Source organism: Mesorhizobium sp. P2_D1 (assembly GCF_056404455.1).
This window is the reverse complement of record NZ_JBFUDZ010000002.1, coordinates 1-111,258: the sequence shown is the minus strand read 5'-3', so window position 1 is coordinate 111,258 and position 111,258 is coordinate 1. Positions and strand designations below refer to the sequence as shown.

Genomic DNA, 111,258 nt, shown 5'->3' with positions numbered 1-111,258 from the left:
TACATCATTCTGATAGGAAATGATAGAAACTATCTTTGTGATGTTGAGTCTATCATGCGTCGGCGCTATTTTCAGCCTCGAAGCGTAGGAATATCGGGCATTCGCCTGGCGAATGCCCTGCCGAGGGAGGCAACCATGTCCACAGCGCCGTCCCGGCGTGACTACAGCCTGATCGGCCGCGACGCCAAGCTCGCCGTCGAGACCGGCCTGTCGGCGGCCGAGTGGTATCACACCGAGATCCCGCGCAAGCAGATGAAGGAGCTGATGCAGCGGTCCGACGGACCGGCGATCCGCGACACCATCATCTGGCTCGCCGCCCTGATCCTCAGTGGCGCCGGCGCCGCCTGGTTCTGGGGCACATGGTGGTGCGTGCCGTTCTTCTTCGTCTACGGCGTGCTCTACGGCTCATCCACCGATTCACGCTGGCATGAATGCGGACACGGCACCGCCTTCCGGACGCAGTGGATGAATGATGTGGTCTACCAGATCGCCTGCTTCATGATCATGCGCAATCCGGTGACCTGGCGCTGGAGCCACACGCGCCACCACACCGACACCATCATCGTCGGCCGCGACCCGGAAATCTCGGTCATGCGGCCACCGGACCTTGCTCGCGTCGTCCTGGCCTTTGTCGGTGTGCTCGATGCCTGGCATGCGATGAGCGACATGCTGCGCAACGCGGCCGGCAACATCAGCGCGGCCGAAAAGACCTTCATTCCCGAGCAGGAGCAGCCAAGGGCGATCCGCTTCGCCCGCATCTGGACGGCGATCTATGCAGCCACCATCGCACTGGCGCTCTATACCGGTTCGTTCCTGCCCCTGACGCTGGTCGGCCTGCCCAGGCTCTACGGCGCCTGGCATCACGTTATGGTCGGGCTGCTGCAACATGGCGGCCTGGCCGACAACGTCACCGACCATCGCCTCAACAGCCGCACCGTCTACATGAACCCGATTAGCCGCTTCATCTATTGGAACATGAACTACCATGTCGAGCATCACATGTTTCCGATGGTGCCGTACCACGCGCTGCCGAAGCTGCATGAGCTGATCAAGCACGATTTGCCGGCGCCGACGACGTCGATCCTGGCCGGCTATCGCGAGATGATCCCAACCTTCCTGCGCCAATTGCGCAACGAAGACTATTTCCTCAAGCGCGAGCTGCCGCCCACCGCCAGGCCATATCGCGAGGAATTCCACAAAGATGCCGTCGCGGCGGCCGAGTGATCGTGCGGCTATCCGATTTCCACGGGAGGACTGAATGAGCGACTGGGTAGAGGCCTGTGCCGCAGGTGATATCGATGAAGAGGATGTGATGCGCTTCGATCATGGCGGCCGCACCTTCGCCATCTATCGCAGCTCGGACGATGACTATTTCGCCACCGACGGTCTATGCACCCACGAAAAGGTGCATCTCGCCGACGGCCTGGTGATGGACGACATCATCGAATGCCCCAAGCACAATGGCCGCTTCAACTACAAGACGGGGGACGCCCGCGGCGCGCCGGTCTGCGTCAACCTCAGGACCTATCCGGTCAAGGTCGACGCCGGCAAAGTCCTCATCCAGATCGGATAACTGGTATGACACGAGGGATGGTCATCATCGGGGCCGGCGAATGCGGCGGGCGGGCAGCCTTGGCGTTGCCCGATCTCGGCTATGACGGTCCGGTGACACTGGTCGGCGACGAACCGCATCTGCCCTACGAGCGCCCGCCTCTGTCCAAGGAGGCGATGGCCAGCGAGGCGCCCGAAATCAAGGCGATTGCCAGTGATGAGTTGCTGGCTGAAAAATCGATCCGCCATATCCATTCCGTCCAGGCCGTGGCGATCGATCGTGCGGCGCATATGGTGCGTCTGTCGGACGGTTCGGCCCTGCCTTACGACAAGTTGCTGCTGGCCACCGGTTCGACCCCGCGCAAGCTGCCGATGCCGGGATTGGGTTCGCGCTGCGTCTATCTCCGCACCTTCGCCGATGCGCTGGCCATTCGCGCCCATCTCAGCCCCGGCAAGCGTATAGCCATTGTCGGCGGCGGCTTCATCGGCCTCGAACTCGCTGCCGCGGCCCGCAAGCTCGGCGCTACGGTCACCGTCATCGAGGCGCAACCGCGCATCCTGATGCGTGGGGTGCCGGCCGAGATCGCCGAAATCATCCATGCTGCACATGTTGCCGAGGGTGTGAGCATCTTGTGTGGAGACGGCATAGCGTCCGTCGACGACGACGGCAAAGAGGTCCGCATCGCACTCGCCGGCGGACAGCAGATATCAGCCGATCTCGCGGTCATCGGCATCGGCGCCGTGCCAGTGACCCGGCTGGCTGCCGAAGCAGGGCTGACCATCGACAACGGCATCGCCGTCGATGCCGAGCTGCGCAGCAGCGATCCCGACATCTTCGCCGCCGGCGATTGCTGCTCGTTTCCGCTTGCAACCTACGGCGGCCGCCGCGTGCGGCTGGAAGCCTGGCGCAATGCCCAGGAACAGGGCGCTCTGGCGGCAAGGAACATGTTGGGTGCGAGCGAGGCGCATGCGGCTGTGCCGTGGTTCTGGTCGGATCAATATGGTCTGTCCCTGCAGATCGCCGGGCTTTCCGACGAAGGCCGCAGCGTCGTGCGTCGCGATCTCGGCGACGGCGCCTTTATCCTCTTCCATCTGGACGCAGACGGCAGGCTGGTGGCGGCCAGCGGCATCGGTCCCGGAAATGCGGTCGCCCGCGACGTCAGGCTCGCCGAAATGCTGATCGGCAAACGGGCGAAGCCGGCGCCGGAAGCACTTGGCTCGCAGGCCATCAAGTTGAAGTCGTTGCTGGCGGCGTAGCGAAAGCTACGGTGCAGGACGTCGGTTCCGGCTCAAAAGCCTGAAACCGCACCTTAGAAAAGCGCCCTCAGCTCCGGGAGCTTGTCGTTGACCAGCCAGCCGTAATAATTCTCCTCGGGCAGCTTTTCAGGCTCGCCGGCGGCGCGGCGCCTGTCGTTCTCCGACTTCAGCGCTTCGGCGCGCTGCTCCGGATTGCCGACATTGTAGAGCGTGGCGGTGAGCCCCGGATTTCCCGAAATGTCGAAGCCGGCAATGTTCTTGTAGGCGTCGATCGATTTCCGGATCGTCGCCGCGACGTAAGGCAGCGTCAGGTCGGGATCCATGATGGTCTTGTAGACCGAGTTGGGATCGGCGACGTCGAGCTTCGGCAAGCCCGAAACCTTGTGCACGAGATCGCTCATCTGCAAGGCCGTCAGCGGGTTGAGCTGGCCGAGGCCGAAGGTCTGGCCGGCATAGTAGGGCTGGAAGAAGGTGGCGCCGAAACGGTCGTCCGGGAAACTCTCGCCACCGACGCTTTGGCCGCGAAACGAATGGTTCCACACCTGCTCGCGGCATTCCCACAGATCATAGCTGTCCGAAACCCCAGCGCATCTCTTGAATTCCGGCCGCTGCACGAAATCGGTGATGTCCTCGCCGTCATAGGCGAAGGTCAGCTTGCTGGAGAGATAGGAAATCGCCTTGACGTAGTAGGTCTGCAGCCGGTCGTAGGCGTCGACATTGTAGGTGTGCTCACCGACGATGGCGCCGACGATGTGCAGGGGATCAATGCCGTAGGCCGCGGCGGCCTTCTTGATCTTGCCGCGCAGATCGGCGTCGTTCTTCAGCAAGGCGTAGACCTTGCGATACTTCGCCTGGAAGGTTGTGTTGGTGGCCTGCGTGCGCCGGCTCGAAGCGCCGGGAATATCCGGCTGCTCGGCGTTGCGGTTTCCCGGCGGCACCAATGTCGCCGCATCGGCGGCGAACAGCGTCGCAGCCAGCGTCAAGCCGAGAATGCCCAGGATCAGTTTTTTCATGCGCCGCCGCCTGCAGATGTTGCCGCGCAAACTAGGTAGTGCTCTTTCTCGAGTCGAGAGCGCCCCATCCGCCGGCAAGACGAAAGGTGGCCAGATGGTGCCATCTGGCCACACATGATTCTGTTTGCCGGACTGTGTTGCAATGCATCGGCCCAAAAATCGGTATCGATTCTTGGAAAGCATGTTGCTTCACTTTGAAGAAGCCGGCGCCGGAGTGACCCGGCGCCGTCCTTTAAAGGATGAATCGCGACAAATCTGTGTTTCTGGAGAGGTCGCCGACATGCTTTTCCACATAGGCGGCGTCGATGGTGACCGCAGTGCCGTTGCGGTCGGGCGCGTCATAGGAGATCTCGTCCAGCACCCGCTCCATCACTGTCTGCAGCCGCCTTGCACCGATGTTCTCGACGCTGGCATTGAGGTCGACGGCGATGCCGGCCAGCGAATCGATGGCGTCGTCGGTGAAGGTCAGGTCGACGCCTTCGGTCTTCATAAGCGCGATATACTGCTTGATCAGGCTGGCTTCGGTCTCGGTCAGGATGCGGACGAAATCGTCCTTCTCCAGCGCCCGCAATTCGACGCGGATCGGCAAGCGGCCCTGCAATTCCGGCAACAGGTCCGACGGCTTCGAGACATGGAACGCCCCGGAGGCGATGAACAGGATGTGGTCGGTCTTCAACGGCCCATATTTGGTTGCCACCGTGGTGCCTTCGATCAGCGGCAGCAGGTCGCGCTGCACGCCTTCGCGGGAAACGCCGGCGCCCATGCCGCCTTCACGCGACGCGATCTTGTCGATCTCGTCGAGGAAGACGATGCCGTCATTCTCCGTCGCGTCCAGCGCCCGGCGCACCACCTCCTCCTGGTCGAGCAGCTTGTCGGACTCGTCGCCGACCAGCAGCGCGTAGGATTCCTTGACCGTCGTCTTGCGCGTCTTGGTCTTCTTGCCGCCCATCGCCTTCGACAGCATGTCGTTGATGTTCAGCACGCCGATATTGGCGCCCGGCATGCCGGGAATCTCGAAGCCGGGCATGCCGCCATTGCCGGTGTCGGCCACTTCGATCTCGATCTCCTTGTCGTCGAGTTCGCCGTCGCGCAGCTTCTTGCGGAAGCTGTCGCGCGTGGCCGGGCTCGCCGTCTTGCCGACCAGCGCCTCCAGCACGCGTTCCTCGGCGTTGATGTGGGCGCGTGCCTTGACGTCCTCGCGCATCTTCTCGCGCACCAGGCCGATGGCGATCTCGACCAGGTCGCGGATGATCTGTTCGACATCGCGGCCGACATAGCCGACTTCGGTGAACTTGGTTGCCTCGACCTTGACGAAAGGCGCCCCGGCAAGGCGCGCAAGGCGGCGTGAAATCTCGGTCTTGCCGACGCCCGTCGGCCCGATCATCAGGATGTTCTTCGGCATCACCTCTTCGCGCATCTGGCCTTCCAGCTGCTGGCGGCGCCAGCGGTTGCGCAGGGCGATGGCCACGGCGCGCTTGGCGTCCTTCTGGCCGATGATGAAGCGGTCGAGTTCCGAAACGATTTCGCGGGGGGAGAATGTGCTCATATCACTAAATTCCACTTTGCCACTGCTTGATGGCCTCGAACGGATGCAGCAGCATGATCACGTTGAGTGTCAGATTGTCCCGGATGAGATAGCCGGTACCGAGTTCGAAGATGATGGCGAGGCTGACGATCACCCATATAGGTAGCCTTCGCGCCATCACAAATCCCAGCACCATGGCCAGTGTGTCGGACACCGAATTGATGATGCTGTCGCCGTAATAGTTGAGCGAGATCGTGCCGGCGCGGTAGCGCTCGATGATGAACGGGCTGTTTTCCAGCAACTCCCAGCCGCCTTCGATGAGGACCGCGAATGCCAGCCTCAAGCCGATCGGCGAACGCGGAAACAGGAACCGCGCCAACGCATAGAACAGGAAGCCGTGGATGATGTGCGAGAACGTGTACCAGTCCGAAATGTGCTGGGAGTTCTCGGAACTGTTCACCACGCCGTGCCAGAGCTTGACGTAACCGCAGGTGCAGATCGGCGGATGACCCATGCCGTAAAGGGCTCCGGCCTGGAAGATGAGCAGGGCCAGTACAAGCAGCAGCCCCATTCGCCAGCTGTCTTCATAGGCCGAGTAGCTGTTGTCGTCGCCCGATGGATTCATGCCTATTGCCTCTCTTCCGCGTCGCCGTCTCGACCATCACAAAGCCCGTCACGCCTTCAGCGGCGGTAGCCGGCGGATCACGGCCGCAGGCAAGGTGGGTTTGACGACAATCCGCCGGATACGCTGCCAGCCAGCCCCGAACAGAATAATCAGCGCGCCGACAACGACCAGGATCAAGGCAAAAGGCGGGACGCCCGTCGAATCGGAGGCGGAATTCACCAGATAATAGATGCCCAGCGAGCCGAAGTAAGCCAACGTAGGAACCAGAAGCGAACGGCGGTCTATGGCGAGCGCGACATAGAGGAAGCCAAGGATCAGGATCGTCAGCATAATGGTTGCATTGGCGTCCGGTGCGATATGTCCGAATACCACGTTCTGGCCGGTTGCCATGATAAAGAGCGGATGCACCAGCATGGGCGCCGAGACGACATGCAGCCAGAAAGCGCAATCGGACCAGATCTTGCGTCGATCCCTATCGTAAATGTCAAAAGCTACACCCGTTGCGAACACGATCAGGCCGCAGATCAGCGGCATGTAAAGTGCCGCTCGGAGCAATTCGGGAACATCCTCAAGGCGCGGCGGCGCAATCGCGCCCGTTGTCACACTGTCATACAGGATTATCGCCGTTTGCAGGAAGGCAAGCAGTGTGAAGGCGATGGCGATAGCCCCGGCAATGATGGGGACGCGAAAGCGCCAGAAATAGACCGCCGCCGCGATTATTCCTCCGCCCAGGAACAGATATCCGGCCCGGGACGCCGTCTGGCGCAACGCCAATAGCTGCCAGATAGTCTCCGGCTTGCGTATGCCGAAGCTGGCCTCCACTTGTAGCGCCAGAGCGACCAGAATGGCGGCCATGAAAATCAGGGCCAGCACGGACGACGATAATTTCATCCGGTGCTGACGCGTGACAATTTCCGCGAGCCCCCAGGCGAAAACCGCCAGGATGCCAGCGATCCAGAATGTCTGGCCTGGAAGCAAGGTGGTGAGGACAAAGAAGAAGCCGGCGCTGAGCAGGACGGTTCCCACAGTGACGAACAGATCGTTGCCGCCGCCGACCAGCCGCAGGTTTTCCTCGTCACCCTCGTCATCGGCGCGCCCGGCCTCGGGGGTGAGAGCGACCGCGCGTTCCATGACCTCCAGCTGATCCCGCGTGATTTGCGAGATCAGACCTGCTGCGACTGCCTTGTCGAGTGTTTCAGCGCTGATCAACCGGCCCCCTGTGGTGCGTCGCGCGCCATCATCAGGGCTGGCCCGTATTCCGTTGTCCGGGTGTCAAAAGCGACAAAGCCGGCTTTCTCATAAGCGCGGATCGCTGGTGCATTGCTCGGATGCGGGTCGATGATGACGCGCGGCACGCCTTCCTCGAACAGCTGCTCGACGAATTGCCGCACGATCGCCGAGCCGTGGCCGAGGCCGATCAGCTCCGGCCGGCCGATCGACAGGTCGATGCCGAGCGTTCCGAACGGCTGGTCGGCATAGGGGTGGTCGTCTTCCAGATGCGGGTCGTAGCTCTGCAGGTAGGCGATCGGCTTGCCGTCGAGTTCGACGATCAGCGGCTCGACGGAAATGCTGTCGATATGGTCGCGAATCTCGGCGATTTCCGTCTCGGGGTCGTCCCACCACTCCGCAACATGCGGCTCGGCGAGCCAGCCGGCGATCATCGGCAGGTCTTTCTCGGTCACCGGCCGAAAATCATAAAGGATGGCCGGATCAACCGGCATCGAGCGTTTCGACGACGAAGTTGTTGTTGGTGTAGACGCAGATGTCGGACGCGATCTGCATCGCCTTGCGGGCGATCTCCTCGGCGTCCTTGTCGGTGTCCATCAGCGCGCGTGCGGCGGCCAGCGCGTAGTTGCCGCCAGAGCCGATGGCCATGACGCCATATTCGGGTTCGAGCACGTCGCCGGTGCCGGTCAGCGCCAGTGAGGTCGACTTGTCGGCAACCAGCATCATCGCTTCCAGCCGACGCAGATAGCGGTCGGTACGCCAGTCCTTGGCGAGCTCGACACAGGCGCGCGTCAGCTGGTCGGGATATTGTTCGAGCTTGGCTTCCAGCCGCTCCAGCAGCGTGAAGGCATCGGCGGTGGCGCCGGCGAAACCGGCAATCACATTGCCGCCCTTGCCGATGCGGCGCACTTTCTTGGCGTTGCCCTTCATGATGGTCTGGCCAAGGCTGACCTGGCCGTCGCCGGCGATCACCACCTTGTTGCCCTTGCGCACCGTCACGATGGTCGTGGCGTGCATGGTCAGATTTTCAGACATTTCCTGGCTCCGATTCGCGCCATCCCAAAAGGCGATTGGCGCGGTACGAGTGACTTGATCGGCCATATGTATGCATGGGCCCGGTGATTGCAAACGGCTCGATAGCGACCCGGATGGCAACTGGCAATCGCCGGATCATGCTGCTAGAAGGCTTTCGTTTTCAAGCCGGCGAAGGCTTGGAACGCATCAAACCCTGGGACAAGGACAAGATCATGTCGCCCCGTTCCGCCGAAGCAAGCCGCAAGACCAAGGAAACCGATATCGCTGTATCGGTCCATGTCGACGGCTCGGGCAAGTCAGACATTTCGACGGGCGTCGGTTTCTTCGACCATATGCTGGATCAGCTGTCACGCCATTCCTTGATCGACATGACGGTTCGGGCCAAGGGCGATCTGCATATCGACGACCACCACACCGTCGAGGACACCGGCATCGCGCTCGGCCAGGCGCTGGCCAAGGCACTTGGCGAACGGCGCGGCATCATGCGCTATGCCTCGATCGACCTTGCCATGGACGAGACGCTGACGCGCGCGGCGATCGACGTGTCCGGCCGGCCGTTCCTGGTCTGGAACGTTTCCTTCTCGTCGCCGAAGATCGGCACGTTCGACACCGAACTTGTGCGTGAATTCTTTCAGGCGCTGGCGCAGAATGCCGGCATCACGCTGCACGTCACCAACCACTATGGCGCCAACAACCACCACATCGCCGAGACCTGCTTCAAGGCGGTGGCGCGTGCGCTGCGCACAGCGCTCGAACGCGACCCGCGCCAGCCGGACGCGGTTCCTTCCACCAAGGGATCGTTGAAGGGATAAGGTCATGGCCATCTATGTCGTGATGGAACCGCCCGGCCGCAGCGAGAAGCTCGACGCAACGGCCTTTGTCCGCGACGGCTTCACCTGGCTCGGCTTCCTGGTGCCGCCGCTCTGGTTTGCCTGGCATCGGCTGTGGATCGAAGCCGCGTTCGCCTTCGTCGTCGCGGCCCTGCTTTCATTGCTTGGCCAAAAGCTCGGCCTCGGCCTGACCGGTTCGTTGCTGTCGCTGCTGGTTTCACTCTATGTCGGGTTGGAGGGGCAGGGGCTGCGCATCGCGGCACTTCGCCGCCGCGGCTGGCATGAATGGGGCGTGGTCGAGGCCGGTCGGCTCGACGATGCCGACGGGCGCTACGCGTTGGAGGCGGAAGCATTTTCCGGTCAAACCGTGCCGGCGCCGCGCCTGGTCCCGGATGCCGCCTTGGCGCGCCCGGCGCAGCCGGGCATGGCGCTGGGGCTGACTCACATTCCGGGAAGACCCTGACATGCGGGTTGCGATCATCGACTACGGCTCGGGCAATCTGCGCTCGGCCACCAAGGCCTTCGAGCGCGCCGCGCGTGAAGCAGGCATATCGGCTGAAATCGATCTGACCGCCGACGCCGAACGGGTCCGCACCGCCGACCGCATCGTCCTGCCCGGCGTCGGTGCCTATGCCGACTGCGCGGCCGGCTTGCGCGCCGTCGCCGGCATGTGGGAAGCGGTCGAGGAAGTCGCGATCGTCAAGGGCCGGCCTTTCCTTGGCATCTGCGTCGGCATGCAGCTGATGTCCGAGCGCGGCCTGGAAAAGACCGTGACCCACGGCTTTGGCTGGATCGCCGGCGACGTCAAGGAGATCATGCCGGCCGATCCGGCGCTGAAGATCCCGCAGATCGGCTGGAACACGATCGAACTCAAGCGTCAACACCCGCTGTTTGCGGGCATTCCGACCGGAAACAGCGGACTGCATGCGTATTTCGTGCATTCCTACCATCTCGATGCGCGGAGGTCCGACGAGGTTCTGGCGGTCGCCGACTATGGCGGCCCGGTGACGGCCACCGTCGCTCGCGACAATCTCGTCGGCACGCAGTTCCATCCCGAAAAGAGCCAGGCGCTGGGGCTGGCGCTGATCACCAATTTCCTGCGCTGGAGGCCCTGAAGAATCATGAGCAAGAAGGGCTATTGGATGGCTATGATCGATGTCCGCGATCCCGTTGTGTACAAGCAGTACATTGAGGCGAATGCGGTGGCCTTTGCGAAATACGGCGCGAAATTCCCGGTGCGGGCCGGTCGCTACGAGAATCCCGAAGGACCGACCGGCAACCGGCATGTGCTGGTCGAGTTCGAATCCTACGACAAGGCGGTCGAATGCTATCATTCGCCGGAATATCAGCAGGCCTCGAAGTTCCGGCTCGCCGCCTCGACCGGCCATTTCGTCATCGTTGAAGGCGCCTGAAAATTGATCCTGTTTCCAGCCATCGATCTCAAGGACGGCCAGTGCGTGCGCCTGAAGCACGGCGACATGGCGACCGCGACCATCTACAACGACGACCCGGCCGCCCAGGCAAAAGCGTTCGAGCAACAGGGCTTCGAATGGCTGCATGTCGTCGACCTCAATGGCGCCTTCAAGGGCCAGAGCGTCAACAGCGCGGCGGTCGGAGCCATCCTCAAGGGGACCAAGAACCCGGTCCAGCTCGGCGGCGGCATCCGCACGCTGGAGCAGATCGAAGACTGGCTCGACCGCGGGCTCGCCCGTGTCATCCTCGGCACGGTGGCGGTGCGCGATCCCGATCTGGTCAAGCAGGCCTGCAAGGCGTTTCCTGGCAAGGTGGCCGTCGGCATTGACGCCAAGGGCGGCAAGGTCGCCGTCGAGGGCTGGGCCGAGGCATCGAGCCTCGGTGTCATCGAACTGGCGAAGAAATTCGAAGGTGCCGGCGTCGCCGCCATCATCTACACCGACATCGACCGCGACGGCGTGCTGACCGGCATCAACTGGGATGCCACCATCGACCTCGCCGACGCCGTGTCCATTCCCGTCATTGCGTCCGGCGGCCTCGCCTCGATAGCGGACATCGTGCGCATGACCATGCCCGATGCGCAAAAGCTCGAAGGCGCGATCTCCGGCCGGGCGCTCTATGACGGCCGCATCGATCCGGCCGAGGCGCTGGCGATCCTGCAAGGCAGGCCGGCGGTGGAGACGCGGCCGTGAAGATCTCCATCATCCTGGCCTCCTATGACAGCGGCCACTATCATGGCGGCATGGGCCAGGGTCCCGACGCGTTGATATCCGGCGGGCTGGTCGAAGCCCTGACCATAGCCGGTCATGACGTTGTCGTCGAAGACATAGGCAGGGTAGGCGACGTCCAGGAGCGCGAGATCGCCACCGGCTTTGCCGTCTGCAACGCGGTCGCGGCCGAGGTTCGCCTTGCTCGCGACAGCGGCCGCTTTCCCATCGTTCTCTCAGGAAATTGCCTGACCAGCGCCGGCGCGGTCGCTGGCGAAGGTGCCGATGCGATCGTCTGGGCCGACCAGCATGGCGATCTCAACACGCCCGAGACATCCGTCTATGGCTTTCTCGACGGCATGGCGCTGGCGACCGTGCTCGGCCTGTGCTGGCGTCCGATGGCGGCGGCCATTCCCGGGTTCCAGCCGATCGATCCGTCACGTTGCGTGCTCGTCAACGCACGCGATCTCGATCCGGCTGAAAAACAGCTTCTCGAGACATTGCCGATCCTTCGAACGGAATGTCCTGGAGTGGCCCAGGCGACCGAAAAGCTGAAGGCCGCCGGCGCCAAACGCATTCACATGCATCTCGATCTGGACGTGCACGATCCGGAGGAGCTGCAGGCCAACCGTTACGTCAGTTCGGGCGGGCCGAACCCGGAACAATTGCGCGGCGCGGCTTGCACCATGGCGCTAGCGGTGCCGGTCGTCGGCATCACCGTTTCCGCCTACGATCCGGCCTTCGACGCCAAGGGCGATGTTCCACCGCTGGTCGGCCAGCTGCTCAACGATCTCATCGCCACGATAGAGGGAAGGTGATGCTGAAAGCCCGTGTCATCCCTTGCCTCGACGTCAAGAACGGCCGAGTCGTCAAGGGCGTCAACTTCGTCGATCTCATCGACGCCGGCGATCCGGTCGAGGCGGCCAAGGCCTATGACGCGGCCGGCGCCGACGAGCTCTGCTTCCTCGACATAACGGCTTCATCGGACAATCGCGAGACCATCTTCGACGTCGTCGCCCGCACCGCCGAACAGTGCTTCATGCCGCTGACGGTCGGCGGTGGCGTGCGCCAGGTCGCCGACATCAGGAAGCTGCTTTTGGCCGGCGCCGACAAGGTGTCGATCAACACGGCGGCGGTGAAGAACCCGGATTTCGTCGCCGAGGCCGCCGACAAGTTCGGCAACCAGTGCATCGTCGTCGCCATCGACGCCAAGAAAGTATCCGGCGCCGGCGAAGCCGACCGCTGGGAGATCTTCACCCATGGCGGGCGCGAGAAGACCGGCATCGATGCGGTCGAATTCGCTCGGCTGATGGTCGATCGCGGCGCCGGCGAGATCCTGCTGACCTCGATGGACCGGGATGGCACCAAGGCTGGCTACGACATCGCACTGACCCGCGCGATTGCGGATGCGGTGCGCGCGCCGGTCATCGCTTCCGGCGGCGTCGGCACGCTCGATCACATGGTCGAAGGCATTCGAGACGGCCATGCCGGCGCGGTGCTGGCCGCTTCGATCTTCCATTTCGGCACCTACACGATAGGGCAGGCCAAGGCGCATATGGCCCAGGCCGGGCTGCCGATGCGGCTGGACTCGCCCGCGGATCGGCCCTAGAGCCTTTCCGGCTAAGAAAAGGCTCTAGGCGCCATGACCGAGTTTTCGCTCTCCGATCTGGAAAAAATCGTCAGGGAACGCGCCCATTCCGGTGACCCGGAGTCTTGGACGGCAAAGCTGTTCGCACGCGGCATCGACAAGGCGGCGCAGAAGCTCGGCGAAGAGGCGGTCGAGACGGTGATTGCCGCCGTCAAGGGCGACAAACAGGCTCTCGTTTCGGAAAGTGCCGATCTTATATATCATTGGCTCGTCGTTCTCGGCATCTCAGGGGTTCCGTTGAGCGACGTGCTCAGGGAACTCGAAGACCGCACCGGTCGTTCGGGCATTGCCGAGAAGGCGTCACGGCCCAAGGGCTGACCGTGAGGGAGGGCAGGTATCTCGATGGATCAGCTCGCGCCGACCGAGAAATATTCTCCCTTTCGTTTCTTCTCCGCCGAGCAATGGTCGCAATTCCGCGCCGACACGCCGCTGACGCTGAGCGAGGATGAATTCCGCCGCCTGCGCTCGCTCAACGACCCGGTCGACCTCGAAGAGGTCAAGCGCATCTACCTCTCGCTGTCGCGGCTCTTATCGGCGCATGTCGAAGCGAGCCAGCTGCTGTTCAGGCAACGCCAGGCCTTCTTCAACGCGGTCGACGTGGAAAAGACGCCGTTCATCATCGGCATTGCCGGCTCCGTCGCGGTCGGCAAATCGACCACCGCGCGCGTGTTGAAGGAGCTGCTGGCGCGCTGGCCGTCGAGCCCCAAGGTCGATCTCATCACCACCGACGGCTTCCTGCTGCCCAACGAGGTGCTGCGCCGCGAAAATTTGATGGAGCGCAAGGGTTTTCCCGATAGCTACGATGTCGGCGCGCTGCTGCGCTTCCTGTCCGGCATCAAGTCGGCGCAGCGCAATGTCCGCGCGCCGGTCTATTCGCACCTGACCTATGACGTCATTCCCGGCGAGTTCGTCACCATCGACCGCCCAGACATCCTGATCTTCGAAGGCATCAATGTCCTGCAGCCCGGCAAGCTGCCGCAGGACGGCAAGATCGTGCCCTTCCTGTCGGACTTCTTCGACTTCGCCATCTATATCGATGCCGACGAGAAGCTGATCCATCAATGGTACACCGCCCGTTTCATGCGGTTGCGCGAGACCGCCTTCCGCAATCCGGATTCCTTTTTTCACCGCTATTCGCAGCTCTCGGAGGATTCGGCCCGCGCCATCGCCGAAGGCCTTTGGACCAACATCAATCTGAAAAATTTGCGTGAGAACATCCTGCCGACGCGGGCTCGCGCCGACCTCATCCTGCGCAAGGGCGCCGATCACCTGATCGAGGAAGTGGCGCTCAGGAAGCTGTGACGACGTCCGCCCAGCGCGTCAGTCTCCCGAAACTTCGTTGGTCCCAGCGGAGGTTGGTTTCGTCACCCGCCGCAGTGTCAGATTGATGCGGCCGCCATTCTTCAGCAGTGCCGAGGTCGAGGGGTAGATGCGGTCGACGCCGTGAAAGCTGAGGCGTCCTTCGCCGCCGAGCACCACGACGTCGCCGCTTTTCAGCCTGAACGACTTTGTGCCGCCCTCACGCGTCGTCTGGCCGACCCTGAACAGGCAATCGTCGCCCAGCGAAACGGAAACCACCGGTGCCGAAAAATCGGCCTCGTCGCGGTCCTGATGCAGGCCCATTCTGGCCTCCGGGGTATAGAAATTGACCAGGCACGCTTCCGGCGGATGTGGGTAGCCCGACACCTGCCGCCACAGCTCGAGCAGCCCGTCCGGAATTGACGGCCACGGCAATCCGGTCACCGGATGCGTCGGCTGGTAGCGATAGCCATGCTCCTTGTCGGTGACCCAGCCGAGCGGACCGCAATTGGTCATCCGCACGCTCATCTCCTTGCCGGTGCGTGGCATCGCCGGCACGAACAGCGGCGCCTGCTGCACGATGCCTCTCACCGCCTCGACCAGCGCTTCCTGCACGGTGCGAGGCAGATAGGCCGGCATGTGGCGGACGCCTTTGGGCAGGACGAGCATGAGGCTGTTCAATCACATTGGTCGTGCGAAAACATGATGCCATGACGGGTCACCGGCAGCGACCCGAAAACCGTATCTCCAGACGCTTCCGACGGCTTAGTCGTCGCCGACCCGGCCGCGCAGTTTCTTGATCGTGCCGCGTCCGGCCTTGCTCTTCAGCCGCCGCTCCACCGCGCCCTTCGACGGCCGCGTCTTCTTGCGTGGCGGCGGTGGCGGCTCGGCGGCCTTGGCGACCAGCGCCGTTAGCCTTGCCCGTGCGTCCGCCCGGTTCTGTTCCTGCGTGCGGAAGCGGCTTGCCTCGATGACGATGACGCCGTCCTTGGTGGCGCGCTGGCCGGCAAGCTTGATCGTCCGCTCGCGTACGCGCTCCGAAAGGCCCATTGCGTTGGCCGCGTCGAAGCGCAGCTGTACCGCCGTCGCCACTTTGTTGACGTTCTGGCCGCCCGGACCGGACGAGCGGATGAAGTCCTCGTGCAGGTCGCCCGGATGGATCACCGCATCGTCGGCAATGATGATGTCGTCGTCGCTCGCCATGCCGCAGTCATGGCGCGGCGGATCGAAAAAGAAAAGGCCCGATCGAAACCGGGCCTTTCAACGACAGGCTGAGTTCAGCCCAATGACCTGATTACTCCGCCGCTTCCTGCATGCGCGGCGCGGCACCCAGCACTACGGCGTCGACATGGCTTTCGAATTTCTCGAAGTTGACGGCGAACATGCCGACCAGCCTTGTCGCCTGCCGGTCGTAACCCGCCTTGTCGGCCCAGGTCGACCGCGGGTCGAGAATGGCGCTGTCGACGCCGCGAACCGCCACCGGCACCTCGAAACCGAAATGAGGGTCGGTGCGGAACTCGGCCGCCTTCAGCGAGCCGTCGAGTGCCGCCGCAAGCAATGCCCGCGTTGCCTTGATTGGCATCCGCTTGCCGGTACCGTAGGCGCCGCCGGTCCAGCCGGTGTTGACCAGCCAGCAGTCGGCGTCGTGGCGGGCAATCAGTTCGCGCAGCAAATTGCCGTATTCCGAGGGATGGCGCGGCATGAACGGCGCGCCAAAGCAGGTCGAAAACGTCGCTTCGGGTTCGGTCACGCCCTTTTCGGTTCCGGCCACCTTGGCGGTGTAGCCGGACAGAAAATGATACATCGCCTGCGCCGGGGTCAGCCGGGCGATCGGCGGCATCACGCCGAAGGCATCGGCGGTCAGCATGATGATGTTCTTCGGATGATTGGCGCGTCCCGTCTTGCTGGCATTGGGGATGAAATCCAGCGGATAGGCGCAGCGCGTGTTTTCGGTGAGCCTTCCATCGTTGAAATCCGGCACGCCGTCGGCGTCGAGCACGACATTTTCCAGCACTGTGCCGAAGCGCTGCGTGGTGGCGAAGATTTCAGGCTCGGCTTCCGCCGACAGCTTGATCGTCTTGGCGTAGCAGCCGCCTTCGAAATTGAAGATGCCGTGCGGTCCCCAGCCATGCTCGTCGTCGCCGATCAGCGTGCGCGACGGATCGGCCGACAGCGTGGTCTTGCCGGTCCCCGACAGGCCGAAGAAGACGGCGGCGTCGCCGCTCGCACCCTCGTTGGCCGAGCAATGCATCGGCATCACGCCTTTCGCCGGCAACAGATAGTTGAGCATGGTGAACACCGACTTCTTCATCTCGCCGGCATAGGAGGTGCCGCCGATCAGCACGATCTTGCGCGTCAGGTCGACAGCGATCACCGTTTCGGTACGGCTGCCGTGGCGGGCGGGATCGGCACGGAACGACGGCAGGTCGATGATGGTCATCTCGGGCACGAAATGCTCGAGCTCGGCGGCATCCGGGCGGATGAGCAGATTGCGGATGAACAGCGAGTGCCAGGCGAGTTCGGTAACCACCCTGGTCGGCAGCTTCAGCCCTTCGTCAGCGCCGCCGACCAGATCCTGCACATAGAGATCCTTGTCCGCGGCATGGGCGCGGAAATCGGCAAGCAGAAGGTCGAACTGGGCCGGCGAGATCGCCTTGTTGTTGTTCCACCAGATATGCGGCTCGGTTGCGCCGTCGCGCACGACGAATTTGTCCTTGGGCGAGCGGCCGGTGTGCTGGCCGGTCTCGGCGACCAGTGCGCCATGTGCGGTGAGCCGGGCTTCGCCGCGCCGGATCGATTCCTCGTAAAGGGCTGCCGCGCCGAAATTATAGCGCACCACGCCGGTGGTCTTCAGGCCGATATGATCGATCGCACAGGCAGAATTGCGTTTTCCGACTTCCGACATCAAGTGTCCCTCTTCGTTTTCCGCGTCTTTGCCGGCGTATATTCCGGCATGCCCACTAGCAGGCTGAGATCGTCAGAACCAGAAAAGCCAAATGATATCAAATCATTAATCGATTTAAAAATTTTGAAAGTTGTTTAAATCGTTTATATGTGCAAAAACTTTGGTGGTTGCCCAAAGGATTGGCAGTGTTCGTTCGTCCAATCCATATCGGGGTAGGATTGTGGCCTCCGGCATGCCGCGCGTGACAGCGGACAAGGCCTATGCCACATTTTGTACCTAATTTGTCCTGCAAAAGCCCCTTCTCTACGAAAGAAGGGACAGCTCATGAGGGAGCCGCTTGAAATGGCAACAATCGCGCTTGTCGATGACGACCGCAACATTCTGACATCGGTGTCGATCGCCCTCGAATCCGAGGGGTATCGCGTCGAGACCTACACGGATGGTGCGTCTGCGCTGGAAGGGCTGGCGGCACGCCCGCCGAACCTTGCCATCCTCGACATCAAGATGCCGCGCATGGATGGCATGGAACTGCTGCGCCGGATGCGCCAGAAGTCCGACCTTCCGGTGATCTTCCTGACCTCCAAGGACGACGAGATCGACGAATTGTTCGGCCTCAAGATGGGCGCCGACGATTTCATCCGCAAACCGTTCTCGCAGCGCCTTCTGGTCGAGCGGGTGCGTGCCGTGCTGCGCCGTGCCAGTGCCCGCGAGGCTGCGGCAAAGACGCCCAGCCAGCAGGCCCGGTCGCTCGAGCGCGGCCAGCTGGTCATGGACCAGGAGCGCCACACCTGCACCTGGAAGGGCGAGCCGGTGACGCTGACCGTCACCGAGTTCCTGATCCTGCACTCGCTGGCCCAGCGCCCCGGTGTCGTAAAAAGCCGTGATGCGCTGATGGATTCGGCCTATGATGAACAGGTCTATGTCGACGACCGGACCATCGACAGCCACATCAAGCGGCTGCGCAAGAAGTTCAAGGCCGTCGACGACGACTTCGAGATGATCGAAACCCTTTACGGAGTCGGATACCGGTTCCGCGAAGCGTAAGTCGATCCATGTCACCCAAAGTGATCCCGGTTTTGGGATAACGACATGCGTCAAAGCAAGGTAATGCATGTCGCCCAAAAGTGGGCCCGGTTTTGGGACAACGACATGCATCAAGGCAAAGACTAGGCGGGAGCTGCTATTCGATGGCAGTGGAAGCACAGCGAGCAAGACCGGCGGGCGCTGCGAGGCGGCCGTCGCGTATCATGCCGTCATTCCTCTCGAAAATCACGGTGCCGATGCGCCGCTTCCTCGGCCATCATATCTTTTCCAGCCTGACGCGGCGTATCCTCTTCCTCAACCTCGCCGGCCTGGCCGTCCTTGTCACCGGCATCCTCTATCTCAACACCTTCCGTGACGGGCTGATCGACGCCCGGGTCGAGAGCCTGATGACCCAGGGCGAGATCATCGCCGGCGCCATCGCCGCGTCGGCGACGGTCGAGACGGATTCGATCAGCATCGACCCGGAAAAGCTGCTCGAGCTGCAGGCCGGGGAAAGCCTCGGGCCGGGCTCCGACCAGCTCGACAATCTCGACTTCCCGATCAACCCGGAACGTGTCGCGCCGGTGCTGCGAAGGCTGATCTCGCCGACCCGGACGCGCGCCCGCATCTATGACCGCGACGCCAATCTGCTGCTCGATTCGCGCCATCTCTATTCGCGCGGCCAGATCCTGCGCTACGACCTGCCGCCGGTCGAAGAGGAAGAGCCCGATCTGGTCGAGCGCATCCAGAAATTCGTCTTCGATTTCTTCCGCAACACCGAACTGCCGGTCTATCGCGAGCAGCCGGGCGGCAATGGCGCCGCCTTCCCGGAAGTGGTCAAGGCGCTCACCGGCAGCCCGTCGACCATCGTGCGCATCTCGGAACAGGGCGAGCAGATCGTTTCGGTGGCGGTGCCGATCCAGCGCTTCCGCGCCGTTCTCGGCGTGCTGATGCTGTCGACCGAAGGCGGCGACATCGACAAGATCGTCGCCGCCGAGCGCAAGGCGATCCTGCGCGTCTTCGGCATCGCGGCGCTTGTCACCGCCATCCTGTCGATGCTGCTCGCCTCCACTATCGCCAATCCGCTGCGCCGGCTGTCGGCGGCGGCCGTGCGGGTGCGGCGCGGCGTCAAGAGCCGCGAGGAAATCCCCGACTTTTCCGACCGCCAGGATGAGATCGGCAATCTGTCGATCGCCATACGCGACATGACCAACGCGCTCTACGCCCGCATCGAGGCGATCGAAAGCTTTGCCGCTGACGTGTCGCACGAATTGAAAAACCCGCTGACCTCGCTGCGCAGCGCCGTGGAAACCTTGCCGCTGGCCAAGAACGACAATTCGCGCAGCCGGCTGATGGACATCATCCAGCACGATGTCAGGCGACTGGACCGGCTCATCACCGACATTTCCGACGCCTCCCGTCTTGATGCCGAGCTGGCGCGTGAAGATGCCGGCACGGTCGACCTGAAGAAATTCATCACCGATCTCGTCGCCGTTTCGCGTGAAGCCACGCGTAACAAGAAGGCGGTCGAGATCGAGTTCAAGGTCGCCAAACTGCCGCAGGGCGTCAAAGGCTATGTGGTCGTCGGTCATGATCTGCGCATCGGCCAGGTCATCACCAACCTGATCGAGAACGCCCGCTCCTTCGTTCCCGAGGACCATGGCCACATCAGCGTATCGCTGGCCCGTGCGGGCAAGTTCAACATCGTCACCGTCGACGACAATGGTCCCGGCATTCGCGCCGACAACATCGACCGCATCTTCGAACGTTTCTACACCGACCGGCCCGCAGGCGAGGCGTTCGGCCAGAATTCGGGTCTTGGCCTGTCGATATCCAGGCAGATCGTCGAGGCCCATGGCGGCACCTTGACCGCCGAGAACATCCCCGGCACCAAGCCCGGCGAAATCAAGGGTGCGCGTTTTGTCGTGACGCTACCGGCCGAAGCATGATCCCGGAAAGTGGGAAGCGGTTTTCGGGCAAGTTCATGCTTCATTCAAAATGCATGATTGGCCAAGATCGTGCCTGATCCGGCTGCGCAGCCTGAAAACATTCACGGAACCGCGATCCTGATCGGCGAGCGCGGCGTCCTTATCACCGGGCCGTCCGGCGCCGGCAAGACGACGCTGGCGCTGACACTCCTGGACCATTGCCGCGCGCGCGGGCTGTTCTCGCGGCTGATCGGCGATGACAGGCTGCTTGCCGCGGCCCGCGCCGGGCGGCTGGTGTGTCGCGTGCCGGCGACCATCGCCGGTCTCGCCGAAGTACCTGGGTTCATGCCGCGCCCGCTGCCGTTCGAGCCGGGCGGAGTGATCGACCTGCATGTGAGGCTGGTGCCAAAGGCAGACATGGCCCGTTTCCAGGAGGAAATCAGCGAGCCGGTCGCAGGCTGCCCGGTGCCGCGTATCGACCTTGCCGAGCGCAACGCCGCCACTGCCCTGCCCGCCGTGATGGCGCGGCTGTCGATCGCGCCTTTTCTATGATCCGCTTGGGATTTCTTGCTGCAATGCGTCAAAATGGCATGGGCCGGCGCAATTTGGGGCTTGTCAACCGGCCGCGCGTCGACAAGATAGCGCTCCCGCCGCCTGGAATGGCTGGCGAGCATAATATGCGCCTGTGAAGCGGCGATGACGGGAGCCACCAAAGAATGATCGGACTCGTGCTTGTAACGCACGGTCAACTGGCCGCCGAGTTCCGACATGCCGTGGAACATGTCGTCGGGCCACAAGACAATTTCGAAACCGTGGCGATCGGCGCCGATGACGATATGGAGCAGCGTCGTCGCGACATCGTCGACGCCGTCGCCCGTGTCGACACCGGAACGGGCGTCATCGTGCTGACCGACATGTTCGGCGGCACCCCCTCCAACCTTGCCATTTCGGTGATGGAGTCCGGCCGCACCGAGGTGATAGCCGGCATGAATCTGCCGATGCTGATCAAGCTCTCCTCGATCCGCAAGGGCGACAACATGGCGGCCGCACTTGATGAGGCGCAGGCGGCCGGCCGCAAATACATCAACGTCGCCAGCCAGCTTTTGAGCAGCAAATGAACGCGCTGTCCCCGGAAGAAGATCAGATCGTCCGGGACTTTCCCATCATCAACCAGCGCGGCCTGCACGCGCGCGCCTCGGCGAAATTCGTCCAACTGGCGAGCGGCTTCGACGCTTCGGTGCATGTCGAGAAGGACGGCGTCAAGGTCGGCGGCACCTCGATCATGGGCCTGATGATGCTGGCGGCAAGCCCGGGCTACTCGATCCGTGTCACCGCCAGCGGACCGCAGGCGCTGCAGGTCATCGACGCGCTGGAGCAATTGGTGGCGTCCCGCTTCGGCGAGGAAAGCTGATCTTCTACATCGCCAAAGCATGTCCGATGGACATGCAGGGATAAAGATTTCTTTATATCCCATTGTCGTCCGAGCCCCGATCTGCTAGTCAGACCGGCAATTCGCGCCCTTCGACGCGCCGACCGGCGTGGGCGCATCCGCAACCAATTCGCAAGCTAACAATTCGCATCGGAGCACTGCCATGACGGGTAGCAAGGACTATATGGTCGCCGACATCTCGCTTGCCGGCTGGGGCCGCAAGGAAATCGAGATCGCCGAAACCGAAATGCCGGGCCTGATGGCCAGCCGCGAGGAATTCGGCGACAAGAAGCCGCTGAAGGGCGCGCGCATCACCGGGTCGCTGCACATGACCATCCAGACGGCGGTGCTGATCGAGACGCTGAAGGCGCTCGGCGCCGATATCCGCTGGGCTTCCTGCAACATCTTCTCGACCCAGGACCATGCGGCCGCGGCCATCGCCGAGGCCGGTATCCCGGTGTTCGCCGTCAAGGGCGAGTCGCTCGAGGAGTATTGGGACTACACCGACAAGATCTTCCAGTGGGCCGACGGCGGCACCTCCAACATGATCCTCGATGATGGCGGCGACGCCACCATGTACATCCTGATCGGCGCCCGCGCCGAGGCCGGCGAGGACGTGCTGTCCAACCCGCAGAGCGAGGAAGAGGAATACTTCTACGCCCAGGTCAAGAAGCGCCTGAAGGCTTCGCCCGGCTTCTTCACCAAGCAGAAGGCAGCGATCCGCGGCGTCACCGAAGAGACGACCACCGGCGTCAACCGGCTTTACCAGTTGCAGAAGAAGGGCCTACTGCCCTTCCCCGCCATCAACGTCAACGACTCGGTCACCAAGTCGAAGTTCGACAACAAATATGGCTGCAAGGAATCGCTGGTCGACGGCATCCGTCGTGGCACCGACACCATGATGGCCGGCAAGGTCGCGGTCGTCTGCGGCTACGGCGACGTCGGCAAGGGCTCGTCGGCCTCGCTCAAGGGCGCCGGCGCCCGCGTCAAGGTCACCGAGGTCGACCCGATCTGCGCGCTGCAGGCGGCGATGGACGGTTTTGAAGTCGTCACGCTGGAAGATGCGGCACCCACCGCCGACATCGTCATCACCACCACCGGCAACAAGGACGTCGTCACCCTCGACCACATGCGCTCGATGAAGGACATGGTCATTGTCGGCAACATCGGTCACTTCGACAATGAGATCCAGGTGGCCGCGCTGCGCAACCTCAAATGGACCAACGTCAAGCCGCAGGTCGACATGATCACCTTCCCTGACGGCAAGCGGATGATCCTGCTGTCGGAAGGCCGGCTGCTCAATCTCGGCAACGCCACCGGTCATCCGAGCTTCGTCATGTCGGCCTCGTTCACCAACCAGGTGCTGGCCCAGATCGAGCTCTACACCAAGCCCGGCCAGTACGCGAACCAGGTCTATGTCCTGCCCAAGCATCTCGATGAAAAGGTCGCGCGCCTGCATCTCGACAAGCTTGGCGCCCGCCTGACCGAGTTGTCCGGCGAGCAGGCCGCCTATATCGGCGTGACCCAGCAGGGACCGTTCAAGCCGGAACACTACCGCTATTAACCAAAGCTAAAATTGCTACCAGATATTGATGCCGGGCGATTGACTTTTCGCCCGGCTTTATTTTTGCGCGCCGCCAGCCTTCACGGCGATTCGGCGAGGGTTTATTGTCAGGTGATTCGCGACGCTTCCGGCCCGAGAGGGGATCAAGAGAGGCGCGCATCAGGGCGGTCTTGCATTCAGGCGGCGGAGAGGACCAAGACATGCCGGGGCAACACCCGCACAGAGCGGGACGGGCCGTTTCCGGCGGCCAAGACGATTCGGGGGTTACTGGCTCTGCCTTGCAAGGCGGAAGCTTGTCATGGCGTGCTCGCGCGGCACTGTTCCTTGCCACGTCCGCGTTTGCCTGCCCCTTGGCCTATGCGGTTGCACATGCCGAAGCCGCCGGCGTGACCACGGCCGGGATGTCGATCAGCGCGATCGAGGTGATGCAGCTTGCGGTGTTTGTCGGCGTGACCGGCGCGGCACTTCTGTCGGCCATCGTTCTCATCCGCGAAAGAGCCCGCACCTCGGCGGACAATGTCGAACTCAGGAGCCGCCTCGCCGACATCAACGCGGCCTTGCGCCGCTCGGAGGCGCTGCTCAATCTGCGCGACCAGCGCCTGGTCGTCTGGGCCGCGGAAAACAAGAAGCCCGAACTCATCGGCACATTGCCCGTGGAAAGCGGTGCCCCCGAGGACCGTGCCGCTTTCCTCGCTTTCGGCCGCTGGCTGATGCCGCGTTCGGCGGCGGCGCTCGAACATGCCGTCGCGGGATTGCGCGAGAAGGCGAAACACTTCGACCTCGTCATCGAATCGCAGGCCGGCGCACCGCTCGAAGTGCATGGCCGCAAAAGCGCAGCCCACGTGCTGGTTCGTTTCGTCTCGCTCTCGGAGACGCAGCGCAGCCAGGCCAGGCTGAAGATCGAGAACCAGCGGCTGGCGGCCGACCATGACACGATGATCGGCCTGCTCGACGCGTTGAACATGCCGGCATGGCTTCGCAGCGAGGATGGGCGGCTGAAGTGGGTCAACCGGGCCTATGCCGATGCGGTCGAAGCCGAAAGTGCCGAAGCCGCGGTTCGCGAGGCAAAGGAGTTCCTCGGCGGCCAGGCACGCGATGCGATTGCCGCCCAGCACAAGACGCATCCGGTCTTCGAGCAGTCGCTTTCCACCGTGATCGAAGGCGATCGCCGTGTGTTTGCGGTCACCGATTTTGCCGGCGCGGATGGCTCGGCCGGCCTTGCCTGCGACACCAGCGCCATCGAGACCGTTCGCAGCGAGTACGAACGGACCGTCAGGAGCCACGCCGACACGCTCGACCAGCTAAACACGGCTGTCGCCATTTTCGACACCGACGAGAAATTGCGGTTCTTCAACCAGGCTTTCCAGAAGCTGTGGGGCCTCGACAGCGGCTTCCTGCACAGCGCTCCCGACAATGCTCTGCTGCTCGACCGGCTGCGCAGCTCGGGCAAGATCGCCGAACAGCCGGAATGGCGCCGGTGGAAGGAAGGCCTGCTCGGCGCTTATCGCGCCGTCGAATCGCAGGAACATTGGTGGCATCTGCCGGACGGCAAGACCATCCGCGTCGTCGCCAACCCGCAGCCCAAGGGCGGCGTGACCTGGGTGTTCGAGAACCTGACCGAGAAGATGGACCTCGAAAGCCGCTACCAGACAGCGGTGCGGGTGCAGGGCGAGACGCTCGACAATCTTGCCGAAGGCGTGGCGGTGTTCGGCCCCGATGGCAGGCTTCGTCTGTCGAACCCTGCCTTTGCCAAGCTCTGGGGCCTGAGCGGCGATGCGGCCAAGCCCAATGTGCACGTGTCCGCGATCCGCGACCTTTGCGACCGGCAGGCGGCGGCGGACAGTCCCTGGCCGGGTTTCGTTGCCGCCATCACCGGGTTCGACGACGAGCGCCGTGACCGTCACGGCCAGACCGAACTCAACAATGGCAATGTGCTGAGCTACGCCATGATCCCGCTGCCCAACGGGCAAGTGATGATGACCTTCGTCGACGTGACCGACAGCGTCAATGTCGAGCGGGCGCTGAAGGACAAGAACGAGGCGCTGCAGAAATCCGATCAGCTCAAAAACGAATTCGTCCAGCACGTCTCCTACGAATTGCGCTCGCCGCTGACCAACATCATCGGCTTCACCGAACTTCTGTCGCTGCCGGCGACCGGTCCGCTGACGCAGAAGCAGCGCGAATATGTCGAGCATGTCGGATCGTCCTCCTCGGTCCTGCTCACCATCGTCAACGACATCCTCGACCTGGCGACGGTCGACGCCGGCATCATGCAGCTCGACATTTCAGAGGTGCATGTCGATCGTACCATCGCGGCCGCGGCCGAACTGGTGGCCGACCGGCTGGAAGAGCATTCGATCAGGCTCGAGGTTGACGCCACTGCTGCGCCGAAGACGTTCCACGGCGACGAGATCCGCGTCCGCCAGATCCTCTACAATCTGCTCAGCAACGCCGCCAATTATGCGCCGGAAGCCAGCACCATCCGGCTAACCTGCCGCCATCTGGCGGACGGGGTGGAATTCTCGGTTCATGACGACGGCCCCGGCATGCCGCCGGATCTGCTCGATTCGGTGTTCCGCCGTTTTGAGCCGCGTGCCAATGGCGGCCGCCGGCGCGGTGCCGGTCTCGGCCTGTCGATCGTCAAGAGCTTTGTCGAGCTGCATGGCGGCAGCGTTCGCATCGAAACCGGCAAGGACAAGGGCACGACCGTCATCTGCACTTTTCCCGACATGCCGGGCATCCGCGCCGCGGCCGAGTAGCGCGCTCGATGACGGGATTGGTGCTGGAGCGTTTACTCGCCGACGAGACACAGACAGCATTGCTGGGCGAGGATCTGGCGTTGTCTTTGCGACCAGGAGACGTCCTGGCGCTCAAGGGCGACCTCGGCGCCGGCAAGTCCACCCTGGCGCGGGCGTTGATCAGGGCTTTGGCGGACGATGCCGGTCTCGATGTTCCAAGCCCAACCTTCACGCTGGTGCAGAGCTACGACACCCGCATCCCTGTCCATCATTTCGATCTCTACCGCCTGTCCTCGGCGGCTGAGATTGACGAACTTGGTTTCGACGAAGCCCTGGCGCAAGGCGCTGCCCTGGTCGAATGGCCCGAACGAGCCGAAGACTACCTGCCGAAAACCTCGGTTCTGATCGAACTCGTCCAGCATGGCGAGGGACGGCTGGCCCGGCTGTCGGGCGAGGGCGCCGCCTTCGACCGCGTGGCGCGATCGCTGGCCATGCGCGACTTTCTCCAAACTGCCGGCTGGGGCGACGCAAGGCGCCGCCATTTCATCGGCGATGCCTCGGCCCGCTCCTATGAGATTGTCTCGCTTGCCGGCCGAAAGCCGCAGGTCTTGATGAACTCGCCGCGGCTGGTGCTGGGGCCGCCGGTCCGCGACGGCAAGCCCTATGCCGAGATCGCTCATACAGCGCAGTCGGTCTCCGCCTTCGTCGCCATCGACCGGGCTTTGAAGGCGGGTGGGGTCAGCGTTCCGGAAATCCATGCCGAGGACCAGAATCAGGGGTTCCTGCTGCTTGAGCATCTTGGTTCGGAAGGATTTCTCAACGGCGATGGCCAGCCGGTGGCCGAGCGTTATGCGGCGGCGGCCGAACTGCTGGCCATGATGCATGGCAGGAGTTGGCCGCAGCGCCTGGCAACGGGGCAGGGCGGCTTCCACGACGTGCCGCCTTTCGACCGCGATGCGATGATGATCGAGGCCGATCTGCTAGTAGACTGGTACGTGCCGGCCATATCAGGCAGCCCGGCCAGCGATGCCTTGCGTGCCGGTTACCACCAGCAATGGAACGCGCTCCTCGACCGGCTGCGAGGCCGCGAAACCACGCTGATGCTGCGTGATTTCCATTCGCCCAACATCATCTGGCGCGGCGACCGCGCCGGGCATGATCGGCTCGGGATCGTCGATTTCCAGGACGCACTGATCGGTCCGTGCGCCTATGACGTCGCCTCGCTCGCCATGGACGCGCGTGTTACGATGTCGCCCGAGATCGAGAGAGAGACGCTCGACGCCTATGTCGCGGCGCGCCACGCAGCCGGCGCCTTCGACGAAGAAGGCTTCCTGGAATCCTACGCGATCATGGCGGCGCAGCGAAACTCCAAGATCCTCGGCATCTTCGTCCGCCTCGAAAAGCGCGACGGCAAGCCATATTATCTGAAGCACCTGCCGCGCATTCGCGATTATCTGCGTCGGGCGCTGTCTCATCCGGGGCTGGCCAGCCTGCGGGAGTTCTACAACGCCAACGGCTTGCTGGAGGAGCGGGCACTGTGACAGCAAAACCGGACACCGCCATCGTGCTCGCCGCGGGGCTTGGCAAGCGCATGCGGCCGATCACCGACACCATTCCCAAGCCGCTGGTCAAGATCGCCGGCAAGACCCTGCTCGACTGGGGGCTCGACAGCCTGGCCGCCGCCGGTGTCGGCAAGGCCGTCGTCAATGTCCATTATCTCCCCGAACAGATCGTTGCCCATGTCGCGGCGCGCCGCACGCCAAAAATCATCATCTCCGATGAGAGCGAAAAGCTGCTCGATTCCGCCGGCGGCATCGTCAAGGCGTTGCCGGAGCTGGGCGGAAAACCCTTCTACATCCTCAACGCCGATACCTTCTGGATCGACCAGGGTCCTCTCAATCTCGGCCGTCTTGCCCTTGCATGGGACGCTGCGAAAATGGATATTCTGCTGATGCTGGCGGATCTCCATCAGGCGACCGGACACTGCGGCAGCACCGATTTCCTGGTGGCGCCGGATGGTAGCTTGCGGCGATCAAAAGGTGATCCGGCCGGACTGATCTATGCCGGAGCGGCGATCGTCCATCCGCGCCTGTTCGAGGATGCCCAGTCCGGGCCGCACTCGCTCAACGCCTATTTCGACACCGCCATTGCTGCCGGCCGGCTGTTCGGCATGCCGATGCAGGGTCATTGGATCACCGTCGGCACGCCCGATGCCATTCCGCTCGCCGAGGCGGCCGTGGCTGGCGCGCTAGCCGAGTTGAAATGAGCGGCTCAAGCCGCGTTTTCTCAATTCCCTCCGGAGCGCCGTTCCTGCCGACGCTTGCCGAGGCGCTGCTAGCCGGGCGCCTTGTTCCGGGGTTCCGGTTTGACGGCGACCCGCTCGCTTTGGCCGACGTCACCATCTATGTGCCGACGCGGCGCGCGGCGCGCGCCTTGCGGGGTGTTTTCGTCGACAGCCTGGCGGCACGCGGCGGCGGCGGGTCGGCGATCCTGCCGGTCATCCGTCCGCTCGGCGAGTTCGATGAGGATGAGGCTGCATTCGAAACCGAGGCGTCCGCCGCCATCGACCTCGCGCCGCCGATTTCGGCAAGCGAACGCCTGTTGCTGCTGGCGCCGCTGGTCCGCGCCTGGAAACGCCGGCTGCCGGCGCATGTCGCGGCGCTCTTCGCCGAGGAGATCGTCATCCCTGCCTCTACCGCCGACGCGATCTGGTTGGCGCGCGATCTCGCCCGGCTGATGGACGAGATCGAGACGGAAGGCACGGATTGGGCCAAGCTCACCGACCTGGTGACCGGCAACCTTGCCGGATGGTGGCAGGTGACGCTTGAATTTCTCGGCATCGTCACCGATGCGTGGCCGAAATTCCTTGAAGAACGCGATCGCTCCAACCCTGCCGCACATCGCAGCGCGCTGATCCGCGCTGAAGCCGCACGGCTGCAGCGCAATCCGCCAGCCGGGCCGGTCATCGCTGCGGGCTCGACCGGCTCGATACCGGCCACGGCCGAGTTGCTTGCCGCGATTGCCCGCTTGCCCGGTGGCGCCATCGTGTTGCCCGGTCTCGACCGGACGCTGGACGAAGCGTCGTTCCAGGCAATCGCGGCGCCCGGCGCGCGTCCGGCCGTGCTCGGGCACCCGCAATACGGTCTCGCCAGGCTGATCGGTAAGATCGGTGTGCTGCGCGGCGATGTCGAGGAGATTGGCGCAGCCGAGCCACGGCTTGCGCTCCGCGCCGCCCTGGTCGGCGAAGCGCTGCGGCCGGCCGAAACCACCGAATTGTGGGCCGAGACGCGCAACGGCTTTTCAGCCTCCGACATTGCCGGGGCCTTTGCCGGCGTGACGCTGCTCGAAGCGGCCAGCGAACGCGATGAAGCCGTCGCGATCGCCGTCGCGCTCAAGCGCGCGGTCGAAGAGCCGGGCCAACGGGCGGCTCTCGTGACCGGTGACCGCGCGCTGGCGCGGCGCGTCTCGGTGGAACTCCTGCGGTTCGGCGTCGTCGCCGACGATTCCGGTGGCACGCCGCTCGCCAACACCCCGGCGGCCAGCCTGCTCGGCCTGGCGCTCGAGGCGGTGTACCGGCCAGGCGATCCGGTCGGCCTGCTGTCGCTGCTCAAACATCCGCTGCTTGGGCTTGGCCTCGAACGGGCCGATGTGCGCCACGCGGCGGAGCTGGTCGAACTGGTGGCGCTGCGCGGCGGCACCGGCCGCCCCGACATCGTTTCGCTTCCGGAACTGTTCGAAACCCGTCTCACCGGCCTTGCCAGCGGCAGCCGGCAGCCCTTCTGGTTTTCCCGTCTCACCCTGCGCTCCCTCGAAGCCGCGAAGAATTTGCTCGAACGTCTCACACAGGCGCTGGCGCCGCTCGCGGCGTTTCGCGGCCAGGCGGACGCCGACCTTGGCGCGCTGGTCGGAGCAAGCATCGTGGCGTTCGAAAATCTCGGCCGCACCGCCGATGGCGGCCTTGGCTTGCTCTATGCGGGTGACGCCGGCGAGAAGCTTGCCGAATTGCTGCGTGGGCTGGTCGCGGCTTCCGCGCCGCTCTCATTCGCCGCGGACGAGTGGCCCGACGTGATGGCGGGGCTGATCGCGCCTGAAACGGTCAAGCCGGCACAGGGAACCGACAGGAACATCGCCATCTGGGGCGCGCTGGAAGCGCGCTTGCAGGATGTAGACACGCTGGTCATCGGCGGGCTCAACGAGGGCGTGTGGCCGCGCAAGCCCGAGAGCGACCGCTTCATGTCGCGGCTAATGAAGACCGGCATCGATCTCGAACCACCCGAACGGCGCATCGGCCTTGCCGCGCATGATTTCCAGATGGCCTTGGGCGCGAAGAAGGTGGTGCTGGCCCGCTCGGCGCGTGCCGGCGACGCGCCTGCCGTGCCGTCGCGGTGGCTGCAGCGCCTGCTCACATTCATAGGCAACGACCAGACGGTTGAACTGCGCCGGCGCGGCGAAGAATTGCTCGCCTGGGCACGCGCGCTCGACACCGGCCCAAGGCAGGATTTCGCGCCACGGCCGCAGCCGACGCCGCCTTTGTCTGTTCGCCCGGGCCATTTCTCGGTCACCGAGATCGAGACCCTGCGCCGTGATCCCTACGCCGTCTATGCACGAAAAATTCTCGGCCTGATGCCGCTCGATCCGGTCATTCGCGATCCCGGTGCGGCCGAGCGCGGCACGCTGTTTCACGCCATCCTGCATCTGTTCTCGGCGCGCGTTGCCGATCCGCGCGCAGCCGACGCGCTCGCCGGCCTCATCGCTGCCGGCCGCGCCTGCTTTGCCGAAGCCGCACTTCCGGCCGATGTCGAGGCGGTGTGGTGGCCGCGTTTCGAAAAACTCGCCGCCAACATCATCGAGTGGGAGCGCACGCGCGCCGACGCGGTGATACGGCGGCATGCCGAGGAACGCGCCGGCAAGACCGTCGTCGGCCAGTCCGGCGTGACGCTGTCCGGCTATGCCGACCGCGTCGACCTGCTGGCCGGCGGCATGGCCGACATACTGGATTACAAGACAGGCTCCTCGCCGTCCAAGGCGCAGGCGCACACCCTGCTTGCGCCGCAACTGGCGCTGGAGGGCGCGCTGCTCAGGCGCGGCGCCTTCAAGGATTTGGGCGCGCGCGATCCTTCGCAACTGGCGTTCGTGCGGCTGAAGCCGAATGGCGAGGTGTTCGAGGAATCGATCCTCGAACACAATCGCCAGCCGCGCACCGCCACCGATCTCGCCGAAGAAGCCTGGGCGCGGCTGGAAAAGCTCCTGATCCACTATGCCGACCCGGCGACCGGCTATCTGTCGCGCGCGCTGCCGTTTCGCGAAGGCGAGACCGATGGCGATTACGACCATCTTGCCCGCGTGCTCGAATGGTCCGCCGGCGGCGATGCCGGCGACGAGGGAGGGGAGGCATGAAGAAGGCCTATCCCATCCCCAGCGACACCGCGACCAGCCAGGCCCGCGCCGCCGACCCCCAGAATTCCGCCTGGGTGTCGGCCAATGCAGGCTCCGGCAAGACCCATGTGCTGGCCCAGCGCGTCATCCGGCTGCTGCTGCGCGGCACCGATCCGTCGAAGATCCTGTGCCTGACCTATACACGCGCCGCCGCCGCCAACATGTCGAACCGGGTGTTTTCGACGCTGTCGGAGTGGACGGCACTCGGCGACGCGGAATTGGCGGCAAGGATCGAAACGTTGGAAGGTCGCCGGCCCGATCTTGAGACCATGCGCCGGGCACGGCGCCTGTTTGCCGAGGCGCTGGAGACGCCCGGCGGGTTGAAGATCCAGACCATCCATGCCTTCTGCGAATCGGTGCTTCATCAGTTCCCGCTGGAGGCCAACATCCCGGCGCATTTCGAGATGCTCGATCCGCCGATGGAGGCATCGCTGTTCGCCACCGCGCGCCGCGACATGATTTCTGGAACGGCCGCCGGCGACATGGACTTGGCCGAGGCGTTTGCCACCATTCTCGATCGTGGCGGCGAAGCCGGACTCGATGCCTTGCTGGGCGAGATCGTGCGCAAGCGCGACGGCTTGCGCAATTTCATCGACATGATTGGGCGCGATGGCACGCGTTTCCAGGCGCTATTCGATGAATTCCATTTCCGCCCCGGCCAGACCGCCGAAGGCATAGCGGCATCGGTCTGGCCGTTGCCGAGTTTCTTGCCCGACTATTTTGCCGGCTTCGCCCAGGCCGCGGATGCCACCGATGCCAGGACGGTGCTGAACAACATCCTGCCCTATGCGCGTCAGGCTTTCACCGAGGCCGACCCTGTTCGCCGTGTGCAACAGCTTGCGAGAGCCTTCCTCAAGACCGATGGCGATGCCTACGATCCGGCAAAGGCCTTCAAGAAAGCCCTGGTCGACCGACTGCCGGATCTGGCGGAACGCTATCTCTCGACGGCCAATGCCATCGTCGAAACGGTCGACAGGCTGGCGCTGTTCCGGATGCTGGAAGGCACGCGCGCCGCGTTGACCATCGCCGACTGGCTGATTGCCCGCTACGAGGTGTTGAAGCGCAGCCGCGGCTTTCTCGACTTCAACGACCTGATCACCCGCACGGTCAACCTTCTGGCGCGGCCCGATGCCGGCCCCTGGGTGCAGTACAAGCTCGACCAGGGCATCGACCACATCCTGCTCGACGAAGCGCAGGACACCAGCCCGGATCAATGGGAAGTGGTGAAGCGGCTGGCGGAAGAGTTTTTTGCCGGCTTAGGCGCCCGCGACAGGGTCCATCGCACGGTCTTTGCCGTCGGTGACGAAAAGCAGTCGATCTATTCCTTTCAGGGCGCCGCGCCGGACTCCTTCGCCGACAGCCGGCTGTTGTTCGCGGGACGGGTGCGTGATGCCGAGGCATCCTTCGCCGACCTCAAGCTGACCTGGTCGTTCCGCTCGACCGATGACGTTCTGACCGCGGTCGATCGCGTCTTTGCCGATCCTGTCGTGCGGCGCGGCATCAGCCATGATCCTGATCCGCTGCGCCACCAGGCCATCCGCACCGATGCGCCGGGCTATGTCGAGGTCTGGCCGTCGGTCGATGCCGACGTCGTCGACGAGCCCGACGACTGGACGCAAGCCATCGACCATGCGCATGCGCCGGCGGTGCGCGTTGCCGAGCATGTCGCGGCCACCATTGCCGGCTGGATCGGCGCCGGCGAGATCGTCGAAGGCCGTGGCAAGCGGCTGCGGCCGGGCGACGTGCTGGTGCTGGTGCGCAAGCGCGATCGCTTCGTCCACGCGTTGACCCGGGCGCTCAAACGCCGCGACATTCCGGTCGCCGGCGCCGACCGGCTGAGCCTGCCCGGACACATTGCGGTCAAGGACCTGATTGCGCTCGGCCATCTCCTCATCCAGCCGCAGGACGATCTGTCGCTCGCCGCCGTCCTGCGCAGCCCGATCTTCGATCTGCCGGAGGAGGGGCTTTTTGCGCTTGCGGCGGAGAGGCCGACCGGCCTGTCGCTGTTTGCATCTCTTCGCGCCCATGCCGGCGAGAGCGAGGTTTTGGCGGCGGTCGTCACCCAGCTCGACATCTGGACGAACGAGGCCGCCTTCAAGCCGGTGTTCGAGTTTTACGCCGGCCTGCTGGCGCGCGATGGCGTGGGCAGAAGCGATGGCGTGCGCAAGAGGATGATCGCGCGGCTCGGGCCTGAGGCCGGCGACATTCTCGACGAGTTCCTGAGCTTCTGCCTTGCCGAGGAACGAACCGGCCTGCCGGGGCTGGAAGCCTTCCTGTCGACGCTGGAGAATGCCGGTCCCGAGATCAAGCGCGAGATGGACCAGACCCGCGACGAGGTCCGCGTCATGACCGTGCACGCGGCCAAGGGCCTGGAAGCGCCGGTCGTGTTCCTGGTCGACGGCGGCTCTGCGCCGTTCAGCGACCAGCATCTGCCGCGGCTGATGCCTTTCGAAGGCTCGGGCTGGGACGGCAAGGGCTATCTCTGGCGCTCGGCCAGCGACGTCGCCAATGGGTTTTCCAAGGCTGCGGCGGTGCGGGCACGGGAACTCGCCGACGACGAATACCGCCGGCTGCTTTATGTCGGCATGACCCGCGCCGAGGACCGGCTGATCGTCTGCGGCTATCACGGCAAGCGGGCGCCGAACACCGGCACCTGGCATTCGATCGTCAGCCGAGCGTTGATCGGCGCGCCTGAGAGCGTGGAGCGCCCGCACCCCGCCGGCGGCGATCCGGTGCATCGTTTTCACGTCACCAAGCTGCCGCCTGTCGCACCGGTTTCCAGCGAGCAGGCGCGGCAGGCGCACAGTTTCGGGCCACTGCCGATGACCCTGTTCCGGCCCTTGCCGCCTTTCGAGGATTTGCCGCGTCCGCTGTCGCCATCCGGCGCCTCGGCGCTCATCGACGAAGGCAAGGAAGCGGTGGTCGACAAGGCTTCGCCGGTGCTCGATGCAGATGCCGAGCCAGGCTTTGCCGTGGTGCGCGGGCTCGCTTTGCACAAATTGCTGCAGATGTTGCCGGGCATTGCCGAGGGTGAACGCGAGGGCGCGGCGCAACGCTATCTCGCGCGAACGGGTGCGGACTGGTCTCAATCAGAGCGTGAAAAAGCTCTGGCATCGGTCACGGCGATCCTTGCCGATCCCGGCCTCGGTCCGCTGTTTGCGCCATCGTCGCGCGCCGAGGTCGCGATCATGGGCAGCCTGGAGGTCAAGGGCAAAAAGCGCTCGATTTCGGGCAAGATCGACCGGCTGGCGGTGACGTCGGACGCGGTCTCTATCGTCGACTACAAGACCAACCGGCCGGCACCCGCCTCCCTGGCCGAGGTCCCGCCGGCCTATGTCCTGCAGCTCGCGCTCTATCGCGCCCTGCTGCAGCCGCTTTATCCCGGACGCGCGGTCAAGGCGGCCTTGCTGTTCACCGAAGCGCCGCGGCTGATCGAACTGCCGGCCGGTACCATGGATGACGCCCTTGCTCGACTCACAGGAGCGTGACACAACACCTGCTTGAAGAAGGGCGCGATCACCACCACATTTGGTGCGACAAAAACTTTCGAAAGGATTTTCCGCATGACCACCGTCAAGGTCGACAAGAGCAATTTCCAGGCCGATGTACTTAACGCCAACGTGCCGGTCGTCGTCGATTTCTGGGCGGAATGGTGCGGTCCGTGCAAGATGATCGCTCCGGCGCTCGAAGACATCGCCACCGAACTCGGCGCCAAGGTGAAGATCGCCAAGCTGAACATCGACGAGAATCCCGAGCTCGCCGCGCAGTTCGGCGTGCGCTCGATCCCGACGCTGATGATCTTCAAGGGCGGCGAAGTGGCCGACATGAAGGTTGGCGCCGCACCCAAGACCGCGCTGTCGCATTGGATCAATGGCAGCCTCGCGTGATCCGTCCCAAATTCCTGACATCAAGCCCGGCCTCGCGCCGGGCTTTTTGTTGGCGTCATCGGTGGGTGGTTCTGGCCCTCACGCCTGCGCACTCCATGTCTTCTGTTGTCACGAGAAGCAAGGAGAACGCCCATGACCGGATCCGCCAAGGCCACCGTCTTCATCGACAATGAGCGTGTCATCGTCACCGAGTATCGCTTTGCGCCCGGCGACAACACCGGCTGGCACCGCCACGGCCACGACTATGTCGTCGTGCCGCTGATGGACGGCAAGGTGAAGCTGTTGACCAAGGACGGCGAATCCTTCGCCGAGATGAAGAAGGGCGCGCCCTATTTCCGCAAGGAGGGCGTCGAACACGACGTCATCAACGCCAATGAGGGCGAATACGCCTTCATCGAGATCGAGTTGAAGTAACCGCGAAGGCCATCGGGCGGCAGGCGCCATTACCAGTCGGCGATACGATCGCCTCCGGCGAATTGAGCACTTTTTTCGGTATACTCGAACAGTTCTATCTTCACGCCGTTGGGGTCGCGTATCCAGGCCTGGTAGGTGTCGTCGCAGGCGAGTTTCTTTGCCGTGACGTCGACGCCCTTCGACCTGATATGGGCGATCGCTGCATCTATGCTTTCCACTTCGAGGCAGAGGTGGTTGATCTGGTTCAGGTCGCCATAGCTGGCCCCGTCCTTCTGGAACACCTCGACGTGGCTGCGACCGCCGCAATCGAGGTAGAACCCAAAAATCTTGCCGTCGCGCAGGAAATTGAACTGGGTGTCCATGCCGAGGACATCGCGGTAGAAGCTTCGCGTCGCATCCAGATCATTGGCGAAGATGCAGACGTGAGCGAGCTGCTTGACCTTGATCATGACTGCTCCTTGCGGTGATCGCCGAAACCGATCTCAGGTCGGGGGCGTGCCGTTTTCGGCGAGCACCGCACCGGCCAGATAGAGCGAACCGCCGATCAGGATGCGCGGCGCCGGGCCGTCCCAGGTGTCGCGCAGCAACATCAGCGCGCTGGCGACGGAACTCACCGGTTCGGCCGTCAGCCCGGCCTCCGTCGCGCGGATCGCCAGTTCGTCGTTCGGCACGCCGGCGTCGCTCAGGCTCACCGGCACCGTGTAGACATGCCGGGCGAGGCCCTTGAAGGCGCGGAAATAGCCGCTCTGGTCCTTGGTGTTGATCATGCCCGAGATGAGGAAGAGTGGTCGCGGGTTCTTTTCTTCCTGCTCCGCCAGCGCTTCGGCAACCACCACGCCGGCGCCCGGATTGTGGCCGCCGTCGAGCCAGATGTCGGCGCCCTTCGGCGCCAGTTCGGCCAGCCGGCCCTGCGCCAGCTTCTGCATGCGGCCGGGCCAGGCGACGCTGGTCATCGCCTTCTCGGCGGCGCGATGGCTGATCTCGAAGCCGGCCGCTTTGACCGCCGCGATCGCCGCCGCCGCATTGGCGAACTGGTGACGCCCGGGCAGCCGTGGCGGCGGCAGGTCCATCAGGCCGTCCTCGTCCTGGTAGACCATGCGGCCGTTCTCCTCGAAGGCGAGGAAATCCTGGCCGTATACGAAGGTCGGACATTCAAGCCGCTCGGCGGTCTCGATCAGCACCTGCAGTGCCGTCTCGCTTTCCTGCGCGCCGATGACCACTGGGCAGCCGCGCTTGATGATGCCGGCCTTTTCGGCTGCGATCAGTTCGACACGGTCGCCGAGATAGGCCTCGTGGTCGAGCGACACCGGCATGATCACCGACACGGCCGGCTCTTTGATGACATTGGTGGCATCGAAACGGCCGCCGAGCCCGACCTCGATGATGGCGGCATCGGCCTGGTGTTCGGAAAACAGCAGGAAGGTGACGGCGGTGAGGATCTCGAAGACGGTGATATGCTCGCCTTCATTGGCCCTGGCGACACGGGCGATGGCATCGGCGAACACCCGGTCGTCGACCAGCCTGCCGCCGCCATCGGCGGCCAGCCGGTAACGCTCGTGCCAGTTGACCAGATGCGGCGAGGTGTGGACATGGACGCGGTAGTCCGCCGCCTCAAGCAGTGCGCGTGAAAATGCGGCGCACGAGCCTTTGCCGTTGGTGCCGGCGATATGGATGACCGGTGGCAGCCGGTCCTGCGGGTCGTCGAGTCGCTCCAGCAACCGTGAAATGCGGTCGAGCGAAAGGTCGAAGCCTTTCGGGTGAAGCGCCATCAGGGCTTCGATTTCGCGGTCGGCGGCAAGCGTTTTCATGGCACAATCCTGGCCCATGGCCCGGGAACCAGAATCGGTTTCACAATGGCCATGGCAATCAAAAAGCTACAGCGCGCCACGGACACGGCGCAATCGCGGTTCGCGGCGAAGAGTGTCGCGTCAGGCTTGTGGCCGCGCCTCGGCCGGAATTGTCGCCGGCGGCAGGATCTCCGGCTCAAGCGGCTTTTGCTCCTCCGGCAGCTTGAGCAGCATCTTCAGCAGCCGTGCGATGGTCTGGCGCATCTCCAGGCGCGACACCACCATGTCGACCATGCCGTGTTCCATCAGGTATTCGGAGCGCTGGAAGCCGTCCGGCAGCTTTTCCCGAATGGTCTGTTCGATGACGCGCGGCCCGGCAAAGCCGATCAGCGCGCCGGGCTCGGCGATGTGCACGTCGCCCAGCATGGCGTAGGAGGCAGTTACCCCGCCCGTGGTCGGATTGGTCAAGACGACGATGTAGGGCAGGCCGGCTTCCTTCAGCCGGTCGACACCAACCGTGGTGCGCGGCAACTGCATCAGCGACAGAATGCCTTCCTGCATGCGGGCGCCGCCGGACGCGGCGAACAGGATCAGCGGCCGCTTGCGCTGCAAGGCGACTTCGAAACCGTGCACGATGGCGTCACCCGCGGCCATGCCGAGCGAGCCGCCCATGAAGGCGAAGTCCTGCACGGTCACCACCACCGGCAGGCCTTCGACGGTCCCCAGTGCGTTGATGATGGCGTCTTCCAAGCCGGTCTTGGCCTTTGCGTCCTTCAGCCGGTCGACATAGCGCTTCTCGTCGCGGAACTTCAGCGGATCCTGCATGACCTTGGGGTTGTCCAGGGTCTCGTACTTGCCGTTGTCGAAGAAGAACTTCAGCCGCTCCTTGGCCGAGATCTTCATATGGTGGCCGGAGGACGGAATGACGAACTGGTTGGATTCCAGATCCTTGTGGAACACCATCTCGCCGGTCTCCGGATCCTTGATCCAGAGATTCTCGGGCATGTCGGTGCGCCGGCCGAGCATCGAATTGATCTTCGGGCGAACGTAATTGGTGATCCAGTTCATCGCTTCGGCTCCTGTCCTGACGAAGATTTGGGAAAGAGAGGTAGGAGAACTATTCGGCGGCAGCAAGGCGGGCCGAGCGCACACCTTGCGCAAGGCCGCTGACCAGCGTGGCGACGGCTTCGGCCGGGTCGGCGGTCTTTTCGCCTTTCGGCCCCAGCACATTGGCCACCGCGTTGACGATCGCGGTGCCGACGACGACGCCATCGGCATTGGCACCGATCACGCGGGCCTGCTCGGCGGTCTTGACGCCGAAGCCGACGCAGACCGGCAGATCGGTGTGACCCTTGATGCGTTGCACCGCCGCCGCCACCTTGCCGGTGTCGGCCAGCGCCGAACCGGTGATGCCGGTCATCGACACATAGTAGACAAAACCCGACGTGTTCTGCAGCACCTTGGGCAGGCGCTTATCATCGGTGGTCGGCGTTGCCAGCCGGATGAAGTTGATGCCGGCCTTGAGCGCCGGAATGCACAATTCCTCGTCCATTTCCGGCGGCAGGTCGACGACGATCAGCCCATCGATGCCGCTGGCGATCGCGTCCTTGAGGAAGCGGTCGACGCCATAGATGTAGATCGGATTGTAATAGCCCATCAGCACGATCGGCGTCTCATTGTCGCCGGTGCGGAATTCCGAAGCCATCTTTAGCGTCTTGACCAGCGTCTGGCCGCCTTTCAGCGCCCTCAGGCCCGCCGCCTGGATCGCCGGGCCGTCGGCCATCGGATCGGAGAACGGCATGCCGAGCTCGATGACGTCGGCGCCTGCTCCAGGCAGTGCCTTCATGATCGACAGCGACGTCTCATAGTCGGGGTCGCCGCCCATGAAATAGGTGACGAGGGCCGGGCGGCCTTCGGTCTTCAGCTTGGCCATGCGGCGGTCAATGCGGGTGGTCATGATCAGATCTCCATGCCCAGCATGCTGGCAACCGTATGCACGTCCTTGTCGCCACGGCCGGACAGGTTGACGATGACGATCTGGTCCTTGTCCATGGCCGGCACGATCTTCACCGCGTGCGCAATGGCGTGCGCCGATTCCAGCGCCGGGATGATGCCTTCGACGCGCGTCGTCAGCTTGAAGGCCTCCAGCGCCTCGTCGTCGAGGATCGGCACATATTCGACGCGGCCGGAATCGCGCAGCCAGGAATGCTCTGGGCCGACGCCGGGATAATCGAGACCGGCAGAGATCGAATGGCCGTCCATGATCTGGCCGTCGGAATTCTGCAGGAGATAGGTGCGGTTGCCGTGCAGCACGCCAGGCGCGCCGGCGCTCATCGAGGCGCAGTGTTCGATGCCGTCAAGACCACGGCCGCCGGCCTCGATGCCGATGATGCGAACATCCTTGTCGTCGAGGAAGGGATGGAACAGGCCGATGGCGTTCGAGCCGCCGCCGACACAGGCAATGATGGTGTCCGGCAGCCGGCCTTCCTGCTCGAGGATCTGTGCGCGCGCTTCGGTGCCGATCACCGACTGGAAGTCGCGCACCAGCTCCGGATAGGGATGCGGCCCGGCGGCGGTGCCGATCAGGTAATAAGTGTCCTCGACATTGGTCACCCAGTCGCGCAACGCCTCGTTCATGGCGTCCTTCAGCGTGCCGTGGCCGGCGGTCACCGGCCGCACTTCGGCGCCGAGCAGCTTCATGCGGAAGACGTTCGGGCTTTGGCGGGCGACGTCGGTCGCGCCCATATAGACGACGCAGGGAAAGCCGAAGCGGGCCGCGACGGTGGCCGACGCCACGCCATGCTGGCCTGCGCCCGTCTCGGCGATAATGCGCTTCTTGCCCATGCGTTTGGCCAGCAGGATCTGGCCGAGGCAGTTGTTGATCTTGTGCGAGCCGGTGTGGTTCAGATCCTCGCGCTTGAAGTAGACTTTTGCACCACCGAGATGCCTGGTCAGCCCTTCCGCGAAATAGAGCTTCGACGGCCGCCCGGCATAGTGGGTCGAAAGGTCGGTGAGTTCAGCCTTGAAATCCGGATCGTTCTTGACCTCGTTCCAGTGCCGCTCAAGGTCGAGGATCAGCGGCATCAGCGTTTCGGCGACGAAACGACCGCCAAAAATGCCGAACATGCCCTGTTCGTCGGGTCCGGTACGGAAGGAATTGGGTGTCGCCGGCTTGTCCATCGCCGATCTCCTGGTCTCGATGTGGGGGCATGTCCTTGCCGGAAAACCGGATCCCACTTTTCCGGGACATGCTCTGGTTTGAGCCGGTCAGGCGGCGCGGTTGTCGCGCGCTGCCCTGACGGCTCGGAAAAACTGTTCGATCAGCGCCGGATCCTTGACGCCCGGCGCGCTTTCCACGCCTGAGGAAATGTCTATTCCGGGCGGGTTGGCAAGCCGAAGGGCATCGCCGATATTGGCGGCGTTGAGCCCACCGGAAAGCATGTAATCGACGCCGGCGTCAAGGCCGGTGAGGATGCGCCAGTCGTAGGCCACGCCATTGCCGCCGGGCAGCTCGGAGCCCTTGGGGGGCTTGGCGTCGAACAGGAAGTGGTCCGCAATGCCGATAAACGGCTTTATCCGCTCGAGGTCGGCAACCTCGCTGACCGACAGCGCCTTCATCACCGGCAAGCCGTAGCGGGCTTTCACCTCGGCCACGCGCTCCGGCGTTTCCGAGCCGTGCAGCTGCAGCATGTCGGGCTGCATCGCTGCCACGATCTCATCCAGGAAGGCGTCGCTGGCATCCACGGTGACGGCCACCGCTTTTGCCTTGCCGCGCGCCGCCTCGCGCAAGCGGCCAGCCTCGGCCGGCTCGACATAGCGCGGGCTTTTGGCGAAGAAGATAAACCCGACATGGCTGGCGCCGCCGGCCAGCGCCGTGGCCATTGCCACGTCGGTATTCAAGCCGCAAATCTTGATGTCGAGCGCCATGGCGCGGGGATTGGCATGAAAAGCGCGAAGAGTCGAGAAAAAGCATGCTGTTGCCGGCAAGGCCAAAGGCGCTACCTATTGAAGGACAGGGACACAAGGCGGGAGCAAGACCATGGCTGACAGAACCGTTGCCGAACTCAGGCAGAAGATCGCGCAGGCGCGCGAGGTCATCGCCCATCTGATGGACAAGGCCGCCTTCAACGGCGCCGAAGCCCATCGCGCGCTGGATTATTTCGGCGGTGATCAATTCGACGGCAACTTCCTGCCGTGGCCGCATCATGGCGATGAGGGACTGCGACCGGAGGAGCTCAACGCGGCGAATGACGATTGAGCACAATGCCGAGGTCAGATGTCAGTGAAGGGTCTCTCCTTGCAGTGCGCGGCGCAACCCATACACAGCTTCTGATGGAAAGTCGTGGCGCCATTTTTCCTTGTACCCTTCCAGCCCATGGGTATTGAGAACCTGACTCGCTGCTGCCAAAACCGCCTCAGCGAACTCCTGCAATGGACATACCGCCTCAAGTCTTACAGTGCCTGCTTCATCCGGCTCTTCTGACCAGGTTTCCCCAAACTCCAGTATGCGAACCCTGATCGTGTCGCCTTGTGGCTCAAGGACAAAGCGGCATTCTCCCGGCTCGTCGTAGAAGTGAGCAACTGAATAGTTCGCACCGTCGACGATAGCGCGTGTAGCCTCGATCAACTCGAGCAAAGCATCGCCCAAATAGGATGCTTCAACGCTGGCCGCGCTGCCGTCGATAGCTACATCGCAGTCGGCCCAGCCTGCGTCAGCCACCCGATAGTCGATCTTAACGGCCATGCCCTACTCGAACGCAATCGCTTGCAGCGCGCCGCCATTGCGCTTCAGCCATGCCTTGCAGCGCTCGGTGTCCGGGCAAAGCTGTTCGCACAGTTTCCAGAATTTCGGACCGTGGTTCATCTCCTTGAGATGCGCCACTTCATGTGCGACGAGGTAGTTTATGATTGGCGACGGCGCCATCATGATGCGCCAGGAAAACGACAGATTGCCGTCGGAGGTGCAGGAGCCCCAGCGGCTAGACGTGTCCTTGAAGCGGATCGCCTTGGCGCGCTTGCCCAGCGCCAGCGTGTGTTTGCCCACCAGCTTCTCGATCTCGCACTTGGCCTCGCGCTTGAGGAAATCGGCAATGCGGCGTGGCAGGTGCACGCGGTCGCCATGCACGATCAGCAGCGGACCGCGCTCGTCGCTTGAAATGGTCACCGTGCCGCGCTTCGAAGGCTCATGGACGATGCGGTGCGGCACGCCGCGTACGGGGATCTTGATGCCCGGCCGCACCTGCGGCCGCGCCGGCACCTTGGCCAGCCGCTGCTCCAGCCAGTCCTGGTGACGGTCGAGGAACTTTTCCACCTCGCCGCGGCGCAGGCCTGGCGGCACCGTGATGCGCAGGCCCTTACCGCCCGAATCGATGCGCAGCGTCAGCCGCCTTGCGCGGTCGTTCTCGACGATCTTGAGCGGCAAGGTACGGCCGGCGACGCAATATTCACGCTCCACGACGGGCGTGGCCTTGGGCTTTGTCAGATTGCGGAAGAATCCGAGGGTCATGGCGGGACGATACGCGATTCGAGAAAAACGAATAGAACAAAAAAGAAACGGCGCCGCTCGCGCGACGCCGTCATCATACCTTGGCCTGTCGCCGGGCCTCAGTCGTCAAGCAGGTTCGAGCCCTTGCCACGCTTGGTGGTTGTCGTCCCGGTGCTCGGGTCGGTCTTCGTCGGCGCCGTCGACTTGTTGCGGTTGGCCATGAAGCGGTCGAACTCGTCCTGGTCCTTGGCACGGCGCAATTCGCGGGCGTAGTCGTCGAACTCGGTCAGCATCTCGTCGAGCTTGCGGCGTTCCTCGGCGAGGCGCTCCAGTTCCTTTTCGCGCCAGTCGTCGAAAGCGACATTACCGGTGCGGGCGGAGCCGTGGCCCCAGCGCGCCGCCTTGTCGGAACCGCGGCGGCAGCCGGCGAAGATGCCGTCGGTGGCGCGGTTGACGTCACGCTTGAAACCATCGAGGCGGTCGCCCCAGATGATGTAGGCAAGCATGGCGAAGCCGAGTGGCCAGAACACCATGAAACCGATCACCATCAACGCGATGGTTGCCGGCGTCCAGGCCGGGCGGATCAATGCAGATGTGTTCATTTTCTCCCATTCCTTCGGTTGGAGACAGCCAAGATCCGGCTGCGTGGAATCGAAATGGGAAGGAGAAAACGACGATTCAAGACAATATCGACCAAAACCGGACAAGCTCATGAAATGATTATCGCTTTTCGAGCGTATCGAAGAAAAGCACGACCGGCCATGAGGAACAGTGGCAATGCCGCCGGCGGTGCTATGGTTTGATGCATCGGTGGGGAACCCATTCCTTTCAAAAATCCAGTGGCGCGTTGTCGACGACCTCCTTCATGACGAAGAACGTCCTCGTCTGGCGAACGCCGGGCAATGCGATCAACTGATCCCCGTGGATCCGGTTGAAGTCCGCCATGTCGCCGACCCTGATCTTCAGAAAATAGTCGAAGTCGCCTGCCACCAGATGGCAATCAAGAATGAACTTCAGTTTCGCGACTGCCTTCTCGAATTCCGCGAAACTTTCCGGGGTCGAGCGGTCGAGCACGACGCCAACCATCACCAGCGCGCCTCTGTCGACCTTCTGCGGTGTCACCACTGCCCTGACATGGCTGATGTAGCCTTCATCGAACAAGCGTTGCGTGCGGCGGTGGCACGTCGCCGGGCTGACAGCAACCGACTGCGCCAGCTCCGCATTGGTCAGCCGCCCATTGTCCTGGAGCAGGCGCAACATTTTGAGGTCGATCCGGTCGAGCGATGCCTTCCTGGAAGATTCTTCCGTTATTGAGGCGGTTTATCGAAGTAATATAGCACATTGGAGCCAGAAAGTTAGATTTCAGGCATTTTCTGATCGTTCTTAGAGAGCACCTTTCAGGAGAAAACTGATAGTGTTTCCAGCATCAAAATCACAATCAGAGGAGGATCTCTCATGTTGGAGAAGTTCGAACGCTATCCGCTCACATTTGGACCGACCCATATCGAGAAACTGGATCGGCTCAGCGCTCATCTCGGCGGCAAGGTCGATCTCTACGCCAAGCGGGAAGATTGCAATTCCGGCCTCGCCTTCGGCGGCAACAAGCTGCGCAAGCTCGAATACATCATTCCTGACGCGATCGCCTCAAACGCCGACACGCTGGTTTCGATCGGCGGCGTACAATCCAACCATACGCGCATGGTGGCAGCCGTGGCGGCGAAAATCGGCATGAAATGCCGCCTCGTGCAGGAAAGCTGGGTACCCCACGAGGACGCCGTCTATGATCGCGTCGGCAACATCCTTTTGAGCCGGATCATGGGCGCCGATGTCCAGATGGTCGATGAGGGCTTCGACATCGGAATCAGGGAAAGCTGGGAACAGGCGATCGCCGATGTGAAAGCCAAAGGCGGCAAACCTTATCCGATTCCGGCCGGCGCTTCGGTGCATAAATATGGCGGCCTGGGCTATGTTGGCTTCGCCGAAGAGGTGCGCGCGCAGGAGAAGGAACTCGGCCTTGCCTTCGACTACATCGTCGTCTGTACCGTCACCGGCTCGACCCATGCAGGCATGGTGGTCGGCTTCGCCAAGGACGGTCGCGAGCGCAAGGTAATCGGCATCGACGCATCCTGCACCCCAGCGCAGACCAAGGCGCAAGTGCTGGACATCGTGCGGACCACGGCGACGCAGGTCGAACTCGGCAAGGAACTCAGTGAAGACGATGTGATCCTCATCGAGGATTATGCCTATCCGGTCTACGGCGTGCCCTCGCAGGAGACGAAAGAAGCGATCCGTCTCTGCGCGCGCCTTGAAGGCATGATCACCGATCCTGTCTACGAGGGAAAATCCATGCAGGGCATGATCGACCTCGTTAGGAAGGGCTATTTCCCCGAAGGGTCGAAGGTGCTTTACGCCCACCTTGGCGGCGCTCCAGCCATCAACGGCTATGCTTATACGTTTCGCAACGGCTGAATGCCCTCAGGGCGTGGCAGGTGACCTCTGACGACTATCCCGTCCGGCGCAGCATGTGGGCCACGAAGCGGTCGAACTCGTCCTGATCCTTGGTGCGGTCGCCGGCATCCAGGGACAGCCAGTTCCGGCTGCGTGGAATCGGAAGGGAAAAGCGGCGATTCAGGACAATGTCCGCCAAATCCGGACAAGCGGCTGAAATGATTGCCGCTTTTTGAGTTCTTCGAGGAAAAGCACGACCATCCCGGCGACCAGGCCCCAGAATGCCGCACCGACGCCGAACAGCGTCAAACCCGAAGCGGTGACGGCAAAGGTGACAGTGGCGGCCATACGGTGATCTTCGTCCTTGAGCGCGATCGACAGGGCGTTGGCAAGTGGCGCCATCAACGCGAGACCCGCCACCAGCACGATCAGGCTCTGTGGCAGAACGGCGAAGATCGCCACCAGCGACGCACCGAAGATGGCGAAGACAAGATAGGCGAGCGCATAGAATGGGCCGGTCTTCCAGCGTTCGGCGGGGTCGGGGTGGACGTCCGGCCCGGTGCAGATCGCCGCCGAGATCGCAGCCAGATTTGTGGTCGAGCCGCCAAACGGCGCCGACAGCAGCGAAAGCAGGCCGGTGACGCCGATCAGCGGGCCGGGCTCGGGTTGATAGCCGGCGGCGCGCAGCACGGCGAGGCCGGACAGGTTTTGGGAAGCCATGGTGACGAGGTAGAGCGGCAGCGCCAGGCCGATGGTCGCGGCGATGCTGAAGTGCGGCGCGATCAGCGTCAGCGTCGACAGTTCCGGTGTCGGCAAGCCGCCGACGCGGCCGGTCAAGAAAGCGGCGAGGCCGCCGCCGATCAGCACCACCAGCACCGACACCGCCGGATTGAACAGGCGAATGACGAAGAAGGCCGCGATCAGCGGCAGGATCAGCCAGGGATCGGCGGGGATGGCCTTAATCGCGTTGATGGCGAAGCTGACGAGGATGCCGGCCAGCATGCCCGATGCCACTGACGGCGGGATCCTGGCGATCAGCCGTGTCAGCGGTCCGAACAGGCCGGTGGCGATCAAGAGGATGCCGGTGACGATGAAGGCGCCGACCGCTTCGCCCATCGAGAAGCTGCTCGACGCGGCGATCAGCGCCAGGCCTGGTGTCGACCAGGCGGTGATGACCGGCATCTTCGTGCGCCAGGACAGCCACAGGCATTCGATTGCCATCGCCAGGCAGATCGCCGTCACCCAGCTCGCGGTCTCGATCTGTGTCGCGCCGACCGCCTTGGCGGCGGCGATGACGATGGCCAGCGTGCCGCCGAAGCCGACGATTGCCGCGACAAAAGCGGATATCGGAATGGAAAGGCGCATCAGTTTCCCCTCTGCGCCATGGCGTCGACTGCCCGCACCAACATGTCGAGATCCTGGGGACGCGACAGGCGGTGGTCGCCCTCGGGGATCAGCGACAGGGTCACGTCGTCGGACGGCAGCCGGCTGACCAGCTTCAGCGCGTGGCTTGCCGGCACGTCCGCATCGGCCAGCCCCTGCAATATGTGCACCGGGCAATGCGTGTCGATCGGGCCCGTCATCACCAGGTTGTTGCGTCCATCCTCGATCAGCGCGCTTGTGTAGATGTAAGGCTCGGCGGAATAGTCCGACGGCTCCTCGAAGAAGCCTTTTTCGGCGAGCGCGCGTTTCTGCGCCTTGGTCAGCGCCGGCTCGACCAGCTCAGCGGTAAAATCGGGCGCCGGCGCCAGCAGCACCAGACCCGCGACATTGCTGTCGCCCGCCTTGTGCAATTCCTGCACCATGCGCAGCGCAATCCAGGCGCCCATCGAGGAGCCGACCAGGATCTGCTTGCCCTGGGTGAAATGCCGGAACACGGCGAGGCTCTGCGAAAGCCATTTCGAAATGGTGCCGTCCGCAAAGGCGCCACCGGATTCGCCATGACCGGAATAGTCGTGGCGCACGAAGGCGCGGCCTTCTCTTGCCGTCCAGTCCGACAGCGTCTGCGCCTTCGTGCCCAGCATGTCGGACTTGTAGCCGCCGAGCCAGACGATGCCGGGCGCGGCACCTGTCGTATGGCGCACCGCGATGCTCGATCCGTCGACATCCAGAAAGACAGGAGGCGTGTCGGTCATGGTTTCTTCCTCACGCCCGTCTTTTGGCGCACGGCGTCTTGTGGCACAGCCAATGGCGTGGCGAAAAGTGCTCGCGATGGTTCTTTGTTCGGTGCAGGGCAGTGATCAGGGTGATTTCCTGTCAATGCTGTGCTATTGACTTCGCCCGCGCGCTTACCACATTGGCGCGTCCACGCATCAATATCCGCAAACCCTGAACGAAACGGCCAAGGAGACCACGACCATTCGCAGACCTTTCAAAGCAGCGGCGCCGACCAAGGATGGCCCGCGCTCCAACCGTGACATCCGGGTTCCCCGGGTCCAGCTTATCGACGCCGAAGGTCAGAACCGCGGCGATGTTTCAATCAACGACGCATTGCTGCTCGCCGAAGAGGCTGGGCTCGATCTCGTCGAGATATCGCCCAATGCGGTGCCCCCCGTCGTAAAAATCCTCGATCTCGGCAAGTTGAAATACGCCAACCAGAAGAAGGCGGCCGAGGCGCGCAAGAACCAGAAGGTCATCGAGATCAAGGAGATCAAGATGCGCCCCAACATCGACAGCCACGACTACGAGACCAAGATGAAGGCGGTTCGCCGCTTCTTCGAGGAAGGCGACAAGGTCAAGCTGACCTTGCGTTTCCGTGGCCGCGAGATGGCGCATATGGAACTCGGCATGCAGCTTTTGAACAAGGTTCGCGAGGAAGTGGCGACCATTGCCAAGGTCGAAGCGGAACCGAAGCTCGAAGGCCGCCAGATGATGATGGTGCTGGCGCCGCGCTAGGGTGCAGTGAGATTGAGGTCAGGCCGAGCCGAAAATGGTGGGAAGCACAGGAAGCTGCCGTTTGCAGGCCGGCATCACCTGAACGTCAACACATCGAGATCACGATGACGTCAGGCCTGGTCACCGCGCTCTAAATCCGCCTGAATTGTAGTACAGGGCGTCCCGGCGATCGGCGGGACGCCTGCTTCCTGGCCACAGCTGCGATCGCCGGCTCTGTTTTCATGCATGTCGTCCTCCCAAAACCGGGGCCACTTTTGGGCGACATGCATTAGGCTCCTCGACGATCGGATTCCTCCCTTGGACAAAGAACTCAAATACGGGCTGGGTAACTACCAGCGCACGCGCAGAATAGTGCTTGCCGTGCTCGTGGTCGTGTTGTTCGCCGCGCTGCTGTTTGGCCAATCGACCTTCCCGCCCGATACCGCGATGCATGAGACGATCGAGATGTTCGGCGTGCTGCTGATTTTTCTCGGCATCGTCGGCCGCCTTTGGTCGACGCTCTACATAGGCGGGCGCAAATCTTCCGAAGTTGTGACGGGCGGACCCTATTCGATGACCCGCAATCCGCTCTATGTGTTCTCGACCGTGGCCGCGGCCGGCGTCGGCGCGCAGATCGGTTCGTTCTCCGGCATCATTCTCTTTGCTGTGCTGTGCGCGGGTGCCTTCCATATCGTCATCCTGCGCGAGGAGAAATTCCTCAAGGAAGCGCTTGGTGCGCCCTATCAGGCCTATCTGGCGAGGGTGCCGCGCTTCTTTCCGAACCTTTCCCTCTACCAGGAGGGCGATACGGGCAGCTTCAAGCCGCGCCTCCTGTTGAACACGCTGCTCGACGGCCTGGTGTTCCTGATGGCGCTGCCGGCCTTCGAGCTGATCGACGGCGCCCAGCAGTCGGGCATGCTGCCGGTCTGGTTCACGCTTCCCTGATCGAGGGCGGAGCATTCCGCGAACGAGCGGCGCAGTGGGTGTTGCACAGCCGCCTGCTTTGACGTATAGGACCGCGTTCCAAAAAACCGCCCGGCAGGGCATGCCGTGGCGGTTTCATTTGCTTTTCGGGCTTTGGTCGGCCTGAAGCGAACAAAACAAGAGGTGCTGCGTGCCAGAGGCACGGACAGCGACCTCATAGAAACGGAGTAGCAAAATGCCCAAGATGAAGACCAAGTCCGCCGCCAAAAAGCGGTTCAAGATCACAGGTACGGGTAAAGTCCTGTCGGCTGCGGCCGGCAAGCGTCACGGCATGATCAAGCGTTCCAACAAGTTCATTCGAAATGCCCGCGGCACGATGGTTCTGGCTGAACCGGATGGCAAGAAGGTCATCAAGAATTTTCTGCCGAACGGCCTCTAAGGCATTCGGTCCGGACACGCATTTGTTTTACGCAATTCCGAACGGAAAACCGCTAGGCACTTTTCCTGGAATTGCTTTTAAGGAGATCATGACATGGCACGCGTAAAGAGAGGCGTCACCTCGCACGCCAAGCACAAGAAGGTCCTCAAAGCCGCCAAAGGCTTCTACGGCCGCCGCAAGAACACCATCCGCATCGCCAAGCAGGCGGTGGAAAAGTCGCTGCAGTACGCTTACCGCGACCGCAAGAACCGCAAGCGCTCGTTCCGCGCCCTGTGGATCCAGCGCATCAACGCCGCGACCCATGAGCACGGCCTGACCTATGGCCGCTTCATCGACGGCCTCAACAAGGCCGGCATCGAGATCGATCGCAAGATCCTGTCGGACATGGCCATCCATGAGCCGCAGGCTTTCGCCGCACTCGTGGCCAAGGCCAAGGTTGCGCTCGAATATCTGAAGAACACCACGCCGAACGCTTTTGAAAGCGCTGTCGCCTAAGCCAGCGCTTCCCAAGCATTCGAAATTCTGATTTGGGGAACCCGCGCTGGCACGGCTGGCGCGGGTTTTTCTTATGCCTGTTGTCGGGTCTGGAACATGAGTGACATGGAAACTCTCGAAAATTCCCTGATGGCTGATATCGCATCGGCCGCGGACGAGGCCTCGATCGAGGCGGTACGCGTTTCTGCGCTGGGCAAGAAGGGCTCGGTTTCCGAGATGCTGAAGACGCTTGGCGCGATGAGCGCCGAGGAGCGCCAGCTCAAGGGCCCTGTTATCAACGGCCTCAAGAACCGCGTCACCGATGCACTCTCGCTGCGTCGGGCCGAGCTGAAGGATGTGGCGATCACCGCCCGCCTGGCCGCCGAAAAGGTCGACGTGACGCTGCCGGTGCGGCAGTCGCCCGCCGAGCGCGGCCGCATCCATCCGATCAGCCAGGTCATCGACGAGATCGCAGCGATCTTCGGCGACCTCGGCTTTTCGATCGCCGAAGGCCCGGACATCGAGACCGACTATTACAATTTCACCGCGCTGAATTTCCCCGAAGGCCATCCGGCGCGCGAGATGCACGACACCTTCTTCTTCCAGCCGGACGAGAAGGGCGAGCGCAAGCTTTTGCGCACCCACACCTCGCCGGTGCAGATCCGCACCATGGAGACGAAAAAGCCGCCGATCCGCATCGTCATTCCGGGCAAGACCTACCGGCAGGATTCGGACGCCACCCACTCGCCGATGTTCCATCAGGTCGAGGGGCTGGTGATCGACAAGACGGCCAACGTCGCCAACATGAAGTGGGTGCTGGAGGAGTTCTGCAAGGCCTTCTTCGAAGTGCCCTCGGTCAAGATGCGGTTCCGGCCGTCCTTCTTCCCGTTCACCGAACCGAGCCTCGAGGTCGACATCCAGTGCGACCGTTCGCGGCCCGGCGAGGTGCGCTTCGGCGAAGGCTCCGACTGGATGGAGATCCTCGGCTGCGGCATGGTGCATCCCAATGTGCTGCGCCATGGCGGGCTCGACCCGGACGAATACCAGGGCTTTGCCTGGGGCATGGGCATCGACCGCATCGCCATGCTGAAATACGGCATGCCGGACCTGCGCGCCTTCTTCGATGCCGACGTGCGCTGGCTGTCACATTACGGATTCAGGCCGCTCGACATGCCGACGCTGTTCGGAGGCTTGAGCGCATGACAGCCGCCCACGCCGGCGGCTGCCGCTGCGGCGCCGTGCGGTTCGAGGCCTCGGCCGGACCGCACCACGTCAGCTATTGTCATTGCGGCGATTGCCGGCGGGCGAGCGGCGCGCCGGTATCGGCCTTTGTCGGATTCCTGGTCGGTCAGGTGGCGTTCACCGGCAAGGCGCTGAAGATGTATGAGAACGGGCCGGTGACGCGCTCGTTCTGCGGCGTCTGCGGCTCGCCGATCGCCTATGTCGACGAGCGGCTGGAGGACGTCATCTATTTCACGCTCGGCGCCATGGATATGCCGGCCGATTTCCCGCCGACGCTGCATGCCTATGTCAGCGAGCAGCTTCCATTCCTGCACATATCAGACGATCTGCCGAGACATCTGAAAACAAGCGTCAAAAGACCAGACGGAACAGTCCCATGAAATTCACCCTCTCCTGGCTCAAGGATCACCTCGAGACCGACGCCACCCTCGACGAAATCGTCGAGCGGCTGACCTCGATCGGCCTCGAAGTCGAGCATGTCGACGACAAGTCGAGCCTGAAACCGTTCGTCATCGCCAGGGTGTTGACGGCGGTGCAGCATCCCGATGCCGACCGGCTGCGCGTGCTCACCGTCGACACCGGCGACGGCAAGCCACCGGTGCAGGTCGTCTGCGGCGCGCCGAACGCCCGCGCGGGCCTGATCGGCGCCTTTGCCGCGCCCGGCGCCTATGTGCCCGGCATCGACGTGACGCTGACGGTCGGCAAGATCAGGGGCGTCGAAAGCCATGGCATGATGTGTTCGGAGCGCGAGCTGGAGCTTTCCGACGAGCACAACGGCATCATCGACCTGCCTGAAGATGCGCCTGTCGGCACCAGCTTCGCCAGCTATGCGCATCTCGACGATCCGGTCATCGAGATCAACCTGACGCCGAACCGGCCGGACGCGACCAGCGTCTACGGCATCGCCAGGGACCTGGCGGCGAGCGGGCTTGGCACGTTGAAGAGCCCTGCGATCGACGCGATCCCGGGCAAGGGCGAGACGCCGGTCAAGGTCACGATCGAAGCACCAGAGCTCTGCCCTGGTTTCGCGCTGCGGCTGGTGCGTGGCGTCAAGAACGGCCCATCGCCGAAATGGCTGCAGCAGCGGTTGATCGCCATTGGGCTGCGTCCGATCAGTGCGCTGGTCGACATCACCAACTATGTCACCTTCGATCGCGGCCGGCCGCTGCATGTCTTCGACGCGAGGAAGGTCGCCGGCAACCTGACCGTGCGCCGCGCACGCGATGGCGAAAAGGTGCTGGCGCTCGACGGCCGCGAATACGCGCTGACGCCGGAGATGTGCGTTATTGCTGACGAGGACGGCGTCGAGTCGATCGCCGGCATCATGGGCGGCGAGCATTCGGGCTGCGACGAAAACACGTCAGACGTGCTGATCGAATCGGCCCTTTGGGATCCGATCACCACTGCCCGCACCGGCCGTACGCTCGGCATCATCACCGACGCGCGCTACCGCTTCGAGCGCGGCGTCGACCCTGAATTCATGGTGCCCGGCGTCGAGCTGGCGACCAGGCTGGTGCTCGATTTCTGCGGCGGCACGCCAACCGAGATCGAAGTGACCGGCTATGCCGGCTACCAATCCAGGATCGTTTCTTTCCCGCTGTCGGAAGTGAAGCGGCTGACGGGCATCGAGGTGCCAAGGGCGGAAAGCCTTGATATCCTGTCGCGCCTCGGCTTCAAGCCGCAGGGCTCGGGCGATGTTGTTGACGTCGCCGTGCCGTCCTGGCGCCCCGATGTCGATGGCAAGGCCGACCTGGTCGAAGAGGTCATGCGCATCCACGGCGTCGACAACATCGCGCCGCAGCCGCTTGGCGCGCATGACGCTGTCAATGCGAGGATCCTCACCACGCTGCAGGTCCGCACCCGCACGGCCAAGCGCGCGCTTGCCGTGCGCGGCATGATGGAGGCGGTCACCTGGTCGTTCATTCCGGCCAGGCACGCCGAACTGTTCGGCGGCGGCCAGACGGCACTGAAGCTTGCCAACCCGATCGCTGCCGACATGTCCGACATGCGGCCGTCGCTGCTGCCGGGGCTGATCGCCGCTGCCCAGCGCAACGCCGACAGGGGCATCGGCGACGTCGCTTTGTTCGAAGTGTCGGGCACCTATGAGGGCGACGGCGCCGACCAGCAGCGGCGCGTTGCTGCCGGCGTCCGGCGCGGCACCGCCAAGCTCGACGGCTCCGGCCGCAACTGGGCCGGCAATTCAGGCGCGGTCGGCGTGTTCGACGCCAAGGCCGATGCGATCGCCGCGCTCGAAGCCTGCGGCGCGCCGGTCGACCGATTGCAGGTCGAGGCCGGCGGTCCGGCCTGGTATCACCCTGGCCGCTCCGGCACGATCAAGCTCGGGCCGAAAACCGTGCTCGGCACCTTCGGCGAATTCCATCCGAAGACGCTGGAGGGGCTGGATGTCTCCGGTCCGCTCTGCGGCTTCGAAGTGTTCGTTGATGCCGTTCCCGAGCCGAAGGCCAAGCCGACCAAAACCAAGCCGAAGCTGGAACTGTCCGCCTTCCAGGCGGTCAAGCGCGATTTCGCTTTCGTCGTCGACAGGACGGTCGAGGCGGGCACGCTGGTGCGCGCGGCACTCGCCGCCGACAAGAAGCTGATCACCGCTGTCTCGGTCTTCGATATTTTCGAAGGTGCGTCACTCGGCGCGGCCAAGAAGTCGATCGCCATCGAGGTGTCGATCCAGCCGGTCGAGAAGACGCTGGCCGACGAGGATTTCGAAGCCTTGGCCAAGCGCATCATCGAGAATGTCGGCAAGCAGACGGGTGGCGTGCTTAGGACTTGAGGGATTGCGGGCAAGTGGCGAATCGCCCTCCAAAGGGCGATGGACAATTTGCGCTATTCAGGGCTCCCGTTCGAAGCACAACGTGCGGCGTTTCTCGACATCGTGTCGAGAGATGCGTTGCTGAGTGACGCTTTGGGCCGGGCGCGGCGTCTTGCCTTGCCCGACTGGCTGCTGGTCTCCGGCGCGCTCTACAACACCGTCTGGAACGAGCTGACCGGCAAGCCATCGGGTTACGGCGTCAGGGATGTCGACCTGTTCTATTTCGATGACAGCGACCTGTCCTATGAGGCTGAGGATGGCGTGATCGCCGCTGCCGCTCCGGTCTTTGCTGGACTGCCGCTGCCGGTCGAGGTGCGCAACCAGGCTCGCGTCCATCTCTGGTATCCCCTGAAGTTCGGACAGCCGTGCCCGCGCTACACGAGTTCCAGCGACTCGGTCCGCCACTTCGCCTCCAAAACCCACGCGGTCGGCGTCCGTTTCGACGCGGATGGGCAGCTTGACCTCGTGGCGCCGTTTGGCCTCGACGACATCTTCTCGTTTCGCATCACACCGAACCGGATGATGGACAACCGCCAGACGCATGAGGCCAAGGGCGCGCGTGCGAAGGCCTGTTGGCCGGAGATCACTGTCTATCCTTGGTGATGTCGGCGGGACAGAGGGGGTGTTTCGCGCCAACGTCTCGCACCTCCACGCGGTGCAAAAAGGAGGCGCCGCAGCGCCCCCTTTCAACTATCCGGCGGTGACCAAGCTCACCCATTCACAAGCGCCAGCAACTCCTCGGTGTAGCGCTTGCCGGTCACCTTATCCGGCGACAGCGCCTCGCCGATCGTTTGCACTTCGGCCGCGCTCAGCTCGATCCCGGCCGCTGCCGTGTTCTGCTCCAGATGGCGGATTTTGCGCGCGCCGGGGATCGGCACGATGGAATCGCCCTGGTGCAGCACCCAGGCCAGCGCCAGCTGCGCCGGGGTCCCGCCCTTTTCAGCCGCCATTTTCTCCAGCGTGGCGATGACAGCGGCGTTGGCGGCCATGGCGTCGGCCTGGAAGCGCGGCAGGCCACGGCGCCAGTCGTCGTCGCTCAAAGCCTCGGGCTTGGCGATGGTGCCGGTCAACAGGCCACGGCCGAGCGGGCTGTAGGGGACGAAGCCGATGCCGAGTTCGCGGCAGACGGCGAGCACCTCGTCTTCCGGATCACGGCTCCACAGCGAGTATTCGCTTTGCACGGCCGATATCGGATGCACGGCATGCGCCCGGCGGATGGTTGCCGCACTCGCCTCCGACAGGCCGAGCGCCCGCACCTTGCCTTCGCGCACCAGTTCGGCCATGGCGCCGACCGTGTCCTCGATCGGCACGTTGGGATCGACGCGATGCTGGTAGTAGAGGTCGATGACATCGGTGCCAAGCCGCTTCAGCGACGCCTCGGCGACCGCCTTGACATGTTCGGGGCGGCTGTCGACGCCGGCCATGCGGTCGATGCCGGTGCCTTCCTCCAAAATCTTGAAGCCGAATTTGGTGGCGATGGTCACCTTGTCACGAACCGCCTTCAGCGCCTTGCCAAGCAGGATCTCATTCTCGTAGGGGCCGTAGACTTCCGCCGTATCGAAGAAGTTGACGCCGATCTCGATGGCACGGTGCAACGTGGCGATCGCCTCGGCCTCCGGCTGGCCGCCATAGACAAAACTCATGCCCATGCAGCCGAGGCCGACGGGATAGACGTTCAATTCAGTTCCTAGCTTGCGGGTTTGCATCACGCGTCTCCTTGTTGCGATGCTTAACGCGTCGACAACGCGCTTTAAGTCTTAAGCATGTCGTTGCCCCCAAAACCGCTGCGCACTTTTGGGCGACATGCTTGGGGAGATAGCGCCTTGCTTTCCGTTCGATAATGGTCTCTCTTTTGCACGGCTTGTTCTAAGAAATAGATCAATGAATCGAACGAACCTCTCCCAACTCGCGGTGTTGGCCACCGTCGCCCGATGCGCCAGCTTTCGCGGGGCCGCCCGCGAACTTGGCATCGCGCCTTCGGCGGTCAGCCATGCGGTGTCCAGCCTGGAGGCGAGGCTGGGCGTTCGTCTTCTGGCCCGCAGCACCCGCAGCGTCGCCCCCACCGAGGAGGGCGCGCAGCTGCTTGAACGGTTGCGGTCGGCACTTTCCGAGATCGACCTTGCACTGGAGACGGCGGTCGAGGCGCGCGACCGGCCGGCCGGCAATCTTCGGCTCAGCGTACCGCGCACCGCCGCCCATCTGGTGTTGACGCCACGGCTCGGTGCGTTCGCGGCGGTCTATCCCGACATCGTGTTGGAGATCGTCATCGAGGATCGTTTCACCGATGTCGTCGAAGGCGGTTTCGACGCCGGTGTGCGACTTGGCGAGAGCTTGCAGCGCGACATGATCGCCGTGCGCATCGGGCCGGACATTCGTGGCGCGGTGGTCGGCGCGCCGTCCTATTTCGAAACCATGCCCAGGCCACACCACCCGCGTGAGCTTGCCGGTCATCGCTGCATCCGCTTCCGCTTCTCCAGTGGCATCGTGTACCGGTGGGAGTTCGAGAAGGGTGGCGAGGCGATCGAGATGGCCGTGCAGGGACCGCTTGTCCTCGATGAGGACCATCTGATCGCCCAGGCCGTCGTCGATGGTGCCGGGCTCGCCTTTGTCTTCGAGGATTATGTCGCCACGCCGCTCTCCGACGGCCGACTGATCCGCGTGCTGGAGGACTGGTGCCCGCCTTTCGAGGGGTTCTTCGTCTACTATCCCAGCCGCCGCCAGATGCGGCCGGCGCTGCGCGCCTTCGTCGATTTCTTCAAGATGAGCGGATAACTTCACCCTCCCCTTGTGGGGAGGGTCGCGCAGCAACTGCCGCAAGGCGGCTTTTGCGAAGCGGGGGATTTCGTAGGGCGCAGGGTGAAGCGAAGGAAGAAAGTCCCCCCGGCATTCGTTCACGTCCCATGCAGGCATCAATTACCAACAGCATGACCCGGTATGGCTGGGGTGCGATCATTCTTCACTGGCTGATTGCGCTGATCTTCATCGGCCAGTTCGGGCTCGGCTTCATCATGGTGCGGCTGGCCAGCCAGCGCACTGCCTTCGAACTGATCCAGCTGCACAAATCCTTCGGCTATCTGCTGCTCGGATTGGTGATCCTGCGCATCGCCTGGCGCTTCGGCAATGCGGCGCCGGCGCTGCCGCGCTCGGTTGGAACCTTGGAGCGGCGGGCCGCGCCGCTCGCTCACATTGCGCTCTACGCGTTTCAACTGGCCCTGCCCTTGTCCGGCTGGGCGCTGGTGTCGGTGTCGATGCTGGAGATCCCCAGCCTGCCGTTCAATCTTTTCCTCATGCCGAACCTGCCGCTGGCCGAATCGGATGCGGCCGAAAGCTTCTGGGCGTCAGCGCATTGGTATCTCGCCTATGCCGGCATGGCCCTGGTGGTGCTGCATGTCGCGGCGGCGCTGCGTCATCATTTCCAGCTCAAGGACCCCGTGCTCACGCGCATGATCACGCCTTCGTCAGCGGACAGTGCGGAATAGAGCGGCCGGGTCATTCGTTCATTGTGTGAGGGCGCGCAGGAAATGCGCTGCCTACAACAAGGAACACCTCAATGTACACGCGTATCCTCGGATTTGCGGCGGTCGCCGTTTGCTTTGCCATGCCGGCTTCAGCGGCAATCGCGCTTGGTGATGCCGCCGGCAGTTACGCGATCAGCCCGGCCAACTCCTCGATCCACTTTTCCATCGGCAAGGTCGGTGGTGGCGGCCTCGATGGCGCCTTCGGCCGCTTCAAAGGCTCGATCCGCATCGACAACAGCGACGTCGCCCGCTCGCAGGTCAATTTCACCATATTTCCCGAAAGCGTCGGTACCGGCCAGGGCCGCATCGATGCCTTCCTGCGCTCGGACGCGGTGTTCGACGCCGCCGACAGCCCCGAGATCCGGTTCCGCTCGACCAGCGTGACCCGGACCAGCGACACCACGGCCCTCGTCAGCGGCCGCCTGACGGCGCGCGGCAAGACGTTTCCGGAAGAATTCACGGCCCAGCTTGGCGACCTCAAGGCCGGCACGATAAAATTCCATGTCACCGGCAAGGTGCTCAGGTCACGCTACGGCATGGATGTCGGCACGCCGATCTATTCCAACATCGTCGCCTTCGATATGACGCTCACGGGCAAACGGAGCTGATCCAGGCAGTCCTGGTCATTGGCTTTTCCTGAGATTTCGGGCAAACCTCGTCGCCTGCAATCGCTATGGAGAAGCCTGATGTTTCGATGGGGTGTGTTGTCGACGGCCAAGATCGGCCGCGAGCAGTTGTTGCCGGCAATGGTCGACGCGGAGAACGGTGTTCTGTCGGCGATTGCCAGCCGCGACCTGTCGAAGGCCAAGGCCCTGGCTGAGCGCTTCGGCGCGCGCCATGCATTCGGCTCCTATGAGGACCTGCTCGCCTCCAGCGAGGTCGACGGCGTCTACATCCCGCTGCCGACCTCCCAACACGTCGAATGGACGGCCAAGGCGATCGAGGCCGGCAAGCACGTACTGGTCGAAAAGCCGCTGGCGCTCGACGCCAAGGACATCCTGCCGCTAATCAAGCTGCGCGATGCCAAGAAGGTGCTGGTCTGCGAGGCCTTCATGGTCATCTACCACCCGCAATGGATCAAGGTGCGCGATCTCATCGCCAGCGGCGCGATCGGCCGCCTGCGCCACGTCCAGGGCGCCTTCTCCTATTACAATGTCGACCCCGACAACATGCGCAACAAGCTCGATCTCGGCGGCGGCGCGCTGCCCGACATCGGCGTCTACCCGACCGTCTCGACGCGCTTTTCCACCGGCAAGGAGCCGCTGCGCGTCCAGGCGACGATAGAGCGCGACAAGACATTCGGCACCGACATCTATTCCTCGATCCGCGCCGATTTCGGCGACTTCGAGCTGTCCTTCTACCTGTCGACGCAGATGGCGGCGCGCCAGGTCATGGTGTTCCATGGCGAGAAGGGGTTCATCGAGGTGTTTTCGCCCTTCAACGCCGGGCTCTACGACCATCACCGCGTCGAACTGCACAACCAGAACCACACGGAGGCGCAGGTATTCCGCTTTCCCGGCACCCAGCAGTACCGGCTGGAGGTCGAGACCTTCGCTCGGGCCGCACAGGGTGGCAAGGAGCGGGTCTTCACTCTGGAGGAATCCGTGCTCAACCAGAAGGTCATCGACGCCATCTTCCGCGCTGGCGGCAAGGAAGGTTGGGAAGCCGTCTAGCCAGCCCTTTGTTCGACGCAATTCCGGAGGGAAAACCGTTCACGCTGGAATTGCTTTAGCCGGCAAATGGGGAGGGGAAAGATGGCTGACGATGCGGACGTGATCATTGTCGGCGCTGGCCTTGCCGGGCTGGTCGCCGCCGCCGAGCTTGCCGAGGCCGGCAAGAGAACCGTCATCGTCGACCAGGAGCCGGAACAGTCGCTCGGCGGCCAGGCGTTCTGGTCGTTCGGCGGGCTCTTCCTCGTCGATTCGCCCGAGCAGCGGCGCATGCGCATCCGCGATTCGCATGACCTGGCGCTCGAAGACTGGCTGGGCACCGCCGCTTTCGACCGCCCGGAAGATTACTGGCCGCGCAAATGGGCCGAAGCCTATGTCGGCTTCGCCGCCGGCGAGAAGCGCTCATGGCTGATGCAGCGCGGCCTGAAATTCTTCCCCGTCGTCGGTTGGGCCGAGCGTGGCGGTGGCAATGCCATCGGCCATGGCAATTCGGTGCCGCGCTTTCACGTCACCTGGGGCACCGGCCCCGGCGTGCTTGAACCCTTCGTCCAGCGCGTCCGCGAAGCCGAGAAAAGCGGGCTGATCCGCTTCAAATTCCGCCACAGGGTCAACGAATTGACCCGCACGGGTGCCACCGTCGACGGCGTGCGCGGCGAAATCCTGCAGCCAAGCACCGTCGAGCGTGGTCACAAGAGCTCGCGCGACCTTTCAGGTGATTTCGAGCTTCATGCGCAGGCGGTGATCGTCGCCTCCGGCGGCATTGGCGCCAATCACCAGCTTGTCCGGGAAAACTGGCCGAAGCGGCTGGGCGCGGCACCCAAGCGCATGATCACGGGCGTGCCCGACCATGTCGACGGCCGCATGCTGGCGATCACCGAAGCGGCCGGCGGCAGCATCATCAATCGCGACCGCATGTGGCACTATGTCGAGGGCATCAAGAACTGGGCGCCGATCTGGACAGATCATGCGATCCGCATCCTGCCCGGCCCGTCATCGCTGTGGCTCGATGCCAGGGGCAAGCGCCTGCCGGTGCCGCTCTATCCTGGCTTCGACACACTGGGCACGCTCAGCCACATTATGAGCACCGGCTTCGATTATTCCTGGTTCATCCTGACCAGGAAGATCATCCAGAAGGAGTTCGCGCTGTCGGGTTCCGAACAGAACCCCGACCTGACCGGCAAGAGCTGGCGTCAGGTGCTCGGCCGCGCCACGTCGGGCATTCCGGGCCCGGTGAAGGCGTTTATGGAGAAGGGCGAGGATTTCATCGTCGAGGCCGACCTGCCGAAGCTGGTCGCCCGCATGAACGCGCTGGCCGGCGGCGAGCCGCTGCTCGAACTCGCAAAGGTCGAACGCGAGATCCGCGCCCGCGACCGGCAGCTCGACAATCCGTTCTCCAAGGACATGCAGATCACCGCGTTGCGCGGTGCGCGTGCTTACCTTGTCGACAAACTGATCCGCACGGCCAAGCCACATAAAATGCTTGACCCAGCAAACGGCCCGCTGATCGCAGTCCGCCTCAACATCCTGACCCGCAAGACGCTGGGCGGCCTGGAGACCGATCTCGACAGCCGCGTGCTGGGTGCCGACGGCCAGCCGGTGGCCGGGCTTTATGCCGTTGGTGAGGTCGCAGGTTTCGGTGGCGGCGGTGTGCATGGCTATGCGGCGCTCGAAGGCACGTTCCTCGGCGGCTGCATCTTTTCCGGCCGCAGCGCCGGCCGGGCCGCGGCCGCCGCAGTGGCGTGAAACGGCGACAACGCGATCCGATTTCCAGCCCTGGGTGCCACATACGCCCAGGCGATAAACATATGACTTTTTTATATTTTTCAGTTTTCGGCCGCCTCGAATACAAATGCGGATCCTTTTATCTTTCTGAGTGCGGCCGGTCCTGAGCCGCTGTAGGCAATCACCACCTTGTGGCGACAGTTAAGAAAGAAAGAAGTCTTCGATGTTCCTCTCAGACGGGCTCTATCTGCCCACCCATCGTCCGCTGCCGGCGTCGCAGCTTGAGCAAGCGCGGCGTGCTGCCAACAACAATCGCAGGCCGGTCAAACTGGTCGCGCCCTTCACTCCGACATGGTGGCTCCTGGTCGCCGGCGGCTTGCTGGTCGCCGCCACCATCGCTGCTCAAGTTTCCTGATCGCAAAGCAGAAGATTATCATGCAACGTTCTCATATCCCCTCTGACGGAAACGCCCTTCACCGTTTCGTGGTTGGGCGCGACGGCGAAGGCCGCTGGATCGCGCGCGACGAAGAAGGCATGACCGGCGGTGTTTTCGCCGACAGGACCTCGGCTGTACGTTTCGCCACGATGGAAAGCGGTCATCAGGCTGGCGCGATACGTTTCGCCCCGGCAAGCGTGTGCCTTTCCCTGTTCAACTGATCCTGTTCCGGCTGCTTTCACCTTTCCGAAACGGTCTGACCATGGACACGTCCAACACTGCCGATCTGGCCGGATTGTTCGATCGTCTCCCGCATGTCGGCAGGCTGCTCGAACACCAGCTGTGGGAGGCCGCACGCGGCCTGTCGCTCGACAGATCGTCCCGACCAGGCCGGCGGTTTGCCGGCCTGGTCGAGGCCGGCGCCACGCTCGACGCCGTTCTCCTGCTCGTCGCCCTCTCGAAACCGGAGCGCTCGGTTTCGTCGCTCAGCAGGATCGGCGAGCGATGGTTTTGCACCATTCAAACCCCGCCTGTAGCGACGCCGGGCAACGCCTGCATAGCCGAAGCGGACCACACCGATCTGGCTGCAGCGGTGCTCTCGGCTTTGCTTCTTACGCACCTCGAACAGGCGGCGTCCTCAAACAATCACCAAGGAGAATTTGATTGCCATGACACCCGAACAAGCACGAACGCGCCTGACCGGAGCGATGACCGCGCTGGTAACGCCATTCACCGACGGCGAGGTCGACCTGAAGCAACTGACCACGCTGCTGCGCTGGCAGATCGAGCAAGGGATCAACGGGCTGGTGCCGTGCGGCACCACCGGTGAGTCCCCGACCTTATCGTGGGAGGAGCGCCTCGACATCATCGCGCTCTGCGTGAAAATTGCCGCGGGCAGGGTGCCGATCATCGCCGGCACCGGGACGAACAGCACCGAGACGACGATTGCTCTTTCGACAGCCGCCGAGGCTTTCGGGGCCGACGCTGCCCTCATCGTCACGCCCTACTACAACAGGCCGAGCCAGGAGGGGATTTTCCGCCACTTCGAAGCCATCGCCGGCAAGGTCAAGATACCGATTATCGTCTACAACGTCCCGGCCCGTACCGGTGTCGACCTGTCGCAGGAGACGGTCGAACGCCTGGCGCAGATTCCAACCATCGTCGGCATCAAGGACGCTACTGGCGATGTGAACCGCCTGTCCTCGCTGCCCGCCGTGCTGAGGCGCCGTTTCATCTGCCTGTCCGGCCACGACGCCACGTCTTTCGGCTTCAACTCGATGGGCGGGCGTGGCACGATCTCCGTGGTCTCCAACGTCGCCCCGCGACTGTGCGTCGAGATGCATGATGCCTCCCGGCAAGACGACCACCACACCGCTCGGGCCATCCATCATCGCTTGCGGCCACTCATCGCGGCGCTCGAGCTGGAGAGCAATCCGGTGCCGGTCAAATACGCCCTTCATCTGGCGCTGGGGCTGAGCCCGGACGTCCGCTTGCCAATGACCCCTGTCCGTCTTGAAACCGCGACGGCAATTCGAGAGGCGATGGTGACTTTGAACGAGGGTGGACCCAGCGCAATGCAATCAGGACGGATTGCGGTCGCGCCTGCTCAGCAGCGGTTTTGACGGAGCGGCCTTGCCGTCGGCGGCATAAACCAGGCCCGGTTGGACGATCCATTCGCCAGTCCGCAGCGCTTCGACATCGAAACGCCCATCGGCGTCGCGCGTTGCAACGCCGACATAGCGATATCGGGATCCGCTCGCATCGATGACCGTATCGGCGATCGGATGGCCGGCGAGCCGGCCGATGATCGCGCCCTGTTCTCTGAGGTTTGCCAGGACGAAATATTCCGTAGGCACCCTGCGGCTGACCCTGGAGGTCAGCCAGACTGAATGTGTTCTCATGGTCCTTGAAGCCAGTCTGTCGTTCCGGCCGCCGTCGAGCGGCGGCCCGGAAGTACTTAATCGCTCGCCGCATAGGAATTCGAGAGCAGGTTTTGGCCTGAATTATATACGCCGCATATGGATGACGGCGCTCAGGGGACCCATTCGCCCGTTCCCAAAGCGGCTACCGCATCGACGATCCGCGTAAAGCTGGCGCGGGCGCGGCCGACCGTGTGCCGGGCTCGCAGATAGCCATGCACCAGCCCAGGTTCCTCGAACCAATATGCCCGTCCGCCGGCGGCGGCGACGCGTGCGCGATAGGCTTCGCCGTCTGATGACAGCGGGTCGCACTCGGCAGTGATCAGCACCGTCGGCGGCAGATTGGCGAAGTCGCCATCGGCGAGCGGCGACAGCGTGATGTCACCGGTCCTATCCACGCCGCCGGTGCGGATGTTCTTGTAGAACTCGAGATCGCGCACGGTCAGCATCGGCGCCTCGGCATGCGTCACATAAGAGCCGCGCGAGCGGTCGCCGCCGAGCCCGGGATAGATCAGCACCTGGCCGATCGGCGTGCGCGGATGGCCGCGTGTCGCATGGCTGACGGCAGCGGCAAGATTGCCGCCGGCGCTGTCGCCGCAAAGCACGATGGGATGCTCGCGATTGGCGGTGGCCCATTCGAAGGCGCTCATCACGTCGTCGAAGGCCGCCGGATGCAGGTGTTCCGGCGCCAGCCGGTAGTCGACCGAGACGACCTCATAGTCGGTACGGGCGCAGAGTTCGGCGCAGACATCGTCATGGCTGTCCAGCCCGCCGAGGATGAAGCCGCCGCCATGGAAATACAGAACCGTCGCCGCCGGTTGCGGCGCGCTTCGGTAGACGCGGATCGGGATGTCGTGCGTGGGCGCGGCAATGGCGGAGGTTTCGACTGCAACCCCCTCGGGGTAGCCGGCAAAGAATTCGCGGCACATCCGGTCATAGATCTCGCGCTGCTGCGCGATCGTGTAGTCGATCGTATCAGGCGGATAATAGGAATTGGTCCGCTCGATGAAGGCCCAGGTCTCGGCGTCGATGAGGGCTTTGTAGTCGGTCATGGGCGCTGGAAGGGCTGCCAAGGTTGAGCCTGGGCACCCCCCTCTGGCCTACCGGCCATCTCCCCCTCAAGGGGGGAGATTAGCAGCTTCGGCCCAGTTGCCGTTCCTGAAATGGTGAAGATTGGCGAACGCCGCTGTGACAGCCGATCTCCCCCCTTGAGGGGGAGATGCCCGGTAGGGCAGAGGGGGGCGTGACGGAACGCCATCGTTCCAGCCCTACCCACTACTTCCCCTTCCACACCGGCTCGCGTTTCTCGGCGAAAGCGCGAAAACCTTCCATATTGTCCTCGGAGCCATAGAGGGCATCGACGGTCGGCAACTGGCGGCGTGTCACCTTGTTCATCGCGTCCTGAAAGGTGAGCGCCTCGGCCACCCGCGCCGTCTCCTTGATCGCGGCAAACACCAGCGGCGGGCCGCTGGCGAGCAACCGGGCGATCTCCCAGACACGGTCCTCGAGGTTCTCCTTCGGCAGCACTTCGTTGACCAGACCCCAGCGATGCGCCTCCGCGACATCCATCCACCGGCCGGTGAGCAAAAGGTCCATGGCCACGTGATAGGGGATGCGCTTCGGCAGCTTGATCGTCGCGGCATCGGCCAGCGTGCCGGCGCGGATCTCGGGCAGCGCGAAGGAGGAATGATCGGAGGCGTAGATCAGATCGCACGACAGCGCCAGCTCGAAGCCGCCGCCGACCGCCATGCCGTTGACGCAAGCGATGACAGGCTTGTTGAGGTCGCGCAGCTCCTGCAGGCCGGCAAAGCCGCCGACGCCATAGTCGCCGTCGACCGCATCGCCGCCGGCAGCCGCCTTCAGATCCCAGCCGGCGCAGAAGAACTTGTCGCCGGCGGTCTTGACGATGGCAACGCGCAGATCAGGATCGTCGCGGAATGCCTTGAACGTCTCGCCCATCAGCCGAGAGGTCTTGAGATCGATGGCGTTGGCCTTGGGCCGGTCGAGCGTGACCTCCAGGATGGTGCCCTCGCGGCGGGTCGAAATGACGTCAGACATTCTTCTTGTCTCCCAGCACCAGCAGCGCGTCGGCGATCCAGGCGCCCTTGCCCTCTGTGCAGACGATCAGCGGGTTGATATCGAGTTCCTCGATCTCGCCGGCATTCTGCTGCACGAAGGCGGCAATGCCCGAGATAGCCTCGATGGCCGCGGCGACATCGGCTTTCGGTCGGCCACGATAGCCTTCGAGCAGCGGGAACAGTTTGAGGCCGCGCAACGCTGCCTCGATGTCGTCGCGGGTTGCCGGCAGCATCAGCGTGACGCTGTCGCGCAACAACTCGACCAACACGCCGCCGGTGCCCAGCGTCATCACCGCGCCGAACATCGGATCACGGGTGAAGCCGACGATCAGTTCGGCGACACCGTCGCGCACCATGCGCTCGACATAAAGACCGGTGCCGAGCGGCAGCAGGTCATGCGCTGCCGTACTGACGGATTCGGCGTCCTTGAGGTTGAGCCTGACAGCACCGACCTCGGATTTGTGGGTGACGCCCAGCGCCTTCAGCGCCACCGGAAAGCCGAGCGCCATCGAGGAGATCACCGCCTCGACGGCATTGGCAGCGCGTTCGCCCTTGGGCACCGGCAGGCCGGCTTTGATCAGCCGCGATTTCGCCTCGGCTTCATCGGGCGTGATGTGGTCGCCACCGGGCGCGCCGGAGGCGGACGTGTCGATAGGCTGCGCCTGCGGTTCGCGCCACGCCCAGCCGATGAAGGCTGCCGCCTGGGCGGCGTCCATGGCCTCGGAAATGCCGAACAACGGCACCATGCCGCGCGCCATCAGCCCGGCCGTGTACTCCTCCGGCAGGTTCTCCGGGAGGGAGGAAACGATGGCACCTTGCGCCCTGTTGGTCTTCAGCGCCGATTCGAAGGCGCGCAGCGTCGCCCACCAGTCGGTGTCCGAGCAGCGGTCGGGGCGCGGGAAGTCCAGCACCAGCATGTTGAGGTCGAAGCCGCCCGACACCATGGCGGTGAAGGTGGCGGTCATCGCCGGCTCGTTGTTCCAGATGAAGGTGTGGTAGTCGAGCGGGTTGGCCACCGCCACCAGCGGCCCGAGCGTCGATTTGACATGAGCGCGGTGCGAACCGGTCAGGTCAGGGAAATTGACCCAGCGGCCTTCGGCACTGTCGGCCATGACGGAGGCCTCGCCGCCCGAACAGCTCATCGACGACAGACGATAACCAGGCAGCGGACCAGTGACGTGCAGCAGCTTCAGCGCCTCGATGAAGGCGGGGATGGAATCGACGCGGGCGATGCCGAGCCGCCTCAGGAAAGCGCCCGAGGCCGCGTCCGAGCCGGCCAGCGAGGCTGTGTGCGAGACTGTCGCCTGCCGCGCCTGTTCGGAACGTCCGACTTTCATGGCGATGATCGGCTTCTTCAGCTCGCGTGCCCGGGCCGCCAGCCGTTCGAAGCCGGCTACCGAATCGAAGGCCTCGATGTGCAGGCCGAGCGACGTGACCCGCTCGTCCTCGATCAGGCCAAGCGCCATTTCGGACAGACCGGTCTGCGCCTGGTTGCCGGCGGTCATGAGGAAGGCGATCGGCAGGCCGCGCTTCTGCATCGTCATGTTGATGGCGATGTTGGACGACTGGGTGATGATGGCGACGCCTTTGCCGCCCTCGGCCAGCCTGATGCCGCCATGCTGGTCGGGCCACAGCAGTGCGCCATCGGCATAGTTGATCAGGCCATAGCAATTCGGCCCGATGATTGGCATCTGGCCCGCCGCCGCGACGAGCTCGGCCTGCAGCCGTTCGCCGTCGTCGTCATAGGCTTCGGTCTCGAGGAAGCCTGCGGCAAAGCAGACGGCGCCGCCGGCGCCGCGCTCGGCCAGCTCCTTGACCACCTCGATGGTCAGGTGGCGGTTGACGCCGACAAAGGTGGCATCAGGCGCGCCGGGCAGATCGGCCACCGAACGATAGGCCTTGCGGCCGGCCACCTCGTCCTTGGTCGGGTGTACCGGCCAGATCTCGCCGGCAAAGCCCATCTTGATCGATTGAGCGACGACGGCGGCAGCCTGCGCACCGCCGAAGACGGCGATCGACTTCGGCCGCAGGAGACGTTCGAGTTTATGCATGATGGTTTTCTCGTTGGAGCATGATCTCGGGACAAACGAGATCGTTTGTCCGAGAAAACCGGATACCATTTTTCGCGATCATGCTCAGGCTCCAAACGGGCGCAGCAGCGCCCGTGAAATGATGTGGCGCTGAATCTCGGACGTGCCTTCCCAGATACGCTCGACGCGCGCGTCGCGCCAGATACGCTCCAGCGGCAGGTCGTCCATCAGCCCCATGCCGCCATGGATCTGGATCGCTTCGTCGGCGACGAAAGCAAGCATCTCGGTGGCCTTCAGTTTGGCCATGGCCATGTCCTGATCGGTGACGGTGCCCTGATCGTACTTCCAGCCGGCTTCGAACACCATCAGGTCAGCCGCCTTCAGCTCCGTCGCCATGTCGGCAAGCTTGAACGACACGCCCTGGAACTTGCCGATCTGCTGGCCGAACTGTTGGCGCTGCGCGGCATATTCGACGGCATGGCCCAGCGCCCGCTCGGCGCGGCCGAGACAAGTGGCGCCGACCTGCAGCCGGGTGGCGCCGAGCCAGGAATTGGCGACGTCAAATCCCTTGTGGACCTCGCCGAGCACCTGGCTCGCGGGAAGCCGGCAATCATCGAATTCGAGGATGGCGTTGGTGTAGCCGCGATGCGAGACGTTGCGATAGCCGTCGCGCACGGCAAAGCCCTTGGTGCCCTTGTCGACGAAAAAGGCGGTGATCTTCTTGCGCTTGCCGCGCGGCGAATCCTCTTCGCCCGAGGCCATGAAGACGATGGCGAAATCGGCGAGATCGGCATGGCTGATGAAGTGCTTGGTGCCGTTCAGCACCCAGTCGTCGCCATCCTGCACCGCGGTCGCCTTCATGCCGCGCAGATCGGAACCGGCGCCCGGCTCGGTCATCGCCAGGCAGTCCCATTTCTCGCCACGGATGCAAGGGAACAGATATTTTTCGCGCTGCTCCGGCGTGCCGGCCAAAAGGATGTTGGAAGGCCGCGCCACGCAGGTCCAGTGCAGCGCATAGTTGGCGCGGCCGAGCTCCTTTTCATAAAGCAGCCAGGTCACCGTATCGAGCCCGGCGCCACCGACGTCCGTCGGCATGTTGGCGGCGTACAGGCCGGCTTCGATCGCCTTGACCTTGATCTCCTCGATGAGTTCGCGGCGCAGCACGCCGGTGCGCTCGACCTCGCGCTCATGCGGATAAAGCTCGTTTTCGACGAAGGCTCGCGTCGTCTCGACGATGAGCTTCTGTTCCTCCGACAGCCCGAAATCCATGGGGTCAGCCCTTCTTCTTGCCGGTCTTTTTCTTCGGCTTGCTTGCCTTGGCCTTCTCTGCCGCCCTGGAGGCGGTCGGCTTCTTCGCCGCCAGCTTGGCCAACTGCTTGGTATAGTCCTTGTGCAAGGCGCCGGCGCCCCAGCCCTTGCCTTTGTTCTGCTTCGACAGCGCGTCCATGATTGCGACCAGATTGTCGTCGCGGATCTTTTCCAGCTCGCGGATCGACAGCCCATGGGCCTGATCGTCCGACTGCGTTGCGATCAGGTCGACCAATTCGTCGTTGAACTCTGGCACGTCCATCAGCTTGGTCCACGGCCATTTCAGGCACGGGCCGAACTGCGCCATGAAGTGGCGCATGCCGGCCTCGCCGCCGGCGACGCGATAGACCTGGAACATGCCCATCTGCGCCCAGCGCAGGCCGAAGCCATAGCGCATGATGTCGTCGAGTTCCTCGACCGTGCAGATGCCGTCCTTGATCAGCCACAGCGCCTCGCGCCATGCCGCTTCGAGCAGGCGGTCACCGACGAAAGCCTCGATCTCCTTGCGAATGACGACAGGCTTCATGCCGATTGAGGCGTAGATCTCCTTGGCGACTTCGATTGCTTCGGGAAAGGTCTGCTCGCCGCCGACGATCTCGACCAGCGGCAGCAGATAGACCGGGTTGAACGGATGGCCGACGACCAGCCGCTCAGGGTGCTTCTTCATCGCCACCTGCATGTCGGTCGGCTTGATGCCGGAGGTCGAGGAGCCGACAATGGCGTTGGCCGGCGCATGGGCATCGATCTCGGCCAGCACGCGGTGCTTGAGGTCGAGCCGTTCCGGCACGCTTTCCTGGATGAAATCTGCGTCGGCGACCGCCTCGGCGATGGTCTTGGCAAAGGTCAGTCTGCCCTCTTTCGGCAGGCCGCCGGGCACCATCTGCTTATAGGCGCGGCGCGCTCCCTTCATCACTTCGCTGACCTTGCGCGACGCTTCCGGATCGGGATCGAAGATCGAAACGTCAATGCCGTTGAGCAGCAGGCGCGCCACCCAGCCGGCGCCGATGACACCGCCGCCGATGGCGGCCGCCTTGTTGATGATGCTCATGCTGGGGCTCCGGTTCTCTTGGTGGCAGTTTCGGGATCGAGCAGGGGCACGCGCTCGCCGGCGCGGATCACGGAAGCGTCGTAGGCCTTGCGGGCAAAGACGTCGAGCACGAACGGTCGGAAGAATTCGATTGGCAGCGTGTCATAGTCGGGGTCGAAACTCGACTGGTCCCAGCGTTCGCAAAACGCATCGCAATCGTCGAAATAGGCGTGGCCGGCAAAGCGGTCGCGGGCGTGGCGGTCGCCGCCGAGATGATGGGCATAGTAGAGCCGCTGGAAGTCGCCATGCTTCTCCACCACCCAGGTGCATTGCTCGCGCACGAAGGGTTTCAGGATCGAAGCGGCGTATTCATCGTGATTGTAGGGCGCGTAGATGTCGCCGATGTCGTGCAGAAGCGCGCAGGCGATCCAGTCGGTGTCGGCGCCATCGCGCCAGGCGCGCGTCGCCGCCTGCAGCGAATGGCCGAGTCGGGTGATCTTGTACCCCGACAGGCCTTCATCGAGCTGGACCAGCGCGTCGAGCAGCCGCTCGCCGGTCTTCGCCGCATAGTCGATCTCATGCGCGGTCAGGAACTCGTAGTCCTGCCTGTCGCCATCCTTCATCGCCGTGAACTTGACGGTAGTCATGCCGACCTCCCAGCGATTGAGTTATGCCGCTATCGGCGCCCGCTTGGTCAGGTTCAGCTTCTTGCGCACTTCTTCGGGCCCGAGAATCCTGGCGCCCAGATTGGTGACGATGCTGGCGGCACGCTCTACCAGCTGTGCATTGGTTGCCAGCACGCCCTTGTCGAGCCAGAGATTGTCTTCCAGCCCGACGCGGACATTGCCGCCGGCAAGCACTGCTGCAGCTGCATAGGCCATCTGGTTGCGGCCGATGGCAAAGGCCGACCAGTTCCAGGTCGACGGCACATTGTTGACCATGGCCATGAAGGTGTTGAGATCGTCAGGCGCACCCCACGGCACGCCCATGCAGAGCTGCACCAGGGCATCCGGGTTCAGCACCTTTTCTTCGACCAACTGCTTGGCGAACCACAGATGACCGGTGTCGAAGGCCTCGATTTCCGGCTTGACGCCGAGCGCCGTCATCATGCCTCCCATGGCGCGCAACATGCCGGGCGTGTTGGTCATGACATAGTCGGCCTCGGCGAAATTCATGGTGCCGCAGTCGAGCGTGCAGATTTCCGGCAGGCACTGGCGCACATGTTCCATGCGGTTGGTGGCGCCGCCCATGTCGGTGCCTTTTTCATTCAAAGGCAGCGGTGCTTCGGGCGAACCGAACACCATGTCGCCGCCCATACCGGCGGTCAGGTTCAGGATGACGTCGACGTTTGCCGCGCGGATGCGCTCGGTCACTTCGCGGTAGAGATGCACGTCGCGACGAGGTTTGCCTGTTTCGGGGTCGCGCACATGGCAATGCACGATCGCGGCACCCGCCTTGGCCGCATCGATGGCCGAATCGGCGATCTGCTTGGGCGAGCGCGGCACATGCGGGCTGCGGTCCTGCGAGCCACCGGACCCGGTCACGGCACAGGTAATGAAGACCTCACGGTTCATTGCGAGCGGCATCGAATTCTCCTCCCAATCGAAACAACCATGCATGCCGCCCAAAAGTGGCAACCGGTTTTGGGACACCGACATGCATAAGAACTAACCAACATTGCCTGACTTGCCGGAAACTGTTTTGCCTTTTACGAAGTGCATATGATAAAAAGCGAAAAACCTGACATCTTTCGCGCGGAGCGCCTGCCGCTCAAGGTGACGCTGCTGGTGTTTTCCGGCTCGTCGATCATGTGCGTCGCGTCGGCAGTCGATCCCTTGCGCGCCGCCAACCGCATCTCCGGCGAGACCCTCTTCGATTTCAAGCTGGTCTCGGTCACCGGCGAGGCTCCAGTCACCACGTGCGGCCTGCCGGTGGCGGTCAGTGGCCGCTTCGACGCGGCCGATCCAACCGATGTGCTTGTCGTCGTCGCCGGCTTCGGCACCCAGAACTACGCAACGTCGGCTCTGTTGTCAGGCCTGCGCCGGGCGGCACGGGCGGCGCGGGCCTGCGGCGGGGTCGATGCCGGCACCTGGCTAGTGGCGCGCGCCGGCCTGCTGGAAGGGCGCAGCGCCACCACCCACTGGGAGGATATGGAGGACTTTTCGTCGGCCTTTCCCGGCGTCGATGTCCGCCCCGACCGCTATGTCATCGACGGACCGGTCTTCACCTCGGGCGGAGCGTCACCGACCTTCGACCTGATGCTGCATCTCATTCGCACGCGCCTCGGCATGGCGGTGGCGCTCGATGTCGCCAGCGTATTCATCTACGACCAGGCACGCGCCGCCACCGATGCCCAGCCGCTGGTCTCGCTCGGCCGGCTCGATGGCTATGATCCACGGCTGGCGCAAGCCATCCGATTGATGGAATCGCATGTCGACCAGCCGCTGACCATAGAAGCGGTGGCCAAGCGCGCCGGCGTGACGGCGCGGACACTGGAAAGCATCTTTCGCAAGTCGATCGGCGAGACGCCGGGTGCCTACTATCTCAGGCTTCGGCTGGGGGCGGCGCGCCGGCTGGTGGTCGACACCCGGGTGGCTATGGCCGATATTGCCGGGCGGACCGGATTTTCGTCCGCCGCGGCGTTCTCCAGAGCGTTTTCGAGAGCTTTTGGCGAGGCGCCAGTCAGACTACGGCGCGGTTGGTGAGTATCCAGTCGGCCGCGGCGGCGAGGTCATCTACCACCGCCGTGGGCGCCGGATTGAAACGTGTTTCGTCGTTTGGGCGATACTTGCCTGTCCGCACAAGCAGCGCCGCACCAAGCCCGGCGCGCAGCGCACCGGCGACATCGCTCTCGGCATCGTCGCCGACCATGACCGCATCGACGGCCGAGCAGTTCATATTGGCAAGCGCCGAAAGAAAGAAATCCGGTGACGGCTTGCCGAGCACGACAGGGCTTCGGCCACTGGCGAATTCGAGGGCGGCAACGAAGGCGCCCGTGTCGAGGCTGAGCAGACCGTCTGCATCCTTGAAGGTGCGATTGGTGGCGAGCGCCACAAAATCGGCGCCGGCCACCAGCTCGCGGAACGCCCGGTTGAGCCTGGCATGATCGAAGGCTTCGCCTGCATCTCCGACGATGACGGCCCGCCCATTTGCGCCGTCCAGTCCGGAAAACTCAGGCTCCAGGTTGGGATGGACGAGCAGATGCGGTGTAAAGCCGTGCCTGCGCAGCCATTCGACGGCGGCACGCGCCGGCGTCAGCAATTCCTCTTCTCCAACCTCGACGCCGAGGGCGGTAAGTTGCGCGATGATTGCCTTGTGTGGTGAGCGAGTTGTGTTGCTGACAAAGCGGAGCGGCAAGCCTGCATTGCGCAGGCGATCGATTGCCGAGACAGCGCCCGCTATCGGGGTGTCGCCATTGTAGACAACACCCAAAAGGTCCAGAAGCACCGCGCGTACCATCGGTGAAGGATGACGAAACAGGCTTCGTTCGTCAAACCACAGGGACCTTTAAGCGACATCGCGATTTTCGTGGACAATGCGCGAGCGCATGCTCTTGGCCAGCACCGTTTCAAGTCGCGCTGCAACCGCGCGATCCCATTCGTTTGTGCGCTGCGTGCCGTCTTTCGGATGCGGCATTGCCATCAGCCGGTCGATGATCGATCCGGCCTCGCCAGGTGAGAGCAGGGCGTCGATTTCACGTTCGTTCTGCATATCGGTTCGCCTCCTTCTTCCTTCCCGCCACGAGCCAGTCTTATACGAGATACGTGACGGCAGTTTGAAGGCAAGAGCGAGGTCATTGAAGGGCGGTAGAGGGCAGAACCGTGTCGTCGGAGCCAGCCTTGCGCAAAGTCGTTCCCGCGTCTGGCCAGGCTAGGTCGGAGACGTCTACAGCCGCTTCTCGAACAGCACGGTGGTGAAGCCGCTGTCCCATTCGTCGTCGGGGTAGCGATCTTTCTCGACACAGCCAACCGCTTTGTAGAGCGTCTGGCTGCGCAAATTGAACGTGTCGGTTTCCAGCCGCGCCTGCGCAAATCCGGCGGCAGCGATCGCCTGTTCGGCATGGGAAAGCAGCTTGCGGCCAACGCCTTGCCCTTGGCGCGACGCCATGACGTGCAGGGCTTCGATAAAGTCCGCACGCCAATGGATCAGGCCTGCGGCGTTGCCATCGATCTCGGCAACGGCAAATTCCGGCCAGCTCTGGTCGACCTAGCGCCCGCCAGTATCCAATTCGACGTAGCGCTGCGCCGATTTCTGGGTGATGTTCGGCAGCCAGGTGCCTTGGAATGTTTCCTGCAGCACCTGCTTCAACGCCGGGATGTCGGTTGCCTGCGCCCGGCGCACGATGATTCGATCCTCTGCCATCTCCTCCTCCTGCCAGCCGCCGCGTCGCCTTTTCGGCGGCGCGGCACCTTGAACTCGCACAGGCCAACAAAGATCCGTGGCTAGCAGAAGGCGACCACAGCTGCTTTCAGCCAGAGGTGGTGGATGTCGGTCCAGAGATCAGGCTTCACACGTACCGGTTGACGATGTTCTCCAGCAGTTCCTGGCGGCCGGACCTTGGCTGCGGCTCGATCTTCTTCTTGACGACGCGCTCGGCGATCTCTTCCAGCGTGCGCTTGCCGGCAAGCATCGCCTTGCCCTCGGCCGTGTTCCAGCCGGCGTAGCGCTCTGCCAGCGGCGCCGACAGCGCCTTGTCCTCGACCATGCGAGCCGCGGCTTTCAGGCCGCGCGCGCACGAATCCATGCCGCCGATGTGGCCGATCAGCAGATCCTGGGGGTCGAGCGACTGGCGCCGCAGCTTGGCGTCGAAATTGGTGCCACCAGTCTTGAAGCCGCCGGCCTGCAGGACCTGGTAATAGGCCAATGCCATTTCCGGCACGTTGTTGGGGAACTGGTCGGTATCCCAGCCCGACTGGTAGTCGTTGCGGTTCATGTCGATCGAACCGAAAATACCGAGCGCATTGGCCAGCGCCAGCTCGTGCTCGAAGGAATGGCCGGCCAGGATGGCGTGGCCCTGCTCGATGTTGACCTTGACCTCCTTCTCCAGCCCGAAGCGCTTGAGGAAGCCATAGACCGTCGCGACATCATAGTCGTACTGGTGCTTGGTCGGCTCCTGCGGCTTCGGCTCGATCAGGATCGTGCCCTTGAAGCCTATCTTATGCTTGTAGTCGACGACCAGGCTGAGGAAGCGGCCGGCCTGTTCCTGCTCGCGGGCAAGGTCGGTGTTGAGCAGTGTCTCATAGCCCTCGCGGCCGCCCCACAGCACGTAATTCTCGCCCTTCAGCCGCTTGGTGACGTCGATGCAGCTTTTCACCGTCGCCGCCGCATAGGCAAAGACGTCCGGGTCGGGATTGGTTGCGGCGCCCGACATGAAGCGGCGATTGGAGAACAGGTTCGCCGTGCCCCACAAGAGCTTGACGCCGGTCTGCTTCATCTTGGTGGCGAAATAGTCAGCGATCTCGTCGAGGCGTGCCGCACTTTCGGAAAAGTCCTTGCCCTCGGGCCGCACATCGGCGTCGTGGAAGCAGAAATAGGGCGCGCCGAGCAGCGAGAACATTTCGAAGGCGACATCGGCCTTGAGCTTCGCCAGTTCCATCGTGTCGACGCCGCCCGCTTTCGGGAACCACGGACGGTCGAAGGTCTGCCCGCCGAACGGGTCGCCGCCCGGCCAGGCGAAGGAATGCCAGTAGGCGACGGCGAAACGCAGATGGTCTTCCAGCCGCTTGCCGGCCACCACCTCGTCGGGATTGTAGAACCGGTAGGCCAGCGGATTGGTCGAATCCGGCCCCTCATACTTGATCTCCTTGATGTCGCCGAAAAATCCGCTGCTCATGATCTTTGTCCTCTCTCGAATAGTTCGCCCTGATTACCTCAGGCGTAATTGGTTTCGTTCTTCCGCCGGTCGAAAAGGCTCATGTCAAAACCGTCAAACGAAGGAGACAGACCATGACCGACCTCATCAAGATCGCCGAAGGCTACATCAGCGCCTGGAACGAGAGCGACGCGGACCGCCGGTCCGAATTGCTCAAGGCGACCTTCACCGAAGACGTCAGCTATCGCGATCCGCTGATGCAGGGCGACGGCCATGAGGGCGTCGCGGCGCTGATCGACGGCGTGCAGCAGCGCTTTGCCGGCTTCCGGTTCTCGCTGAAAGGCGCGCCGGACGGTTTTGCCGACACCATCCGCTTCTCGTGGAACCTCGGCCCGGAAGGCACTCCCTCCATCATCGAAGGCACCGACATCGGCGTCATCGAGAACGGCCGCTTGAAGAGCGTCACCGGCTTTCTCGATAAGGTGCCGGCGCAATAACGCCGCCCTGGCAGACCGCGGCGTGGGCGAGAACGCAGTCACGCCGTGGCCACCTTGATCGCCGGATACAGCGCCCGGTAGCGTTGATAGGCATCGGCATAGACCCCGCCGAGTGCCGCATCCGGTTCGATGGTGGCATCCGTCCTGGGTGCCGTGCAGATGCTGAGTGGATCGGCACCCGTCGCCGCGAGCAGGCCAAGCCGCGCCGCGCCGAAGGCGGCGCCAAAATCGCCATCGGCGGGAATATCGACGGGCAGGCCAAGCGCGGTGGCGATCGCTTTCAGCCAGTAGCGCGAGCGCGAACCGCCGCCGATCGCCGTCACCCGCGTCAAGGTCGTGCCCGCGGTGGCGAGGGCTTCGAGACTGTCGCGGAAGGCAAAGGCGACGCCTTCGAGCACGGCCTGCGTCAGCACCACGCGGCTCGATTCATGCGCCAATCCGGTGAACGCGCCACGGATGGCGGCATCATTGTAGGGCGTGCGCTCGCCCGACAGATACGGCAGGAAGGACACGCCGCTCGGCGCCTTCAGCGTATCGCCGAGTTCGGCGGTCAGTTCGCCTGCGCCTTTGCCCGTGATCTCCGCCAGCCAGTTCAGCGAATCGGTCGCCGACAGGATGACGCCCATCTGATGCCAGGTGTTCGGAAGCGCATGGCAGAAGGTGTGGACGGCGCTTGCCGGGTTGGGTAGATAGGAAGCATTGGCGGCAAACAGCACACCCGATGTGCCGAGCGAGACAAAGGCGTGGCCTGCACCGACCGTGCCCATGCCGCATGCCGAAGCCGCATTGTCGCCAGCGCCGCCGGCGATCGGGATGCCGGCCTGCATGCCCCATTTCGAGGCCAGTTCGCTGCGCAAGGCCCCGGCCTTCTGTGTGCCCTCGACCAGCGACGGCATCTGCTTCTCGTCGAGCGATGTCGCCGCGAGCAGGTCCGCACTCCAGCGCCGCTTGCCGACATCGAGCCAGGAGGTGCCGGCCGAATCCGACATTTCCGAAATGTACTCACCCGAAAGCCAGAGCCGAAGGAAATCCTTGGGCAGCAGCACTTTTGCGACCTTGGCGAAGACCGCGGGCTCGTTGTTCTTCACCCAGGCAAGTTTCGGCGCGGTGAAGCCTGGAAAGACGATGTTGCCGGTCAGCTGGCGAAAGCGCGGGTCGGCGTCCAGCGCCGCCGCCTCGGCATGGCTGCGCGTGTCGTTCCACAGGATGCAGGGCCGCAGCACCTCGTCGGCGGAATCGAGCAAGGTCGCGCCATGCATCTGTCCCGACAGGCCGATGCCCTTCACCGCGGCGAGCTGGCTTGGGTGGGAAGCCTTCAGTTCGGCAATTGCTTCTTCGCAAGCGCGTATCCAGTGAGACGGATCCTGTTCCGACCAGCCCGGATGCGGCCGCGACACGTCGAGCGACGCGTGACCGGAGCCGATGACAGTCTGCCCGGCATCGATCAGCAGCGCCTTGACGCCCGATGTCCCGAGATCGAGGCCGAGATACATGATTTCCTCCCATGCCATTAATTTTTTCGGATCTCGAAAAAATCTGGCTTGGCCAGTTTTTAAGACAAGATCCGCTTCGGGTCAATTCTCTGACAAATCGGCGGCGCGCCGCGAAAGCAGCACTGACAGCGGACTGTCCGGCCGCGCCATCGAACGCTCGGCCGTGAGCGCCCTGGCGAGCGCGCCGTCGCCGGCCCGCAATGCCGCTTCGATCAGCGTCAGGTCGATGACGTCGCGCTGTGCGTGGCTGCCGCCGAAGCGGTTGGCGATCGCCCGGATCGGCCGTATCAGCTGCACGGTCTCGGTGTAGTTGGCCTCGCCGAATGCCTTGATTGCCAGCGTCAGCGGATGGCCGACATCCCGCGTGAAGGCGACGTTGTCGCCGCTGCCATGCATCGCCTCGCGCTGCGCCTCGAGCAAGGTCCGCGCTGGGGTGCCGAGCCCGGCGCCAACGAAGGCCATCATCGCATGCGCATCGTTGAAGGCATAATCGCCGGCGCCTGCCTTGGGCCAATTGGCGGCGAGCGCCGTCCAGCGGTCACCGACATCGATGCCGCCGAGATGCAGCCGCCACAGGATCGCCGACGCATCGACCATGTTCAGCGCCATAGCCGATGGCGTGCCATAGATCGGTCCATCATAGAGCGCCAGCACCTGGTCGGTCTCACCGAGATCGTAGTGGAACAGCGCCAGGTGCCACCAATTGTGCACCTGCAGGAAGCTCTCCCTTGTCCAGGCCTCGGGATTGGCGCGCATCCAGGCGATGCCGTCCCTTTGCCGGCTTTGCATTTCCATGACATGCGCGACCGCATGCTGCGCCCAGCCGTCGCGCGGCTCGATCTCGACCGCCGCGCGGCCAAGCTTTTCGGCCCTGGTGTAGTCGCCCATTTCCTCCAGCCCGAAGGCCTGCATGCCGAGAATGCCATGATAACCGGGCATATCGCTCCGCCAGGACGGCAAAGCGCGGGCGATGCGGTCACGCAACATGCGCGCATTGCCTGTGAAGAAGTCGATCTGGTGCCCGACCTGCAGCGCCAGCGCGTCGAGCGGGGTCTCGATGGCGATATCCTCGAGAACCCTGGCGGCGTCATGCCAGCGCCCGTTGGCGAGGTGGCCGAGGGCTAAGACATGCGCCTCTTCGCGCGTCGTCGCGGCAAGCGGCAGCGCCGCCTCGTGGCAAGCCCTGGCTACCGCCGTCGCGTCACGCTCGGTGGCGAGGCCGAAGAGATAGCCTTTGAAGACATGCGCCATGACGAAACTGGGATCCGCCGATATGGCACGGTCGATGGAGGCGACGGGATCGCCGATGAAGCACAGCAGTTCACGCATGGCCTGGCTGTAGGGCGTGAACCCCGCCTCCGTTGCGCCCGAAAGTGTTAGATCCAATGCGTCCCTGATGGCCATGCAATGTCCTTTGATCGGCTTGCGATGAGCCTCGATCCTTCGGCCCAAGGCGATCCTAAAGCATGGGCCACAGACTCGCCAACCGGTACATTTTCCAAGGCAATCTCGGCTTCAGCGTCAAACGGTGAAGCCGAAATTCTCCATTGTCCCTAATTGCCCGAACGCATCGCCACCGTGGCGATGCCGGCGCCGACCAGCAGCGTGCCGCCGGTGCGGTTGAAGATGCGGATCGCCTTGGGATTGCGCACAACGTTGCGTGCGCGCGCCGCGATCAGCGCATAGCCGAAAGCATTGGCGAAGGCGAGCGCCAGGAAGGTCGTCTCGAAGATCAGCATCTGCGTCCAGAAATCGGTATGCCGGTCGAGGAACTGCGGCAGGAAGGCGACGAAGAAGGTGATGCTTTTCGGGTTGAGCGCGGTGACCAGCCAGGCATGCGCCATCATCTTGGCCGAGGACACCACGTCGGTGCGCGGTTCGGCTTTCAGCGCGCCGCCGGCGCGAAACAGTTTCACGCCGAGATAGATCAGATAGCCGGCGCCGATCAGCTTCAGGACGGTGAAGACGGTCGCCGAAGCGGCCAGCAGCGCGCCGATGCCCAGCATCGACAGCGTCATGGCGGTGAAGTCGCCGAGCGCCACGCCGACCGCCATCGGCAAGGCGGTACGCCAGCCTTGGCCCAGCGCGTAGGACACGACCAGAAGGATGGTCGGACCTGGAATGATGAGAAGGATCGTCGATGCGGCAGTGAAGGCGGCCCAGTTTTCGAAGGACATGCTCGTCTCCTTTGAGCGTAAAGAAGAGGATAAATCCTTGGCGGCGGGAGAATGTAAAGGGTGATTTCCTAATTTCGCCAACGGCAGGTCGGTGTCAGTTCGCGCCACTCAGCGTGTTCACGATATCGGCCAGGCTGACATCGGCACCGAGAACGATTGCTGCTGCGGCAATGGCCGCGGCAAAAAGCTTGATGTCGGTTTTTAAGGTCTTGCACATGGATCCCCCTCGGTAGCCGCCTGCAGGGGTAGGAAGCGCCGGCGCCGGGAATATGACCTGACGGAGACCTTTTTGTGCAGCAGCCCTTCGGTCGGCGGTCGGGCGGCGGCTCGAACGCCAGCAAGGCAGCGCGCAAACGCAGGCTGCGCAAGGCCTTCACGCTTTATCAACCATGAATGATGAAAATGCGTTTCATCCGGCCGGACCGTGCTTCCCGCCGACAGCGTAGGGTTTGGGTATATGCGTGAGTTGCCGCAAGGTCTGACGCCGCCGCGAAACGGCGACGCAATCGAAACCGATCATCATCTTTCCCGTCGCACCATCCTGTCCGGCGCAGGGGCATTGGCTCTGCTCAGCGCTGCCGGCTGCTCGACCTCGGGCGGCGGTCTGCCGATGCTGGATCTCGACGATACGGTCACCGGCTCAGTGCCGATCCGGCCGAGCATCAGCGTTGACAAGCACATCACCAGCCCCGACCTGATGTATGCGGGGCTGACCGATGGCGGCTTCAACGTGCCGGAAGTGCCCTATCTGAAGGTCAAGCCGGAATTCCGCCGCCAGATCGTCGTCGACACGACCGGCGAGGCGCCCGGCACCATCGTCGTCCACCTGCAGGAGCGCATGCTCTATCTCGTCCAGCCGGGCGGTGAAGCCATCCGCTACGGAGTCGGCATTGGCAAGGACGGCTTCCGCTGGTCCGGCCGCGCCAACATCCAGTACGGCAGGGAATGGCCGACCTGGACGCCGCCGCCCGAAATGATTGCCCGCAAGCCGGAGCTGGTGAAATGGCAGTCCGGCCAGCCCGGCGGCCTCACCAACCCGCTTGGCGCCCGGGCGCTCTATATCTATCAGGATGGCAAGGACACCGGCTATCGCATCCACGGTTCGCCCGAATGGTGGAGCATCGGCCAGGCGATGTCGTCGGGCTGCGTGCGCCTGATCAACCAGGACATCATCGACCTCTACAGCCGCGTCTCCAAGAAAAACCCGGTCGTCGTCATGTGACTCTGCCGGCCGCCGGTGCGGCCGCTTCTCTTTCTGTTCGAGCATGATCTCTGGCGAAAGCCGGTTCCCACCCTCGGGCCGGGGGCATGCTTTTCGGGATCATGCTCTGGTTCTCCCGTTGCGCGATGGCGAAAGACAGGCGAATGTGCCTGCGAATTTCATCGCTCGGGAGACGTCAGGAATGGCCGGAACTTTCGTTATCGCGCAGGGCGGCGGCCCGACCGCCGTCATCAACCAGACAGTGGTCGGGGCGACGTTGGAGATCCGCAAGCGGCATCCCGGCGCCAAGGTGCTCGGCTCCATTCACGGCGTGCGCGGCATTCGTGACGGCAACTATGTTGACCTCTCCGCCATCCCGGAAGACCGGCTGCGGCTGATCGCCGGCACGCCAAGTGCGGCCCTTGGCTCGACTCGCGACAAGCCGGACGCCGCCTATTGCGAGGTTATCCTGAGCGGGCTGAAGAAGGCCGGCGCCGACGCCTTCATCTACATCGGCGGCAATGACACGTCCGGCACGCAGCAGATCCTGACCGACGCCGCCGGCGGCACGATCGCTTTCGTCCATGCACCGAAAACCATCGACAATGATCTCGAGGAGAACGATCACACGCCGGGCTTCATCTCGGCGGCCGAGTTCGTCGCTGGCGCCTTCCTGTCCGTCGACCTCGATTTCCGCGCTCTGCCCGGCATCTATGTCGGCATCGTCATGGGCCGTCACGCCGGCTTCCTCACGGCCGCTGCCGCGGCCTGGCAACTCGACCCCGACAGCGGCCCACACCTCGTCTACGTGCCGGAGCGCCCATTCTCCGCGGCCGGGTTCATCGACGACGTGCGCGCCACGCTCGACCGCCACAAGCGCTGTATCGTCGCCGTGTCGGAAGGTGTCAGCACCGCCGATGGCAAGGCGCTAGTCGAAAGCCTGGTGCCGCCGGAGAAGCTCGAGCGCGACGCGCACGGCAACGTCAAGCTGTCGGGCAGCGACCTGCCGGCCGCACTCGAGCGCGCGCTGGCCGAAGGCCTGCCCGGCAAGCGGGCCCGCGTCGATGCACTCGGCTACATGCCGCGCGGCTATATCGGGGCTATCAGCGCGGTCGATGCGCAGGAGGCATTCGATGCAGGCGCCTTCGCCGTCAGCGTCGCCGAACAGGGCGGCGGCTCGGTGGCACTGCAATATGACGGCGCCAAAACGGTGCTGAAGAAGGTGCCGCTGAAGAACGTCGCCGGCAAGACCCGCCATATGCCCGACGATTTCATGAAGCCCGATGTCAATCAGCTGTCCGAGGCCGGCATGGCCTATCTCAAGCGGCTGGTGCCGGAAAAATACAAGGTCGGGAAGCCGTTCGTCTGATGCCGGCTCATACGTGATGCCGGGCTCACACGTGATGCCGGGCTCACAATTGATGCCGGGCTGGTTCAGCAAGAGCATCGTCGACGAGAAGACGACGATGCTGACCGAGCCGTTCGTGCACGAATACGTGCGCGCCAACATCTGGCATCTGCGCGGCCGCGATGTCGATCTGCTGGTCGACACCGGCATGGGCATCTGTCCGTTGGCGCCGGAGATCGAGTTGTCCGACGGCAAGCCGCTGCTGGTCGTCGCAACCCATATCCATCTCGACCATGTCGGCTCGCTGCACGAGTTCCCGTTGCGGGCCGGACCAAGGATGAGTGCCGCGCAGTTCGAGACCATGGATGACGCCGCGACCTATGCTTACATGTTCCACGACCTCGAAGGTGCTGTCTCGAAACTGCCCGCGCCGGGCTGGAAGGCAGCCGATTACAGGATCCCGTCAGCGCCATTGACGCGAACCCTTGACGAGGGCGACGTGATCGATCTCGGCGACCGTCAGTTTCGCGTGCTGCACCTGCCCGGACATTCGCCGGATTCGATCGCGCTGCTCGACGAGGCCGATGGCCTGTTCTTCAGCGGCGACGCCATCTACGACGACACGTTGATCGACGACCTGCCGGACTCCGATCGAACAGCCTATCGCCGCACGATGCAGCGTCTGCTCGACATCCCGATCCGCATCGGCCATGGCGGCCACGGACCGAGCTTCGACGGCAAGCGCATGCACGACATCGCCACGGCATATCTCGGGCGAACCGACGCGATCTGATCCCTCCGCGGGGCTGGGAGGCCGCCTTGCCGCCACCCCACGACATTGTGACCGGCCGCCGTCTGGAAATTAAATCTTCGTAAGGTCGCCTGAAAACCCTAAATCGGGCCAATCGGCACCCTAGATGCAGGGCTGTCGATCCGGTCGGCTGCCATGCAAGGCGAGACGGGCAATCGCGACCCTCGACACGCGGGATGGCCAGTTTCCAAGAGAGGCGGCCACAGCGCAGGATCAACTCTCGCCCGGACAAACGACCATGTCAGATATCATTCGCAGACATCGCGTCGCGGCCTCGCTGGGCGCTGCGCTAATCATATCTCCCTTTGTCATCTCTTTCGCTCAAAGTGCGAGCAACGCCGTTCCGACAACCCAGACACCTGTCGCCGGCATCTCTGCACCCAACGGCTCGTTCGCTCCCATCGTGGCCGCCGACAAGCCCGCGGTGGTGACAGTTACCACCGTCATGAAGGCACAGCCGGAAAGCGCGGACGACGGCATGCCTCTCGGCAACTCGCCGTTCGACGAGTATTTCCGCCAGTTCTTCGGCGACCAGGGCATACCCGCTCCACAGGCCCCGCCGCAGCAGGCTCCGCGTGCCGAAGCGCTCGGTTCGGGCTTCATCGTCGCTGCCGATGGCACCATCGTCACCAACAATCACGTCGTCGATGGCGCCTCTTCCATCAAGGTAACGCTCGACGACGGCACCGAGCTTCCCGCCAAGCTCGTCGGCCGCGATGCCAAGAACGATCTCGCCGTGCTCAAGATCAAATCCGACAAGCCCTTGCCGACCGTCAAATGGGGCGATTCCGACAGGCTGATGACCGGCGACCAGGTGCTGGCAATCGGCAATCCGTTCGGCATCGGCACCACGGTCACGGCGGGCATTGTGTCAGCGCGCGGCCGCGATCTGCACAGCGGGCCGTTCGACGACTTCATTCAGATCGACGCGCCGATCAATCATGGCAATTCCGGCGGCCCGCTGGTCGATGTCAGCGGCAATGTCGTCGGCATCAACACGGCGATCTATTCACCCAATGGCGGCAGTGTCGGCGTCGGCTTCGCCATCCCGTCCGACCAGGCCCAGAAGGTGGTCGCCAAGCTGATGAAGGACGGCTCCATCCAGTACGGCTACCTCGGTGTCGAGATACAGCCGGTGACGCCGGATGTGGCTAGCGCCATCGGGCTCGACCATCCTGGCGGCGCGCTGGTTTCGCAGGTCAATGAAGGTTCGCCGGCTGCCAAGGCCGGCGTCGAGACCGGCGACGTCATCACCAGCTTTGCCGGACAGGATGTGAAGGATCCCAAGGACCTGTCGCGGGCCGTCGCCGATGTCGCGCCGGGCGCCAGGGAGACGCTGGATATCTGGCGCAAGGGCAAGGCCATGGATATTTCCGTCGACGTCGGGCTCAACGGCGACGATGTGAAGACCGCATCCGTGACCGATGGGTCCGGCGCGCCGAGTACCGAGCAGGGCTCGCGCGTCCCGGCAATCGGGCTTGGCCTGATGGACATCACCCCTGATGTCCGCCAGGAGTTGAACCTGGCGGCCAATCAGCATGGCGCCCTGGTCGCAAGCGTCAATCCCGACAAACCGGCCTCGGCCTCGGGCATCCAGCCCGGCGACATCATCGTTGCCGTCAATCAGGCGCCGGTGAAAACCGCCAGGCAAGTGACGCAGGCGATCGCCCAAGCCGGCAAGTCCGGCCGCAAATCGGTGCTTCTGCTGGTCGAGCGCGAGGGCAGCCAGATCTATGTCGCGGTGCCGTTTGCCAATGGCTGACGCCGGGGCCCTGACGTGAAGGCAGCGATCGGCGGGCGCGGCGACGCCGGCCCGCCGATCCTGTCCATCAAGATTTCGGTTGCCCGCCCCGTCATCTTCGAGAACATTGCATAAGGCCGATAGTGGCCTGATGCAGGGGGATTGCCGCGATGGTCACCCGAGGGTTTTCTTCAGGACGGCGCCCGCCGATCGACGGCGATGCGCGCATCCCGCCCGGGCAATATCTCGAGCAGGGATTTCCGGTCCTGTCAGCCGGCCCGACGCCGCGGGTGCGCACCGAGGACTGGTCGTTCACGCTGAAGCATGGGCCGCGGCCGATCAAGAAATGGAACTGGGCCGAGTTCAACGCGCTGCCCTTGACCAAGATGACGCGCGACATCCATTGCGTGACCGCATGGACAAAATTCGACACGCCATGGCAAGGCGTGCTTGTTGACGACATCCTCGCCGATGCCGGCATCGAGCCGCCGACCGCCTTCACGCTGGCGCATTCCTTCGACGGCTATTCCACCAACGTGCCGACCAAGGACCTCACCGCCGGCAAGGCGATGGTGGCGCTGCTTTACGAAGGCAAGCCGATCACGCCTGACCATGGCGGCCCGGCGCGGCTGCTCGTGCCACATCTCTATTTCTGGAAATCGGCCAAATGGCTGAACGGCTTGCAGTTCACCGAGCGCGATGAGCCGGGTTTCTGGGAATTGCGCGGCTATCATATCTATGGCGACCCTTGGCGCGAGCAGCGCTACACGAACGATCCATGAGCGACGCTGCGGCAGTGCAATCGCCCTGGCAGACAGTCAGGATCGTTCGTATCGAAAAGCGCACGCCGCGTGTCGCCAGCTTCTTTTTCCAACTGTCACGGCCTTTCGCCTATCTGGCCGGTCAGCATGTCGACGTCAGGCTGACGGCGCCGGACGGCTATCAGGCGCGCCGCTCCTATTCCATTGCCTCCGCGCCCGGAGATGGCGGGGTGATCGAACTGGCGATCGAAAAACTCGACGATGGCGAGGTCTCGCCCTTTTTCCACGACGTCGCAGCAATTGGCGACGAGGTCGAGCTGCGCGGGCCGCTCGGCGGGCATTTCATCTGGCCCGATGTCGATGGCGGGCCGGTTTTGCTGGTCGGGGGTGGTTCGGGCGTCGTACCCTTGATGGCGATGGTCCGTCATCGCGCCCGGCGCAATTCGAGCGTGCCCGTCGCCCTGGTCTTTTCAGCGCGGGTCTGGGACGAAGTGATCTTTCGTGACGAACTGGTTGCCCTCGACGATCGCAAGGACGGCTTCGACCTGGTGCTGACCCTGACGCGCGAAGCCGCACGCCGCCCAGCCGACTATTCGCGGCGGGTGGACGTTGCCATGATGGTGCAATCCATGGCGCACCTGCCCGGACCGCCTGATATCGCCTTCGTCTGCGGCTCCAACGCCTTCGTTTCGGCCGCCGCCCAAGCACTGATCGATGCCGGCGTTGCAGCGGAGATCATCCGCACCGAGCGTTACGGAGTTTGAACGGACACGGCACTTCGAGAGGTTTTCCCGTAGCCGTCGTTCTGAGGCCTGGCATCGCCCGCCGGTCACGCCTCGATTTCGAGCGCCGAAAGCGGCTTCGAGCAGCAGGCGAGGATAAAGCCGTCGTCGATTTCGTGATCGAGGATGCCACCATTGTGGCTCATCTCGACATCGCCCGCGACCTTCTTCACCTTGCAGGTTCCGCAGAGGCCGAACTCGCAGGCGGCGGGAATCCGCACGCCCGAGGCGCGAGCCGTCTGCAGCACGGTCTGGCCGGCGACGCATTCGGCCTCGACATCCGAGAGCGAAAACCGGATCGGCGTCGCGGCTTCGACGACAATCGCGGCGCCGTCTTCCGCCGGCGAGGTGAACGGTGCCGGGATCTCCTCCACGACAGGCGCCGCAAAGCTCTCCTGATGGTATTTCGTCATGTCGAAGCCGGCGGCGTCCAGCATGCCGCGCACGGCGCGCATGAAGGGATCGGGGCCGCAGCAGAAGATTTCACGCTCGCGGAAATCGGGCGCCAGCAAGGGCAGCCGGATCGCGTCGATGCGGCCCATATGGCCGAACCAGCCCTCGCGGCTGGACCGCTCCTCGATCATGAAGCCGAGCGACAGGCCCGGCATGCGGCTGCCGAGCAGTTCGAGTTCCTTGCGGAAAATGATCTCTTCCGGGCGCCGCGCGCAATTGACGAAGCCGACATCGGTCCATGGCGCGCAGTCGTTCAGCCAGCGCAGCATCGACATCATCGGCGTCACGCCCGAGCCGGCTGAAATGAACAGGTACTTGGCGGCCGGGTGGCTGTGCAGCGAAAAGTCGCCTGTCGGCCCATAGGCCTTGACGTGCGAGCCCGGCGTCAGATGGTCGAACATCCAGCGTGTGCCGATGCTGCCCGCTTGAGCCTTGATCGTCACCGCGATCGAGAACGGCCGCGATGGCGAAGACGACAGCGTATAGGTGCGCATCAGCGGCCCATCGGCGGTCGGCAGTTCCAGCGTCACGAACTGACCGGGCTTGTAGCGGAACCAGGTCTGGTTGTCGGAGCGGAAGGTGAAGGTCTTCACATCAGGCGCTTCGTCGCTGACGCCGATCACCTCCAGTACCTGGAGCCGGTCGTTCCAGGGCGTCATCTGGTCGAGATGGCGATAGAGGCCGAGATCCGTCATCGCATTCATCCTCTTGTCCTCACTCTTGCCCTGTGCATGTCGAGATCCCAAAACCGCTGCGCACTTTTGGGCGACATGCACTAGGCAACGCTGCGCAGCGCCGGCCGGCCGCCTTCGGCAAGGCGCGGGCCGATGAACGACGCGTACCACTCGACGAACTGGATGACGCCACCCTCATGCAGCTCCGAATATGGGCCGGGCTCGTAGGCGGGCGACAGGATGCCGAAGGCGTTTTCCTCGACGATCCGCCGGTCCTGGTCGTTCGTCTCGGTCCAGACGTGTGTGAGTTCGTCGAGATCGTAATCGACGCCTTCGACCGCATCCTTGTGAACCAGCCATTTGGTCGTCACCGCGGTCTCCGTGGCGCTGATCGGCAACACCCGGAAGGTGACGGCGTGGTCGCCCAGAATGTGGTTCCAGGTCGTCGGATAGTGATAGAGCAGCAAGGAGCCGATGCGGTCGGTTGAAACGCCGTCGGACAGGTTCTTCTTGACTGCACGCTTTCCCGTCATCGTGTAGCTGACGGCATCGCGCAGCAGCGGCGCGCGGGTGGCGCGGTACTGTCCGGCCGGGTCGATGCGGAATTTGCTCGGCAGGCCGGCCGCTTCGCATTTCGCCCAGTGCGCAAGCATTTCCGGGTCGCTGTCGGCGCCTTGCACGCCGGTCACCGTGGGTGCCTCTGGAAACGTCTTGCAGAGCTCCGGATGATTGCCGGCGCAATGATAGCACTCGCGGTTGTTTTCCCAGACCAGCTTCCAGTTGCCCTTCTCGACAGTGGTCGACTCGAACGCCACCTTGGCTTCGCGCAGCCGGTGCGGCAAAAGGTAGGGCTCGATCATTGCGCGCATCGGTGCGAAATCCGCCGGCTCCTTGGCAAGGCAGATGAAAATGTAGCCACCGACGCTTTGGCAGGCGACTGGCTTCAAGCCGAACTGGCTCTTGTCGAAACTGTCGGCCATCTGCCTGGCAAACAAGAGCCTTCCGTCCAGCTCGTAGGTCCATTGGTGATAGGGGCAGACCAGCTTTGCCGCCGTGCCTTTGTCGGAATTGCAGACGCGGCTGCCGCGATGGCGGCAGGAATTGTGGAAGGCGTTGATATTGCCCTTCTGGTCGCGGACAAGCACGACTGGATAGTCGCCAATCTGCGCCGTGATGTAGCTGCCCGGCTTCGGCAGCTCGCAATCATGACCGATGAACAGCCAGTCGCGATACCAGATCAGCTCCATGTCGAGCTTGAAATAGTCTGGATCGGTGTAGAAGGGCTGTTCCAGTGAAAAGCCTTGCCGCCGGCCACTCAAGAGCCTCAGCATGTCGTTGCGAGCATCCATGTCCTGTCCTCGTTTCTAAGGACTGAACTGGTGGTGACGGAGGAAGGATTGGACGCAGGCCGGCGATGCGCCGGACATGCACTATCCGCCTCTTGACCGCCCACCGCGATCAGTCGAGTCTAGACATCTCGGGCTGGTTTCCGGGCTCTGGAGTTGTCCTTGCGGACCATCGCGACACCTTCCCAGGCGTTTGCCCAGTGGTCTCCCGTTGCGACTTGAACTCCACCACCGTTGCGGGGGCAGCGCCGGATTCTGACCGGCTTCCCAATTCTCCGCCTCGTCGTCACGAAGCGGCACCTGAGATGACATGATCTAATCACGATCGCGGGCGCGTCATCGGCATGAAAACGACATCGTATCCATGCGGCGCGACACGCTTGCGAAACGTTCCGGTCGGCGATCGCGAAGCGGAAGCCTTTCTCTTGGGTAACCATAGCCGGCTCCAATCTAGCCGAATCCGACCCCTTGCCAGGAAGCAAAAAAGGTCAAAGGTATCGAAAAGTGACTATTAGCTGCCGCTAAAATCGAACCGAACGGTTCGTTTCTGTTGACGGTGCGTGCAGGACGTGTGAACGCTGGGCCTCCGACACAGTTGGTGATCGGGGTGCCTACTTCGTACAACTATTTGATATAACTTAGAAAAACATTGAGTGTGGAAACCCGTGGCACAATTTCAAGTGGTGGATTCTTGGTCCACGTGGAACAACTTCGTGATTGGCAATGGCTGGATGGCTCTCCCACATCGGGACTGTCCGAACGACGCGATTTCTTCCCAAGACACGCCGCTAGACGGACGGCAAAAATAAGAAATACTGGAGTACCAAAAAATGAAAAAGATTATCCTCACTGCCGCCGCCCTTCTGGCCATTTCCGGCAGCGCCTTCGCGAACAGCGACCACTATGGTTCGAATGCCCCGGCAGCCACCGCTGCTGTCGACAGCTCGTACACCGCTTCGACCAAGAAGTCGGAGCCGGCTGCTCAGACGCCTGCCCAGGGTAGCAACCGTAACCTCTTCGGCAACAACTAACAGCCGATTCCCAGAAGCCGGCGGGCTCTCCCGCCGTCCTGGCGAAATCCAGAATTCAGGAGACTTGAGATGAAGAAGATCATGCTTGCTGCCGCCGCCGTCGTGGCGATCTCCGGCAGCGCTTTCGCCGCCAGTGACAACTATGGTTCGAATGGCGCGAACCAGCCTGCTGTCAGTTCGGTTGACAACTCGCAAACGAGCTCGATCCGCAACAGCGGTGGTTTCGTCGGCAAGCTGCTCAACTCGTCGGGTGACGTAGAGAAGTCCGCCCCTCAGAGCGCCGACCGCGACCTCTTCGGCAATCGCTAACAGCCGAAGTTGATTTCCAAAAAAGAGCGGCGGGCCTGGCCGCCGCTCTTTTCGTGTCGAGACTTGGTTCTGTCTCAAGCCGCCTTTACTTCCGGCTGACGGAGCGAGAAGGAGTGCCCGTCCGCGTCGAAGATGTGGAGGTCGTTGGCGTCCGCGCTCAGCCGCAGCGTCGCACCGCGCTTGACCTCGACATTGCCAGGCAGCTTGGTCACCAGCGGCAGGTCGGCGCGGCCGATGTCGACATAGACAAGCTGGACTTCGCCGAGTTGTTCGACATAGTCGACCGTTCCCTCGAACAGATACTCCGTACCGCTGGCGATGATCAGATCTTCGGGCCGCACGCCGAAACTCACCGCGGCACCCTTTGCCGAAGCCGGCGTTGCGATCGGCACGCTTGCCTTGCGGCCGCCGACATGGCTGACGACGGTCGGGTTGCCGGTCTTGTCGATGGTCGCCGGCAGGATGTTCATGGCTGGCGAACCGATGAACTGGGCGACGAACAAATTGCCGGGCTTCTTGTAGAGGTCCATCGGCGTGCCGACCTGCTCGATATGGCCTTCCTTGAGCACCACGATGCGATCGGCCAGCGTCATCGCCTCGACCTGGTCGTGGGTGACATAGATCATGGTCGTGTTGGGCATCGATTCCTTGAGTTTGGCGATCTCGATGCGGGTGGCGACACGCAGCGCCGCGTCTAGGTTCGACAGCGGCTCGTCGAACAGGAACACCTTCGGATTGCGCACGATGGCGCGGCCGATGGCGACGCGCTGGCGCTGGCCACCTGACATCGCCTTGGGCAGGCGGTCGAGATATTTGGTCAACTGCAGGATTTCCGCCGCCTGCTTCACGCGGCGGTCGATCTCGGCCTTGTTCTCCTTGCCGATCTTCATCGAGAACGCCATGTTGTCGTAGACGGTCATGTGCGGGTAGAGCGCGTAGGACTGGAACACCATGGCGATGCCCCGCTTCGATGGCGGCACGTCGTTGACGACCTCGCCGGCGATCTTGAGTTCGCCGGAGGTGATTTCCTCCAGCCCGGCGATCGACCTCAGCAATGTCGACTTGCCGCAGCCCGACGGGCCGACAAAGACGATGAACTCGCCCGACTTTATATCCAAGTCGATGCCGTGCAGAATGTTCAGATTGCCGTAGGACTTCTTCACTTGTCTTAGCGTGACATCGGCCATTGGTTTCCTCCCAGTGATTTGAAATTCAAGTGATCTGAAGTTCAGTCGATGCGCCCAAACCAGGCGCCGTAGCCGTTGAGCTGTATGGAACCACTGCTCGCCTGCCCCGAAAATCCGTGTCCCGGCAAAGGTTGCAGCGATCGGTTGCCAAGCTCAATCCTGGTTGGCTTGGCTGCCAGATTGAAGACGCAGACGACCTGCTCATTGCCTGCGCGGCGTGTGAAGGCGACGGTGTCGCCCTCGCTTTCGATGAATGTGATGTCGCCCTTGGCCAGCGCCGGATGGGCACGGCGGAAGGTGAGAAAGCGCCGGTAGTGCTCAAGCAGCGAGCTCTCGTCGCCCTGCTGGACATTGACCGCTTGCGACAGGTGCTTGGCCGGCACCGGCAGCCACGGCTTGGCCGAGGAGAAGCCGCCATTCCTGGCACTGCCGTCCCACACCATCGGTGTGCGGCAGCCGTCTCGGCCCTTGAATTCCGGCCAGAAGCGGATGCCGTAGGGATCCTGCAAATCCTCAAAGCGGAGGTCGGCCTCACCGAGCCCAAGCTCCTCGCCCTGGTAGATGCAGACCGAGCCACGCAGCGACATCAGCAGCGCCGAGATGACCTTGAGATAGGCGGTCGCGTCGGCTTCGCCTGTCGCCCAGCGCGAGGCCGGGCGCATCACGTCATGGTTCGAAAAGGCCCAGCACGACCAGCCGTCGCTGGCGACCTTGCCGAAGGATTCGAGCACCGAGCGGACCTTGGCCGCGCTGATCTTTTCCGGCGCCAGGAAGTCGAACGAGTAGCACATGTGCACGCGCTTGCCGCCGGCGGTATAGGCCGCCACCACTTCCAACCCGCGCTGCGAATCGCCGACTTCGCCGACCGCCGCGGTGGCCGGATATTCATCGAGCAGGGCGCGGAAGCGTTCGAGGAAGCCGAGGTTTTCCGGACGGCTCTTGTCGTAGAGATGGTCCTGGTAGTTGTAGGGATTGACCGCGGGTGCGGTCTGGTCGTTGCGCTGCTCGGGCGGCAGCGGCGGATTGTTTTCCAGACCCTGGCTGTGGAAGTAGAAATTGATGGTGTCGAGCCGGAAGCCGTCGACGCCGCGCTCCAGCCAGAAGCGGGTGACGTCGAGCAGCGCGTTCTGGACCTCGTGGTTGTGGAAGTTGAGGTCGGGCTGCTCCGCCAGGAAGTTGTGCAGGTAATATTGCTGACGGCTGGTGTCCCATTGCCAGGCCGAGCCGCCGAAGATCGACAGCCAGTTGTTGGGCGGCGTACCGTCCGGCCTGGCGTCCGCCCAGACATACCAGTCTGCCTTCGGGTTGGTGCGGCTCGAACGGCTTTCCTTGAACCATGGATGGTTGTCGGCGGTGTGCGACAGCACCTCGTCGATCATCACCTTCAAGCCCAGCCTGTGTGCCTCGGCGGTCAGCGCGTCGAAGTCGGCCAGCGTGCCGAACATCGGATCGACGTCGCAGTAATCGGTGACGTCGTAGCCGAAATCCTTCATCGGCGATTTGAAGAACGGCGAGATCCAGATGGCATCCGCACCGAGTGCCGCGATGTAAGGGAGCCGGCCGATGATTCCCTTCAGGTCGCCGATGCCGTCGCCGTTCGAGTCCTGGTAGCTGCGCGGATAAATCTGGTAGATCACCGCACCTCGCCACCAGTCGCGATCGACGGCGAGGTCAGGCTTCGAACTGGCCTTCAAAGCGGATTGCATGGTCTCAGCCTCCTTTCACCGAGCCGGCAAGCAGCCCGCGGACAAAATAGCGCTGCAGCGAGAAGAACACGATCAGCGGCACGATGATGGTCACGAAAGCCGACGTCGTCAGGATCTCCCAGTCGCCGCCGCGTGAGCCAAGCAGCGCGTTGAGCTTGGCGGTCAGCACGATCTGGTCTGCCTCCGTACCCAGGAAAACCATCGCGACCAGCAGATCGTTCCATACCCACAGGAATTGGAAGATGGCAAACGAGGCCAGCACCGGGAAGGACAGCGGCAGCACGATCTTGACGAAGATCTCGAAATCGCTGGCGCCGTCGATGCGCGCCGATTCCATGATTTCGCGCGGCAGTCCGGCAATGTAGCTGCGCAGCAGGTAGATGGCGAAGGGCAGGCCGAAGCCGGTATGCGCCAGCCAGATGCCGAGATAGGTTTTCGACGGCATGCCGAAGAAGGCGCCGACGCCGTTGTAGAGCTTCAACAGCGGGATCAGCGACATCTGCAGCGGCACCACCAGCAGGCCGATGATGACCGCGATCAGCAGCGCTCGGCCGGGAAAGCGCATCCAGGCCAGTGCATAGGCGGCAAAGGCGGCGATCAGGATCGGAATGACGGTCGCCGGTATGGTGACAGTCAGCGAGTTCATGAACGACCGTCCGATGCCTTCCGAAAACAACACGGTCTTGTAGTTGTCGGTGGTGAATTTCGGTGGCGCCGACGAGGCATAATAGACGCGCTGGCCGCGATCGCCTTCGAAGGCCTTCGGCGATTGCATGATGAAACTGCCGTCGGCATTGAGCTGCAGGGTGACGCCGTCGCCGAGATCGGCCGATGTGCCGGCGGGGTATTGCGTTGGTGCTGCCGACTTGACGCCGAAAGCGCTGATGTTGCGGACAGGGCTGTTGCCGAAGATGTTGCCTTGAAGGACGAACTTGCCGTCCTTTTCGACTTGCATCGAGGCAGCCGGCAGTCGGCCGGCTTCCGTCTGGGTGGAACTGGAGAACGAATTCCACCAGCCCGAGGCGATGATCTGGTCCTTGTCGCGCAGCGACGAGACCAGGATGCCGAGCGTCGGTATGGTCCAGATGGCGACGAAGATGAGCACGGCAATATGGACGCCGAAGCGGCTGGCGAAGGAATTTCCGGTCGCAACGGCCATCTCAATGTCCTCCCGTCTCTTTGTTCGCCTGGCGGATGTTCCAGACCATGATCGGAATGACCGCGATCATGATGATGATGGCGATGGTGGCGCCGCGGCCGAAATCGCCGCCGCCACGGAACATCCAGTCGAACATCAGGTTGGCCAGCACCTGGCTGTTCCACTGGCCGTTGGTCATGGTCAGCACGATGTCGAACACTTTGAGCACCAGGATGGTGATCGTCGTCCAGACGACGGCGATCGTGCCCCAGATCTGCGGCACCATGATCTTCCAGAATATCTGGAACGGATTGGCGCCGTCGATGACGGCGGCTTCCAGAGTTTCTTCCGGAATGCCGCGCAAGGCGGAAGACAGGATGACCATGGCAAAGCCGGTCTGGATCCAGATCAGGATCACCATCAGGAAGAAATTGTTCCAGAACGGCAGCGATATCCAGACCTGCGGCTGGCCGCCGAAATGCTGGATGATGGCGTTGAGCAGGCCGATCTGGGTCTGCCCCTCGCCACGGTACTCGTAGATGAATTTCCAGATGACGCTGGCGCCGACGAAGGAGATCGCCAAAGGCAGGAAGATCAGGCTCTTGGCGACCGTGCCCCACCAGATCTTGTCGGTGAGCACGGCGATGATCAGCCCGAGGAAGGTGCAGGCGGCCGGCACCACAGCCAGCCAGACGATGTTGTTGAGGATCGAGTTGCGGAACTCGCGATCGCCGAAGGCCCATTCATAGTTGGCGAGGCCGACGAAGTTTATGCCGCCGCGATCGAGGAACGACAGCCGCAGCGTCTCGACCACCGGATAGATGAGGTAGATGGTCAGGATGATCATCGCCGGACCGACGAACAGCCACGGCCTGACCAGCCCTTGCCGGCGCAGATTGTCGATGGCAGCAGCGCCGGCGACGCCGCGCGACGGGAATATCAGGTCGACCAGCTTGTTGGCGCCCCAAAAATAGGCGACGCAACCGCCGACCCCGACGATGATGACGAATATGGCCGAGAAAATCTGAGCCGCCATGGGTCCTCTCCCTGCGCATGATCCCGACAAGGAATGACCTTGGTGACGGGACCAGGCGCCGATTCAGTTGTTGGAGCGTCGTCGGCGGCGGAAACCTGCTCACATGCCGATCGCGCTTTATGTCAATGCGCTCATGCCGAAAGGCTGCGGCACGGGCCGCCGTCGGATCCGGGCCGGCAGGGTCCGGATCCAGTGGCAGGCTCGGCCGTTTGATCGCCGAGCCGGACAGGCCCCTGCTTGCCGACCGCTACTTGATCGCGTCCCAGCTCTTCTGGATGTCGGTGGCGACATCCTGCGCGGACTTGCCGCCGACCAGGTCGATCATGCCGGTCCAGAAGGCGCCGGCGCCGATCTTGCCCGGCATCAGGTCGGAACCGTCGAAGCGGAAGGTCGAGGCATTGGCGAGGATTTCGCCCTGCTTCCTCAGCGCGTCGCTGGCATAGGCAGCCTTGTTGACACCCTTGAACGGCGTCACGAAACCGCCCTCGGCCATCCAGATCTCGTGAGCTAGCGGCATCTTCAGGAATTCGATGAACGCGCGGGCGCTCTTGCTATCTTTCGTTATCATCGCCAGCGTACCGGCGCCGAGCACGGGCGTGCCCAGTTCAGGCTTGGAGGCATAGGGCGGGAAGTAGAAGAAGTCCGCGTCCTGGCCGACCTTGGTGCCTTCCGGGAAGAAGGTCGGAATGAACGACGCCTGATGGTGCAGGTAGCACTTCGGCGGCACTGAGAAGAGGCCCTTCGGGCTGTCGCGGAAATCGGTCGCCGCAACCGCCTTGGCGCCGCCGTCGACCATCTTGTCGTCGGTCGCGATCTTACCGAAGATGTCGATGGCGTTCACCACGGCGGGATCGTTGAACGGGATCTCGTTCTTCACCCATTTGTCGTAGACGTCAGGCGTCTGGGTCCGCAGCATCAGGTCTTCGACCCAGTCGGTCGCCGGCCAGCCGGTGGCGCCGCCGGAGCCGAGGCCGATGCACCACGGCTTGCCGCCATCGGCGATGATCTTCTTTTCGAGATCGGCGAGTTCTTCCTGCGTCTTCGGCACCTTGTAGCCGGCTTCCTCGAAATTGTCCGGCGAGTACCAGACCAGGGACTTCACGTCAGCCTTGTAGGGGAAGGCGAAGAAGCCCGGCTTGCCGTCCTTGTCCTTGAAGGTGCCGAGGTCGACCCATGACTGGCCGGCGCCGTAATTGTCCTTGACCCATTTGGCGGTGTCGTCACCCAGTGGCGTCAGCAGGCCCTTCGATGCCAGGTCCTGGATGAGGCCCGGCTGCGGCAGCACGGCGATGTTGGGCGGACTGCCGGCCTGCGTGTCGATGACGATCTGCTGTTCATAGTTCTCCGAGGAGGAGTATTTGATCTCGACGCCGGTGGCTTCCGAGAAATAGTCGAGAACGCCGCGCACCAGGCCTTCGTCCTCACCGCGCCACGGTCCGAAGATCGACAGCGTCTCACCCTTGAGATCGACTTTCTTGAGCTCTTCGTAATTCGCCCAGTTGAAGCGGGGATCCTCGCCCGGCTTGAACTTCAGTTCGGCATGCGCGGGCGCGTTCAGGGCGAGCGTGGCAAACGCAGCACCCAGCAAAAGCATTTTCTTCATCGGTATTCCTCCCAGTGGGCCACAAACACCGGACGGAACCTCCATTCCGCCCGCCGACGCCGCAGGACTGTGACTCAGTCGGAAAGGAACCGCAACCTTTCGAAGAGCCTTCCAAAGCGCTTTGGCTTTTTTGATCTCGCCATTGAATCGCTCGGAAGTCAAGAGGGTGAGCGGCTAATCGATTTAGTTTTGGGCTTTCGACGCGTAAAAAGTGCGCTGCAGCATGTATTTATGGCGGTGCAGCAGCAATTTTTGTTTCAAACTCACCCAAAGCGCGCCTATGCTTGTCTTCATATCGCTGCGTCCCGCGTGGCGCTCGGATCCAATCGAATTAAAAGCGCTTTGAGGCGCGGAGGCCTCCTGTGAACCTCAAGCAGCTCGCCCATATGCTGGCGCTTTCGCAGACCACGGTAAGTCGTGCCTTGAACGGCTATCCCGAGGTCAACGAAGAGACGCGCCGGCGGGTGATGGATGCCGCCAAGCGCCACGGCTATCGTCCCAACCCCAGCGCACGCCGGCTGGCGACCGGCAAGACCGGCATGATCGGCTATGTCCTGCCGACCGGTGCGTCCGTCGACATCGATCCGCATTTCGTCGAGTTCCTGTCCGGCCTCGGCGACTATGCCCGCTCGCATGAATTGGACCTGGTGCTGTCGCCGGCCGACGCCGACGACCAGGAAACGACCTACCGGCGCATCGTCGCCAACCGGCAGGTCGACGCCGTCTATATCTCCTCGCCGAGACCCGCCGACCGCCGCGTGGCGCTGGTCAACACGCTCGGCATTCCCTTCATCGTCCATGGCCGCAGCGAAGGCTTCGATTTCGACTATCCGTTCACCGACATCGACAATGAAGGCGCCTTTCACGAGGCGTCGCGGCTGCTGATCCAGCTCGGCCACCGGCGGCTGGCCCTGATCAACGGTGACGACCGCGAGACCTTTGCCATCCATCGCGAGCGCGGCGTTCGCCGCGCGCTGGCGGCGAGCGGGCTGGCATTGGGCGAACGCCATGTCTGCTCGGTGGTCATGACCGAGGAGAACGGCTATCGCGCCACCAGGCGCTTGCTGGAGGCGGGCGATGCGCCGACAGCAATCGTCTGCTCCAGCCTGATCATGGCGCTGGGCGTCGTGCGCGCTGTGCGCGATCTCGGCCTGACCATTCCAGGCGACATGTCGCTGATTGCCCATGACGACGTTTTCCCCTGGCTGAGGCCGGAGAACTTCTCCGTGCCGCTGTCGACGACGCGCTCGTCGATCCGTCTCGCCGGCGCGCGCGTCGCCGAACGGCTGGCGGCACGGATCTCGGGGCTGGAAGAGGGCGCCCGCGGCGAGGTCTGGCCGGTCGACCTGGTGGTCCGAGGCTCGGTCGCCGGTGCGCCGGCCTAGGGACCGGACAACTCCGAACGACGGTTCGCCGGCGTCTCAGGCCGGGGATTTGAGGTGGTCGATGAAGGCGCGCAGCTTCGGCAGGACCTGGCGCCGGCCGGGATGATAGAGGAAGACACCCGGCGTCGAGCCGGCAACGTCGTCCAGTACCGACTTGAGTTTTCCTTCGGCTATCGGACCTTCGGCGACGGGTCGAGGCGTCTGCGCCAGCCCGACACCCTGCATGGCGGCCCCGAGCAACGTCGGATAGTCGTGTGCGATCAGCGGCCCTGAGACCATCGCCTCGATCGCCTCGTTTCCGTCGACGAAGGACCAGGGCGCGATCGCGCCGTTCGAACGGCGCAAGCGCAAGCAGGCGTGGTGGCGCAAGTCGTCGACATGCTGGGGACGGCCGTGGCGCTTGAGATAGTCAGGGCTGCCGACGACCACGAACGCGAACGGCGGCGTGAGCCGCACCGCCACCATGTCAGCCGCGATGAACTGGCCAAGGCGGATACCGGCATCGAACCCGCCGGTCGCGAGATCGACCATCTCGTCGCTCGCGGCGATCTCCAGCTCGATCTCGGGATAGACTCGGCAGAACGATGCGATCATCGGCTCCAGGATCAACGGCACGACGGCGCGGGGCACGGACAGGCGCAGCAGCCCGGTCGGCCGCTGGCCGGCATCGCGCACCGCCTCGCCGGCAGCGACGAGTTCCTCGAAGGCAGGGCCGGCACGGTCGAGGAACCGTTGGCCAGGCTCGGTCAAGCCGACGCTACGTGTCGTGCGGACGAACAGCGCCGTGCCCATACGCGCTTCCAGCGCACGCACCGCCTGGCTCACGGCGGACGGCGTCACGCCGAGATCCGCGGCGGCACGGCGGAAGTTGCGGTGCCTGGCGACAGCCAGGAACGCCTCGACGCCCTCCAGCGCACCGTGTCGGACTGTGTAGTTCTGCTTCATGGGTTGTTGTGATTACAGCGGATAGTCGAATTATGGAAGCGGGCTTAGGTAGTAGGTGAAGCCAGGAGACATCTTGCAATGACCGATGAACTTGATGGGGTGCGCGACCACTATCGCGCGACCGGCCTGACTGAGCGGCTGAAGACGGTGCTGGCTGCCCTTGGCCCGGATGATCAGCTTCTCACGCCCCAGCAATCGGGCGCCCTTGACCAATTTCACACCCGTGGGCTTGCCGCCACCGTCGAGCTTGCCCAATTGACGGGGATCGCCGCCGGCATGTCAGTACTGGACGTCGGTTCGGGTATCGGCGGGCCGGCGCGCTTCCTGGCCGCGACCTATGGTTGCCGGGTCACTGGCGTGGATATCAGCGAGCCTTTCGTGGATGCCGCGCGTTATCTGACCGACCGCACCGGACAGAGCGGGCAGCTGTCGTTCCAGACCGCCAGTGCACTGGAGCTCCCATTCGATGATGGCCGTTTCGACATCGTGCTGCTGCAGCATGTGGCGATGAACATCTCCGACCGAGCGCAGCTCTATCGCGAGATACGGCGCGTGCTGAAACCAGGCGGCAGGTTTGCCACCTTCGACGTCGTCTTGGCCATGGGCGAGCCACACTACCCGCTCCCCTGGGCGCAAACGCCGGCGACGAGCTTTCTCCTGACAACCGTTGCAACGCGCGAGGCGATCGAACCAGCCGGCTTCCGCATATTGGCATGGCAAGACGACACCGAGGTCGCCAAGGCCTGGTTCGCACAGCTCCGCGTTTCGGGACCGCCGCCCTCGCCAAATCTCGGCGTGGTGATGGGGCCAGACTTCGCGGAGCTTGCGACCAACCTGGGACGAAATCTTATGGAGGGCCGGCTCGGCGTCCTGACCGCGGTGTTCGAGGCTGCGTGAACCAACCGTTGAGAGGAGGTCAAATGTCTACTGAAGTCCTGTTCCAAACCCATCTCGTTCTGGGCTATGTCGCGTGGCTGCTTTGCCTCAGTGCCTACGGTCTGCCGTGGCTCGGATCGATGGACAGGGTCGCGGCGCAACGCGCTATTGCTACCTTGCACAGCTTCCGCTTCTTCGGGCTCGTCTTCCTCGTCCCGGGCGTCGTCAGCCCCGATCTGCCGGCCAGCTTCGCCGTGTTCGCCGCCTATGGCGACTTCGCGACAGGGGTGCTGGCCATGCTGGCGCTGCTCACCGTGAGGATACCTCGGCTGTTCTGGGCGTTCGTCGTCGCCTTCAATCTCGTCGGGATAGTCGACCTCATCGTCGACTATTACCATGCCGTCCAGATCGACCTTCCCGTTCGCGCGGGGGAATTGGGCGCCACCTACGCGATCCCGGTCATCTATGTTCCGCTGCTGATGATCACGCACATCGCCGCATTCTATTTTCTGGTGCGTCCTCGGCAAACCGCGGCTTGAGCCCTGTCGCGGACTACTCCTTCGCCGCCTCGGCGGCCTTGATGTCGAGCAGGCCGTAGCCGAAATCATTGTCGCGGCCCTTGGGGCCGAGATCCCTGGCCGTTGCCGCCAGCGCCTTCTCGATGCCGTCGGCCGAGCGGTCGGGCGCGGCATGGATGAGATTGGCAACGGCGCCGGTCACGATCGCTGCCGCGAACGAGGTGCCGGTGACCACGTCCGAGCCGGCGCCGCTCGGCGCCACCATCTCGACGCCAGGCGCCGAGATGAAGACATAGGCTCCGCGATTGGCCTGCGGCATCAGCCCATCCTTGGCGTCGGTGGCGGTCACCGCGATGACGCCGTCGAAGGCCGCCGGGTAGCCATAGGGCGCCTTCGGCCCGTTGTTGCCGGCGGCGGCGACCAGCACGATGCCGAGCGCCCGCGCATTGCGGCAGGCAACGCCGAGCAGGTCGTTCTTCGGTCCGACGAAGCTCATGTTGATGATGCGCACGTCCTGGCTCGCCGCCCAGTCGAGCGCCGACAGGATGACGTCCATGGTCGACTTGCCGCCTTCGAAGGCGCGGGCGTGGTAGATCCTGGCGCCTGGCGCCATGCCCTCGAGCGCGCCGACGCCGGCGATCAGCCCGTCGACCGAAGTGCCGTGATCGCGCTTTTCGATGGGCACATCGGGCATGGCGTCGAACTGCCCGGCGATGACGCCTGAGAGCGCCGGATTGCTGTCGTCGATGCCGGTGTCGATCACCGCGATGCGGACGTTTTCGCCGCTGGCCTGTTTGGAATCGAGCGCGATGCGCTCGAAGGCATAATTGACGATGCTGGCAGCCTGTTGCAGCGAATAGACATGGTTGGGTTCGCGCCGCTGGGTGCGGCCGTCGGCGGCCAGTTGCGCCAGCACGACGCCGACGGGGCGGCCGTCGGGAATGCCGAACCGCACCAGCGTGGTGCCAAGCAGCCGCGACTGTCGCTGCGAGCGCACCTGGAGGCCGAACGACGCAGCGATCTGCTGCACCGCGCCGGCATCGCCGTCGACCGTCACCAGCACCTCGTCCGGCACGAAATCGCCGGCCACCGCGCGTGGCGGCTGAACGGCGATGAGATCGGTCGGCGAGACAATTGGGCCGCTAGGCGGCGGGCCGGCCTGGCTGTCGGCAGGCGGCGTCGCCGGATCCGACCGTGGTGTCGGCGGCAGTGCCGGGGGCGCAACCGGATTGGGGAACAGGTCGACGATCAGGGCTGGCAGGAAAACAGCGCCGGGCTGCGCCGCGCCCGATCCGTTCTTTGTGTCGCTGCCATCCTTGGCGCAGTCGGCGCTTGCCGCATTGCTCGCGTCGCTGCAGTCGATTTTCGTCGGATCGGGGTTGGTGGCGTTGGTCTGCGCCGACGCAGGCACGGCGGCGATTGTCATCGCCGCCGCCAGGATTGCCGCAAATCGAATGACCGCCGCCTCAGCCGCCATCAACCGGTTTCCTTCCCTCGATCACAGTCTCGGTGAAGGGCTGGGCGGCAATAAGGCCGAGCTGCTTGGTGTAGTCGGCTGCGTTGGCGGCGGGAATGCCAAGCCGGAACACGCCATCGGCGGTCGGTCCACCGATGATCTTCAGCCCGTTATTGCCCAGAAAGCCCGAAATATCCGACATCTTTGCATCCGGCTTGAACTTGACCAGGGCGAACGGCATTTTCGCCAGATCGCCTTCCGCCCCGGCAATCTCGAAATCCTTACCCTTGCCGCCGGGCTGAACAAACGACTGCACGATGATCAGCGCCAGCAGAACCGCGGCCGCCGCCCAGGCGACACCGACCGGCACCGCCATGAAGCGGCCCCATGCCTGCGCCAGCCAGGACGCGCCCGCCGACGCGCGTGCAGGTCCGGCCTCGGCGTCGAGCGCTTTGGCGAAGCGGCTCAGCGCATCGGCCGGCGGGCGGATCGCTTCGTTGGCGGCGGTGGTGCCGGAGAATTCGGCTTCGGCCTCGCCAAGGGCGGCCAGCGCCGCGGGATCGCTGGCCAGCCATTCCTCGACGGCTTCCAGGTCCGAGCCTTCCAGCGAGCCGTTCAGATAGAACGGCAGCAGCGTTTCCATTTCGTCGCGGCGCGACATCTTTTCAGCGGCGCTCATGGCCACCCCCTGTCGTAACCGGCGGCCTTCAGGGCCTCGCCGAGTTTCTTGCGGGCGTAGAACATTCGGGTCTTGACGGTCGCGACCGGAATGCCGAGCACCTCGCCGATCTCGCCCACCGACTGCCCATGATAATAGGCAAGATCGATCACCGTGCGGTGCTCTTCCGGCAAGGCGTCGACGAAGCGTCGCAAGGCGGCAGCCTTGTCTTCCTTCATGGTGACGACTTCCGGCGTGTCGGCGCTGTCGGGCACCGCGGCGGCAGCCTCGTCGTCGATCCAGTCTTCCTTTTTCTTGCGCAGCGAAGACAGCGCCTTGAACCGGGCGATGCCGAGCAGCCATGTCGAGACTTCGGAGCGTCCTTCGAAGCCTGGCGCCTGCCGCCACAGTTCGAGGAACACCTCGTTCGCGATGTCGTCTGCCATCATTTCCGATCCCGTCTGGCGCACCACGAAGCGGTAGACCCGCGCGTGGTGACGCATGAACAGGAGCCGCACGGCGGCACGGTCGCCCTTCGCGACCCGTTCGACAAGAGCGCGATCGGTCTCCGTCGCTGCCGTCATGGCCGGTCGAGCCGCCTGGCTCCTGTCTGGTCTGTCGCTGATCGGTCCAAAAAGGTTCATCCTCCGCCAAGGAATTCGCGGAGGCTAACCGAAGAGTGGGGCGGTTGCCAGACCATCCCTTCTCCACGTTCCTGTACGGGGAGAAGGTGTCGGCAGGCGGATGAGGAGCGGCGTCGGCGTTCGCTATTTATTTTCAATGTTGACGTGCGTCGCCGGCACCCCTTCAGTCCAGGAAAGACTTCGCTTTCATTGTCGCCGGCACCGGCACGCCGAGGCGGCTCAAGACGGTCGGCGCCAGTTGCAGCTGGTCGAGCAGCGTGTCGGCCTGCGGTCCCTTGCCGAGCCCGAAATAATACAGCGCGAAATCCTGCATCTCGTCGTCATGGCCGCCATGATGGCCGCGATCGGTCTGGCCGTGGTCGGCGGTGACCATCACCTCGTAGCCAGCCTCGATCCAGCGCGGCAGGAAGGCGGCCAGCATGCCGTCCATCGTATAGACGGCATGATCCATCTCGTGACAGTCATGGCCGAAGCGGTGGCCCATCGAGTCCAGCGTGCAGGTGTGCAGGATGCCGTAATCGATGCCGTGGCGCCTGGTCAGCATGGTCAGCGTCGCGAACAAATCGACGTCGCTCGGCGTCATCTGGTTGCGAAGATTGTAGCCGGTCATGGTGTGGAACCGCCCATGCGTGATCGGCCCGCCCGGCTCGTCGAATTCCATGTCCTCGACCAGGTCGAAGGGATAGGCACGGAAGAATTCCGACCAATAGGAATGGGTCACCGCACCCGTCTTGCCGCCAGCCTTGCTGACTTCGGAGAAGATGTCGGGTTGTTCGACGCGGAACCGGTTCTCGTTGGACAGGATGCCATGCACCTGCGGCGAAACCCCGGTGTGGATCGAGGCGTAGCAGCAGGCGGAGGTCGACGGCAGCACCGAGCGCATCTTCCAGACGCTTGCCTCGCCCGATTGCACCCAGCCCTCGAGATTGCCCATCAGCCGGCGCCAGTTCCTGTAGGGGACGCCATCGAGGATGATCAGCAAAAGTTTTGTCTTGAGCGCCACGGGCGGCTCCCTGCAATTGACCAGTTGAAATCAGAACGCCGCGCACCGCTGGGCACACGGCGTTCCGTTTATGAACCAATAGGCAGGATAGGCTAAGCGGTCAGCCAGCACGCGCCAAGGGCATAACCGTCCATCATCTCGCCGTTCGGGTTCTTGACGTAGCCGGCGATCTTGTTGGCGGCGGCAGCGTCGATGAACTGGTTGAAGAACGGCACGATCAGCCCACCTTCGTCGCGCATCAGCACCGCCATGTCGTGGTAGATCGCCTTGCGCTTGGCCTGGTCGAGTTCGGCGCGGGCGGTGAACAGCATCTTGTCAAATTCCGGCCGCTTGAAACGCGTGTCGTTCCAGTCGGCGGTCGAGACATAGCCGGTGGAATACATCTGGTCCTGCGTCGGCCGCCCGCCCCAGTAGGAGAGCGAGAAGGGTTGCTTGTTCCAGACCTCCGACCAGTAGCCGTCGCCGGGCTCGCGCTTGATCTCGATCTTGATGCCGGCCTTGGCGCAGGACTGCTGGTAGAGCTGGGCCGCATCGACGGCGCCGGGGAAGGCGACGTCGGAGGTGCGCAGCAGGATCGAGCCGCTGTGGCCGGACTTCTTGTAGGCTGCCGCAGCCTTTTCCGGGTCGAACTTACGCTGTTCGATATCGCTCGAAAACAGCGGATAGGCTTCGTTGATCGGGAAGTCGTTACCGACCGAGCCATAGCCGCGCAGGATCTTCTCCAGCAATTCATCGCGGTCCATGGCCAGCTTCAGTGCCATCCTCAGGTCGCTGTTGTCGAAGGGCGCGGTGTCGCAGAACATGTTGAACGGATAGTAGCCGCGGCCCGACACGTTCTCGATGGTGACGCCGGGGATGCGCTTGACCAGATCGACCACTTTCGGCTCGACGCGGTTGATCAGCTGCACCTGTCCACCTTGCAAGGCAGCCAGCCGCGCGGTCGCGTCGTTGATGACGACGATCTCGATCTGGTCGGCATGGCCCAGCTTGTCGCCCTGCCAGTAATTGGCGAAGCGCTCGCCGCCATGGCGCACGCCGGGCTGGTTGACGGCGACCTTGTAAGGCCCGGCGCTGATGCCGGCATTGGGATTGTCCTTGCCGCCATTCGGCTGGATGACAAGGTGGTAGTCGGCCATCAGATAGGGGAAGTCGGCATCGGCGTCGCCGAGTGTGACGATCACTTCCTTGCCGCTCGGCTTGATGGCTTTGATGTTCTTCAGCACGCCGAGCGCGCCCGATTTCGATTTTTCGTCGGCGTGGCGCTCAAGCGTGGCCGCGACATCCTCGGCGGTTACGGTTTTGCCGTTGTGGAATTCGATGCCGTCGCGCACCTTGATGGTCCAGGTCTTGGCGTCATCGGAAGCACCGATCTCCTCGGCGATCAGGTTCTGGACGCCGCCTTCGGGTGTCAGGCGCACGAGGAATTCGCCCCACTGCTTGCCGAAATTGTAGGTGACCTGGCTGAGGTTCAGCGCCGGGTCGAGGCTGTTGGTCGATTCACCGCCTTGCAGTCCGGCCTTGATAATGCCGCCCTTGACCGGCGTCTGGGCGAAGGCCTTGCCGGCCAACGTCGTGGCCAGTGCCGCCGAGACGCCAAGTGCCGCGGTACGGCCGAGGAAGTCGCGACGCGATATCCGGCCCTGTCCGGCGAGTTCAGCGAGATGGTCGAGTTCAGTGTTCATGTCCTACCCCCTTTATAAAAAACGACGTCACGGGCGGCGCCCGTCCAAAGGGACGTGTGGCAATCTAGTGTTGCATGCGGATGACGGCAGGCGTGCCTGGGCCAGCGGGTCGGGTCTATCCCTGCTCTGACGCAGTTCCGGCCGGAAAACAGTTCACACTTTTCCCGGAATTGCCCTAGTTCCCCGCGCTCGCCATGCGCCGTCCCTTGATCGCCTTTTCCAGCCAGCCGATCTCCATCTCTGGCACCGACGACAGGAGAAGGTCGGTATAGTCGTCGAAGGGCGGGCTCAACACCTTGCTCTTCGGGCCATAGCGCACCACTTCGCCGCGATACATCACCGCGATCGAATCGGCGATCGACTTCACCGTGGCGAGGTCATGGGTGATGAACAGATAGGCGACGTTCTCCTCCTTCTGCAGCTCGAGCAGCAGCTTCAGGATGCCATGCGCAACCAGCGGGTCGAGCGCCGATGTCACCTCGTCGCAGATGATCAGCTTCGGCTTGGCGGCGAGCGAACGGGCGATGCAGACGCGCTGCTTCTGGCCGCCGGAAAGCTCGGCCGGGTAGCGGTCGGAAAAGCCCTTGCCCATCTCGATCTTGTCGAGCAGTTCGGCGACGCGTTTGTCGCGCTCGCGGCCGCGTATGCCGAAATAGAATTCCAGCGGCCGGCCGATGATAGTGCCGACGGTCTGGCGCGGGTTCATCGCCACGTCGGCCATCTGGTAGATCATCTGCAACTGACGCAGATCCTCCTTCGGCCGGTCGGCCAGCCGGTTTGCCAGCGGGCGCCCGTCGAAGGTGACGGTTCCTTCCTCGGGTGGCAAAAGCCCGGTGATGGCGCGTGCCAGCGTCGACTTGCCGGAGCCGGATTCGCCGACCACGGCCAGCGTCTGGCCCGGATAGATGTCGACCGAGACGTTCTTCAGCACCTTGATATGGCTGCGGCCATAGGCGGCGGTGACGTTCTTCACCGACAGGAACGGCGTTGTGCCGGGCTTCTGCTCGGCGTGCTCGATCTCATGCACCGACACCAGCGCGTTGGTGTACTCCTGGCGAGGCTCCTTGATGATCTGGCGCGTGCCACCCCATTCGACCAGCCGGCCATGGCGCAGCACCATGATCTCGTCCGAGACCTGGGCGACAACGGCAAGGTCGTGGGTGATGTAGAGCGCGGCGACATGCGTGTCGCGGATGGCGTCCTTGATCGCCGCCAGCACGTCGATCTGCGTCGTCACGTCGAGCGCCGTGGTCGGCTCGTCGAAGACGATCAGGTCCGGCTCGGAACAAAGCGCCATCGCCGTCATCACGCGCTGCAGCTGGCCGCCCGAGACCTGGTGCGGAAAGCGCTCGCCGATGGTTTCGGGGTTGGGCAGGCTGAGCTTCTTGAACAGCGCAACGGCGCGCTTCTCCGCCTCGGCGCGTGTCGCCGTACCGTGCAGCAGGGTGGCTTCCACCACCTGGTCCATCAGCTTGTGCGCCGGGTTGAAGGCGGCGGCCGCCGATTGCGCGACGTAGCAGACCTCGCGGCCGCGCAGCTTGCGGAAGCCGTCCTTGCCGCCCTTGAGGATATCGCGGCCGTTGAGGATCACCTCGCCGCCGGTGATGCGCACACCACCGCGGCCATAGCCCATGGACGACAGGCCGATGGTCGACTTGCCGGCGCCGGATTCGCCGATCAGGCCAAGCACCTTGCCCTTCTGCAGAGTCAGCGAGACATCGTGCACCAGCACGATGTTCTTCGGCGGCTCGCCTGGCGGGAAGACAGTGGCCTCGATGCGCAGATTACGGATGTCGAGCAGGAGGCCAGAGTTCGCTTTGCTGTCAGCCATCACCCGCGTCCTCCCTTCAGGCTGGTCGTCCGGTTGAGCACCCAGTCCGCAACCAGGTTGACGGAAATCGCCAGCATGGCGATTGCCGCCGCCGGGATGAGCGCGGCTGCGATGCCGAAGACGATGCCGTCCTTGTTTTCCTTGACCATGCCGCCCCAGTCCGCATCCGGCGGCTGGACGCCAAGGCCGAGGAACGACAGCGTCGACAGGAACAGCACGGCATAGATGAAGCGCAGGCCGAGTTCCGAAACCAGCGGCGACAGCGCGTTGGGCAGGATCTCGCGAAAGATGATCCACGCGCTGCCTTCGCCGCGCAGCTTCGCCGCCTCGACATAGTCCATGACGTTGATGTCGACGGCGACGGCCCGTGACAGGCGATAGACGCGGGTCGAGTCCAGAACGCCCATCACCAGGATCAGCGTCACCAGGTTGGTCGGCAGCACGGAGAGCACGACGAGGGCCATGATCAGCGTCGGGATAGACATCAGGAGATCGACGAGGCGCGACAAAAGCGTATCGAACCAGCCACCGAACACCGCCGCTGAGAAGCCGAGGATGGCGCCGAGCGAGAATGATAGCGCCGTGGCAAGCACGGCGATGAAGAGCGTGATGCGGGCGCCGTAGATCATGCGCGACAGGAGATCGCGGCCGAGATTGTCGGTGCCCAGCCAATGTGTTGCCGACATCGGTTCCCAGACGTCGCCGACGATTTCGCCATTGCCGTGTGGCGCGATCCAGGGTGCGAAGAGCGCCGCCAGAACGAACAGTGACGTCAGCACGATGCCGATCAGCGCGGGGATGGGGATGCGTTTGATATCGAGCATATCCGCCCCCTATTTTGGATGTCTGAGACGCGGATTGGCGACGATAGCCCCTATGTCCGCAATGATGTTCAGGCTGATGTAGACGGCGGCGAAGATCAGGCCGACCGCTTGCACCACCGGCACATCGCGCTTGGTGACGTGGTCGACGAGATACTGCCCCATGCCCGGGTAGACGAAGATCACCTCGACCACGACAACGCCGACGATCAGATAGGCGAGGTTGAGCATCACGACGTTGATGATCGGCGCGATCGCGTTGGGGAAGGCGTGCCTGCGGATAACGTTGAATGCCGATAGGCCTTTCAGTTCGGCCGTCTCGACATAGGCCGACTGCATGACGTTGAGGATCGCCGCGCGCGTCATGCGCATCATGTGGGCCAGCACCACCAGCGTCAGCGCCGTCGCCGGCAAGGCGATCGCCTGCATGCGCTCGCCGAACGGCATGCCGTCATAGACGGTCGAAATGCCGGGGAAGATCTGCCATTTCACGGCAAAGAAATAGACCAGCACATAGCCGATGAAGAATTCGGGAAACGAGGTCGAGGCCAGCGCCAGTCCGGAGATCAGCTTGTCGACCCAGCCATTGCGGTAGCGCACCGCGATCAGCCCGAGGATAATCGCCAGCGGCACGGCGACGATCGCCGCCCAGAAGGCGAGAAACAGCGTGTTCCACAGCCGGTCCTTGATCGACGTCGCGATGTCCTGGCCGCTCGACATGGCTGTGCCAAGATCGCCGGTGAGCACGCCGCCGAGCCAGCGGAAATACCTGATATAGGCCGGATCGTTGAGGCCGAGCTGCTCGCGCAAATTGGCGAGCGACTCCGGTGTTGCCGATTGCCCGAGAATGGCTTGCGCGACGTCGCCGGGCAGGATCTGGGTGCCGGCGAAGATCAGGACCGAAACGGCCAACAACAGGACGTTGCCCAGCGCAACGCGCTGGGCAATTAGCTTCAGGATGGGTGAAGACATATCCGCAAAGCCGGGCTCAGGCCTGGAGCCAGCACTTCGCCAGGGCGTAGCCGTTCATCAATTCCTGATGCGGATCATCGACCCAGCCATCGACCTTGGCGCCGGTCGCATCGATGAACTGGTTGAACATCGGCAGGATCAGGCCGCCCTCGTCGCGCACCAGGACAGCCATGTCATGGTACATCTGCTTGCGCTTGGTCTCGTCGAGTTCGGCGCGCGCCGCCAGCACCATCTTGTCGAAGTCCGGACGCTTGAAACGCGTGTCGTTCCAGTCGGCGGTCGACAGATAGGCGGTCGAGTACATCTGGTCCTGCGTCGAGCGGCCGCCCCAGTAGGAGGCGCAGAAGGGCTGCTTGTTCCAGACCTCGTTCCAGTAGCCGTCGCCAGGCTCGCGCTTGAGCTCGATCTTGATGCCGGCCTTGGCCGCGCTCTGCTGGAACAGCTGCGATGCATCGACAGCGCCCGGGAAGGCGACGTCCGAGGTCCTCAGCAGCACGGTGCCGTCGTGACCCGACTTCTTGTAGTGGAACTTGGCCTTGTCGGGATCGTACTTGCGCTGCTCGATCTCGGTGAACAGCGGATAGGACGAATTGATCGGGAAGTCGTTGCCGAGCGAGCCGTAGCCGCGCAGGATCTTGTCCAGCATTTCCTCGCGGTCGATGGCCAGCTTGAGTGCCATGCGCAGATCGTTGTTGTCGAACGGTGCCGTGTTGCAGTGCATGATGAACACGTAGTGGCCAGGACCCGCGTGGTTGCGGATGGTGACGCCCGGCAGGCGCTTGATCAGGTCGACGATCTTCGGCTCGACGCGGTTGATCATGTTGACCTGGCCGCCCTGCAGGGCCGCCGTGCGTGCGGTCGCATCGTTGATGACGATGACTTCGATCTGGTCGGCATGGCCCATCTTGTCGCCCTGCCAGTAATTGGCGAAGCGCTCGCCGCCATGGCGTACGCCGGGCTCGTTGGTCTTGACCACGTACGGGCCGGCCGAGATGCCGGCATCCGGCTTGTCCTTGCCGCCGTTCGGCTGCACGATCAGGTGATAGTCGCTGAGCAGATAGGGCAGGTCGGCGTTGGCCTCCTTCAGCGTCAGCACCACTTCCTTGCCGCTCGCCTTGATGGTCTCGATGCCCTTCATGTAGCCGAGCGCGCCGGATTTCGACTTTTCGTCCGAATGGCGCTCGAGCGTCGCGGCGACGTCTGCCGCGGTCACCGTCTTGCCATTGTGGAATTCGACGCCGTCGCGGATCTTCAACGTCCACACCTTGGCGTCGTCCGAGGAGCCGATCTCCTCGGCGATGCGGTTCTCCAGCTTGCCTTCCGGCGAAAGCTCGACGATCATTTCGCCCCAGCACTTGCCGAAGGCGAACGGCACCTGCGTCATCATCAGCGCCGGATCGAGGCTGTTGGTGGATTCACCGCCGACGAGGCCGGCCTTCAGCGTGCCGCCCTTGACCGGGCCGGCAGCGCGCGCCGCACCTGAAAGCAGCGAGTTGGCGAAGGTCGCGGTGACGCCGAGGGCTGCCGCCCGACCGAGAAAATCGCGACGGCTCAATTTGCCGGAAGCGACTCGCCGGCTAAGGAATTCCAGTTCGTTTGACATGTTGAGTTCCTCACTCTGTTGGTTCGACTCTGCGGTCGT

Annotated in this window: 112 protein-coding genes, 1 pseudogene and 1 riboswitch; of the genes and pseudogenes, 56 read left to right on the top strand and 57 right to left on the bottom strand. The window is 63.5% G+C overall.

The annotated features are described in order from the left end of the window. The first annotated feature begins 135 nt into the window (after positions 1–135). The 3 genes from AC1D0I_RS03080 to AC1D0I_RS03070 are packed head-to-tail and all read left to right on the top strand — an operon-like array spanning position 136 to position 2,808. Positions 136–1,224, top strand: coding sequence for a fatty acid desaturase family protein (locus AC1D0I_RS03080; protein WP_477392978.1), 1,089 nt, complete (start codon positions 136–138; stop codon positions 1,222–1,224). A gap of 34 nt (positions 1,225–1,258) precedes the next feature. Further along, positions 1,259–1,573, top strand: coding sequence for a MocE family 2Fe-2S type ferredoxin (locus AC1D0I_RS03075; RefSeq protein WP_477392976.1), 315 nt, complete (start codon positions 1,259–1,261; stop codon positions 1,571–1,573). Between the two features lie 5 nt (positions 1,574–1,578). Then, positions 1,579–2,808, top strand: a complete 1,230-nt coding sequence (locus tag AC1D0I_RS03070) for an NAD(P)/FAD-dependent oxidoreductase (RefSeq protein ID WP_477392974.1) — start codon at positions 1,579–1,581, stop codon at positions 2,806–2,808. Positions 2,809–2,861: 53 nt separating this feature from the next. Here the strand turns inward: AC1D0I_RS03070 and AC1D0I_RS03065 are convergent, their stop codons facing one another. The 6 genes from AC1D0I_RS03065 to hslV form a co-directional block, all read right to left on the bottom strand. Next, positions 2,862–3,821 (bottom strand): DUF1402 family protein, encoded by a 960-nt coding sequence (locus AC1D0I_RS03065; RefSeq protein WP_477392972.1) that lies wholly within the window; start codon positions 3,819–3,821, stop codon positions 2,862–2,864. Positions 3,822–4,053: 232 nt separating this feature from the next. Next, positions 4,054–5,367 (bottom strand): ATP-dependent protease ATPase subunit HslU, encoded by a 1,314-nt coding sequence (gene hslU / locus AC1D0I_RS03060; protein ID WP_095083240.1) that lies wholly within the window; start codon positions 5,365–5,367, stop codon positions 4,054–4,056. Between the two features lie 4 nt (positions 5,368–5,371). Further along, positions 5,372–5,971: a DUF2585 domain-containing protein gene (locus AC1D0I_RS03055; protein WP_477392970.1), complete on the bottom strand. Its 600-nt coding sequence runs from the start codon at positions 5,969–5,971 to the stop codon at positions 5,372–5,374. 48 nt (positions 5,972–6,019) lie between these two features. Next, a complete protein-coding gene (locus tag AC1D0I_RS03050; protein ID WP_477392968.1) occupies positions 6,020–7,180 on the bottom strand; it encodes a hypothetical protein in 1,161 nt (386 codons plus the stop codon). Beyond that, positions 7,177–7,692, bottom strand: a complete 516-nt coding sequence (locus AC1D0I_RS03045; RefSeq protein ID WP_477392966.1) for a GNAT family N-acetyltransferase — start codon at positions 7,690–7,692, stop codon at positions 7,177–7,179. Before AC1D0I_RS03045 ends, AC1D0I_RS03050 begins: the two co-directional genes overlap by 4 nt. Then, positions 7,682–8,233, bottom strand: a complete 552-nt coding sequence (gene hslV / locus AC1D0I_RS03040; protein WP_477392964.1) for an ATP-dependent protease subunit HslV — start codon at positions 8,231–8,233, stop codon at positions 7,682–7,684. Before hslV ends, AC1D0I_RS03045 begins: the two co-directional genes overlap by 11 nt. Before the next feature lie 212 nt (positions 8,234–8,445). On the opposite strand from hslV, the gene hisB reads away from it, so the two are divergent. The 9 genes from hisB to coaA are packed head-to-tail and all read left to right on the top strand — an operon-like array spanning position 8,446 to position 14,193. After that, positions 8,446–9,045 (top strand): imidazoleglycerol-phosphate dehydratase HisB, encoded by a 600-nt coding sequence (hisB, locus tag AC1D0I_RS03035; RefSeq protein ID WP_352879363.1) that lies wholly within the window; start codon positions 8,446–8,448, stop codon positions 9,043–9,045. A 4-nt stretch (positions 9,046–9,049) separates the two neighbouring features. Further along, positions 9,050–9,526 carry a DUF2628 domain-containing protein gene (locus AC1D0I_RS03030; protein ID WP_477392962.1) on the top strand — a complete coding sequence of 159 codons (477 nt, stop codon included), beginning with the start codon at positions 9,050–9,052 and terminating at the stop codon, positions 9,524–9,526. Between the two features lies 1 nt (position 9,527). Next, positions 9,528–10,178 carry an imidazole glycerol phosphate synthase subunit HisH gene (gene hisH / locus AC1D0I_RS03025; RefSeq protein WP_477392960.1) on the top strand — a complete coding sequence of 217 codons (651 nt, stop codon included), beginning with the start codon at positions 9,528–9,530 and terminating at the stop codon, positions 10,176–10,178. 6 nt (positions 10,179–10,184) lie between these two features. Continuing rightward, positions 10,185–10,475, top strand: coding sequence for a DUF1330 domain-containing protein (locus AC1D0I_RS03020; RefSeq protein ID WP_477392958.1), 291 nt, complete (start codon positions 10,185–10,187; stop codon positions 10,473–10,475). 3 nt (positions 10,476–10,478) lie between these two features. After that, positions 10,479–11,228 carry a 1-(5-phosphoribosyl)-5-[(5-phosphoribosylamino)methylideneamino]imidazole-4-carboxamide isomerase gene (hisA, locus tag AC1D0I_RS03015; protein ID WP_477392956.1) on the top strand — a complete coding sequence of 250 codons (750 nt, stop codon included), beginning with the start codon at positions 10,479–10,481 and terminating at the stop codon, positions 11,226–11,228. Beyond that, positions 11,225–12,061 (top strand): arginase family protein, encoded by an 837-nt coding sequence (locus AC1D0I_RS03010; protein ID WP_477392954.1) that lies wholly within the window; start codon positions 11,225–11,227, stop codon positions 12,059–12,061. Before hisA ends, AC1D0I_RS03010 begins: the two co-directional genes overlap by 4 nt. Next, positions 12,061–12,852 carry an imidazole glycerol phosphate synthase subunit HisF gene (hisF, locus tag AC1D0I_RS03005; RefSeq protein WP_095083224.1) on the top strand — a complete coding sequence of 264 codons (792 nt, stop codon included), beginning with the start codon at positions 12,061–12,063 and terminating at the stop codon, positions 12,850–12,852. The genes AC1D0I_RS03010 and hisF overlap by 1 nt, the downstream gene beginning before the upstream one ends. Before the next feature lie 33 nt (positions 12,853–12,885). Continuing rightward, positions 12,886–13,209 (top strand): phosphoribosyl-ATP diphosphatase, encoded by a 324-nt coding sequence (locus AC1D0I_RS03000; RefSeq protein WP_477225086.1) that lies wholly within the window; start codon positions 12,886–12,888, stop codon positions 13,207–13,209. Positions 13,210–13,233: 24 nt separating this feature from the next. After that, positions 13,234–14,193 (top strand): type I pantothenate kinase, encoded by a 960-nt coding sequence (gene coaA, locus AC1D0I_RS02995; protein ID WP_095083214.1) that lies wholly within the window; start codon positions 13,234–13,236, stop codon positions 14,191–14,193. An 18-nt stretch (positions 14,194–14,211) separates the two neighbouring features. On the opposite strand, the gene AC1D0I_RS02990 is transcribed toward coaA, so the two are convergent. The 3 genes from AC1D0I_RS02990 to AC1D0I_RS02980 all read right to left on the bottom strand — a co-directional run bounded on the left by AC1D0I_RS02990 (position 14,212) and on the right by AC1D0I_RS02980 (position 17,095). Continuing rightward, a complete protein-coding gene (locus AC1D0I_RS02990; RefSeq protein ID WP_477393246.1) occupies positions 14,212–14,859 on the bottom strand; it encodes an alpha-ketoglutarate-dependent dioxygenase AlkB family protein in 648 nt (215 codons plus the stop codon). A gap of 96 nt (positions 14,860–14,955) precedes the next feature. After that, complete coding sequence (gene arfB / locus AC1D0I_RS02985) at positions 14,956–15,393, bottom strand: alternative ribosome rescue aminoacyl-tRNA hydrolase ArfB (RefSeq protein WP_477392952.1); 438 nt, start codon at positions 15,391–15,393, stop codon at positions 14,956–14,958. Positions 15,394–15,484: 91 nt separating this feature from the next. Continuing rightward, positions 15,485–17,095, bottom strand: coding sequence for a phosphoenolpyruvate carboxykinase (locus AC1D0I_RS02980; protein ID WP_477392950.1), 1,611 nt, complete (start codon positions 17,093–17,095; stop codon positions 15,485–15,487). A 342-nt stretch (positions 17,096–17,437) separates the two neighbouring features. Here AC1D0I_RS02980 and AC1D0I_RS02975 point away from each other — a divergent pair, with 342 nt between their 5' ends. From AC1D0I_RS02975 to AC1D0I_RS02915, 13 genes are all read left to right on the top strand, one after another. Continuing rightward, entirely contained in the window at positions 17,438–18,139 is a 702-nt protein-coding gene (locus tag AC1D0I_RS02975; protein WP_013528337.1) for a response regulator transcription factor, read from the top strand. A gap of 143 nt (positions 18,140–18,282) precedes the next feature. Further along, entirely contained in the window at positions 18,283–20,067 is a 1,785-nt protein-coding gene (locus tag AC1D0I_RS02970) for a stimulus-sensing domain-containing protein (protein WP_477392948.1), read from the top strand. Between the two features lie 69 nt (positions 20,068–20,136). Beyond that, the gene (locus tag AC1D0I_RS02965; protein WP_477393244.1) at positions 20,137–20,598 is read left to right on the top strand and encodes an HPr kinase/phosphorylase; all 462 of its coding nucleotides are present in this window, start codon (positions 20,137–20,139) and stop codon (positions 20,596–20,598) included. A 164-nt stretch (positions 20,599–20,762) separates the two neighbouring features. Then, entirely contained in the window at positions 20,763–21,164 is a 402-nt protein-coding gene (locus AC1D0I_RS02960; RefSeq protein WP_056589309.1) for a PTS sugar transporter subunit IIA, read from the top strand. Then, positions 21,161–21,457 (top strand): HPr family phosphocarrier protein, encoded by a 297-nt coding sequence (locus AC1D0I_RS02955; RefSeq protein ID WP_095083198.1) that lies wholly within the window; start codon positions 21,161–21,163, stop codon positions 21,455–21,457. Before AC1D0I_RS02960 ends, AC1D0I_RS02955 begins: the two co-directional genes overlap by 4 nt. A gap of 181 nt (positions 21,458–21,638) precedes the next feature. Next, the gene (gene ahcY / locus AC1D0I_RS02950; protein WP_477392946.1) at positions 21,639–23,039 is read left to right on the top strand and encodes an adenosylhomocysteinase; all 1,401 of its coding nucleotides are present in this window, start codon (positions 21,639–21,641) and stop codon (positions 23,037–23,039) included. 200 nt (positions 23,040–23,239) lie between these two features. Continuing rightward, entirely contained in the window at positions 23,240–25,798 is a 2,559-nt protein-coding gene (locus AC1D0I_RS02945) for a sensor histidine kinase (RefSeq protein WP_477392944.1), read from the top strand. Between the two features lie 8 nt (positions 25,799–25,806). Next, a complete protein-coding gene (gene tsaE / locus AC1D0I_RS02940) occupies positions 25,807–27,318 on the top strand; it encodes a tRNA (adenosine(37)-N6)-threonylcarbamoyltransferase complex ATPase subunit type 1 TsaE (RefSeq protein WP_477392942.1) in 1,512 nt (503 codons plus the stop codon). Next, the gene (locus tag AC1D0I_RS02935) at positions 27,315–28,043 is read left to right on the top strand and encodes a nucleotidyltransferase family protein (RefSeq protein ID WP_477392940.1); all 729 of its coding nucleotides are present in this window, start codon (positions 27,315–27,317) and stop codon (positions 28,041–28,043) included. The genes tsaE and AC1D0I_RS02935 overlap by 4 nt, the downstream gene beginning before the upstream one ends. Further along, complete coding sequence (gene addB / locus AC1D0I_RS02930; protein WP_477392938.1) at positions 28,040–31,174, top strand: double-strand break repair protein AddB; 3,135 nt, start codon at positions 28,040–28,042, stop codon at positions 31,172–31,174. The genes AC1D0I_RS02935 and addB overlap by 4 nt, the downstream gene beginning before the upstream one ends. Beyond that, entirely contained in the window at positions 31,171–34,701 is a 3,531-nt protein-coding gene (gene addA, locus AC1D0I_RS02925; protein ID WP_477392936.1) for a double-strand break repair helicase AddA, read from the top strand. The genes addB and addA overlap by 4 nt, the downstream gene beginning before the upstream one ends. A gap of 75 nt (positions 34,702–34,776) precedes the next feature. Further along, complete coding sequence (trxA, locus tag AC1D0I_RS02920; protein ID WP_013891648.1) at positions 34,777–35,100, top strand: thioredoxin; 324 nt, start codon at positions 34,777–34,779, stop codon at positions 35,098–35,100. Positions 35,101–35,232: 132 nt separating this feature from the next. Further along, on the top strand, positions 35,233–35,514 hold the full coding sequence (locus tag AC1D0I_RS02915) for a cupin domain-containing protein (protein WP_095083181.1): 282 nt from the start codon (positions 35,233–35,235) through the stop codon (positions 35,512–35,514). A 29-nt stretch (positions 35,515–35,543) separates the two neighbouring features. On the opposite strand, the gene AC1D0I_RS02910 is transcribed toward AC1D0I_RS02915, so the two are convergent. From AC1D0I_RS02910 to AC1D0I_RS02885, 6 genes are all read right to left on the bottom strand, one after another. Then, positions 35,544–35,963 (bottom strand): VOC family protein, encoded by a 420-nt coding sequence (locus AC1D0I_RS02910; RefSeq protein ID WP_477392934.1) that lies wholly within the window; start codon positions 35,961–35,963, stop codon positions 35,544–35,546. 33 nt (positions 35,964–35,996) lie between these two features. After that, positions 35,997–37,322: a bifunctional folylpolyglutamate synthase/dihydrofolate synthase gene (locus tag AC1D0I_RS02905; RefSeq protein WP_477225097.1), complete on the bottom strand. Its 1,326-nt coding sequence runs from the start codon at positions 37,320–37,322 to the stop codon at positions 35,997–35,999. 120 nt (positions 37,323–37,442) lie between these two features. Beyond that, the gene (accD, locus tag AC1D0I_RS02900) at positions 37,443–38,369 is read right to left on the bottom strand and encodes an acetyl-CoA carboxylase, carboxyltransferase subunit beta (protein ID WP_095083177.1); all 927 of its coding nucleotides are present in this window, start codon (positions 38,367–38,369) and stop codon (positions 37,443–37,445) included. Between the two features lie 49 nt (positions 38,370–38,418). Further along, complete coding sequence (trpA, locus tag AC1D0I_RS02895; protein ID WP_477392932.1) at positions 38,419–39,258, bottom strand: tryptophan synthase subunit alpha; 840 nt, start codon at positions 39,256–39,258, stop codon at positions 38,419–38,421. Positions 39,259–39,260: 2 nt separating this feature from the next. Beyond that, positions 39,261–40,481 carry a tryptophan synthase subunit beta gene (gene trpB, locus AC1D0I_RS02890; RefSeq protein WP_095083173.1) on the bottom strand — a complete coding sequence of 407 codons (1,221 nt, stop codon included), beginning with the start codon at positions 40,479–40,481 and terminating at the stop codon, positions 39,261–39,263. Between the two features lie 87 nt (positions 40,482–40,568). After that, positions 40,569–41,228 (bottom strand): phosphoribosylanthranilate isomerase, encoded by a 660-nt coding sequence (locus AC1D0I_RS02885; protein WP_477392930.1) that lies wholly within the window; start codon positions 41,226–41,228, stop codon positions 40,569–40,571. A gap of 112 nt (positions 41,229–41,340) precedes the next feature. On the opposite strand from AC1D0I_RS02885, the gene AC1D0I_RS02880 reads away from it, so the two are divergent. Beyond that, the gene (locus tag AC1D0I_RS02880; RefSeq protein WP_477225100.1) at positions 41,341–41,559 is read left to right on the top strand and encodes a hypothetical protein; all 219 of its coding nucleotides are present in this window, start codon (positions 41,341–41,343) and stop codon (positions 41,557–41,559) included. 21 nt (positions 41,560–41,580) lie between these two features. On the opposite strand, the gene AC1D0I_RS02875 is transcribed toward AC1D0I_RS02880, so the two are convergent. The 4 genes from AC1D0I_RS02875 to AC1D0I_RS02860 all read right to left on the bottom strand — a co-directional run bounded on the left by AC1D0I_RS02875 (position 41,581) and on the right by AC1D0I_RS02860 (position 44,097). Next, on the bottom strand, positions 41,581–42,045 hold the full coding sequence (locus AC1D0I_RS02875) for a hypothetical protein (RefSeq protein WP_477392928.1): 465 nt from the start codon (positions 42,043–42,045) through the stop codon (positions 41,581–41,583). A gap of 3 nt (positions 42,046–42,048) precedes the next feature. Beyond that, a complete protein-coding gene (locus tag AC1D0I_RS02870) occupies positions 42,049–42,807 on the bottom strand; it encodes a M48 family metallopeptidase (protein WP_477392926.1) in 759 nt (252 codons plus the stop codon). 98 nt (positions 42,808–42,905) lie between these two features. Next, positions 42,906–43,388 (bottom strand): DUF2852 domain-containing protein, encoded by a 483-nt coding sequence (locus AC1D0I_RS02865; protein WP_095083163.1) that lies wholly within the window; start codon positions 43,386–43,388, stop codon positions 42,906–42,908. 226 nt (positions 43,389–43,614) lie between these two features. Next, positions 43,615–44,097: an Lrp/AsnC ligand binding domain-containing protein gene (locus AC1D0I_RS02860; RefSeq protein WP_477393243.1), complete on the bottom strand. Its 483-nt coding sequence runs from the start codon at positions 44,095–44,097 to the stop codon at positions 43,615–43,617. 144 nt (positions 44,098–44,241) lie between these two features. On the opposite strand from AC1D0I_RS02860, the gene AC1D0I_RS02855 reads away from it, so the two are divergent. Then, complete coding sequence (locus AC1D0I_RS02855) at positions 44,242–45,255, top strand: 1-aminocyclopropane-1-carboxylate deaminase (protein ID WP_477392924.1); 1,014 nt, start codon at positions 44,242–44,244, stop codon at positions 45,253–45,255. A gap of 159 nt (positions 45,256–45,414) precedes the next feature. Here AC1D0I_RS02855 and AC1D0I_RS02850 read toward each other — a convergent pair whose 3' ends face one another. Together AC1D0I_RS02850 and AC1D0I_RS02845 are read right to left on the bottom strand one after the other, a co-directional pair. Then, positions 45,415–46,599, bottom strand: a complete 1,185-nt coding sequence (locus AC1D0I_RS02850) for a benzoate/H(+) symporter BenE family transporter (protein ID WP_477392922.1) — start codon at positions 46,597–46,599, stop codon at positions 45,415–45,417. Continuing rightward, complete coding sequence (locus AC1D0I_RS02845) at positions 46,599–47,369, bottom strand: alpha/beta hydrolase (protein WP_457150086.1); 771 nt, start codon at positions 47,367–47,369, stop codon at positions 46,599–46,601. The genes AC1D0I_RS02850 and AC1D0I_RS02845 overlap by 1 nt, the downstream gene beginning before the upstream one ends. A gap of 223 nt (positions 47,370–47,592) precedes the next feature. Between AC1D0I_RS02845 and infC the strand changes: the two genes are divergently transcribed. From infC to AC1D0I_RS02805, 8 genes are all read left to right on the top strand, one after another. Next, positions 47,593–48,129, top strand: coding sequence for a translation initiation factor IF-3 (gene infC, locus AC1D0I_RS02840; RefSeq protein ID WP_010912915.1), 537 nt, complete (start codon positions 47,593–47,595; stop codon positions 48,127–48,129). Positions 48,130–48,426: 297 nt separating this feature from the next. Further along, positions 48,427–49,053, top strand: a complete 627-nt coding sequence (locus AC1D0I_RS02835; RefSeq protein ID WP_477392920.1) for a methyltransferase family protein — start codon at positions 48,427–48,429, stop codon at positions 49,051–49,053. Positions 49,054–49,267: 214 nt separating this feature from the next. Further along, complete coding sequence (rpmI, locus tag AC1D0I_RS02830; protein ID WP_006201248.1) at positions 49,268–49,471, top strand: 50S ribosomal protein L35; 204 nt, start codon at positions 49,268–49,270, stop codon at positions 49,469–49,471. Positions 49,472–49,564: 93 nt separating this feature from the next. After that, a complete protein-coding gene (gene rplT, locus AC1D0I_RS02825) occupies positions 49,565–49,966 on the top strand; it encodes a 50S ribosomal protein L20 (RefSeq protein ID WP_006201247.1) in 402 nt (133 codons plus the stop codon). A gap of 96 nt (positions 49,967–50,062) precedes the next feature. Then, positions 50,063–51,148, top strand: coding sequence for a phenylalanine--tRNA ligase subunit alpha (gene pheS, locus AC1D0I_RS02820; RefSeq protein ID WP_095083151.1), 1,086 nt, complete (start codon positions 50,063–50,065; stop codon positions 51,146–51,148). Then, positions 51,145–51,567 (top strand): GFA family protein, encoded by a 423-nt coding sequence (locus tag AC1D0I_RS02815; protein WP_457150088.1) that lies wholly within the window; start codon positions 51,145–51,147, stop codon positions 51,565–51,567. Before pheS ends, AC1D0I_RS02815 begins: the two co-directional genes overlap by 4 nt. Then, positions 51,564–53,972: a phenylalanine--tRNA ligase subunit beta gene (gene pheT / locus AC1D0I_RS02810; RefSeq protein WP_477392918.1), complete on the top strand. Its 2,409-nt coding sequence runs from the start codon at positions 51,564–51,566 to the stop codon at positions 53,970–53,972. Before AC1D0I_RS02815 ends, pheT begins: the two co-directional genes overlap by 4 nt. Positions 53,973–54,011: 39 nt before the next feature. Beyond that, positions 54,012–54,614: a nucleotidyltransferase family protein gene (locus AC1D0I_RS02805; RefSeq protein ID WP_477392916.1), complete on the top strand. Its 603-nt coding sequence runs from the start codon at positions 54,012–54,014 to the stop codon at positions 54,612–54,614. Positions 54,615–54,721: 107 nt separating this feature from the next. Here AC1D0I_RS02805 and AC1D0I_RS02800 read toward each other — a convergent pair whose 3' ends face one another. Then, positions 54,722–55,717: an aldo/keto reductase gene (locus AC1D0I_RS02800; RefSeq protein WP_477392914.1), complete on the bottom strand. Its 996-nt coding sequence runs from the start codon at positions 55,715–55,717 to the stop codon at positions 54,722–54,724. A gap of 175 nt (positions 55,718–55,892) precedes the next feature. Between AC1D0I_RS02800 and AC1D0I_RS02795 the strand changes: the two genes are divergently transcribed. The 7 genes from AC1D0I_RS02795 (at position 55,893) to AC1D0I_RS02765 (ending at position 61,578) form a co-directional block, all read left to right on the top strand. Then, positions 55,893–56,783 (top strand): LysR family transcriptional regulator, encoded by an 891-nt coding sequence (locus tag AC1D0I_RS02795; RefSeq protein ID WP_477392912.1) that lies wholly within the window; start codon positions 55,893–55,895, stop codon positions 56,781–56,783. Between the two features lie 128 nt (positions 56,784–56,911). Beyond that, positions 56,912–57,490 (top strand): cytochrome b, encoded by a 579-nt coding sequence (locus AC1D0I_RS02790; protein WP_477392910.1) that lies wholly within the window; start codon positions 56,912–56,914, stop codon positions 57,488–57,490. Positions 57,491–57,561: 71 nt separating this feature from the next. After that, a complete protein-coding gene (locus tag AC1D0I_RS02785) occupies positions 57,562–58,137 on the top strand; it encodes a YceI family protein (protein WP_457150094.1) in 576 nt (191 codons plus the stop codon). A 78-nt stretch (positions 58,138–58,215) separates the two neighbouring features. Then, the gene (locus AC1D0I_RS02780; RefSeq protein ID WP_477225114.1) at positions 58,216–59,202 is read left to right on the top strand and encodes a Gfo/Idh/MocA family protein; all 987 of its coding nucleotides are present in this window, start codon (positions 58,216–58,218) and stop codon (positions 59,200–59,202) included. 81 nt (positions 59,203–59,283) lie between these two features. After that, the gene (locus AC1D0I_RS02775) at positions 59,284–60,942 is read left to right on the top strand and encodes an FAD-binding dehydrogenase (RefSeq protein WP_477392908.1); all 1,659 of its coding nucleotides are present in this window, start codon (positions 59,284–59,286) and stop codon (positions 60,940–60,942) included. A gap of 202 nt (positions 60,943–61,144) precedes the next feature. After that, positions 61,145–61,336: a hypothetical protein gene (locus tag AC1D0I_RS02770; protein WP_477392906.1), complete on the top strand. Its 192-nt coding sequence runs from the start codon at positions 61,145–61,147 to the stop codon at positions 61,334–61,336. Between the two features lie 20 nt (positions 61,337–61,356). After that, the gene (locus AC1D0I_RS02765) at positions 61,357–61,578 is read left to right on the top strand and encodes a hypothetical protein (RefSeq protein ID WP_477392904.1); all 222 of its coding nucleotides are present in this window, start codon (positions 61,357–61,359) and stop codon (positions 61,576–61,578) included. 17 nt (positions 61,579–61,595) lie between these two features. On the opposite strand, the gene AC1D0I_RS02760 is transcribed toward AC1D0I_RS02765, so the two are convergent. After that, positions 61,596–61,976: a hypothetical protein gene (locus AC1D0I_RS02760; RefSeq protein WP_477392902.1), complete on the bottom strand. Its 381-nt coding sequence runs from the start codon at positions 61,974–61,976 to the stop codon at positions 61,596–61,598. Between the two features lie 49 nt (positions 61,977–62,025). Here AC1D0I_RS02760 and dapA point away from each other — a divergent pair, with 49 nt between their 5' ends. Beyond that, a complete protein-coding gene (dapA, locus tag AC1D0I_RS02755) occupies positions 62,026–62,979 on the top strand; it encodes a 4-hydroxy-tetrahydrodipicolinate synthase (protein WP_477393241.1) in 954 nt (317 codons plus the stop codon). Here dapA and AC1D0I_RS02750 read toward each other — a convergent pair. The 8 genes from AC1D0I_RS02750 to bcoG form a co-directional block, all read right to left on the bottom strand. After that, positions 62,938–63,258, bottom strand: a complete 321-nt coding sequence (locus tag AC1D0I_RS02750) for a hypothetical protein (protein WP_477392900.1) — start codon at positions 63,256–63,258, stop codon at positions 62,938–62,940. The two genes, dapA and AC1D0I_RS02750, sit on opposite strands and share 42 nt — an antisense overlap. Positions 63,259–63,389: 131 nt before the next feature. After that, a complete protein-coding gene (locus AC1D0I_RS02745; protein WP_477392898.1) occupies positions 63,390–64,328 on the bottom strand; it encodes an alpha/beta hydrolase in 939 nt (312 codons plus the stop codon). 223 nt (positions 64,329–64,551) lie between these two features. Next, a complete protein-coding gene (locus AC1D0I_RS02740; protein ID WP_477392896.1) occupies positions 64,552–65,334 on the bottom strand; it encodes a carnitinyl-CoA dehydratase in 783 nt (260 codons plus the stop codon). Then, entirely contained in the window at positions 65,327–67,405 is a 2,079-nt protein-coding gene (locus AC1D0I_RS02735) for an acetate--CoA ligase family protein (protein ID WP_477392894.1), read from the bottom strand. The genes AC1D0I_RS02740 and AC1D0I_RS02735 overlap by 8 nt, the downstream gene beginning before the upstream one ends. Positions 67,406–67,489: 84 nt before the next feature. Then, entirely contained in the window at positions 67,490–68,653 is a 1,164-nt protein-coding gene (locus AC1D0I_RS02730) for an acyl-CoA dehydrogenase family protein (protein ID WP_477392892.1), read from the bottom strand. Between the two features lie 4 nt (positions 68,654–68,657). Next, on the bottom strand, positions 68,658–69,740 hold the full coding sequence (locus AC1D0I_RS02725) for a carnitine 3-dehydrogenase (protein ID WP_477392890.1): 1,083 nt from the start codon (positions 69,738–69,740) through the stop codon (positions 68,658–68,660). Continuing rightward, positions 69,737–70,366, bottom strand: a complete 630-nt coding sequence (locus tag AC1D0I_RS02720) for an HD domain-containing protein (protein ID WP_477392888.1) — start codon at positions 70,364–70,366, stop codon at positions 69,737–69,739. The genes AC1D0I_RS02725 and AC1D0I_RS02720 overlap by 4 nt, the downstream gene beginning before the upstream one ends. 21 nt (positions 70,367–70,387) lie before the next feature. Then, complete coding sequence (gene bcoG, locus AC1D0I_RS02715) at positions 70,388–71,305, bottom strand: 3-dehydrocarnitine:acetyl-CoA trimethylamine transferase BcoG (RefSeq protein ID WP_095084316.1); 918 nt, start codon at positions 71,303–71,305, stop codon at positions 70,388–70,390. Between the two features lie 135 nt (positions 71,306–71,440). Here bcoG and AC1D0I_RS02710 point away from each other — a divergent pair, with 135 nt between their 5' ends. Next, on the top strand, positions 71,441–72,424 hold the full coding sequence (locus AC1D0I_RS02710; RefSeq protein WP_477392886.1) for a GlxA family transcriptional regulator: 984 nt from the start codon (positions 71,441–71,443) through the stop codon (positions 72,422–72,424). Here AC1D0I_RS02710 and AC1D0I_RS02705 read toward each other — a convergent pair. The 5 genes and pseudogenes from AC1D0I_RS02705 to xylA all read right to left on the bottom strand — a co-directional run bounded on the left by AC1D0I_RS02705 (position 72,402) and on the right by xylA (position 75,552). Next, a complete protein-coding gene (locus AC1D0I_RS02705; protein ID WP_477392884.1) occupies positions 72,402–73,166 on the bottom strand; it encodes a TIGR01458 family HAD-type hydrolase in 765 nt (254 codons plus the stop codon). The two genes, AC1D0I_RS02710 and AC1D0I_RS02705, sit on opposite strands and share 23 nt — an antisense overlap. A 60-nt stretch (positions 73,167–73,226) precedes the next feature. Further along, positions 73,227–73,430, bottom strand: coding sequence for a hypothetical protein (locus AC1D0I_RS02700; protein WP_457151085.1), 204 nt, complete (start codon positions 73,428–73,430; stop codon positions 73,227–73,229). Between the two features lie 174 nt (positions 73,431–73,604). After that, positions 73,605–73,895: pseudogene (locus AC1D0I_RS02695) on the bottom strand (GNAT family N-acetyltransferase); the annotation flags it as partial. Between the two features lie 30 nt (positions 73,896–73,925). Then, positions 73,926–74,081: a hypothetical protein gene (locus AC1D0I_RS02690; protein WP_477392882.1), complete on the bottom strand. Its 156-nt coding sequence runs from the start codon at positions 74,079–74,081 to the stop codon at positions 73,926–73,928. Positions 74,082–74,226: 145 nt separating this feature from the next. Next, complete coding sequence (xylA, locus tag AC1D0I_RS02685) at positions 74,227–75,552, bottom strand: xylose isomerase (RefSeq protein WP_477302454.1); 1,326 nt, start codon at positions 75,550–75,552, stop codon at positions 74,227–74,229. A gap of 113 nt (positions 75,553–75,665) precedes the next feature. On the opposite strand from xylA, the gene AC1D0I_RS02680 reads away from it, so the two are divergent. Next, positions 75,666–76,028, top strand: a complete 363-nt coding sequence (locus AC1D0I_RS02680) for a nuclear transport factor 2 family protein (protein ID WP_477392880.1) — start codon at positions 75,666–75,668, stop codon at positions 76,026–76,028. A 38-nt stretch (positions 76,029–76,066) separates the two neighbouring features. On the opposite strand, the gene xylB is transcribed toward AC1D0I_RS02680, so the two are convergent. The 4 genes from xylB to AC1D0I_RS02660 all read right to left on the bottom strand — a co-directional run bounded on the left by xylB (position 76,067) and on the right by AC1D0I_RS02660 (position 79,915). Then, the gene (gene xylB / locus AC1D0I_RS02675) at positions 76,067–77,521 is read right to left on the bottom strand and encodes a xylulokinase (protein ID WP_477392878.1); all 1,455 of its coding nucleotides are present in this window, start codon (positions 77,519–77,521) and stop codon (positions 76,067–76,069) included. Positions 77,522–77,602: 81 nt separating this feature from the next. Then, positions 77,603–78,925 (bottom strand): tetratricopeptide repeat protein, encoded by a 1,323-nt coding sequence (locus AC1D0I_RS02670; protein ID WP_477392876.1) that lies wholly within the window; start codon positions 78,923–78,925, stop codon positions 77,603–77,605. A 149-nt stretch (positions 78,926–79,074) separates the two neighbouring features. Continuing rightward, a complete protein-coding gene (locus AC1D0I_RS02665; RefSeq protein ID WP_477392874.1) occupies positions 79,075–79,698 on the bottom strand; it encodes a LysE family translocator in 624 nt (207 codons plus the stop codon). Between the two features lie 94 nt (positions 79,699–79,792). Continuing rightward, the gene (locus AC1D0I_RS02660) at positions 79,793–79,915 is read right to left on the bottom strand and encodes a hypothetical protein (RefSeq protein ID WP_477225128.1); all 123 of its coding nucleotides are present in this window, start codon (positions 79,913–79,915) and stop codon (positions 79,793–79,795) included. Between the two features lie 240 nt (positions 79,916–80,155). Between AC1D0I_RS02660 and AC1D0I_RS02655 the strand changes: the two genes are divergently transcribed. From AC1D0I_RS02655 to AC1D0I_RS02630, 6 genes are all read left to right on the top strand, one after another. After that, on the top strand, positions 80,156–80,920 hold the full coding sequence (locus AC1D0I_RS02655; protein ID WP_477392872.1) for a L,D-transpeptidase: 765 nt from the start codon (positions 80,156–80,158) through the stop codon (positions 80,918–80,920). 181 nt (positions 80,921–81,101) lie between these two features. Beyond that, complete coding sequence (locus AC1D0I_RS02650; RefSeq protein ID WP_477392870.1) at positions 81,102–82,268, top strand: diphosphate--fructose-6-phosphate 1-phosphotransferase; 1,167 nt, start codon at positions 81,102–81,104, stop codon at positions 82,266–82,268. A 52-nt stretch (positions 82,269–82,320) separates the two neighbouring features. Continuing rightward, positions 82,321–83,040, top strand: coding sequence for an MBL fold metallo-hydrolase (locus AC1D0I_RS02645; RefSeq protein ID WP_477393239.1), 720 nt, complete (start codon positions 82,321–82,323; stop codon positions 83,038–83,040). Between the two features lie 256 nt (positions 83,041–83,296). Next, positions 83,297–84,820, top strand: coding sequence for a DegQ family serine endoprotease (locus AC1D0I_RS02640; protein ID WP_477302440.1), 1,524 nt, complete (start codon positions 83,297–83,299; stop codon positions 84,818–84,820). Between the two features lie 149 nt (positions 84,821–84,969). Beyond that, positions 84,970–85,581, top strand: a complete 612-nt coding sequence (locus AC1D0I_RS02635) for a sulfite oxidase-like oxidoreductase (protein ID WP_457151074.1) — start codon at positions 84,970–84,972, stop codon at positions 85,579–85,581. Next, the gene (locus tag AC1D0I_RS02630; RefSeq protein ID WP_477392868.1) at positions 85,578–86,324 is read left to right on the top strand and encodes a ferredoxin reductase; all 747 of its coding nucleotides are present in this window, start codon (positions 85,578–85,580) and stop codon (positions 86,322–86,324) included. Before AC1D0I_RS02635 ends, AC1D0I_RS02630 begins: the two co-directional genes overlap by 4 nt. 65 nt (positions 86,325–86,389) lie before the next feature. On the opposite strand, the gene AC1D0I_RS02625 is transcribed toward AC1D0I_RS02630, so the two are convergent. Together AC1D0I_RS02625 and AC1D0I_RS02620 are read right to left on the bottom strand one after the other, a co-directional pair. After that, entirely contained in the window at positions 86,390–87,490 is a 1,101-nt protein-coding gene (locus AC1D0I_RS02625) for an FAD-binding oxidoreductase (protein WP_477225570.1), read from the bottom strand. Between the two features lie 80 nt (positions 87,491–87,570). Then, positions 87,571–88,818 carry an aromatic ring-hydroxylating oxygenase subunit alpha gene (locus AC1D0I_RS02620; RefSeq protein ID WP_477392866.1) on the bottom strand — a complete coding sequence of 416 codons (1,248 nt, stop codon included), beginning with the start codon at positions 88,816–88,818 and terminating at the stop codon, positions 87,571–87,573. Positions 88,819–88,932: 114 nt separating this feature from the next. Further along, positions 88,933–89,134: riboswitch (cobalamin riboswitch) on the bottom strand. Positions 89,135–89,645: 511 nt separating this feature from the next. Between AC1D0I_RS02620 and AC1D0I_RS02615 the strand changes: the two genes are divergently transcribed. Further along, entirely contained in the window at positions 89,646–89,846 is a 201-nt protein-coding gene (locus AC1D0I_RS02615; protein WP_095083078.1) for a DUF680 domain-containing protein, read from the top strand. Between the two features lie 69 nt (positions 89,847–89,915). Then, a complete protein-coding gene (locus AC1D0I_RS02610; protein WP_477392864.1) occupies positions 89,916–90,155 on the top strand; it encodes a DUF680 domain-containing protein in 240 nt (79 codons plus the stop codon). A 74-nt stretch (positions 90,156–90,229) separates the two neighbouring features. On the opposite strand, the gene AC1D0I_RS02605 is transcribed toward AC1D0I_RS02610, so the two are convergent. The 5 genes from AC1D0I_RS02605 to AC1D0I_RS02585 all read right to left on the bottom strand — a co-directional run bounded on the left by AC1D0I_RS02605 (position 90,230) and on the right by AC1D0I_RS02585 (position 96,825). Next, a complete protein-coding gene (locus AC1D0I_RS02605) occupies positions 90,230–91,342 on the bottom strand; it encodes an ABC transporter ATP-binding protein (protein WP_184873141.1) in 1,113 nt (370 codons plus the stop codon). Between the two features lie 41 nt (positions 91,343–91,383). Next, positions 91,384–93,048: a beta-galactosidase BglA gene (gene bglA / locus AC1D0I_RS02600; protein ID WP_477392862.1), complete on the bottom strand. Its 1,665-nt coding sequence runs from the start codon at positions 93,046–93,048 to the stop codon at positions 91,384–91,386. Between the two features lie 4 nt (positions 93,049–93,052). After that, the gene (locus AC1D0I_RS02595; RefSeq protein WP_095083070.1) at positions 93,053–94,207 is read right to left on the bottom strand and encodes a carbohydrate ABC transporter permease; all 1,155 of its coding nucleotides are present in this window, start codon (positions 94,205–94,207) and stop codon (positions 93,053–93,055) included. A gap of 1 nt (position 94,208) precedes the next feature. After that, positions 94,209–95,222 carry a carbohydrate ABC transporter permease gene (locus tag AC1D0I_RS02590; protein ID WP_095083068.1) on the bottom strand — a complete coding sequence of 338 codons (1,014 nt, stop codon included), beginning with the start codon at positions 95,220–95,222 and terminating at the stop codon, positions 94,209–94,211. Positions 95,223–95,469: 247 nt separating this feature from the next. Then, entirely contained in the window at positions 95,470–96,825 is a 1,356-nt protein-coding gene (locus AC1D0I_RS02585; protein ID WP_477392860.1) for an ABC transporter substrate-binding protein, read from the bottom strand. Between the two features lie 362 nt (positions 96,826–97,187). Here AC1D0I_RS02585 and AC1D0I_RS02580 point away from each other — a divergent pair, with 362 nt between their 5' ends. Beyond that, positions 97,188–98,210, top strand: coding sequence for a substrate-binding domain-containing protein (locus AC1D0I_RS02580; RefSeq protein WP_477225137.1), 1,023 nt, complete (start codon positions 97,188–97,190; stop codon positions 98,208–98,210). A 36-nt stretch (positions 98,211–98,246) separates the two neighbouring features. Here AC1D0I_RS02580 and AC1D0I_RS02575 read toward each other — a convergent pair whose 3' ends face one another. Further along, positions 98,247–99,155 (bottom strand): LysR family transcriptional regulator, encoded by a 909-nt coding sequence (locus AC1D0I_RS02575; RefSeq protein WP_477392858.1) that lies wholly within the window; start codon positions 99,153–99,155, stop codon positions 98,247–98,249. A 78-nt stretch (positions 99,156–99,233) separates the two neighbouring features. Here AC1D0I_RS02575 and AC1D0I_RS02570 point away from each other — a divergent pair, with 78 nt between their 5' ends. After that, a complete protein-coding gene (locus AC1D0I_RS02570) occupies positions 99,234–100,052 on the top strand; it encodes a class I SAM-dependent methyltransferase (RefSeq protein WP_477392856.1) in 819 nt (272 codons plus the stop codon). Positions 100,053–100,075: 23 nt separating this feature from the next. Next, on the top strand, positions 100,076–100,570 hold the full coding sequence (locus AC1D0I_RS02565) for a hypothetical protein (RefSeq protein WP_477392854.1): 495 nt from the start codon (positions 100,076–100,078) through the stop codon (positions 100,568–100,570). 13 nt (positions 100,571–100,583) lie between these two features. On the opposite strand, the gene AC1D0I_RS02560 is transcribed toward AC1D0I_RS02565, so the two are convergent. The 9 genes from AC1D0I_RS02560 to AC1D0I_RS02520 all read right to left on the bottom strand — a co-directional run bounded on the left by AC1D0I_RS02560 (position 100,584) and on the right by AC1D0I_RS02520 (position 111,219). Beyond that, the gene (locus tag AC1D0I_RS02560; protein ID WP_477392852.1) at positions 100,584–102,026 is read right to left on the bottom strand and encodes a S8 family serine peptidase; all 1,443 of its coding nucleotides are present in this window, start codon (positions 102,024–102,026) and stop codon (positions 100,584–100,586) included. Further along, a complete protein-coding gene (locus AC1D0I_RS02555) occupies positions 102,016–102,684 on the bottom strand; it encodes an anti-sigma factor (RefSeq protein ID WP_477392850.1) in 669 nt (222 codons plus the stop codon). The genes AC1D0I_RS02560 and AC1D0I_RS02555 overlap by 11 nt, the downstream gene beginning before the upstream one ends. Next, positions 102,681–103,247 carry a sigma-70 family RNA polymerase sigma factor gene (locus AC1D0I_RS02550; protein WP_477392848.1) on the bottom strand — a complete coding sequence of 189 codons (567 nt, stop codon included), beginning with the start codon at positions 103,245–103,247 and terminating at the stop codon, positions 102,681–102,683. Before AC1D0I_RS02550 ends, AC1D0I_RS02555 begins: the two co-directional genes overlap by 4 nt. A gap of 223 nt (positions 103,248–103,470) precedes the next feature. Further along, on the bottom strand, positions 103,471–104,310 hold the full coding sequence (locus tag AC1D0I_RS02545) for an alkaline phosphatase family protein (RefSeq protein WP_477392846.1): 840 nt from the start codon (positions 104,308–104,310) through the stop codon (positions 103,471–103,473). A gap of 92 nt (positions 104,311–104,402) precedes the next feature. Then, positions 104,403–105,992, bottom strand: coding sequence for an ABC transporter substrate-binding protein (locus AC1D0I_RS02540; RefSeq protein WP_477392844.1), 1,590 nt, complete (start codon positions 105,990–105,992; stop codon positions 104,403–104,405). 175 nt (positions 105,993–106,167) lie between these two features. Continuing rightward, positions 106,168–107,823 (bottom strand): ABC transporter ATP-binding protein, encoded by a 1,656-nt coding sequence (locus AC1D0I_RS02535; protein WP_095083048.1) that lies wholly within the window; start codon positions 107,821–107,823, stop codon positions 106,168–106,170. After that, the gene (locus AC1D0I_RS02530; protein WP_095083047.1) at positions 107,823–108,647 is read right to left on the bottom strand and encodes an ABC transporter permease; all 825 of its coding nucleotides are present in this window, start codon (positions 108,645–108,647) and stop codon (positions 107,823–107,825) included. The genes AC1D0I_RS02535 and AC1D0I_RS02530 overlap by 1 nt, the downstream gene beginning before the upstream one ends. A gap of 9 nt (positions 108,648–108,656) precedes the next feature. Beyond that, complete coding sequence (locus AC1D0I_RS02525; RefSeq protein WP_477392842.1) at positions 108,657–109,616, bottom strand: ABC transporter permease; 960 nt, start codon at positions 109,614–109,616, stop codon at positions 108,657–108,659. 16 nt (positions 109,617–109,632) lie between these two features. Further along, positions 109,633–111,219 carry an ABC transporter substrate-binding protein gene (locus AC1D0I_RS02520; protein WP_095083043.1) on the bottom strand — a complete coding sequence of 529 codons (1,587 nt, stop codon included), beginning with the start codon at positions 111,217–111,219 and terminating at the stop codon, positions 109,633–109,635. Positions 111,220–111,258 lie beyond the last annotated feature (39 nt).

Excerpts from the sequence above, each read along its gene's own strand:
- AC1D0I_RS03080 (WP_477392978.1), top strand. The coding sequence starts at position 136 with ATGTCCACAGCGCCGTCCCGGCGTGACTACAGCCTGATCGGCCGCGAC.
- AC1D0I_RS03075 (WP_477392976.1), top strand. The coding sequence starts at position 1,259 with ATGAGCGACTGGGTAGAGGCCTGTGCCGCAGGTGATATCGATGAAGAG.
- AC1D0I_RS03070 (WP_477392974.1), top strand. The coding sequence starts at position 1,579 with ATGACACGAGGGATGGTCATCATCGGGGCCGGCGAATGCGGCGGGCGG.
- AC1D0I_RS03065 (WP_477392972.1), bottom strand. The coding sequence starts at position 3,821 with ATGAAAAAACTGATCCTGGGCATTCTCGGCTTGACGCTGGCTGCGACG.
- hslU (WP_095083240.1), bottom strand. The coding sequence starts at position 5,367 with ATGAGCACATTCTCCCCCCGCGAAATCGTTTCGGAACTCGACCGCTTC.
- AC1D0I_RS03055 (WP_477392970.1), bottom strand. The coding sequence starts at position 5,971 with ATGAATCCATCGGGCGACGACAACAGCTACTCGGCCTATGAAGACAGC.
- AC1D0I_RS03045 (WP_477392966.1), bottom strand. The coding sequence starts at position 7,692 with ATGCCGGTTGATCCGGCCATCCTTTATGATTTTCGGCCGGTGACCGAG.
- hslV (WP_477392964.1), bottom strand. The coding sequence starts at position 8,233 with ATGTCTGAAAATCTGACCATGCACGCCACGACCATCGTGACGGTGCGC.
- hisB (WP_352879363.1), top strand. The coding sequence starts at position 8,446 with ATGTCGCCCCGTTCCGCCGAAGCAAGCCGCAAGACCAAGGAAACCGAT.
- AC1D0I_RS03030 (WP_477392962.1), top strand. The coding sequence starts at position 9,050 with ATGGCCATCTATGTCGTGATGGAACCGCCCGGCCGCAGCGAGAAGCTC.
- hisH (WP_477392960.1), top strand. The coding sequence starts at position 9,528 with ATGCGGGTTGCGATCATCGACTACGGCTCGGGCAATCTGCGCTCGGCC.
- AC1D0I_RS03020 (WP_477392958.1), top strand. The coding sequence starts at position 10,185 with ATGAGCAAGAAGGGCTATTGGATGGCTATGATCGATGTCCGCGATCCC.
- hisF (WP_095083224.1), top strand. The coding sequence starts at position 12,061 with ATGCTGAAAGCCCGTGTCATCCCTTGCCTCGACGTCAAGAACGGCCGA.
- AC1D0I_RS03000 (WP_477225086.1), top strand. The coding sequence starts at position 12,886 with ATGACCGAGTTTTCGCTCTCCGATCTGGAAAAAATCGTCAGGGAACGC.
- coaA (WP_095083214.1), top strand. The coding sequence starts at position 13,234 with ATGGATCAGCTCGCGCCGACCGAGAAATATTCTCCCTTTCGTTTCTTC.
- AC1D0I_RS02990 (WP_477393246.1), bottom strand. The coding sequence starts at position 14,859 with ATGCTCGTCCTGCCCAAAGGCGTCCGCCACATGCCGGCCTATCTGCCT.
- arfB (WP_477392952.1), bottom strand. The coding sequence starts at position 15,393 with ATGGCGAGCGACGACGACATCATCATTGCCGACGATGCGGTGATCCAT.
- AC1D0I_RS02980 (WP_477392950.1), bottom strand. The coding sequence starts at position 17,095 with ATGTCGGAAGTCGGAAAACGCAATTCTGCCTGTGCGATCGATCATATC.
- AC1D0I_RS02975 (WP_013528337.1), top strand. The coding sequence starts at position 17,438 with ATGGCAACAATCGCGCTTGTCGATGACGACCGCAACATTCTGACATCG.
- AC1D0I_RS02970 (WP_477392948.1), top strand. The coding sequence starts at position 18,283 with ATGGCAGTGGAAGCACAGCGAGCAAGACCGGCGGGCGCTGCGAGGCGG.
- AC1D0I_RS02960 (WP_056589309.1), top strand. The coding sequence starts at position 20,763 with ATGATCGGACTCGTGCTTGTAACGCACGGTCAACTGGCCGCCGAGTTC.
- AC1D0I_RS02955 (WP_095083198.1), top strand. The coding sequence starts at position 21,161 with ATGAACGCGCTGTCCCCGGAAGAAGATCAGATCGTCCGGGACTTTCCC.
- ahcY (WP_477392946.1), top strand. The coding sequence starts at position 21,639 with ATGACGGGTAGCAAGGACTATATGGTCGCCGACATCTCGCTTGCCGGC.
- AC1D0I_RS02945 (WP_477392944.1), top strand. The coding sequence starts at position 23,240 with ATGCCGGGGCAACACCCGCACAGAGCGGGACGGGCCGTTTCCGGCGGC.
- tsaE (WP_477392942.1), top strand. The coding sequence starts at position 25,807 with ATGACGGGATTGGTGCTGGAGCGTTTACTCGCCGACGAGACACAGACA.
- addB (WP_477392938.1), top strand. The coding sequence starts at position 28,040 with ATGAGCGGCTCAAGCCGCGTTTTCTCAATTCCCTCCGGAGCGCCGTTC.
- addA (WP_477392936.1), top strand. The coding sequence starts at position 31,171 with ATGAAGAAGGCCTATCCCATCCCCAGCGACACCGCGACCAGCCAGGCC.
- trxA (WP_013891648.1), top strand. The coding sequence starts at position 34,777 with ATGACCACCGTCAAGGTCGACAAGAGCAATTTCCAGGCCGATGTACTT.
- AC1D0I_RS02915 (WP_095083181.1), top strand. The coding sequence starts at position 35,233 with ATGACCGGATCCGCCAAGGCCACCGTCTTCATCGACAATGAGCGTGTC.
- AC1D0I_RS02910 (WP_477392934.1), bottom strand. The coding sequence starts at position 35,963 with ATGATCAAGGTCAAGCAGCTCGCTCACGTCTGCATCTTCGCCAATGAT.
- AC1D0I_RS02905 (WP_477225097.1), bottom strand. The coding sequence starts at position 37,322 with ATGAAAACGCTTGCCGCCGACCGCGAAATCGAAGCCCTGATGGCGCTT.
- accD (WP_095083177.1), bottom strand. The coding sequence starts at position 38,369 with ATGAACTGGATCACCAATTACGTTCGCCCGAAGATCAATTCGATGCTC.
- trpA (WP_477392932.1), bottom strand. The coding sequence starts at position 39,258 with ATGACCACCCGCATTGACCGCCGCATGGCCAAGCTGAAGACCGAAGGC.
- trpB (WP_095083173.1), bottom strand. The coding sequence starts at position 40,481 with ATGGACAAGCCGGCGACACCCAATTCCTTCCGTACCGGACCCGACGAA.
- AC1D0I_RS02885 (WP_477392930.1), bottom strand. The coding sequence starts at position 41,228 with ATGGCGCTCGACATCAAGATTTGCGGCTTGAATACCGACGTGGCAATG.
- AC1D0I_RS02880 (WP_477225100.1), top strand. The coding sequence starts at position 41,341 with ATGGCTGACAGAACCGTTGCCGAACTCAGGCAGAAGATCGCGCAGGCG.
- AC1D0I_RS02875 (WP_477392928.1), bottom strand. The coding sequence starts at position 42,045 with ATGGCCGTTAAGATCGACTATCGGGTGGCTGACGCAGGCTGGGCCGAC.
- AC1D0I_RS02870 (WP_477392926.1), bottom strand. The coding sequence starts at position 42,807 with ATGACCCTCGGATTCTTCCGCAATCTGACAAAGCCCAAGGCCACGCCC.
- AC1D0I_RS02865 (WP_095083163.1), bottom strand. The coding sequence starts at position 43,388 with ATGAACACATCTGCATTGATCCGCCCGGCCTGGACGCCGGCAACCATC.
- AC1D0I_RS02855 (WP_477392924.1), top strand. The coding sequence starts at position 44,242 with ATGTTGGAGAAGTTCGAACGCTATCCGCTCACATTTGGACCGACCCAT.
- AC1D0I_RS02850 (WP_477392922.1), bottom strand. The coding sequence starts at position 46,599 with ATGCGCCTTTCCATTCCGATATCCGCTTTTGTCGCGGCAATCGTCGGC.
- AC1D0I_RS02845 (WP_457150086.1), bottom strand. The coding sequence starts at position 47,369 with ATGACCGACACGCCTCCTGTCTTTCTGGATGTCGACGGATCGAGCATC.
- rpmI (WP_006201248.1), top strand. The coding sequence starts at position 49,268 with ATGCCCAAGATGAAGACCAAGTCCGCCGCCAAAAAGCGGTTCAAGATC.
- rplT (WP_006201247.1), top strand. The coding sequence starts at position 49,565 with ATGGCACGCGTAAAGAGAGGCGTCACCTCGCACGCCAAGCACAAGAAG.
- pheS (WP_095083151.1), top strand. The coding sequence starts at position 50,063 with ATGAGTGACATGGAAACTCTCGAAAATTCCCTGATGGCTGATATCGCA.
- AC1D0I_RS02815 (WP_457150088.1), top strand. The coding sequence starts at position 51,145 with ATGACAGCCGCCCACGCCGGCGGCTGCCGCTGCGGCGCCGTGCGGTTC.
- pheT (WP_477392918.1), top strand. The coding sequence starts at position 51,564 with ATGAAATTCACCCTCTCCTGGCTCAAGGATCACCTCGAGACCGACGCC.
- AC1D0I_RS02805 (WP_477392916.1), top strand. The coding sequence starts at position 54,012 with ATGGACAATTTGCGCTATTCAGGGCTCCCGTTCGAAGCACAACGTGCG.
- AC1D0I_RS02800 (WP_477392914.1), bottom strand. The coding sequence starts at position 55,717 with ATGCAAACCCGCAAGCTAGGAACTGAATTGAACGTCTATCCCGTCGGC.
- AC1D0I_RS02795 (WP_477392912.1), top strand. The coding sequence starts at position 55,893 with ATGAATCGAACGAACCTCTCCCAACTCGCGGTGTTGGCCACCGTCGCC.
- AC1D0I_RS02790 (WP_477392910.1), top strand. The coding sequence starts at position 56,912 with ATGCAGGCATCAATTACCAACAGCATGACCCGGTATGGCTGGGGTGCG.
- AC1D0I_RS02785 (WP_457150094.1), top strand. The coding sequence starts at position 57,562 with ATGTACACGCGTATCCTCGGATTTGCGGCGGTCGCCGTTTGCTTTGCC.
- AC1D0I_RS02780 (WP_477225114.1), top strand. The coding sequence starts at position 58,216 with ATGTTTCGATGGGGTGTGTTGTCGACGGCCAAGATCGGCCGCGAGCAG.
- AC1D0I_RS02775 (WP_477392908.1), top strand. The coding sequence starts at position 59,284 with ATGGCTGACGATGCGGACGTGATCATTGTCGGCGCTGGCCTTGCCGGG.
- AC1D0I_RS02770 (WP_477392906.1), top strand. The coding sequence starts at position 61,145 with ATGTTCCTCTCAGACGGGCTCTATCTGCCCACCCATCGTCCGCTGCCG.
- AC1D0I_RS02765 (WP_477392904.1), top strand. The coding sequence starts at position 61,357 with ATGCAACGTTCTCATATCCCCTCTGACGGAAACGCCCTTCACCGTTTC.
- dapA (WP_477393241.1), top strand. The coding sequence starts at position 62,026 with ATGACACCCGAACAAGCACGAACGCGCCTGACCGGAGCGATGACCGCG.
- AC1D0I_RS02750 (WP_477392900.1), bottom strand. The coding sequence starts at position 63,258 with ATGAGAACACATTCAGTCTGGCTGACCTCCAGGGTCAGCCGCAGGGTG.
- AC1D0I_RS02745 (WP_477392898.1), bottom strand. The coding sequence starts at position 64,328 with ATGACCGACTACAAAGCCCTCATCGACGCCGAGACCTGGGCCTTCATC.
- AC1D0I_RS02740 (WP_477392896.1), bottom strand. The coding sequence starts at position 65,334 with ATGTCTGACGTCATTTCGACCCGCCGCGAGGGCACCATCCTGGAGGTC.
- AC1D0I_RS02735 (WP_477392894.1), bottom strand. The coding sequence starts at position 67,405 with ATGCATAAACTCGAACGTCTCCTGCGGCCGAAGTCGATCGCCGTCTTC.
- AC1D0I_RS02730 (WP_477392892.1), bottom strand. The coding sequence starts at position 68,653 with ATGGATTTCGGGCTGTCGGAGGAACAGAAGCTCATCGTCGAGACGACG.
- AC1D0I_RS02725 (WP_477392890.1), bottom strand. The coding sequence starts at position 69,740 with ATGAGCATCATCAACAAGGCGGCCGCCATCGGCGGCGGTGTCATCGGC.
- AC1D0I_RS02720 (WP_477392888.1), bottom strand. The coding sequence starts at position 70,366 with ATGACTACCGTCAAGTTCACGGCGATGAAGGATGGCGACAGGCAGGAC.
- bcoG (WP_095084316.1), bottom strand. The coding sequence starts at position 71,305 with ATGCCGCTCGCAATGAACCGTGAGGTCTTCATTACCTGTGCCGTGACC.
- AC1D0I_RS02710 (WP_477392886.1), top strand. The coding sequence starts at position 71,441 with ATGATAAAAAGCGAAAAACCTGACATCTTTCGCGCGGAGCGCCTGCCG.
- AC1D0I_RS02700 (WP_457151085.1), bottom strand. The coding sequence starts at position 73,430 with ATGCAGAACGAACGTGAAATCGACGCCCTGCTCTCACCTGGCGAGGCC.
- AC1D0I_RS02690 (WP_477392882.1), bottom strand. The coding sequence starts at position 74,081 with ATGGCAGAGGATCGAATCATCGTGCGCCGGGCGCAGGCAACCGACATC.
- xylA (WP_477302454.1), bottom strand. The coding sequence starts at position 75,552 with ATGAGCAGCGGATTTTTCGGCGACATCAAGGAGATCAAGTATGAGGGG.
- AC1D0I_RS02680 (WP_477392880.1), top strand. The coding sequence starts at position 75,666 with ATGACCGACCTCATCAAGATCGCCGAAGGCTACATCAGCGCCTGGAAC.
- xylB (WP_477392878.1), bottom strand. The coding sequence starts at position 77,521 with ATGTATCTCGGCCTCGATCTCGGGACATCGGGCGTCAAGGCGCTGCTG.
- AC1D0I_RS02670 (WP_477392876.1), bottom strand. The coding sequence starts at position 78,925 with ATGGCCATCAGGGACGCATTGGATCTAACACTTTCGGGCGCAACGGAG.
- AC1D0I_RS02665 (WP_477392874.1), bottom strand. The coding sequence starts at position 79,698 with ATGTCCTTCGAAAACTGGGCCGCCTTCACTGCCGCATCGACGATCCTT.
- AC1D0I_RS02660 (WP_477225128.1), bottom strand. The coding sequence starts at position 79,915 with ATGTGCAAGACCTTAAAAACCGACATCAAGCTTTTTGCCGCGGCCATT.
- AC1D0I_RS02655 (WP_477392872.1), top strand. The coding sequence starts at position 80,156 with ATGCGTGAGTTGCCGCAAGGTCTGACGCCGCCGCGAAACGGCGACGCA.
- AC1D0I_RS02650 (WP_477392870.1), top strand. The coding sequence starts at position 81,102 with ATGGCCGGAACTTTCGTTATCGCGCAGGGCGGCGGCCCGACCGCCGTC.
- AC1D0I_RS02645 (WP_477393239.1), top strand. The coding sequence starts at position 82,321 with ATGCCGGGCTGGTTCAGCAAGAGCATCGTCGACGAGAAGACGACGATG.
- AC1D0I_RS02640 (WP_477302440.1), top strand. The coding sequence starts at position 83,297 with ATGTCAGATATCATTCGCAGACATCGCGTCGCGGCCTCGCTGGGCGCT.
- AC1D0I_RS02635 (WP_457151074.1), top strand. The coding sequence starts at position 84,970 with ATGGTCACCCGAGGGTTTTCTTCAGGACGGCGCCCGCCGATCGACGGC.
- AC1D0I_RS02630 (WP_477392868.1), top strand. The coding sequence starts at position 85,578 with ATGAGCGACGCTGCGGCAGTGCAATCGCCCTGGCAGACAGTCAGGATC.
- AC1D0I_RS02625 (WP_477225570.1), bottom strand. The coding sequence starts at position 87,490 with ATGACGGATCTCGGCCTCTATCGCCATCTCGACCAGATGACGCCCTGG.
- AC1D0I_RS02620 (WP_477392866.1), bottom strand. The coding sequence starts at position 88,818 with ATGGATGCTCGCAACGACATGCTGAGGCTCTTGAGTGGCCGGCGGCAA.
- AC1D0I_RS02615 (WP_095083078.1), top strand. The coding sequence starts at position 89,646 with ATGAAAAAGATTATCCTCACTGCCGCCGCCCTTCTGGCCATTTCCGGC.
- AC1D0I_RS02610 (WP_477392864.1), top strand. The coding sequence starts at position 89,916 with ATGAAGAAGATCATGCTTGCTGCCGCCGCCGTCGTGGCGATCTCCGGC.
- AC1D0I_RS02605 (WP_184873141.1), bottom strand. The coding sequence starts at position 91,342 with ATGGCCGATGTCACGCTAAGACAAGTGAAGAAGTCCTACGGCAATCTG.
- bglA (WP_477392862.1), bottom strand. The coding sequence starts at position 93,048 with ATGCAATCCGCTTTGAAGGCCAGTTCGAAGCCTGACCTCGCCGTCGAT.
- AC1D0I_RS02595 (WP_095083070.1), bottom strand. The coding sequence starts at position 94,207 with ATGGCCGTTGCGACCGGAAATTCCTTCGCCAGCCGCTTCGGCGTCCAT.
- AC1D0I_RS02590 (WP_095083068.1), bottom strand. The coding sequence starts at position 95,222 with ATGGCGGCTCAGATTTTCTCGGCCATATTCGTCATCATCGTCGGGGTC.
- AC1D0I_RS02585 (WP_477392860.1), bottom strand. The coding sequence starts at position 96,825 with ATGAAGAAAATGCTTTTGCTGGGTGCTGCGTTTGCCACGCTCGCCCTG.
- AC1D0I_RS02575 (WP_477392858.1), bottom strand. The coding sequence starts at position 99,155 with ATGAAGCAGAACTACACAGTCCGACACGGTGCGCTGGAGGGCGTCGAG.
- AC1D0I_RS02570 (WP_477392856.1), top strand. The coding sequence starts at position 99,234 with ATGACCGATGAACTTGATGGGGTGCGCGACCACTATCGCGCGACCGGC.
- AC1D0I_RS02565 (WP_477392854.1), top strand. The coding sequence starts at position 100,076 with ATGTCTACTGAAGTCCTGTTCCAAACCCATCTCGTTCTGGGCTATGTC.
- AC1D0I_RS02560 (WP_477392852.1), bottom strand. The coding sequence starts at position 102,026 with ATGGCGGCTGAGGCGGCGGTCATTCGATTTGCGGCAATCCTGGCGGCG.
- AC1D0I_RS02555 (WP_477392850.1), bottom strand. The coding sequence starts at position 102,684 with ATGAGCGCCGCTGAAAAGATGTCGCGCCGCGACGAAATGGAAACGCTG.
- AC1D0I_RS02550 (WP_477392848.1), bottom strand. The coding sequence starts at position 103,247 with ATGACGGCAGCGACGGAGACCGATCGCGCTCTTGTCGAACGGGTCGCG.
- AC1D0I_RS02540 (WP_477392844.1), bottom strand. The coding sequence starts at position 105,992 with ATGAACACTGAACTCGACCATCTCGCTGAACTCGCCGGACAGGGCCGG.
- AC1D0I_RS02535 (WP_095083048.1), bottom strand. The coding sequence starts at position 107,823 with ATGGCTGACAGCAAAGCGAACTCTGGCCTCCTGCTCGACATCCGTAAT.
- AC1D0I_RS02530 (WP_095083047.1), bottom strand. The coding sequence starts at position 108,647 with ATGCTCGATATCAAACGCATCCCCATCCCCGCGCTGATCGGCATCGTG.
- AC1D0I_RS02525 (WP_477392842.1), bottom strand. The coding sequence starts at position 109,616 with ATGTCTTCACCCATCCTGAAGCTAATTGCCCAGCGCGTTGCGCTGGGC.
- AC1D0I_RS02520 (WP_095083043.1), bottom strand. The coding sequence starts at position 111,219 with ATGTCAAACGAACTGGAATTCCTTAGCCGGCGAGTCGCTTCCGGCAAA.